89 protein-coding genes, 1 tRNA gene and 1 other RNA gene are annotated in these 91,684 nt (G+C 60.7%); 64 read left to right on the forward strand and 27 right to left on the reverse strand.

What is annotated here, in order from left to right:
* Window positions 1–603: hypothetical protein (locus KBX13_RS08230; RefSeq protein ID WP_256021663.1), on the forward strand; the 603-nt coding region annotated here is incomplete at its 5' end.
* 949 nt (window positions 604–1,552) lie between these two features.
* Here the strand turns inward: KBX13_RS08230 and KBX13_RS11545 are convergent.
* Window positions 1,553–1,627, reverse strand: a complete 75-nt coding sequence (locus tag KBX13_RS11545; protein ID WP_100227335.1) for a 50S ribosomal protein bL37 — start codon at window positions 1,625–1,627, stop codon at window positions 1,553–1,555.
* Between the two features lie 131 nt (window positions 1,628–1,758).
* Window positions 1,759–2,022: a WhiB family transcriptional regulator gene (locus KBX13_RS08235; RefSeq protein ID WP_070362936.1), complete on the reverse strand. Its 264-nt coding sequence runs from the start codon at window positions 2,020–2,022 to the stop codon at window positions 1,759–1,761.
* Between the two features lie 464 nt (window positions 2,023–2,486).
* Here KBX13_RS08235 and KBX13_RS08240 point away from each other — a divergent pair, with 464 nt between their 5' ends.
* Window positions 2,487–2,942 (forward strand): hypothetical protein, encoded by a 456-nt coding sequence (locus KBX13_RS08240; protein WP_256021665.1) that lies wholly within the window; start codon window positions 2,487–2,489, stop codon window positions 2,940–2,942.
* Window positions 2,943–2,998: 56 nt separating this feature from the next.
* On the opposite strand, the gene KBX13_RS08245 is transcribed toward KBX13_RS08240, so the two are convergent.
* Together KBX13_RS08245 and KBX13_RS08250 are read right to left on the reverse strand one after the other, a co-directional pair.
* A complete protein-coding gene (locus KBX13_RS08245; RefSeq protein ID WP_256021666.1) occupies window positions 2,999–4,210 on the reverse strand; it encodes a hypothetical protein in 1,212 nt (403 codons plus the stop codon).
* Window positions 4,207–5,532: a DEAD/DEAH box helicase gene (locus tag KBX13_RS08250; protein ID WP_070362934.1), complete on the reverse strand. Its 1,326-nt coding sequence runs from the start codon at window positions 5,530–5,532 to the stop codon at window positions 4,207–4,209. The genes KBX13_RS08245 and KBX13_RS08250 overlap by 4 nt, the downstream gene beginning before the upstream one ends.
* 58 nt (window positions 5,533–5,590) lie before the next feature.
* On the opposite strand from KBX13_RS08250, the gene KBX13_RS08255 reads away from it, so the two are divergent.
* The 8 genes from KBX13_RS08255 to KBX13_RS08290 are packed head-to-tail and all read left to right on the forward strand — an operon-like array spanning window position 5,591 to window position 17,913.
* Entirely contained in the window at window positions 5,591–5,845 is a 255-nt protein-coding gene (locus tag KBX13_RS08255; RefSeq protein WP_240492734.1) for a DUF3107 domain-containing protein, read from the forward strand.
* Window positions 5,846–5,865: 20 nt separating this feature from the next.
* Entirely contained in the window at window positions 5,866–6,816 is a 951-nt protein-coding gene (locus tag KBX13_RS08260; protein ID WP_256021669.1) for a DUF3152 domain-containing protein, read from the forward strand.
* A gap of 54 nt (window positions 6,817–6,870) precedes the next feature.
* Complete coding sequence (locus KBX13_RS08265; protein ID WP_256021672.1) at window positions 6,871–7,614, forward strand: hypothetical protein; 744 nt, start codon at window positions 6,871–6,873, stop codon at window positions 7,612–7,614.
* Window positions 7,615–7,632: 18 nt separating this feature from the next.
* Entirely contained in the window at window positions 7,633–10,695 is a 3,063-nt protein-coding gene (locus tag KBX13_RS08270; RefSeq protein WP_256021673.1) for an ATP-dependent DNA helicase, read from the forward strand.
* Window positions 10,688–13,987, forward strand: a complete 3,300-nt coding sequence (locus KBX13_RS08275) for an ATP-dependent helicase (protein WP_256021675.1) — start codon at window positions 10,688–10,690, stop codon at window positions 13,985–13,987. Before KBX13_RS08270 ends, KBX13_RS08275 begins: the two co-directional genes overlap by 8 nt.
* 10 nt (window positions 13,988–13,997) lie before the next feature.
* Window positions 13,998–15,095: a TrkA family potassium uptake protein gene (locus KBX13_RS08280; protein WP_176754828.1), complete on the forward strand. Its 1,098-nt coding sequence runs from the start codon at window positions 13,998–14,000 to the stop codon at window positions 15,093–15,095.
* A 7-nt stretch (window positions 15,096–15,102) separates the two neighbouring features.
* Window positions 15,103–15,864 carry an NAD(+) diphosphatase gene (locus KBX13_RS08285; RefSeq protein ID WP_256021677.1) on the forward strand — a complete coding sequence of 254 codons (762 nt, stop codon included), beginning with the start codon at window positions 15,103–15,105 and terminating at the stop codon, window positions 15,862–15,864.
* A complete protein-coding gene (locus KBX13_RS08290) occupies window positions 15,865–17,913 on the forward strand; it encodes an ATP-dependent DNA helicase UvrD2 (RefSeq protein ID WP_256021678.1) in 2,049 nt (682 codons plus the stop codon).
* A 14-nt stretch (window positions 17,914–17,927) separates the two neighbouring features.
* Here the strand turns inward: KBX13_RS08290 and KBX13_RS08295 are convergent, their stop codons facing one another.
* Window positions 17,928–18,767 carry a hypothetical protein gene (locus KBX13_RS08295; RefSeq protein ID WP_256021680.1) on the reverse strand — a complete coding sequence of 280 codons (840 nt, stop codon included), beginning with the start codon at window positions 18,765–18,767 and terminating at the stop codon, window positions 17,928–17,930.
* Between the two features lie 55 nt (window positions 18,768–18,822).
* On the opposite strand from KBX13_RS08295, the gene KBX13_RS08300 reads away from it, so the two are divergent.
* Window positions 18,823–19,332 carry a M48 family metallopeptidase gene (locus KBX13_RS08300; RefSeq protein ID WP_256001005.1) on the forward strand — a complete coding sequence of 170 codons (510 nt, stop codon included), beginning with the start codon at window positions 18,823–18,825 and terminating at the stop codon, window positions 19,330–19,332.
* Here the strand turns inward: KBX13_RS08300 and KBX13_RS08305 are convergent.
* Complete coding sequence (locus KBX13_RS08305; RefSeq protein ID WP_256021682.1) at window positions 19,329–20,690, reverse strand: zinc-dependent metalloprotease; 1,362 nt, start codon at window positions 20,688–20,690, stop codon at window positions 19,329–19,331. The two genes, KBX13_RS08300 and KBX13_RS08305, sit on opposite strands and share 4 nt — an antisense overlap.
* 93 nt (window positions 20,691–20,783) lie before the next feature.
* Here KBX13_RS08305 and KBX13_RS08310 point away from each other — a divergent pair, with 93 nt between their 5' ends.
* The gene (locus tag KBX13_RS08310) at window positions 20,784–21,872 is read left to right on the forward strand and encodes a PDZ domain-containing protein (RefSeq protein ID WP_256021746.1); all 1,089 of its coding nucleotides are present in this window, start codon (window positions 20,784–20,786) and stop codon (window positions 21,870–21,872) included.
* On the opposite strand, the gene KBX13_RS08315 is transcribed toward KBX13_RS08310, so the two are convergent.
* Together KBX13_RS08315 and KBX13_RS08320 are read right to left on the reverse strand one after the other, a co-directional pair.
* On the reverse strand, window positions 21,869–22,537 hold the full coding sequence (locus KBX13_RS08315) for a hypothetical protein (RefSeq protein WP_256008566.1): 669 nt from the start codon (window positions 22,535–22,537) through the stop codon (window positions 21,869–21,871). The two genes, KBX13_RS08310 and KBX13_RS08315, sit on opposite strands and share 4 nt — an antisense overlap.
* Before the next feature lie 19 nt (window positions 22,538–22,556).
* The gene (locus tag KBX13_RS08320) at window positions 22,557–23,054 is read right to left on the reverse strand and encodes a PPA1309 family protein (RefSeq protein WP_256001015.1); all 498 of its coding nucleotides are present in this window, start codon (window positions 23,052–23,054) and stop codon (window positions 22,557–22,559) included.
* 175 nt (window positions 23,055–23,229) lie between these two features.
* On the opposite strand from KBX13_RS08320, the gene KBX13_RS08325 reads away from it, so the two are divergent.
* From KBX13_RS08325 to KBX13_RS08410, 16 genes are all read left to right on the forward strand, one after another.
* Complete coding sequence (locus KBX13_RS08325; RefSeq protein ID WP_370687328.1) at window positions 23,230–26,124, forward strand: UPF0182 family protein; 2,895 nt, start codon at window positions 23,230–23,232, stop codon at window positions 26,122–26,124.
* 134 nt (window positions 26,125–26,258) lie between these two features.
* Window positions 26,259–26,332, forward strand: a tRNA-Met gene (locus KBX13_RS08330).
* A 252-nt stretch (window positions 26,333–26,584) separates the two neighbouring features.
* Window positions 26,585–26,704, forward strand: a complete 120-nt coding sequence (locus KBX13_RS08335) for a helix-turn-helix domain-containing protein (protein ID WP_083583987.1) — start codon at window positions 26,585–26,587, stop codon at window positions 26,702–26,704.
* Between the two features lie 170 nt (window positions 26,705–26,874).
* Window positions 26,875–27,897 carry a DUF4192 domain-containing protein gene (locus KBX13_RS08340; RefSeq protein ID WP_256021686.1) on the forward strand — a complete coding sequence of 341 codons (1,023 nt, stop codon included), beginning with the start codon at window positions 26,875–26,877 and terminating at the stop codon, window positions 27,895–27,897.
* A 165-nt stretch (window positions 27,898–28,062) separates the two neighbouring features.
* A complete protein-coding gene (locus KBX13_RS08345; protein ID WP_165482993.1) occupies window positions 28,063–28,206 on the forward strand; it encodes a hypothetical protein in 144 nt (47 codons plus the stop codon).
* Window positions 28,207–28,291: 85 nt separating this feature from the next.
* A complete protein-coding gene (locus KBX13_RS08350; protein ID WP_256021687.1) occupies window positions 28,292–28,711 on the forward strand; it encodes a single-stranded DNA-binding protein in 420 nt (139 codons plus the stop codon).
* A 369-nt stretch (window positions 28,712–29,080) separates the two neighbouring features.
* On the forward strand, window positions 29,081–29,761 hold the full coding sequence (locus KBX13_RS11475; RefSeq protein ID WP_022862719.1) for a metal-dependent transcriptional regulator: 681 nt from the start codon (window positions 29,081–29,083) through the stop codon (window positions 29,759–29,761).
* 116 nt (window positions 29,762–29,877) lie between these two features.
* On the forward strand, window positions 29,878–30,327 hold the full coding sequence (nrdI, locus tag KBX13_RS08370) for a class Ib ribonucleoside-diphosphate reductase assembly flavoprotein NrdI (RefSeq protein WP_052093126.1): 450 nt from the start codon (window positions 29,878–29,880) through the stop codon (window positions 30,325–30,327).
* Window positions 30,328–30,394: 67 nt separating this feature from the next.
* On the forward strand, window positions 30,395–32,590 hold the full coding sequence (gene nrdE, locus KBX13_RS08375; RefSeq protein ID WP_052205721.1) for a class 1b ribonucleoside-diphosphate reductase subunit alpha: 2,196 nt from the start codon (window positions 30,395–30,397) through the stop codon (window positions 32,588–32,590).
* Window positions 32,591–32,641: 51 nt separating this feature from the next.
* On the forward strand, window positions 32,642–33,667 hold the full coding sequence (gene nrdF / locus KBX13_RS08380; RefSeq protein ID WP_034666259.1) for a class 1b ribonucleoside-diphosphate reductase subunit beta: 1,026 nt from the start codon (window positions 32,642–32,644) through the stop codon (window positions 33,665–33,667).
* A complete protein-coding gene (locus KBX13_RS08385) occupies window positions 33,648–33,920 on the forward strand; it encodes a hypothetical protein (protein WP_256021689.1) in 273 nt (90 codons plus the stop codon). Before nrdF ends, KBX13_RS08385 begins: the two co-directional genes overlap by 20 nt.
* 40 nt (window positions 33,921–33,960) lie before the next feature.
* Window positions 33,961–34,542, forward strand: coding sequence for an NADPH-dependent FMN reductase (locus KBX13_RS08390; protein WP_022862715.1), 582 nt, complete (start codon window positions 33,961–33,963; stop codon window positions 34,540–34,542).
* Between the two features lie 331 nt (window positions 34,543–34,873).
* Complete coding sequence (gene istA, locus KBX13_RS08395; protein ID WP_256021690.1) at window positions 34,874–36,517, forward strand: IS21 family transposase; 1,644 nt, start codon at window positions 34,874–34,876, stop codon at window positions 36,515–36,517.
* The gene (locus tag KBX13_RS08400) at window positions 36,514–36,873 is read left to right on the forward strand and encodes an ATP-binding protein (protein ID WP_256021691.1); all 360 of its coding nucleotides are present in this window, start codon (window positions 36,514–36,516) and stop codon (window positions 36,871–36,873) included. The genes istA and KBX13_RS08400 overlap by 4 nt, the downstream gene beginning before the upstream one ends.
* Window positions 36,851–37,282, forward strand: coding sequence for an ATP-binding protein (locus KBX13_RS08405; protein ID WP_256021693.1), 432 nt, complete (start codon window positions 36,851–36,853; stop codon window positions 37,280–37,282). Before KBX13_RS08400 ends, KBX13_RS08405 begins: the two co-directional genes overlap by 23 nt.
* A gap of 326 nt (window positions 37,283–37,608) precedes the next feature.
* Window positions 37,609–38,088: a hypothetical protein gene (locus KBX13_RS08410; RefSeq protein WP_256021694.1), complete on the forward strand. Its 480-nt coding sequence runs from the start codon at window positions 37,609–37,611 to the stop codon at window positions 38,086–38,088.
* A gap of 159 nt (window positions 38,089–38,247) precedes the next feature.
* On the opposite strand, the gene KBX13_RS08415 is transcribed toward KBX13_RS08410, so the two are convergent.
* Complete coding sequence (locus KBX13_RS08415) at window positions 38,248–38,991, reverse strand: hypothetical protein (protein ID WP_256021696.1); 744 nt, start codon at window positions 38,989–38,991, stop codon at window positions 38,248–38,250.
* Window positions 38,992–39,286: 295 nt separating this feature from the next.
* Here KBX13_RS08415 and KBX13_RS08420 point away from each other — a divergent pair, with 295 nt between their 5' ends.
* Complete coding sequence (locus KBX13_RS08420; protein WP_256021698.1) at window positions 39,287–41,878, forward strand: excinuclease ABC subunit UvrA; 2,592 nt, start codon at window positions 39,287–39,289, stop codon at window positions 41,876–41,878.
* Window positions 41,879–41,952: 74 nt separating this feature from the next.
* Here the strand turns inward: KBX13_RS08420 and KBX13_RS08425 are convergent, their stop codons facing one another.
* Both KBX13_RS08425 and KBX13_RS08430 read right to left on the reverse strand, forming a co-directional pair.
* Window positions 41,953–42,222 carry a type II toxin-antitoxin system RelE/ParE family toxin gene (locus KBX13_RS08425; RefSeq protein ID WP_256021699.1) on the reverse strand — a complete coding sequence of 90 codons (270 nt, stop codon included), beginning with the start codon at window positions 42,220–42,222 and terminating at the stop codon, window positions 41,953–41,955.
* 9 nt (window positions 42,223–42,231) lie between these two features.
* Window positions 42,232–42,486 (reverse strand): type II toxin-antitoxin system prevent-host-death family antitoxin, encoded by a 255-nt coding sequence (locus tag KBX13_RS08430; RefSeq protein ID WP_256021700.1) that lies wholly within the window; start codon window positions 42,484–42,486, stop codon window positions 42,232–42,234.
* Window positions 42,487–43,015: 529 nt separating this feature from the next.
* Here KBX13_RS08430 and KBX13_RS08435 point away from each other — a divergent pair.
* The 5 genes from KBX13_RS08435 (at window position 43,016) to KBX13_RS08455 (ending at window position 49,200) form a co-directional block, all read left to right on the forward strand.
* On the forward strand, window positions 43,016–43,468 hold the full coding sequence (locus tag KBX13_RS08435) for a hypothetical protein (RefSeq protein ID WP_070476919.1): 453 nt from the start codon (window positions 43,016–43,018) through the stop codon (window positions 43,466–43,468).
* A gap of 41 nt (window positions 43,469–43,509) precedes the next feature.
* Window positions 43,510–44,007: a hypothetical protein gene (locus KBX13_RS08440; RefSeq protein WP_070476921.1), complete on the forward strand. Its 498-nt coding sequence runs from the start codon at window positions 43,510–43,512 to the stop codon at window positions 44,005–44,007.
* A 280-nt stretch (window positions 44,008–44,287) separates the two neighbouring features.
* Window positions 44,288–45,817: an LGFP repeat-containing protein gene (locus KBX13_RS08445; protein ID WP_256021701.1), complete on the forward strand. Its 1,530-nt coding sequence runs from the start codon at window positions 44,288–44,290 to the stop codon at window positions 45,815–45,817.
* A gap of 187 nt (window positions 45,818–46,004) precedes the next feature.
* Complete coding sequence (locus KBX13_RS08450; RefSeq protein WP_168161596.1) at window positions 46,005–46,169, forward strand: hypothetical protein; 165 nt, start codon at window positions 46,005–46,007, stop codon at window positions 46,167–46,169.
* Between the two features lie 187 nt (window positions 46,170–46,356).
* Window positions 46,357–49,200, forward strand: a complete 2,844-nt coding sequence (locus KBX13_RS08455) for a DNA methyltransferase (RefSeq protein WP_256021702.1) — start codon at window positions 46,357–46,359, stop codon at window positions 49,198–49,200.
* Between the two features lie 867 nt (window positions 49,201–50,067).
* Here the strand turns inward: KBX13_RS08455 and KBX13_RS08460 are convergent.
* Window positions 50,068–50,811 (reverse strand): hypothetical protein, encoded by a 744-nt coding sequence (locus KBX13_RS08460; RefSeq protein WP_256021703.1) that lies wholly within the window; start codon window positions 50,809–50,811, stop codon window positions 50,068–50,070.
* A gap of 314 nt (window positions 50,812–51,125) precedes the next feature.
* Here KBX13_RS08460 and KBX13_RS08465 point away from each other — a divergent pair, with 314 nt between their 5' ends.
* The 9 genes from KBX13_RS08465 (at window position 51,126) to KBX13_RS08505 (ending at window position 60,596) form a co-directional block, all read left to right on the forward strand.
* Window positions 51,126–51,416 carry a hypothetical protein gene (locus KBX13_RS08465; RefSeq protein ID WP_256021705.1) on the forward strand — a complete coding sequence of 97 codons (291 nt, stop codon included), beginning with the start codon at window positions 51,126–51,128 and terminating at the stop codon, window positions 51,414–51,416.
* A 164-nt stretch (window positions 51,417–51,580) separates the two neighbouring features.
* Window positions 51,581–52,927, forward strand: coding sequence for an NADP-specific glutamate dehydrogenase (gene gdhA / locus KBX13_RS08470; RefSeq protein ID WP_256021706.1), 1,347 nt, complete (start codon window positions 51,581–51,583; stop codon window positions 52,925–52,927).
* A gap of 153 nt (window positions 52,928–53,080) precedes the next feature.
* On the forward strand, window positions 53,081–54,136 hold the full coding sequence (gene argC / locus KBX13_RS08475) for an N-acetyl-gamma-glutamyl-phosphate reductase (protein ID WP_256021707.1): 1,056 nt from the start codon (window positions 53,081–53,083) through the stop codon (window positions 54,134–54,136).
* Window positions 54,137–54,196: 60 nt separating this feature from the next.
* A complete protein-coding gene (gene argJ, locus KBX13_RS08480) occupies window positions 54,197–55,357 on the forward strand; it encodes a bifunctional glutamate N-acetyltransferase/amino-acid acetyltransferase ArgJ (RefSeq protein ID WP_256021708.1) in 1,161 nt (386 codons plus the stop codon).
* 9 nt (window positions 55,358–55,366) lie between these two features.
* The gene (gene argB / locus KBX13_RS08485; RefSeq protein ID WP_252931470.1) at window positions 55,367–56,302 is read left to right on the forward strand and encodes an acetylglutamate kinase; all 936 of its coding nucleotides are present in this window, start codon (window positions 55,367–55,369) and stop codon (window positions 56,300–56,302) included.
* Window positions 56,299–57,483: an acetylornithine transaminase gene (locus tag KBX13_RS08490; protein ID WP_256021709.1), complete on the forward strand. Its 1,185-nt coding sequence runs from the start codon at window positions 56,299–56,301 to the stop codon at window positions 57,481–57,483. Before argB ends, KBX13_RS08490 begins: the two co-directional genes overlap by 4 nt.
* 156 nt (window positions 57,484–57,639) lie before the next feature.
* Complete coding sequence (locus KBX13_RS08495; protein WP_070975977.1) at window positions 57,640–58,815, forward strand: ABC transporter substrate-binding protein; 1,176 nt, start codon at window positions 57,640–57,642, stop codon at window positions 58,813–58,815.
* Window positions 58,808–59,809: an iron ABC transporter permease gene (locus tag KBX13_RS08500; RefSeq protein ID WP_256021710.1), complete on the forward strand. Its 1,002-nt coding sequence runs from the start codon at window positions 58,808–58,810 to the stop codon at window positions 59,807–59,809. Before KBX13_RS08495 ends, KBX13_RS08500 begins: the two co-directional genes overlap by 8 nt.
* Before the next feature lie 4 nt (window positions 59,810–59,813).
* Window positions 59,814–60,596: an ABC transporter ATP-binding protein gene (locus KBX13_RS08505; protein WP_256021711.1), complete on the forward strand. Its 783-nt coding sequence runs from the start codon at window positions 59,814–59,816 to the stop codon at window positions 60,594–60,596.
* A 5-nt stretch (window positions 60,597–60,601) separates the two neighbouring features.
* Here the strand turns inward: KBX13_RS08505 and KBX13_RS08510 are convergent, their stop codons facing one another.
* From KBX13_RS08510 to KBX13_RS08520, 3 genes are read right to left on the reverse strand one after another with little or no spacing between them, the layout of a single operon-like run.
* Window positions 60,602–61,081: a response regulator gene (locus KBX13_RS08510; RefSeq protein WP_070362900.1), complete on the reverse strand. Its 480-nt coding sequence runs from the start codon at window positions 61,079–61,081 to the stop codon at window positions 60,602–60,604.
* Window positions 61,056–62,966 carry a sensor histidine kinase gene (locus KBX13_RS08515; RefSeq protein ID WP_256021713.1) on the reverse strand — a complete coding sequence of 637 codons (1,911 nt, stop codon included), beginning with the start codon at window positions 62,964–62,966 and terminating at the stop codon, window positions 61,056–61,058. Before KBX13_RS08515 ends, KBX13_RS08510 begins: the two co-directional genes overlap by 26 nt.
* Window positions 62,967–64,418: a DASS family sodium-coupled anion symporter gene (locus KBX13_RS08520; protein ID WP_256008552.1), complete on the reverse strand. Its 1,452-nt coding sequence runs from the start codon at window positions 64,416–64,418 to the stop codon at window positions 62,967–62,969.
* A 54-nt stretch (window positions 64,419–64,472) separates the two neighbouring features.
* On the opposite strand from KBX13_RS08520, the gene KBX13_RS08525 reads away from it, so the two are divergent.
* On the forward strand, window positions 64,473–64,838 hold the full coding sequence (locus tag KBX13_RS08525) for a hypothetical protein (protein ID WP_256006274.1): 366 nt from the start codon (window positions 64,473–64,475) through the stop codon (window positions 64,836–64,838).
* Here KBX13_RS08525 and KBX13_RS08530 read toward each other — a convergent pair.
* The gene (locus tag KBX13_RS08530) at window positions 64,835–65,764 is read right to left on the reverse strand and encodes a cation diffusion facilitator family transporter (RefSeq protein ID WP_256021714.1); all 930 of its coding nucleotides are present in this window, start codon (window positions 65,762–65,764) and stop codon (window positions 64,835–64,837) included. The genes KBX13_RS08525 and KBX13_RS08530 overlap by 4 nt on opposite strands.
* A 442-nt stretch (window positions 65,765–66,206) precedes the next feature.
* Between KBX13_RS08530 and KBX13_RS08535 the strand changes: the two genes are divergently transcribed.
* From KBX13_RS08535 to KBX13_RS08570, 8 genes are all read left to right on the forward strand, one after another.
* Window positions 66,207–67,382 carry a DMT family transporter gene (locus KBX13_RS08535; RefSeq protein ID WP_070477000.1) on the forward strand — a complete coding sequence of 392 codons (1,176 nt, stop codon included), beginning with the start codon at window positions 66,207–66,209 and terminating at the stop codon, window positions 67,380–67,382.
* A gap of 133 nt (window positions 67,383–67,515) precedes the next feature.
* Window positions 67,516–67,818 (forward strand): urease subunit gamma, encoded by a 303-nt coding sequence (locus tag KBX13_RS08540; RefSeq protein ID WP_070362895.1) that lies wholly within the window; start codon window positions 67,516–67,518, stop codon window positions 67,816–67,818.
* 13 nt (window positions 67,819–67,831) lie between these two features.
* A complete protein-coding gene (locus KBX13_RS08545) occupies window positions 67,832–68,140 on the forward strand; it encodes an urease subunit beta (RefSeq protein WP_252931478.1) in 309 nt (102 codons plus the stop codon).
* A 33-nt stretch (window positions 68,141–68,173) separates the two neighbouring features.
* Complete coding sequence (gene ureC / locus KBX13_RS08550) at window positions 68,174–69,886, forward strand: urease subunit alpha (protein WP_256000973.1); 1,713 nt, start codon at window positions 68,174–68,176, stop codon at window positions 69,884–69,886.
* A gap of 99 nt (window positions 69,887–69,985) precedes the next feature.
* A complete protein-coding gene (locus KBX13_RS08555; RefSeq protein ID WP_070362892.1) occupies window positions 69,986–70,459 on the forward strand; it encodes an urease accessory protein UreE in 474 nt (157 codons plus the stop codon).
* A complete protein-coding gene (locus tag KBX13_RS08560; RefSeq protein WP_256000972.1) occupies window positions 70,440–71,156 on the forward strand; it encodes an urease accessory protein UreF in 717 nt (238 codons plus the stop codon). Before KBX13_RS08555 ends, KBX13_RS08560 begins: the two co-directional genes overlap by 20 nt.
* Before the next feature lie 22 nt (window positions 71,157–71,178).
* Complete coding sequence (ureG, locus tag KBX13_RS08565) at window positions 71,179–71,799, forward strand: urease accessory protein UreG (protein ID WP_070362890.1); 621 nt, start codon at window positions 71,179–71,181, stop codon at window positions 71,797–71,799.
* A 4-nt stretch (window positions 71,800–71,803) separates the two neighbouring features.
* The gene (locus tag KBX13_RS08570; RefSeq protein ID WP_256021716.1) at window positions 71,804–72,682 is read left to right on the forward strand and encodes an urease accessory protein UreD; all 879 of its coding nucleotides are present in this window, start codon (window positions 71,804–71,806) and stop codon (window positions 72,680–72,682) included.
* Here the strand turns inward: KBX13_RS08570 and KBX13_RS08575 are convergent, their stop codons facing one another.
* The 7 genes from KBX13_RS08575 to KBX13_RS08605 all read right to left on the reverse strand — a co-directional run bounded on the left by KBX13_RS08575 (window position 72,683) and on the right by KBX13_RS08605 (window position 78,750).
* A complete protein-coding gene (locus KBX13_RS08575) occupies window positions 72,683–73,012 on the reverse strand; it encodes a helix-turn-helix transcriptional regulator (RefSeq protein WP_070362888.1) in 330 nt (109 codons plus the stop codon).
* A 31-nt stretch (window positions 73,013–73,043) separates the two neighbouring features.
* Window positions 73,044–73,814, reverse strand: coding sequence for an ABC transporter ATP-binding protein (locus KBX13_RS08580; protein WP_256021717.1), 771 nt, complete (start codon window positions 73,812–73,814; stop codon window positions 73,044–73,046).
* Window positions 73,814–74,797: an iron ABC transporter permease gene (locus tag KBX13_RS08585; protein ID WP_256021719.1), complete on the reverse strand. Its 984-nt coding sequence runs from the start codon at window positions 74,795–74,797 to the stop codon at window positions 73,814–73,816. Before KBX13_RS08585 ends, KBX13_RS08580 begins: the two co-directional genes overlap by 1 nt.
* Before the next feature lie 2 nt (window positions 74,798–74,799).
* Window positions 74,800–75,801 (reverse strand): ABC transporter substrate-binding protein, encoded by a 1,002-nt coding sequence (locus tag KBX13_RS08590; RefSeq protein ID WP_256021720.1) that lies wholly within the window; start codon window positions 75,799–75,801, stop codon window positions 74,800–74,802.
* A 75-nt stretch (window positions 75,802–75,876) separates the two neighbouring features.
* Window positions 75,877–76,323 carry a GNAT family N-acetyltransferase gene (locus KBX13_RS08595; protein WP_256021722.1) on the reverse strand — a complete coding sequence of 149 codons (447 nt, stop codon included), beginning with the start codon at window positions 76,321–76,323 and terminating at the stop codon, window positions 75,877–75,879.
* Window positions 76,320–77,525, reverse strand: coding sequence for a DUF418 domain-containing protein (locus KBX13_RS08600; RefSeq protein WP_256021723.1), 1,206 nt, complete (start codon window positions 77,523–77,525; stop codon window positions 76,320–76,322). Before KBX13_RS08600 ends, KBX13_RS08595 begins: the two co-directional genes overlap by 4 nt.
* Window positions 77,526–77,547: 22 nt before the next feature.
* Window positions 77,548–78,750, reverse strand: a complete 1,203-nt coding sequence (locus KBX13_RS08605; RefSeq protein ID WP_256021724.1) for an amidohydrolase — start codon at window positions 78,748–78,750, stop codon at window positions 77,548–77,550.
* A 122-nt stretch (window positions 78,751–78,872) separates the two neighbouring features.
* On the opposite strand from KBX13_RS08605, the gene KBX13_RS08610 reads away from it, so the two are divergent.
* Window positions 78,873–79,730, forward strand: coding sequence for a S1 family peptidase (locus tag KBX13_RS08610; protein WP_256021726.1), 858 nt, complete (start codon window positions 78,873–78,875; stop codon window positions 79,728–79,730).
* Window positions 79,731–79,752: 22 nt separating this feature from the next.
* Here KBX13_RS08610 and hisN read toward each other — a convergent pair whose 3' ends face one another.
* Window positions 79,753–80,541 carry a histidinol-phosphatase gene (hisN, locus tag KBX13_RS08615; protein WP_256021728.1) on the reverse strand — a complete coding sequence of 263 codons (789 nt, stop codon included), beginning with the start codon at window positions 80,539–80,541 and terminating at the stop codon, window positions 79,753–79,755.
* Entirely contained in the window at window positions 80,525–81,337 is an 813-nt protein-coding gene (locus tag KBX13_RS08620) for an inositol monophosphatase family protein (RefSeq protein ID WP_256021729.1), read from the reverse strand. The genes hisN and KBX13_RS08620 overlap by 17 nt, the downstream gene beginning before the upstream one ends.
* A gap of 57 nt (window positions 81,338–81,394) precedes the next feature.
* On the opposite strand from KBX13_RS08620, the gene prfB reads away from it, so the two are divergent.
* From prfB to KBX13_RS08655, 7 genes are all read left to right on the forward strand, one after another.
* Entirely contained in the window at window positions 81,395–82,498 is a 1,104-nt protein-coding gene (gene prfB, locus KBX13_RS08625; RefSeq protein ID WP_256021731.1) for a peptide chain release factor 2, read from the forward strand.
* A gap of 25 nt (window positions 82,499–82,523) precedes the next feature.
* Window positions 82,524–83,216 (forward strand): cell division ATP-binding protein FtsE, encoded by a 693-nt coding sequence (ftsE, locus tag KBX13_RS08630; protein ID WP_256021733.1) that lies wholly within the window; start codon window positions 82,524–82,526, stop codon window positions 83,214–83,216.
* Window positions 83,217–83,218: 2 nt separating this feature from the next.
* A complete protein-coding gene (gene ftsX, locus KBX13_RS08635) occupies window positions 83,219–84,121 on the forward strand; it encodes a permease-like cell division protein FtsX (RefSeq protein ID WP_256021734.1) in 903 nt (300 codons plus the stop codon).
* 15 nt (window positions 84,122–84,136) lie between these two features.
* Entirely contained in the window at window positions 84,137–84,631 is a 495-nt protein-coding gene (gene smpB, locus KBX13_RS08640) for an SsrA-binding protein SmpB (RefSeq protein ID WP_070362877.1), read from the forward strand.
* Window positions 84,632–84,643: 12 nt separating this feature from the next.
* Complete coding sequence (locus tag KBX13_RS08645; protein ID WP_256021737.1) at window positions 84,644–85,288, forward strand: SDR family oxidoreductase; 645 nt, start codon at window positions 84,644–84,646, stop codon at window positions 85,286–85,288.
* A gap of 67 nt (window positions 85,289–85,355) precedes the next feature.
* Window positions 85,356–85,747: a transfer-messenger RNA gene (gene ssrA, locus KBX13_RS08650) on the forward strand.
* Between the two features lie 520 nt (window positions 85,748–86,267).
* Window positions 86,268–86,954 (forward strand): NAD(P)-binding oxidoreductase, encoded by a 687-nt coding sequence (locus KBX13_RS08655; protein WP_256021738.1) that lies wholly within the window; start codon window positions 86,268–86,270, stop codon window positions 86,952–86,954.
* Between the two features lie 289 nt (window positions 86,955–87,243).
* Here the strand turns inward: KBX13_RS08655 and KBX13_RS08660 are convergent, their stop codons facing one another.
* A complete protein-coding gene (locus KBX13_RS08660; RefSeq protein WP_256021740.1) occupies window positions 87,244–87,390 on the reverse strand; it encodes a hypothetical protein in 147 nt (48 codons plus the stop codon).
* On the reverse strand, window positions 87,387–87,530 hold the full coding sequence (locus tag KBX13_RS08665; protein WP_256021741.1) for a hypothetical protein: 144 nt from the start codon (window positions 87,528–87,530) through the stop codon (window positions 87,387–87,389). The genes KBX13_RS08660 and KBX13_RS08665 overlap by 4 nt, the downstream gene beginning before the upstream one ends.
* Window positions 87,531–87,794: 264 nt before the next feature.
* Here KBX13_RS08665 and KBX13_RS08670 point away from each other — a divergent pair, with 264 nt between their 5' ends.
* From KBX13_RS08670 to KBX13_RS08685, 4 genes are read left to right on the forward strand one after another with little or no spacing between them, the layout of a single operon-like run.
* Window positions 87,795–88,817: a siderophore ABC transporter substrate-binding protein gene (locus KBX13_RS08670; RefSeq protein ID WP_070362874.1), complete on the forward strand. Its 1,023-nt coding sequence runs from the start codon at window positions 87,795–87,797 to the stop codon at window positions 88,815–88,817.
* Complete coding sequence (locus KBX13_RS08675) at window positions 88,817–89,791, forward strand: ABC transporter permease (protein ID WP_070476993.1); 975 nt, start codon at window positions 88,817–88,819, stop codon at window positions 89,789–89,791. The genes KBX13_RS08670 and KBX13_RS08675 overlap by 1 nt, the downstream gene beginning before the upstream one ends.
* On the forward strand, window positions 89,784–90,806 hold the full coding sequence (locus tag KBX13_RS08680; RefSeq protein WP_256021743.1) for an iron chelate uptake ABC transporter family permease subunit: 1,023 nt from the start codon (window positions 89,784–89,786) through the stop codon (window positions 90,804–90,806). The genes KBX13_RS08675 and KBX13_RS08680 overlap by 8 nt, the downstream gene beginning before the upstream one ends.
* Entirely contained in the window at window positions 90,803–91,558 is a 756-nt protein-coding gene (locus KBX13_RS08685) for an ABC transporter ATP-binding protein (RefSeq protein WP_256021745.1), read from the forward strand. The genes KBX13_RS08680 and KBX13_RS08685 overlap by 4 nt, the downstream gene beginning before the upstream one ends.
* The last annotated feature ends 126 nt before the right edge of the window (window positions 91,559–91,684 follow it).

Raw genomic sequence — 91,684 nt, forward strand, 5'->3', positions numbered from 1 at the left:
GCCGAAGAAGCCCAGGGTTCTGTCAAGGTTGCTGTTGCAGGTGACCCTGAGCTTCACCGTGGGGAGAATACGGTGAGTGTGAAGGTTCAAAATCCTGGGTTGGATGCAGCCCGGATGCGTGTTGAGGTTGTCTACCCGTCTGGGAAGGCTGAGCAGACTGTGACGGTTGCAGGCCAAGGCGAGGCAACGGTTGCGCTGCCAATCAGTGTTGGTGTGGTTAAGACGTCGTCGTTGCCGTTGGATGTGCGTGTGGTCAATGAGGATGGCTCCCAAGCCTTTGCTGGCCGGTTTGATGTTGCCGCGGTCATGGATGCGGATGTTGATGGTGATGCGATGGCTGGTGCGCCTCGTAAACCGCAGCAGAATACGCAGACTGCCCCGACGACGGCGAAGGCTGGTAAGCATGAGTCTTCGCAGCAGTTGACGACGGCGCAGCGTCCAGCGGCGAGTGTGCAGGATGATCGTCAGGATGCGGCAAGCAAGGATCGTATCCAGGCGGAGGGTGAGACGAATATCGCGGCGATTGTTGCTCCGATTGTGGTGCTGCTGCTGTTAATTGGTGGTGGTGTTGCCGCGGCGATGTCTGGTGGTCTGCACTTCTAGCCGGATGTGATGTGGGGCCTGTGGTGCCGGGAGTGCTCCTGGTGGCATGGGCCCCGTTTTTCTATTGTGTGTCGGGCTGGGGTGTGGGATTGTTCCCCGGCAGCACGAACTATTTTCGAGTGGCATGAGGGGGTGCACCAGAATCCGGGTTTTGCCGCCCGTCGTGACGAGAACTTGCTGGTCGCGTCTGCATGCGATGGTAATGTGGTGCCCAGCCAACACACAGGAGAAAGTGCGCTTTGAAGAAAGACGGTTCAACGGCCAGGAGACCTATTGGAGTGGATGGCCCAGAGGGAGGATCAGTGGCCTGGTGGAGGCACGCCTCCCACAAAACGCGTGTTACGGCGCTATCGACCGTAGCGATCGTGGGGGTCGCAACCTTCTTTCTCTTCAGATGGCTGATGCAGGATCAAACCATTTCAGTATCGGTAGTAGCAACTATCATTGCGATCCTCACCGCGCTGAACCTGCTTCAGGTTTGGGAACGATCGACAGTTTAGAAAAGGGACTTGGGGCGCAGCTAACGCGCGAGTAGAGAGCTACGGTGCTGTCTCATCGCGGTGAAGTGATGGTGAGGGTGCGGTGCGCACTGGGTGTTGGGATTGTTCCCCGATGCTCATCATCAGGTTCAGCGGGGAAGGATCTTCGTGGACATGCATCCCGACCTGGGGGAAACGAATTCGTTGGTCGACGGGAGCGGGCCGGAAGGCTGAAATGGTTCCCGGGCGTGAGAACTATTTTCGAGTGGTATCAGCAGGTGGCGCACCAAAATCCGGGTTTTGCTGCCCGTCGCGACGAGAACTTGCTGGTCGTGTCTGCATGCGGTGGGAATGTGGTGCCCAGCCAACGCACAGGCAACCAAAACATCCCGCAGCGCCAGCTCAGCGCACGAAAAAACTCCCCACCGACTTGGACTCATGGTCCTTGCCGATGGGGAGTGTTCGCGTTCTTATGCGTTTGGACGCTTACCGCGGTTCGCGCTCTTCTTGCGACGGTCCTTACGCTTACGGCCACGCTTGCTCATGGTGCCTCCTTTAAAATGCGATGAATTAGGTGCAAACCTAGTTACGAAGTATTCAGTTTATCGTTGTTGCCGCAGTGCGGTGAAATCCCCCGAGGAAATTCTGCGAGAGGCACCGGCAATAGCCGTAGAGCTTAGGCCGACAGGCGTGCGCGGTTGCGTGCGCGGGCCTTGTTGCGGCGCTTCAGTGCGCGACGCTCTTCCTCAGAAAGGCCGCCCCAGACGCCGGCGTCCTGGCCGGTCTCCAGTGCCCACTTCATGCAGTGGGAAGTGACTGGGCAGCGGTTGCAAACAAGCTTGGCTTCGGCGATCTGAGCGAGTGCAGGGCCGGAGTTGCCGACAGGGAAGAAGAGTTCTGGGTCTTCGTCGCGGCAAACGGCTTCGTGGCGCCAATCCATAATAAGTACTCCTTCAAGATCAAAAATGTTTCGTGACTATGTATTTTTTGCGCACCACATTCACAACCCTTTTGGGGCGTGTTGCAAACTAAGTTTGATTCCATTGCCCGGGCGAGTGCTCCGCATCGTGCGGGACTCCACTTCCAGACCTGGCGTTAACCCTGTGGTGACTTAGGGTTAAGGGCTGTGACACCAGCCCGTAATTTTTGCTACTCGAAAATTATGGCATGTATTTCGCCGTTCCGCTAGGGTTCTGGCCAAAAATGTGACTGGAATCATAAGAATTGTATTCATGGTTACCGCTCATAACGCACGGCAAAAACATGGAACCAATGAACTGTACGCTCTTGAGCTGCATATATAAGAAAAGAATTAGCTGACATATGTGTTCGCTAAGGTCAAATCGGCAATGTCTGCACCGCAATTGGTGTCGGAATCTGGCCCTGATCATTAGACTCCGTTGTGTGAACAGCAAAGAAAACTCATTGGACCACACTGGCGTTCCGGGCATGCTGCGGTTCGGGGCGGTCGTCGTGTTGCTGCAGTGCTTGGCGATGCTCGGCTACATCATCATGCTGATCTACGCCCAGATTGAAGGCATTAGCGATAGCAGCATTGAATCGAGCACCGAAGCAAGCCACTACGTGGCGTTGGGCACGGCGGTGTTCCTTGCCATCGTCTTCGGTTTTGTTGCGTTTGTGGCTATCTCGACGCTGCGGGGGCGGCCAAGAGGCTCGGGCGCGATCGTGCTCATCGAGGCGATCCTGCTCGGTGTGGCGTTTTATATGTTTCTCGGGGGCGCGCACCTACTCAGTGCGGCGACGGCGCTTTCGGCGGTGCTCGTGTTGATTACGGTGTTCCACCCGGCGTCAGCGGCCTACCAAGAGGCGATGTACGAACTGAAAAAGGCCCGCCGCTAGCGAAGCTAACAAAGCTACCAGGCGACGGGCGCGGGGGAGCGGGGTGCTGCGCGGCGTTAGGAGAGGTTCGTGTTGAGAACGACGATCTCCTCGCCGCGCTTTTCTACGATCGTGGTGCCGGCGGAGTCGATGTAAACGGGGCCGGTGTATCCGCCACGATCGACGGGGATGATCTTCTCCACCTTGTTGTCGTCCCAGTTGGCGACGGCGATGCCGGTGTCGGAGGCGTAGAGCAGGCGCTCGCCGGCGGGGAAGCCGGTGCCAAGCGCGCCCTGGAACACGCCGGTAACGCTCAGGCGGGAGGGTTCCATGAGCAGCAGGGTGTCGCCTTCGTGGTACGTCATGTGGTGGGGCAGGTCGGCGACGGGGAGGACGTCGACAATTTGGTCGATCTTCTGCGGGCCGTCCAGTGGCGGGATTTCGGAGGCGGCGAGGTCGTTGCCGTCCTTGTCGTAGGTGCGGACTTTGTGGCTGTCCGGGTCGTAGATCGCGGCCGCGTCCTGGGACACCGCGACGAGGTAGGCGTTCTCGGAGATGTCGACGCTTTCGTACATCTCGGGCTCACGGGAGTCCTCGGGAGTGGTGTTCTGGAACTTGAGCTTGGGGCCGTCGTCGCAGTACTCCGTGGTCGCCATAATGTCGGTGCGGGTCAGCGCGGAGTTGATGGTGCAGGATTCGGGCTGCATGTCCGGCTCCTGCGGGGCCTCGTTGTAGCCGTACTCGACGGTCTTGACCATGTCGGAGCGCCACAGCTCGACGCGGTGGGAGCTGACGTAGCCGACGCGGTCGTTCGACTGCACTCGCGTAATTACCTCGGGTGCGATGGCGGAGCGTGTGCCCGCGTACTCGCCGGTGAGCGCGTTAATCGTGACGACGTCCCCACAGCCAGCATTGTCGCGGTATGCGGCGACGACCTTGTCCCACGCATGGCCGAGCAGGCATAGCTCGTTCGGGCGTTTGTAGGTCCAGGCGGTGTCGCCGGCCGGCGTGGTTGCGGTGATGGTGCCGTCGTTGTAGGTGATGATCATGCCTGCAGCGATCACGGGTTGGACGCCGGGGGAGGTGTCCGGAAGGCGGAAGGCTTCCTCGACCTTCGAGGGGACGACGGCGAGGCGTCCCGCGTTCTCATATTCCTCCGCCGCCGGCTCCAGGTGAGAGCTGCGGATCGGTGCGGTGAAAAACGCGATGGCAAGGAGGATGATCGCGATCGCGGTGATGACTGCGGTCGCGATCAAGTCGTTGCGGGTGCGACGTAGGGGCTGACTCAACGCCGTTTCCTTCCTGAGCGGTTCGTTCCACGTCTCGTGGAGGGTGTTCTCTCGCCCGAGCGTTGCGGGCGTGCTCCGAGCACTTTACGCGGTTTGCCCACCGTGGATAAAGCCGAGTCCGGAATGTCCAGGGCCTCGAAGAGCTCTTCGGAGGTGGAAAACCACGTTGGGGGCTGGGGCTTGTCGAGGGAAAGCTCCTCGTTGATCGCTTCCCATTTCGCTGTTTCGTCGAGGTCGGCCATGGTCACGGCGGTGCCGGAGTGGCCTGCGCGCCCGGTGCGGCCGATGCGGTGGACGTAGGTCATTGGGTCGTCGGGGACTTGGTAGTTGATCACGTGGGTGACGTCGTCGACGTCGATGCCGCGTGCTGCAACATCGGTGGCGACAAGGATTTCGACGTCCCCTTCGCGGAAGGCGTTCAGGGAGGCCTCGCGCGCACCCTGCCCAAGGTCGCCGTGGACGGCACCGACGGAGAAGCCACGCTGGCCGAGGTCGTCTGCGACGCGCGCGGCGGAGCGCTTCGTGCGGGTGAAGATGATGGTTTTGCCGCGGCCGTTGGCCTGCAGGACGCGCGCGAGCACCTCGGGTTTGTCCATGTGGTGGGCGTAGAACACGACCTGTTTGGTGCTTTCGTGGGTGGAGGCGGCTTCCTCGCCTTGCTCGGCGCGGATGTGGATCGGCGTGTTCATCTTGGAGCGCGCCAGCTGCAGGATCTGGCCGGGCATGGTCGCGGAGAACAACATCGTTTGCAGCTGGTCAGGTAGAGCGGACCACAGCGTTTCGATGTCGGGCAAAAAGCCCATGTCGAGCATCTCGTCGGCTTCGTCGAGGACGAGGATCGCCACGTGGCCGAGCTGCAGCTCGCCCTGGTGGTAGAGGTCGATGAGGCGGCCGGGCGTACCCACGACGACGTCGACGCCCTTGTGCAGCGCGTCGATCTGCTCCTGGTAGGGCCGCCCGCCGTAGATGGTGGCGACGCGCACCGGGGTGTACTTCGCTGCCCGCTCCAGGTCGTCGCCGACCTGCACGGCGAGCTCGCGGGTGGGGACGACCACGAGGGCGCGGGGTGTGCCGTCGAGTTCGGCGATGGTGGCGTCGTCAAATACTCGGTCGAGCAACGGGATGCCGAAGCCGTAGGTTTTGCCCATTCCCGTGCGGGCTTGGCCGATGATGTCGCGGCCGTCGAGCGCGAGGGGGATCGCAAGTTCCTGGATGGAAAATGTGCGATGGATATCGAGCTCCTCGAGGGCATCGATGAGTTCGGCGGCGACCCCTAGCTCATGAAAATCGGGTGACTGTTCTCTAGCAGCTGATTTGGACACGCCCTCATCTTAGCTGTAGGCCGTTACAATGGATTGACATCCGTGAAGATGAACAAAGATGAACAACGATAAGGACGGAAACGAACATATGGATATCAAGATCGGTCTTGCAGACACCGCACGTGAGCTCTCCATCGCGATTGCTGAGGGGCATGAGAATGTGCTCAATACGGTGAAGCAGGCGATTGAGGACCAAACTCCGACGGTGACGCTGGAGGATGACAAGGGTAAGAAGTACTTGGTGCGCACCGAGAAGATTGCGTACGTTGAGCTTGGCTCTGCGCAGGCTCGTTCCGTTGGGTTCATGCGTTAAAACCCGCTACATTTACGACCATGAAGAACAATCACGACACCGACGTTTTCGAGGATTGGGACTTTGAGGACGACGGTGAGTTCACCGCGGTAGACCCGGAAGCGGAGGGTCGGCTTGTGCGCTTCGCCCGCGAGTACGGGTGGCGCGCCTACGCGATTCCGGTGTTGGCTGTGCTGACGGTGTTCGTGATTGTGAACATGCTGCAAAACCCCGACGGGGAGGTGTTTGCGGGAAGCGCTGGTGAGAGCGCGATCGAGCAGCCTGACGGTGACGAGGCCTCGCGCACGGTGAGTGTGCTGCCGGAAGGCCAGCAGGACGTACTGCAGTTGCCGCCGGGTGGCCCGTTTACGGAGACTGGCGAGGGCACCTTTTACGAGGTTGGCCACCCTGGGATGCAGGCTGGCAAGGGGGATGAGCTCACGGTTCGCTTTGTTGTCGAGGTGGAGCATGGGCTCGATACGGCACTGTACGGGGGCAATGAGGCCGTCGCCGCGCTTGTCGACGCCACCTTGAGCGACCCCCGTGGCTGGACCAACGACCCGCGCTTCCGGTTTGAACACGTCACGGCGGCCGATGAGCCATCGCTGAAGATTCGGCTCGCGTCCGCGGCGACAACACGAGAGCTGTGCGGCGTGCACCTTGAAATGGAGACCAGCTGCCGCACCCGCGTGACCGGCGAGGACACGGTCATTTTGAACGAGGCCCGCTGGGTCCGGGGCGCTGCGCCGTATGAGGGGGATCTGGGTCGCTACCGCCAGTACCTGATCAATCACGAGGTTGGCCATGCGCTCGGCTTCGCGCACCACGAGCCGTGCCCGGAAAATGGCGTGCTGGCGCCGGTGATGATGCAGCAGACGCTGAGCTTGAACAATGCGCAGCTGTACTCCTTTGATAAGGAAGAGGTGTACCCGGATAACCAGGACACCTGCAGGTCGAACCCGTGGCCGTACCCGCGCCCGGCAGTGTTGTAAGTGCTGTAGTTGTTGTAGTTATAAACAGGCGACGAGAGGAAGGCGAGCTGCGCTGTGACTATTCCCGAGCATGTGTTGTCGGCGTTTCAGGTTGATGGGGAGGCGGCGTCGACACCTGATGCTGCCTGGGGTGAGGCGAAGAAATTTGGGCGCATTGTGATTTCGCAAGCTGCGCCGACGGCGGCGTGGTCGGGCAAGGTGCGTGAGCGCATCGCTGACCACCTTGAGGGGGTGCACGTTGCGCGTCCGGTGCGTGCGACGGACGGGCGCTTCGTAGTGGCTGGCTTCGTGGCCAACGAGTTCTCGCCCGGTGCGCCGGCGGCCCGCGTGGATGAGGCCGTGGCGGCGGCGCTTGCGCTGGAGCGCGCGCTGCAGCAGGCCGAGGTGGCGCAGGAGCTGCCCGAGCGCGATAGCTCTGACGTGATCGCAGAGGCGGATCGCAGCGCGTGGAAGGGCCACGAGGATGCCAGTGCTGAGGGGCTGTGCGTGGCGCACGTGGACGTGCTCTCCCACACGCTGTTTTCGGGCTACGCCGCGCCCGTGCTGACGGATCTTGTACCTTCGGCGCGGCTTCGCCCGAGGGGGTACTCGGCTGCCGTCGTAATTGTCGACGCCCTGCTCGCCGGGGCTGTCGATCCGCGAATCGTCGAGCGCTGGTCCCACATTCCGGACCTTGTGTTCCTGGCGGGGCGCGCGTTGGATTTCCGGATGCGGATGGCGCAGCACGACGGAACGTTCCAGAATGCGAACGCGCGTTCGAAATTTTCGGAGGTTTCCGAGCTCCTTATGTCCCGCTAACATGCCACAATGGTGGGCATGAATGACCAGCAGTCCACCACACCCCGCGCGTTTTTAGTCCCGCGCGAACACCAAGCGCACGATAGAACGTGGTCGCAGCCACTTCCCACCGAGGGGTTATGGAAGGTAACCGGCCAGGCGGGTTCGGGGGTGACCAGCTTTCTCATCGATACGTTTGTGGCGTCGGCGAAGCGGCAGTCGGACGCGGAGGGCGTCTTGTTCTTGACGGATTCGAAGGAGTCCGCCGCGCGGATCAGGGCGGAGATTTCGGAGCGGCTCGCTGATACTGACTTTGTTGCCGACGGCCCGATGGTGCGCTCTGTGCACTCCCTGGCGTTTGCCGTGCTGCGGGAGCAGCAGGAACAGCTGCGCCTGATTTCTGGCGCGGAGCAGGATGCGGTCATCCGTCAATTGCTGCAGGGACATGTTGAGGATGGCCGGGGGAGCTGGCCCGCGGAGCTGCGCCCGGCATTGCCGATGGTGGGCTTTGCGCGCCAGCTGCGTGACTTTTTGCTGCGCGCGATTGAGCGCGGGCTGGACGCTGAGCAGCTCAAGGTGCTCGGAGCCCGCTACGGGCAGGGGATTTGGAGCGCGGCCGGCGACTTTTTGGAGGAATACCAGCAGGTCATGGCGCTGACCGGGACGGTGCGTTACTCGGCATCCGAGCTGATTGCCAGGGCGCTCGACGTGCCGTTGGGACGGACGTGGCACACCGTGATTGTGGACGACGCCCAGCATCTCTCGCCCGCGGCGGCAAAGTTCGTGCAGCGCCTGCTGCAGGGGGCCACACTCGGGGTTGTGGGTGGTGACTTGGATCAGTCCGTCTACCAGTTCCGCGGGGCAAGCCCGGAGTTCTTTGCCACGCTGGGGGGCCTTGAGCACACGGTGATTGACTTAGGGCAGACCAAGCGCGAACCTGAGGTCTCGGTGGCGCTAGCGCAGACGCCGACGGCGCAGCTCGCGGCGGTGGCGGACGCACTTCGTCGCGCGCACCTCGAGGAGGAGGTCGCGTTTCGGGATATGGCGGTCATTGTGCGTTCGTCAGGGATGATTGAGCCATTCCGCCGCGCGCTGTTGCACGCGGGCGTGCCGGTAGCCCTGAATCCGACGGATGTGGTGCTCAGCGAGCAACGCATTGTTGCCTCGCTGCTGCTTGGGTTGCAGTCGCTGTACACACCGCTGACGGTTGAGCAGTGGCGCGACCTGCTGCTTGGGCCCATCGGTGGTACGGACCCGGTGACGCTGCGCCGCCTGTTGCGCGGCCTGCGGCGTTGGAAGCCGGACTCGCGCGCGGAGGAAACGCTGCGTGACCTTGTTGTTTCCAAGGCAGAGCTGCCGGATTTCGGCGAGGTACTCACTGACCGTGAGCTGCAGATGCTGCACCGCATCCGCCAGGTGTTGGATGCCGCCAGGGAGGTCTACGACGCTGACGGCAGCGTCGAGGAGGTGTTGTGGGCGCTGTGGAACGCCACGGGTTTGGCAGATCACCTCACTGCGGTTGCGCTTCGGGGCGGCACGACGGGCTCGCAGGCTGACCGTGACCTGGATGCGGTCATGGCGTTATTCGACGCCGCCGGTGACTTCACCGAGCGTAAAACCCAGGGTGGGCTCGAGCTGTTCGTGAACAGCATGTTGGAGCAGGAACTGCCTACCGGTGTGCGCGATCGCCGAGCGGCCACGCCGGATGCAGTGGCGCTGTTGACCGCCCATGGTGCGGTGGGCAGGCAGTTTAGCCGTGTCGTCGTTGCCGGTGTGCAGGACCTCGAGTGGCCGAGCCTGGGCGAGACCGGCTCGATTTTCGGCCAGCAGGATCTGGTGGACCTGGTTGACCACGACGTGGATCCCGCCACCCCGGTGTCGCATTTGCGCGAGCGCCTCGAGGAGGAGCGTCGCCTGTTCCACGTGGCGTTGACCCGCGCGACGGAGCGCGTCCTGGTCACGGCCGTCGACCAGACTGACGGCGAGGAGGTCATCGAGCCGTCCCGGTTCATTGAGGAGCTCTGCGAGGAAACCGGCATATCCCCGCAGCTGGTGACGCTGTCCGCGGAGGACGCCGTGGCTGGGGATGACGGTGCGGAGGCTACGGTTGTGCGCGTACTGTCCCGCGATGATTTCCTGGGGGAGTTACGCCGCACACTCGCGGACGAGGAACACAGTACGGAGGCAGACCGGCGCCAGGCCGCGCGCCAGATTGCGCGGCTGGTGGAGGCCGGGGTGCCGCTGGCGGACCCGGAGCAGTGGTGGACCACCACGGAGCCTTCGACGGATGAGCCCGTTGAAGGGCAACGTTCGCTGTCGCCGTCGAGGATTGAGGCGCTGTTGAAGTGCCCGATGAGCTCGGTGCTCGAGCGCACTCTCGGTTTTGATAGCTCGATGCCGATGGTGATCGGATCGATCGTGCACGCCTACTTCGAGGCCCTCGGCCGAGGCGTGCCGGAGGAACAGGCGCGGATGCACACGCTGGCCACGTACCGCGCGATTGTTGACGCCCCCGCGTGGCAGGCCGAGGCCCAAGTCCGCGACTTCGAGGCGATGCTGGAGCGAACCAACAAGTGGTGGGAAAACCGCGCGAAGAAGTTCGAGGTTGTGGGCATGGAGGTGCCGATCTCCGTCCAGGTCGCAGAAGACGTCCATATCCGCGGGCGAGCCGACCGGCTGGATAAGGAAGAAAGCGGCAGCGTGCACATCGTTGACCTGAAGACTGGCTCGACGATGCTCTCCGTAGATAGCGCGAAGGAGTGCGAGCAGCTCATGGCGTACCAGCTTGCGCTGAGCCATGGGCAGCTCATCGGTGAGGGCGACGATCTTCGCGTTGTGACGTCCACCGATGGGCAAGAAGGCCTGGACGTTGGTGGGGCGGCGCTCGTGTACTCGAAGCACGGAACGAACGCCGCAACCACGCGCGAGCAACCGCGCAAAGAAGAGGAAGAACTCGAGTACTTCACCGAACTCATTGCACCGCTGCCCGGCAAGACAACAGGGCCGCAACTCGAAGCGCAGGCGGGCAAGCACTGCGATTACTGCGCTGTGCGCGCGCTGTGCCCGGTCCAGATCGAAGGGACGATGATTTACAATGGCTGATTTCACACCCCAGGAACTCTTCCAGGCGCTCGGGGACGCATTTCCCCCTAGTAGCCAGCAGGCCGACGTAATTGGTGCCGAGCCGGGACCGATGCTGGTCGTGGCCGGTGCTGGTGCGGGCAAGACGAAGACGATGGCGGACCGCGTGGTGTGGCTCGTCGCCAACGGGTATGTGCGGCCGGAGGAAGTCCTCGGCTTGACGTTTACCCGCAAGGCGGCCCGCGAGCTGGGGCAGCGGATCCGGAACCGGCTGCAGGCGTTGGCTCGTCACCGGGAGCTCGTACGGGAGCTTGATCCTTCGGGCGCGCTGGCGGAAAGCTTGGAGGTTATCGCGCCGACTGTTGCTACGTATGACTCGTACGCGGGCGAGCTCGTTCGCGACTATGGGCTGCTCGTCCCGGTGGAGCCGGATGCGCGCCTGATTACGCAGGCTGAGCTGCACGCGATCGCCGTCGAAGTCGTGAGCAATTACAACAAACCACTCATCGCGGAAGGTGCCCCTGCCCCCGCGATGAGCACGGTGGTGGAGGACCTACTGAAGCTCACCACGGCGATGGGCAACGCACTGGCAGACCCAAACGATATTTACGAGGCCGCGGAGATCTTCCTGAAAGAGACGGAATCGCTACCGAAGTCGCCGCGGAGTAAAACCGAGTTCTGCAAGACCATGACGGGGTGGCGCAACAAGCAGCGCCAGCGCCAGTTGATGTTGCCGCTGGTTGAGGAGCTTAACGCGGCGCTGCGTGAGCGTGGTGTGGTCACGTTCAACGAGCAAATGAACATTGCGGCCACGCTCGCGGAGCAGCACGCGTCCGTCGGTGCTGCGCAGCGGCAGAAGTACCGCGTGGTCATGCTCGACGAGTACCAGGACACCTCGCATTCGCAGCGAGTGTTGCTGCGCAGCCTGTTCGGCGAGGGCCAGGACCCCACGTTGACGGTGACTGCGGTGGGCGACCCGATGCAGGCAATCTACGGCTGGCGCGGGGCGACGTCGGAAAACCTCGCGGCATTCGTGGAGGATTTCCCTGCCGCGGGCGGTGTACCGGCGCAGAAGAAGCAGCTCACCATCTCCTGGCGTAACCCGAGCAAGGTGCTTGAGATGGCGAACCAGGTCTCCACCGCGATCCTTGGCAGCGGGGAAGATCGTGCCGTCGCGCCCCTGGAACCGCGCAAGGACGCTGCGGCAGGCGACGTGGAGATGCAGTTCTTCCAGCGGGAGGAGGAAGAAATTGAGTTCGTTGCCGACGCGCTGCAGCAGCAGTTTGAGCAGGGCGGTAAGCTCTCGGCCGCGGTGCTGACCAGGAAGAACAGGCATGCGCAGCCGATCGCCCAGGCGCTTGAGGCCCGTGGTGTGCCGTATGAGATCGTGGGGCTCGGCGGCTTGCTGGATACCCCGGAGGTGCAGGACACGTTGGCTGTGGCCACGATGTTGGTCCGCCCTGAGGATTCTGAGGCGGCACTGCGTGTGCTGGGTGGGCCGTCGGTCGGGCTCGGGCTAGCGGATATGGAGGCGCTCGCCGCACGTGCCAAGAACCTGCAAGCCCGCGCGGACGGCCCGGCCGCGGAGGAGGAAGCAGCCAGGCCGGTGCCCGCGGACCCAGAGGAGCGCCTCATCGAGGAGCTGACGCAGCTTGCACTCGAGGCGGAGGCGCTGAAGATGCAGTCGGCGAAGCCCGCGGGCCTGGCGGACGCGGTGGCGGACCTGGGCGAGCCAGAGCGCTACAGCGAGGAAGGCTACAAGCGCCTGCAGCTGCTGGCGTCGCGGCTGCGACAGCTGCGGCGCAATTCGCTGGGCAAGCGGCTCAGTGACTTGTTCGCGGACATCATCGAGGTCTTCGGTATTCGCGTTGAGGTGCTGGCGCGGCGCTCGTCGGCAGGCACGGTGCACTTGGACCAGCTGCTGCACTACGTCGAGGAGTACCCGGGCACGAGCGTGGAAGCGCTGCTGGACTACTTCGAGTTGGCGAAGCAGCAGGAGGACGGGCTTGCGCCGGGTAACGTCACCGTGCGCGGGGACCGCGTGCAGATCCTGACGGTGCACAAGGCGAAGGGCCTGGAGTGGGATACCGTCGCTGTGTTGCACGCGGATAAGGACACCTACAGCTCAAAGATTGAGACCTTCCTTGCCCAGATCCCGTTCCTGCAGCCTGAGACGTTCGGTGACCCGGACATCTACGAGGAGTTCGCAGAGGTAGAGCACCGCACGCAGTTTAAGAACGCTGCCAATGCGTGGCGCAAGCACATCGGCGAGGGCCTCGCTGAGGAGCAGGCGCGTCTGTTCTACGTGGCTATCACACGTACGGAAAACAGGCTGTTGCTTACCGGGTCGAACATCTCTCTGGGCGGCAAAAAGAATACGAACGGGCCGTACGAGCACTTCGCGGCGTTCGAGGGCCTCGAGCTGCCGGAGCAGGTCGAGGACGAGGATGCGGAGAAAACGGTACAGCAGCCGGAGGTGGCCGTCGGCACGTGGCCTGTGCAGTCCTACGAAGCCGCGCACGCCGCCAGTAGTCAGGCCACTCGCCCGAGTGAGCTGGTCAGGGACGCGCTCGAGACCGAAATCGCGCCCGCGGCCGGCGAGCTCTACGAGCTGTGGGAGCGCGACGCCACCGCGCTCATTGAGGAACACAAGGCGGCGCAGTCGCCGGACGTGCCCGTCATGCTGCCTGGTGAGCTGACCGCCTCAGACGTGGTGGCCATGCAGGCGGACGTGGAACAGTTCGCGCGCCGGGCACGTCGCCCGGTGCCGTTCAAGCCGAACCAGTACGCGAAGCGCGGCACCGCATTCCACGAGTGGATCGAGGATTTCTACGGTGCGCACCCGCTGCTCACTGAGGACGAGCTGCCGGGCATGGGCGAGTTTGAGGTGGATCCGTCGACGCTGCAGAAGCTGAAAGCCAACTTCGAGAACAGCCACTGGGCGTCGAAGACGCCGACGCACGTGGAGTGCCCGTTTGAGCTGGCGCTCGGCAAGGCGGTGGTGCGTGGCCGCATGGACGCGGTCTTTGCGGACGGCGACGGCTGGGTCGTGGTGGACTGGAAGACCGGCAACCGCCCGGTGGGTGCGGCGATGGAGGCAGCGAAGCTGCAGCTTGCCGTGTACACGGAGGCGTGGAAGCGAATCGCCAACGATGGCCGCCCAGTGAAGGCCGTGTTCTTCTATGTCCGCGACGGAAAGGACTTCACCGCGACGGAGCTTCCGGATGCGCAGCAGCTGACGAAGTTGTTGGAAGATGCAGCAAACGGCGCAACTTCCGGTACAGTTTCACGCCGTAGTAGCGAGGAAGGATAGCGGAGTGAAACTGCCGTTTGCGTTGTCATGGAGTGACCGGTTCCGTGCGGATGCGGATCCGTCGGAAATACCGGTGCACACCCTGCTGGATGTCGTTCGGATTCCGTCGGCGGAACGCACCACTCCATGGGCGTTGATGGCAAGGCGCTTCGGCTACGCGGCCATGTTGGTGTTGGCCGTGGCGACGGTGGTCTACTTCGACAAAGAGGGGTACACCGAGCCACTGACCTTTATCGACGCCCTGTACTATTCGGCGGTTTCGCTCTCAACGACCGGCTACGGCGATATCACGCCGGTGACGCAAAGCGCGCGCCTGATGAATATCTTGGTCATCACGCCGTGCCGTGTGGCATTCCTGATGCTCTTGGTCGGTACGACGTTGTCGGTGTTGACGGAGGATTCCCGCAAGACGCTACAGATTCAGCAATGGAGGAGAACAGTGCGTAATCACACCATCGTTATCGGCTACGGCACGAAGGGCAGGTCCGCGGTGGATGCGCTGCTCGCGGGCGGTACCGCGCCGGGCAACATCGTTGTTGTTGATGATGACGCCGTGGTGCTGTCGAACGCCGAGAAGCGCGGCCTTGTCACCGTCCACGGCAACGGCACTCGCTCGAGCGTACTGAAGGTCGCGGGTGTGGCGCGTGCGCGCTCAGTTGTGGTGGCGCCGTCCTCGGACGATACCGCGGTGTTGGTCACGCTGTCTGTTCGTGAGTTGGCGCCGAGCGCCATGATCGTTGCCAGCGTCCGTGAGAGTGAGAATCAGCACTTGCTGATGCAGTCGGGCGCGGACTCGGTGGTGGTCTCCTCTGAAACGGCGGGCCGCCTGCTGGGCATTGCGACGGTCACGCCACCTGTGGTGGAGATGATGGAGGACCTGCTCAGCCCGGACGAGGGCTTCGCGGTTGCGGAGCGTCCGATCGCGGACGACGAGGTCGGAGCGAACCCGCGTCACCTCGCCGACATTGTGCTGGGTGTGGTGCGCTCCGGCGAGCTCTACCGCATCGACGCCCCGGAGGCCGAGACGGTTGAGCCCGGCGACCGCCTGCTGTTCGTGCAGATGACGCAGCCGACCCCGCTGACTGAGCGCACGCGCCCGACGGAGTAGGCGGCCTATGAAGCGGTTCATTGCCTTCGATGCCGCCGGCAGGTTTGTGCTTGGAGCTGATGACACGCCCACGCTTTTCGACGCCCACTCCGCCCAACCCCACGCCGAGAACACGGTGCACGTCGGCGACGATGTGTGGGCGGTGCTGGTGAGCGAGGCGCAGCTTGAGGCATTGGGCGAGCGCTTCGGCACCTGCCGCAGTCACGCAAGCGACTACCGTGTTGCACGCGGGTTCGGACTGCTACGCAACCAGCGCCAGCTGCGTTTTGACCCTCGCGACGGCAGCGAAGTCACCTGGGGCGAGGCGGGCATCGTTGCGCGTGGTGCGAGCGGGAAACCGCTGTTTCCTCGCATTGACCCGTCGGTGATCGGGGTGGTGCAGTCGACGGATGGGGAGCGGATTTTGCTGGGGGAGAATGCGCGCCGCCCGGGCTACTTCACGCTGATTGCGGGATACATCGATGTCGGCGAGACCATCGAGGACGCCTTCGCGCGTGAGGTGTGGGAGGAAACAGGACGTCGTGTCGGGGGCGTGCGCTATGTTGGGTCGCAGCCGTGGGCGCTGTCGGGTGCGCTGATGTTGGGGATGGTGGCGTCGACAAGTGATGTTGATGCTGTGGGCCCCTTGGATGGGGAGCTGACGCAGCTGCGCTGGCTGCGCCGCGACGAGCTGGGCACTGTCACGCTGGCGGTGCCGGGGACGATTGCGCGGCGGATGATTGACCAATGGGCTCGAGGAGAGTTCAACGAGAACGGGAGTGGAGCGTAAGTGGCTGTTGACCTGAGTTTGTTGGATGAGGATCAGCGGATCGCGGCGACCGCTCCGCGTGGCCCGGTGTGCATCCTGGCCGGTGCCGGGACGGGTAAGACGCGCACGATTACGTACCGTATCGCGCACATGATTGACCAGGGCACGGTCAGCCCGAACCGGGTACTGGCGGTGACGTTTACGCAGCGCGCGGCGGGAGAGATGCGCGATCGCCTGCGCACGATGGGCATTGGGGGCGTGCAGGCGCGTACGTTCCACTCGGCGGCGATGCGGCAGCTGCGCTATTTCTGGCCGCAGATTGCGGGGGATCTGCCGTGGCGGCTGCTGGACAACAAGTTCCCGCTGGTGGGGCGGGCGGCTCGCGCAGCCGGGTTGGAGTCGGACAAGGAGATGGTCCGCGACCTGCTGGGGGAGATCGAGTGGGCGAAGGCGAGCGTGATCGGCGCGGAGGACTACGTGGACCGCATCGCGGATACGAACCGCACCCCGCCAACGGACCCGAAGAAGGTCGCGGAGGTCTACCGGCTCTACGAGGAAGCGAAGACGAGCCCGCAGGGCATGCTTATCGATTTCGACGACCTCCTCCTGCACGTTGCGGGTGCCTTGGAGAACGCGCCGGCGGTGGCGGAGGAGTTCCGCTCCCAGTATCAGTCCTTCGTGGTTGACGAGTACCAGGACGTGACCCCGCTGCAGCAGCGCGTGCTGGAGGGCTGGCTTGGGCAGCGCGATGACCTGACGGTGGTGGGGGACGCGAACCAGACGATTTACTCCTTTACCGGCGCGACCCCGGACTACCTGCTGAACTTCTCGCGAACCTACGAGCACGGCACGGTGGTGAAGTTGCAGCGCGACTACCGCTCGACGCCCGAAATCACCGAGTTGGCCAACGCGGTCATCTCGCGCGCGACGGGCAGGGCCGCTGGCACCAGGCTTGAGCTGATCGGTATGCGGGAGTCCGGACCGCAGCCGACGTTCCACGCCTACGACGACGAGCCGACGGAGGCCCGCGAGGTCGCCGCGGCGGTACAGCGCCTGATTGATTCCGGGGTACCTGCCAAGGAGATCGCGGTGCTGTACCGGATTAATGCGCAGTCGGCGGCGTTTGAAGCCGCGCTCGCGGACGCGGGTATCGTCTACCAGGTGCGCGGTGGGGAGGGCTTCTTCCAGCGCGGCGAGATCCGCGAGGCGCTGCAGGCGCTCGTCGCGGCAACCAGGCGCCACGACTTGCCGGATGACCCGGTGGTGGTGGCGAAGGCGGCGTTCGCGCCGCTCGGGTTGACGCCGACGGAGCCGGAAGGCGCTCAGGCCCGGGAGCGCTGGCAGGGGCTGCGCGCACTTGTGGACCTCATCGAGGAGATCGTGCATACCAAGGAGGCCTCGAGCCTGGAGGACGTGCTGCGGTCCCTGCGTCAGCGCGCGGAGGCGAAGCAGCCGCCGGCGATTGACGGGGTCACGCTCGCCAGCTTGCACGCGGCGAAGGGCCTGGAGTGGGACGCCGTCTTCCTCGTTGGCCTGGTGGAAAATACGCTGCCGATCTCGCACGCGATCAGGGCGGGCGACGAGAACATCGAGGAGGAGCGCAGGCTCTTCTACGTCGGCGTGACGCGCGCCCGGGAGCACCTGCAGCTGTCGTGGGCGCTGGCCAGGCAGGAGGGCGGCAGGAAGTCGCGGTCGCGCTCGCGTTTCCTGGACGGGCTGGTGCCCGAGCTTGAGGCGGAGGAAACCCCGCAGCGGCTGAAGCAGACCCGCCGGTGCCGGGTGTGCGGCAACGTGCTCTTCGCCCCGGCAGATAAGGCGTTGGGCCGGCACCAGGATTGCGACGCCGACATCGACGAGGACGTCTACCAGGCGCTCAAGCGCTGGCGGCTGAAGACGTCGCGCGCGGCGAAGCAGCCCGCCTACATGGTGTTTTCCGACGCCACCCTGCTCGCCATCGCGGAGACTATGCCGGAGGACGAGCAGGGCCTGCTCGCCGTGTCGGGGGTGGGTCCGGTGAAGGTGGAGCGCTACGGCGCCGAGGTTCTGGAAACGTTGGCGGAGTTCCGCTAGCCGCGACAAACCACCTAGAAGCACAGCGGGCAGTCGGGGTGTGGCTGCAGGTGAAGCGTCTTGAGTGGGGTGCGGTTGAAGGGGTCCACAAGCAGGGTGTCGCCGGTGCGGGGGTCCGGGGCGGATACGCCCGGCGGGTCCGGCAGCTGGCAGATCCGCCTGGTCATGGTTGCTGCGGCGGCCACGCCTGCCTGGATTACGACCGGGTCCGGGTTGCGCACGCCGGCGGGTGCCGCGGCGGCGATCGCTGCCCACTGTGGGTCGCGCTCAAGCAGGTAGTGCTCGCGGCAGATCAGGCATGGGCCTTCCACACCGACGGCGTAGGGGCCGACGAGGACGCGGGTGTCGATCTGCAGCACCGGAATCACGGGGCCGGTGCGGTGCCTGGTGTACGCGGCAAGCGCTCGGGTGCGGTGTGCCTGGTCGACGATGATGAGTGGGAGGGGCGAGGGGGCGTCGAAAAGAAAGCGGGACAGTGGCTGGGTGGGCTCGGGGGAGCGCACGTGGATGCCGCTGGCACGCAGTGTTTCTACCAGCGTGTTCGCAAGCGTTGAGGTGCCGATCAGCAGTACCTCCGGGCGGGAGACTTCGACGAGGACGCGGTAGGCAATGAGGTCCTGGATGAGGCTGCGCGCGGCATCCGCGTCCATGGAAACCGCAAGCCGCCGAACCACCTCGGGGAGTGCCTGCGGGGCCGAAAGCGAGTCGAGCACCGCGGCGACCGCACGGGCGTCGCCGACTTCGATGATGCCGCTGCGTGTGGCGTCGAGCCCGAATTGCAGCGCGTGCGGGCCCCTACTGAGTACCTGTACCCCCATGGCCAGCGCAATGACAGTATCCGACTGGTTACACATGCTTCCCCCTCATGCCCCTTAAGCTGTGTCGGTTGTACAGCATACAATCTTCGGCATGCAAGAGTCGGAGTTTGAGTATCGGGTGATTCGCTCGCCGCGGCGCACGCGCACAGTGCAGGCCCGGCTTATCGACGGCGTCGTGGAAGTACGCATCCCAGCCCGGTTCAGCGAGCGCGAGGAGCGCGAGGCGGTGGCCGAGATGCTGCGAAAGATCCGGAAGAAGACTCGCCACCAGCACGTCAGCGACGCCGACCTTCAGGCGCGCGCGGAGGTGCTCAACGAGCAGGTGCTTGAGGGGCGGGCGAAGGTGGGCTCGATACGGTGGGTGTCGAACCAGACGAAGCGGTGGGGAAGCTGCACCCCGTCAACGGGCACGATTCGGATCAGTGACAGGCTGCAGCACGTGCCGGGCTACGTGCTCGACGCGGTGATCGTGCACGAGCTGACGCACACCTTCATTCCGGGGCACGGCCCGAAGTTCTGGGAGTGGGCAGACAAAGCGCCCCTCGCGGAACGCGCGAAGGGCTACCTTGAGGCCTACCAGCGGTTCGGCGGGGAAGGCTAGTCCTCGTCGTTCTTGCGCAGCTCCTCTTCCAGGCGCGCGAGCTCTTCGTCGAAGTTGTCGTCGGAGGAATCGTCCAGCAGGGTGTCGATGAACGCCGCCGGGTTGGACAGGTGCTCAGGGGCCGGCAGGAAGTCCGGGTGGTCCCAGATCTGGTCGCGGCGGGCCTGGCCCACGGCGGTTTCGACGCGGCGCCACAGCTCGGCGGCCTCGCGGACCTTCGGGGCGCCCAGCTCGATGCCGACGACGTTCGCGAACGCGCGCTCGGCGGAGCCACCCGTTGCGCGGCGACGGTTCCACGCCTCGGCGAGCTGCGGCGTCGACGGGATACGGTCTGCCAGGGAAGCGTCGGTGACAACGTCGACCCAGCCCTCGACGAGCGCGAGCAGCGTCTCCAGGCGGGCAGTGGCGGATGCGTTGCGGGAGGTCACGCGCGGGGAGAGGTCCGCGCCCTCCAACTGCTGCAGCGCCTCCTGGATGGCCTGCGGGTCGCCGCTTTCCAGGTTCAGCCCGCGGGCCATCTCCTCCAGCTGGGAGGTATCGATCTCCAGGCCTGCCGCGTATTCCTCAACGGAGGAGACGAGGCGCTCGACGAGCCACGGCACGTGCTTGAACAGGCGCTGGCGCGCTGCCTCGCGGGCCACGATGTAGACCAGGACCTCCTGGCCGGGGATCTCGAGGCCCTTGGCGGCGGCGGTGACGTTCTTCGGCAAGATGGCCGTGACCCCTGCTGGGGCGACGGGCAGGCCGAAGTCGGAGCCGGTCAGGGCTTGCTCGGCAAGATCGCCGAGGGCGTGGCCGAGCTTGACGCCGAAGTTCATGGCGTTCATCTGCTCCATCATGCCGACCATCGGGCCCATCATCTCGCGGGCCTCGGCAGGCATGGTGTCGCGCTGGGCACGGTTCATCTGCTCCGCAACGGGGTTGACCAGGCGCTTCCACATCGGCATGGTCTCAACCAGCCAGTCGTCTGCGTTCCACGTGCGCGGCTGGGCGTTCGCGGAAGGAAGCGTAGTGGCGTCGTCAAGCCAAAGGTCGGCGAGGCGTACTGACTCCTCAACCGCGGTGCGATCCCCCGCGGAGACCGCAGCCTTGTCGCCGACGTGCTGGCGTGCCATACGCAGTGCCATTTCGAAGTTCACGGACTCGCCCTCTGTGCGGGCGTTCATCGTCGAGCCCATGCCGGACAGCATCTGCCCAAACTGGTTCAAAATTTCGCCCAAGCCACCTTGGCCACCGCCAACGTTGCCCCCGAACCCGAACGCGGCGAACGGGTTGTTCTGCTGGTTGCGACGCTCGTCGTCACCGTTGTCACCGTCGTTGTCGTTGTTGGGGAAGGTAAATCCGAATCCATTGCTCATAGGCACCACCCTACAGTCGTGTGCGCAGGTTGTGTTGGGTGCAAGCGGGAAAATCGCAACGCTGTGGGCGAACATCTAAGATTTGTGGGCGTGATGAACGCCGAGCAAGAACAAGCACAGGCACAGCCGCGCAGCCGCCGCCTCGCCACGATTGTGTGGGGCGCCATCCCCCTTGCGGTGCTGGCCGCGGCGCTGAGCCTCGACCATATTCCTGGCACCGATATCTCCCTGGCCGTGCCGTACGCGGCGCAGGGGCCGGGGCCGACGTTTAACACGCTCGGCGATGTTGAGGGCGTGCCCGTTGTTGAGATCGAGGGCGCGGACTCCGACAAAACGGAGGGCAACCTCAACATGACCACGGTGTCTGTGCGCACCAATATGACGCTGGTGCAGGCGCTGACCCGCTGGATCACCACGGATGACACGATTGTGCCGCTGGAGCAGATCATGCCTCCGAATACGAACCGGGAGGAGATGAAGCAGCGCAACCAGGAGGCATTCGTTGCTTCGGAGTCGGCGGCGACGATCGCCGCGATGAACTACCTTGGCCGGCCGACGACAGTGGTGGTTCACGAGGTGATGGAGGGCAGCGCCGCGAACGGTGCGCTGCAGGCGGCAGACATCATCACGAAGGTCGGGGGGAAGGACGTCTCGCAGCCGCGTCAGGTGCAGCAGATCGTGCGCGAGCACGCCTCCGGCGACCGGCTCAGCGTCGACGTGCTGCGTGACGGCGCGCCGCACACGGAGGAGATCACCCTCGGCGCGAATCCGGAGGATAAGAAGGTGCCCATGTTGGGGATCTTGATGACGTCCGCTCCGGCCGACGGCGTGCAGGTGACCTACAACCTCAACGATGTGGGCGGGCCGAGTGCCGGGATGATGTTCTCGCTGGCGGTGATCGATAAGTTGTCGCCGGGTCTGCTCAACGGCGGGAAGTTCGTGGCCGGAACCGGCACGATTGATGAGTCAGGGGAGGTCGGCCCGATCGGTGGCATCTCCCACAAGATCGCCGGTGCCCGCGACGCAGGCGCCGAGCTTTTCCTCGCGCCCGAGGGCAACTGCGCGGAAGTCATGCGCACGGACAGCGGGGAGATGCAGGTCGCGGCAGTCAAAACGCTTGATGACGCCGTGAAGGCCATGGACGCGTTCGCCCACGGCCAGCCGGTGCGCAGCTGCAGCTAGGACTCAGACTCGGTGGAGGTGGTTGCCTCCGCAGGGGTGGTGGCGCCCTCCGGGCGCTTCGCCAGCCCGAGCTTGTAGATGTGTTCGCGCGGGCCTTCGCGGTCCATGGTGAGCAGCTGCTTCATAATCTGGCCCTTGTCATTATCAATGACGGTCACCACGGCGGAGGACCCAACCGTGGACCAGCCGACCACGAAACGGCCGGTGTCCTCCACGACCTCGCTCGAGCGCAGCTCGGTGAGCACCTGCGTACTCGTGGTGGCGACGGACTCGGACTCCATGAACTGGAACTGGCCCATCTCGGAGCTGCTGCAATCGAACGCGTCCGGGAGGCCGGTCGGGGTGCAGCTGTCTAGCTTTTCGAAGAACTCGGGCGGAGCGAGCGTCGAGAACTGCTTGGCGACCTCAGCAACGCCGTTATCGTCCTTCTTTGTGGTGCTCGTGGTGCTTGTCGACGTCCCCTCCGTCGTAGCCTTCGCGGACTCAGACTCAGACTCCGACGGCGACTCCGTGGTTTCAACGGTGGAGGAGGCTGGTGCCTCCGTCGTGGTCGGTTCCTCCGATGGCTCGTCCTTGCCACCGCACGCGGTGGCTACCACCAGCGCCATCGCCAGCACCGCTGGCGTACCGACGCGCCGACGCCAAACGTTCGAAAATGTAGCCACGTTGTGCTCCTTTAACCTCTTAGGACAGCTCATCAGGGTCTTGTTCCAAACCGTAGCGTAACGCAGCAATAACATTCGGCGCCACGTTAGGCCCACCGCGAAGCTCAATATCATCCTGGGCGAACAGGCCGCGCTCCTCCAGCTCCTCCTCGGTTAGGCGCATCTGCAGCAGCGTCTGCTCGATGCCCTCCTCGCGCAACACACCGGAGAAGAGGCGCGCCGGGCGCGGCGAGGGGTCGTCGCTGCTGGTGTCCCGGAACATGATCTCCTGTGCCAGCACGGCTCCCTCCACCGCGTGTGGCCAGGCGATACGTGCCACGTACTCCGCCAGCTCCTCGGAGCCGGGGCGGATGTTGTCCGGCAGGTTGTCCTGCACGACGAGGGTCAGGGGCGAAGAGGCGTCGTCAACCTCGAGTTGCTCGAGCTCGTCCACAAGCAGGGAGGAGGGCACGAGTGCGAAGAGCGTTGGCCCTTGGTCCCAGCCTTCCGCGTGCACGAACTCGACGGCTTCGGACATGGCCTTATTTAATGCTTGTTGGTTGAGCACGGGAACCCTTCTGTCAGTTCAGGCGTTACACTTTTTAAGGTAGAACCTTAATACGCGTACTAAGACTATTTCGAAGGAGCAGGATTTGGCCACCCGCCTCAGCCAACCACAGCCCCACGCGAAGAAACAGAACTCCGGACTTGCCATCACCATTGGTGTCCTCGGTGTATTGCTGTTTTGCATCCCGATCCTGATCGGTCTCTACACCGATTTTCTTTGGTTCGGGGAGCTTGATTTCCGTGGGGTCTTCAACCGCGTCATCGTGGCGCGAGTGGTGTTGTTTGTTATTTTTGCCGCCGTTGGCGCGCTGATCACCTACCTCGCCGCGTGGCTTGCGTGGCGCGGCCGCACAAAAGAAGCCTTGAGCTTTGAAGCCGTTGTCGGCGACACGCGGACCCAGGTCAACTTGCAGCAGGGCGTTCGCACGCTCTTGGTGTGGGTTCCGGTGGTGATCGCGGTCTTCTCCGGCCTGGCAGGGCAGCGCCTGTGGCGCACGTTCATGCTGTGGTTCAACGGGGAATCCTTCGGCGTGAATGATCCGCAGTTTGGCAAGGACCTCGGGTTCTACGCCTTCGCACTGCCGGGTATCACCGCGATTATCGATGGCCTCTCGCTCCTGCTGCTCGTCGCCTTCATCGTCGGCGCGGTGGGCCACTACCTGCTGGGCGGTATCCGCATCGGCAATAAGGTTAGCGGGGTGCCGGGCCACATTTCGACGTCCGCTCGCGTGCAGCTCGCCGTGACCGCCGGCCTGTGGATGGTGCTCAAGGCAGTCAGCTACTGGCTGGAGCGCTACACCCTCTTGTACTCCCAGAACGACATCTTCACCGGTGCGTCCTACACCACGGTCAACGCCTCGCTGCCAGCCAAGGTGATTCTGACGGTCATCGCGGTGCTCGTCGCAGCGGCGTTCTTCGCGTCCGTTGTATATAAGGACTTCCGCGTTCCAGTGCTGGCTGCAGTGCTGATGCTCGTGTCCTCGCTCGTGGTCGGCGGTGTGTGGCCGGCGCTGCTGGAGCAGTTCTCGGTCAAGCCGAACCGCCAGTCGAAGGAAGCCGAGTACATCGCCCGCAACATTGAGGCCACCCGCTACGCGTTCGGCTTGACCGACGAGCAGGTGAAGTACCAGGACAACTGGGGCGCGGAAAAGGTCTCCAACGATAAGGTTGCGGACGACGCCGCCACGATCAGCAACATTCGCCTGCTGGACCCGGAGATCATTTCCCCGACGTTTACCCAGAACCAGCAGCTGCGTAACTTCTACGGCTTCCCTGATCAGCTGGCGATGGACCGCTACGAGGTTGACGGCAAGATGCGCGACTTTGTCGTCGCGGCCCGCGAGATGGACCCGAACGCGCTGCGCGAAAACCAGCGTGACTGGATCAACCGCCACACCGTGTACACCCACGGCAACGGCTTCATTGCAGCGCAGGCGAACCGCGTTGACGAGGCCGCGCAGGACGCAGGCTCCACCCGTGGTGGCCTGCCAATCTTTACTGTCTCGGACTTGCAGTCCAACGCGATCGCTGCTGAGAAGGACCAGGCGGACGAGCTGGGGATCCAGGTCGACGAGCCCCGCGTCTACTACGGCCCGGTGATCGCCTCTGCGAACGACGGGCTGGACTACGCCATCGTCGGCGATAACGGCCAGGGCCCCGTCGAGTACGACACGGACAGCTCCACCTACACCTACAAGGGCGAAGGTGGCGTCAACATCGGCAATTGGGTCAACCGCATCGCGTACTCTGCGAAGTACCAGGAGCTGAAGTTCCTGCTGTCTGACCGCGTTGGCTCCGAGTCCAAGATTCTCTACGACCGCGACCCACGCGAGCGCGTTGAGAAAGTTGCGCCGTGGCTGACCACGGATTCCAAGACGTACCCAGCCGTGATCGACGGCAAGATCAAGTGGATCGTGGACGGCTACACCACGCTGTCCCAACTGCCGTACGCAACGCGCGAATCCCTGACCGATACGACGCAGGACGCGCTGAACCCGGACGGGACCACGCAGCGCCTGCTGAACAACAACGTCGGCTACATCCGCAACTCCGTCAAGGCGACCGTTGACGCCTACGACGGCACTGTGGACCTCTACGCGTTCGACGAGAACGACCCGGTGCTCAAGGCATGGATGGGCGCGTTCCCAGGCACCGTGCGCCCGGCAAGCGACATCTCCGATTCGCTGCGCGACCACCTGCGCTACCCAGAGGACCTGTTCAAGGTTCAGCGCGAACTGCTGGCCCGCTACCACGTGAACGACCCAGGCGTGTTCTTCAACAACGACGCCTTCTGGTCCGTGCCGAACGACCCGACCGCGCCGGAAGGCCGCAAGGAGCTCAACCAGCCTCCGTACTACGTGGTCGCCGGCGACCCGGAGACCAACCAGCCTTCCTTCCAGCTGATTACGCCGTTCCGTGGCCTGAACCGTGAGTTCCTGTCCGCGCACATGTCCGTGTCCTCCGACCCGGAGAACTACGGCCAGATCACCGTTCGCGTGCTGCCAACCAACACGCAGACCCAGGGCCCGAAGCAGGCGCAGGACGCCCTGATGTCCTCTGATCAGGTGGCGCGCGACCGCACCCTGTGGAAGGGCACCAACGACCTGAAGAACGGTAACCTGCTCACCCTGCCTGTTGGTGGGGGAGAGATCCTCTACGTGGAGCCGATTTACTCGCAGCGCAAGGACCAGGCATCCGCCTTCCCGAAGCTGCTGCGCGTGCTCGTGTTCTACCGCGGCCAGGTTGGCTACGCGCCGACGATCTCCCAGGCACTGAAGCAGGTTGGCATTCACTCTGAGGCCGCCCAGGACATCGACATCGTCGACGACAAGGGCAACACGAAGCCAGCAGAGCAAGCACCAGCCGATGGTGAGAAGGCGGAGACCCCAGCACCAGCAGCTGCCGGTAACAAGGACGAGGCTCTGAGCAACATCAACGACGCGCTGCGCAATCTGGAAGGCGCCCGTGACGGCTCCTTCGAGGAGTACGGCAAGGCGCTCGACGCGCTCGACCGTGCGGTGAAGGAATACCAGAGCATGTAACCCTTCTCGTATAACCACTTGAATCCCCTGCGAACCCGTGAGGAGCGCAGGGGATTTGGTGTTTGAAAGAGGTATGCGTATAGTTATCACTCGTTGCCCGTTAAGGCAGCAGGTGAAAATCAAATATCACCCGACGCGGGGTGGAGCAGCTCGGTAGCTCGCTGGGCTCATAACCCAGAGGTCGTAGGTTCGAATCCTGCCCCCGCTACTAAGATAAGGCCCCTACCAGTGCAAATGCTGGTAGGGGCCTTCTTCATTTTGTGAGCGGATCACCTTTTGGTGCACTAGCTGGTGTACTAGGGTCAAAATCCTGCACCAAACGGAGCTGCGACGCTCCAACGAAGCGGCGCAGGTTTTCGGGGCATTGCTTAGTGATTGCGAGGTCGGCGGCAACGAAGGAACGCCACGGGAGCCGGCAGTTCGGGGGGTCTGCCTATCTCGGGGGTGAGACTGCTCAACCGTGGCGTTCGGGAGAAAGCTTATTGAGGGCGGCAAGTCCGTCAGCGCAGTAGCCAGGACACTCAACGTCTCGCGGCCGACGATCTATCGCGCTCTCAAGCGCATCGAAGCCGACGCTTAGGCACAGGCTGCGTCGCTAGCGCTCGCACCCGGCGAGAAGGCATCAGGCTGCGCTAGCGACGCTCGGCACACATGAGTGCTGCACTGCTGGGATACGCCTGCGATCGGCAGAGCCGGGCCGAATACGGGATTGACCACATACACCCCGTATTCGTGCAAAGGAGCACTGCCATGTCCACCCATTCTCACACGCTTGCATCCCACGGCGAGATTCTCGCGAACCTCCCCGGCATCCTCGGGTTTTACCCGAACAACTCGCTGATCCTCGCGTTCTTCGTCGACGACGAGGGCGTCGACACCGTCCGCCTCGGCCCGGTCGCGCGGTTCGACCTGGACGAAGCTGTTGCAAAGCTCACCGAGAGCCGCGAGCGGTTCGCAGCGTGGGTCCACCACCTCGAACTCGACGCTGTTATCGCGTACATGATCAGCGATGACATTGCGCAGCCGGTCTTCGAGGAGACGGCAACGTATCTCACCAGCGGGGCAGTGCACCTACCGCCGCTGCTCGGGGTGGTGCAGGTGCCTGAGATCGTCACCGGGGCTGCGTGGTGGTCCGTGTATCAGCATCCGCTCATCGACGAGCCGCGCCACGGCGTTGTCGGCGACGTCGCCGCATCGGCGGCGCTGCGGCAGATGCTAGAGCACACCGGCGAGCTGCCGGAGCCGAGCAAAGACGACATCGAGGCACGTTTGAACAGCACCGATCACGGCATCGACGCTACCGAGCACGCCGACATCATCGAAGACGCGCTGGCGTATATCCCGCCCATGTTCTCCGACGTGCTGCAGCGTGAGTACGAGCAGGCAGCGGCGGGGATGACGCAGCCGAGTGCGCGTGCTATCCGATCTGCGCTGAAGTGCTTCACGACACCGCGCTTGCGTGATCCATTGCTTGCTGCGCTGCTTGAGGAGCCACAAGCAGGTCTCAAGTTCGCTGAGCAGGTGATGCGCGCTGTACCGGCTCACTGGCCTGGGATGAGGGCACAGCTTACGGCCACTGTCGCCGTGCTGGCCCAGGCAAACGGCCAGACGGGTCTGGCTGGCGTTGCCGCACACAGGGCCACCGAGATCAGCAGCAAAGAGACGTTCCCGTCGCTGGTGGCGAAGTTAATCGACATTGGCGAGGGCAGTCGTCTCGCAGAAGTGGTTCACGAGGGCGGTGCTCAGGCTCGCGTGCAGTTGTTCGAAAACTAGTACTTCACACCCCGTTGCAGCAGTTGCTGTAGCGGGGTTTTTCTTTTCTACCCACGCCGTGACCAGGGAAGAAGGAAATCTCCACCGAGCAGGGGAGAGGTCTCTAGACAGCAGAGCTGTCTCAAAGAACGGATTGAGAATCAATCCACGACACGGAGGCACGCCATGTACCACTACACCCACGAAGACCTAGAGCTGCTCTACCTCATGTCTGACGGCATGGATGGCGAAGACGCCGATCCGGGTGCCGCACAAGAGCTACGCGACCTGGAAGCAGCAGGGGCACATCTGCCCTGGGCAGTGCTGTAACAGCACTTACAGCAGCAGCAAAGCCGCTGCTCAAACACACAATTGAAAGACAATCACACACTCACTCATATAAGGAGAAATCACAATGTCCAACCCGTTTAACAATGGCACCATCGTTGGCAACGCAGCACGCGAGCCGAAGATCTTTGAGCACGCAAACGGCGGTGCGACGGTGAAGCTCAACGTCTACGCACGTAATACGTTCAAGAACAAGACCACCGGCAAGGTCGAGTCCGAGATTGTCGAACTCACTGGCTACGTGGCTGACGCCAAGAACCTCGGCGTCTTCGGATGCATCGGCGCTGGTGATCGCGTTGCAGTGAGCTACTCGCTGAAGACTGACAACTACACCGATAAGGACGGCAACAAGAACTATCCGCTGGTAGCGCGCATCGACACTGTGCAGCTGATCGACTCCAAGAAGGAGTCTGAGGCACGAGCAGCACGCCGCGAGAACAGCGCAGATAACGCTGCTGCTAATGACTCTGAAGAAGTGCCGTTCTAGTTGCAACAACACCCCGCAGGGAAACCTGCGGGGTTATTTTTTCAGCACAGACCACGCATAACGCCGTCGCCGTCCAGTACGGGAGCGCTGATACTCCTGCTCCAGACGCTCTGTCTCTACACAGTGCATTACATGAGCCATTACATGCGCTGTTTTACTGCACTGTGTACTAGCCATTCCATTACGCACTACGCTGGCGCACTTCAAGTTCATTGAAGCCTTCTCAGACATTAGTGGTTCTCCTTCAAGTGAAGAATGCTTTAACTGGCCCCACCTTACCGGCATTCCTCTCAAACTTGGCCTCTGTTCGCTATGAGCGTTGGGGCACAGCGCCTAAGGCGCATACGGAAGCTGGGTTAACATTTACTCATGTCTGTTTCTGAGCTGTCCACCAGTACCCAGAACTATTTGAAAGCTATCTGGGGGCTAAAGGAATGGTCATCCGAGCCCGTTACCGCCACACTTATAGCGAAACAGCTGGGACTCAAGCTCTCCTCGGTCTCCGATGCAGTGCGCAAAATGTCGAAGCAAGGGCTCGTGTCACACACGCCCTATGGCTCTGTGGAGTTAACCGAACTTGGCAGGCAGTACGCATTGGTCATGGTGCGCCGCCACCGATTGCTTGAGTCTTTTTTGGTTCAAGCATTGGATTATACGTGGGACGAGGTCCATGATGAAGCCGAAAATCTTGAACACGCGGTGTCTGACATGCTCATAGAGCGCGTGGATAAGTTCCTCAATTACCCCACTAGGGATCCACACGGCGACCCTATCCCTACGGTTGATGGACAGGTCACTATCCCCAGTGCGCACCGTCTCACCGACAGCGGCGCACAACCGCAGGTGACCGTGGAACGCATTTCTGATTCCGACCCACAACTGCTGGCCTTCCTCAAAGAGCAAGGCATCGTCATTGGGGCTGTTCTTACCACGCGCGAAGGAACGCCCTTTTCAGAATCGCTCGAAGTACAGGTAGCCGACAGTACTCAGTGGGTAGTACTTGGGCGCCCAGCTACGGACGCAGTGTTTGTAGCACACCACAGCCTGTAGTCTTTCCCTTTCTCATTAATCCTGTCCCTACCTGCCCTTTTAAAAACTACGGTGCGGCGTAGTTTGCAACTACGGTAGTACGTAGTTAATCTTTTCGATCATCACCTATCCCACTTATGGCTAAGGCCAGGATGAGCAGGATTGTCATGTCAGACTCACCAGATTTGGTGTACTTTTCTAGCGTTTCTGAAAACACAAAAAGATTCGTCGAACGCTTAGATAGACCCGCAGTGCGCATTCCACTGCGGCCCAAGAAAACCGGAATGATCCAGGTTTCACACCCGTACGTACTCATCGTTCCAACCTACGGCGGTGGCTCGCTCAAACGCGCAGTCCCCAAACAGGTCATCGACTTCCTCAATGACCCAATCAACCGTTCCTTTATCCGGGGCGTGATTACCTCAGGCAATACCAACTTCGGAAGCGCTTACTGCGTCGCCGGCCGCATCATTTCCGCTAAGTGCCACGTTCCAGAGCTGTATCACTTCGAGCTACTCGGCACGCAGAAGGACGTTGCCGCTGTAAAGCAGGGCCTTCACAAGTTTTGGGAGCAGCAAAGCAACTAACAATTACACCCCATTGATTTCCCACAAAATGAAGACCACATCCGCAACACACAGATTGGAAACCACAATGCCGCCACTTAAGGCCACCCCCACACAGCCCATTGGCCCTACGCCCCGCACCGCTTCAGCAGACGATGCCGGCGGTGTCGGTAAGCGCAAGAGCTACCATGCACTCAACGCGCAGCTGAACCTATTCGACGATTCGGGAAGAATCCAGTTCGACAAGGACATTGAGGCAACACAAGACTTTTTAGCGCACCATGTCACTCCCCGCATGCATCAGTTTGAATCCACCAAGCAGCGCTTGGAGTGGTTGGTTGATAACGAATACTACGAGCGGGAATTCCTTGAGCTTTATGATGACGATTTTCTGTGCACTATGTACGACAGAGCCCACCGAGCCAAGCATCAGTTCCGCACTTTCCTCGGCGCATTTAAGTTCTTTACTTCATACGCACTGAAAACCTTTGATGGCTCGCGATTTCTGGAAGGCTACGAAGAACGCGTCGCCACCACAGCTTTGTACCTTGCACAGGGCGATGAAGAGCTTGCGGAGAAGCTGGTGGATGACATCATGACCGGACGCTTCCAGCCCGCCACCCCTACTTTTCTCAACGCAGGAAAAGCCCAGCGTGGCGAAATGGTCTCCTGCTTCCTCCTTCGCATCGAAGACAATTTGGAAAGCATTGGCCGCAGCGTGAACTCTGCACTGCAGCTTTCAAAACGCGGCGGTGGTGTGGCCTTGTTACTGAGCAATCTGCGCGAATCCGGAGCCCCAATCAAAAAGATTGAGAACCAAGCTTCCGGCGTAGTCCCAGTCATGAAAATTCTGGAAGATAGCTTCAGCTATGCCAACCAATTGGGCGCTCGACAGGGCGCTGGAGCCGTCTACCTACATGCGCACCATCCAGATATTCTTCGTTTCCTGGATACCAAGCGGGAAAATGCCGATGAGAAAGTCCGCATTAAGACTCTTTCGCTGGGAGTTGTTATTCCAGATATAACCTTCCAGCTGGCCAAAGAGAACAAGGATATGCATCTTTTTAGCCCGTATGACATCGCTCGCGAGTACGGCGTAGCCATGTCTGACATGTCTATCACCGAGTATTACGACGAGCTGGTTTCCAATCCGCGAATTTCTCATACGACTATCAAGGCCCGCGAGTTTTTCACCACGCTGGCTGAGCTTCAGTTTGAATCTGGATACCCCTACATACTCTTTGAGGATACGGTCAACCGCGCTAATCCCCTCAAAGGACATATCAATATGTCCAATCTGTGTAGTGAGATCCTCCAGGTCAACACGCCATCCACCTACGGCGCCTCAGGTAACTACACCACCGTTGGCCAGGACATTTCCTGCAATCTAGGGTCGCTCAACATCGCTAAAGCTTTTGAATCACCGGACTTTGGGGAAACTGTTGAAACCGCGGTGCGCGCTCTCACGAAGGTCTCAGACCTAACAAATATCGAAGCTGTTCCTTCCATCGCTCACGGTAATGCATCCATGCATGCCATCGGGTTGGGCCAAATGAATCTCCACGGTTTCCTGGCTTCCAAGCGTATTCCTTATGGCTGCGCCGAAGCACTGGACTTTACAAATATCTATTTCCTGACCGTGACCTATCATGCGCTCCGTGCATCCCATGCGCTAGCGGTTGAGAAAGGTCAACGATTCACTGGCTTTGAAGAATCCACCTATGCCACTGGCGTCTACTTCGACAAGTACATCGACCAAGACTGGGCGCCGGCCACTGACCACGTAAAACAGCTATTCCATGAGGCTGGCGTGCAGATTCCTCAACGCGAGGATTGGCTACGGCTCAAGAACCAAGTGATGCAAGACGGCATCTACAACGCCTACTTGCAGGCAGTTCCACCCACTGGATCAATTTCCTACATCAATGACTCCACCGCGTCCATACACCCGATTGCCTCCAAGATTGAAATACGCAAGGAAGGCCGCTTGGGGCGCGTGTACTACCCCGCACCGGAAATGACCAACGACAACTTGGAGTATTTCGATGACTCCTACACCGTGGGGTACAAAAAAATCATCGACACCTACGCTATGGCCACCCAACACGTGGACCAAGGGCTTTCCCTGACTTTGTTCTTCACCGCTGACACCACTACGCGGGACATCAACAAGGCACAAATCTATGCCTGGAAAGCCGGAATCAAGACCTTGTACTACATCCGTTTACGCCAACCTGCACTCCAGGGAACCGAGGTCGAAGGCTGCGTTTCCTGTGCTCTGTAGGAACACGGTCCTTCCTTCATTCACAACCATCCATCAAGAAAGAAAGAAGCTATGTCTTCAACATCAAACACTGCTGAGCTAACCAGCATCTCAGTTACGCCGCCAAGTTACCGGCATGACCCTTCAGCCCGCATCCGCGCCATCAATTGGAATCGGGTGAGCGATGAGAAGGATCTTGAAGTGTGGAACCGCCTCACCGCCAACTTTTGGTTGCCAGAAAAGGTTCCACTTTCAAACGATCTCCCGGCGTGGCAGAGGATGACACCGGAGGAACGCAACCTCACCATGCGGGTGTTCACGGGACTCACCACCCTGGACACCGTCCAGGCCACTGTGGGCGAAATCTGTCAGATCCAAGATGCCCGCACCGAGCACGAGGAGGCCGTGTATACCAACATCGCCTTCATGCAATCAGTCCATGCCCGTTCTTACTCTTCAGTGTTTTCTACTTTGAGCAGTACGAAAGAAATTGATGAGGCATACCGCTGGGCGGTGAATAATGACCTTCTCCAGGCACGCGCCAAAAAAGTGCTCACTCATTATTTTGGACCCGATCCACTCAAGCGCAAAGTGTCATCGACGCTGCTTTCCTCGCTGCTTCTCTACGCGGGTTTCTATCTTCCCCTGCATTTTTCCGTCCACGCCACCCTGACAAATACGGCAGACATGATTCGCCTCATTCTGCGTGACAAGGCAGTGCACGGTTACTACTCAGGCTACAAGTACCAGCGCGGACTGGAAACGTCTGCTCCACAACGGCAACAGGAGATGCATGATTTCACTATTTCCTTGCTCGAAGAGCTTTATGCCCTAGAGCTGGATTATTCCGGCGAGCTATATGAGCCGTTGGGGCTCATGGATGATGTAGCTGTATTCGTTCGCTATAACGCCAATAAGGCGCTCATGAATTTGGGCTACCCGGACTACTTCCCACCTGAAGAAACGGAAGTGAACCCGGAAATCCTCGCTGCCCTAGCACCTGGAGCAGATGAAAACCATGACTTCTTCTCCGGCTCCGGTTCCTCCTATGTCATTGGCACCGCTGAAGAAACGAGTGATGATGACTGGGATTTCTAAACCGTTTCCACGACCAGACCAAGGAAGCTGGCTTGAGACCATCGCGCTGTTTGAAGCCATCCGCGAAGGAAACCAACCAGCAGCCATGCGGCTTTTGGATACGTCCGCCGCACGGGAGGCCGTCCTCGGGGGACGGTTAGGACTCATCGAACTGTACTTCCGCCATGAAGAAGACAAAGTGGATAACTTTCTTACTGCCGCCCACGCCGCCGGGCCACCGCCTGCCTTTGGCTGCAAGCCTTTTCTCCCTTGATCGCACGTACCTACGCCCAACTAAGAAGAAAGGACTTCCTATGACCACCCCACGCATTAGTGTTATCGTCGGCAGCCTGCGCCGCGGCTCATTTGCGCGCAAGATTGCACACGAAGTGCTCACAATGATCCCTGAAAACTACCAGGCAGACATCGTTGAAATCCGTGACTTGCCGCTCTATGACTTCGACTACGATGACCCCTCGGTCACGGACAAGCCCATTCCAGCTGAGTACACCACTTTCCGCGACACCATCAAGAACTCGAGCGGCGTCCTCTTTGTTACCCCGGAAAATAACCGTACTATCCCTGCCTGTCTCAAGAATGCAGTGGACATCGGTTCCAAGCCCAACTCGGATGTGGCTTGGAAGAACCTTCCCGCAGGTATCATCAGTCACTCTGTAGGCCGCATGGGCGGCTACAGTTCACAGAAGAACCTCCGGCTCGCCCTGTCCTACTTCGATATGCCGCTTCCTGGTCAGCCCGAGGTATTCCTTGGCCAATCCCCCACCCTCTTCGAAGACTCCGGCCATCTCAATGAAGGCACCGCAGGCTTTGTCAAAGACTACGTTATACGCTTCCTGCAGTTGGTCGACATGACATTAACAGCCAAGCACAGCTAGCGACGGCGACTAACCCTAGCCACCGCCCTCTACGAAGTACTTGAAGGCTTCTAAAGGGCCTTCTCAAAGACACAAACCCCGGATTCACACTCATCCTTGAGTTACCTGAATCTGAACCCAGGACGCTTCAAAAAACACCGCTCTAATTCTTCGATTTTCGCTGAATTAGAGCGGTTTTAGCGCTGTCTGTTGCGACCGGCTATTTGGTAGCAGTGTCGTGACTATCCGGTAGCACGACAGTGAGTATCTGGTAGCGCTGCACATCTCCTCACGTTCATACTTCCGGTAGCCACACCACACGGGTGTGGCATCAACCGGAAGGAGTCCGCTCATGACGGATTACCGCGCGATAATGACGTTGCTGATCAAACAGCGTTCTTATCGCCAAATAGAACAACAACTCGGGTGCTCGCACCGTGCAATCGCACGCGCGAACCACACACTGCGAACCTGTGGGTTTAGCACCGTTGAACAAGTCGCAGCGCTGACAGACAACGAGCTAGACGAGTTGTTCGTTGACAAACGAAGTACCGGACAAGGTGAATTCGTCCCGATTGACTTCGAAAAAGTCGTCAAAGCCCGCACAGGACGTACAAAGCAGACCCTGCAAGTCTTATGGGCACGCTACACCACCACCCCAGCCGGGCCGGGGCAGCGTCACTACAGCTACGACAGGTTCCGCCAACTTGTCGCAGCACATGTCGACGCGACCGGGCTTTCAGCACGCATCACACACGCACCAGGACACACCATGCAAGTCGACTGGGCAGGCACCAAGATGCGACTGTTTGACCCAACCGGGAAACCGGGTGCAAAAGTCAGTATCTTTGTCGCCTCTCTTCCATATTCAGGGATGCTGTTTGCCTGTGCGTGTGCTGACCAACGCCAACAGGCCTGGCTTGATGCTCACCGGTGTGCATTCGAATACTTCGGTGGTGTCTGCCAAGTCGTCGTGCCTGATAACGCGTCGACTGCGTCGAACGCAATCAGTACGTCAGATAGAAACCGGAAGGTCAACGACACCTACGAACAGTTCTTGGAGCACTACAACACTGCAGCTCTTCCTGCCCGCCCGCGTCGACCGAAAGATAAAGCGAATGTGGAAGCCGCAGTCAAAATCGTCACACACAAGATCATCCATGCACTCGATGGTCACCAGTGTGTTGATCTTGACGAGCTCAATGACAAGATTGTCAGCCTTGTCGATGCAATGAACGATGCCACGCCGTTTCGGAGTCAGCAATCAAGCCGCCGGGACCTGTTTGAAACCTATGAGCAGCATCTTCTTGCCGATCTACCGCAAACACCATGGCAGCACACCGAATGGAAACGCGCGAAAGTCGCACCAGATTTCCACATCATTGTTGCCACGGTGCGCTACTCGGTACCGCATCAACTCGTTGGACGCACCGTCGATGTGCGTATCACCGGCCAGGTACTGACAGTCTTTGATGCAGGTCAAACCGTTGCAACCCACCGGGTTTCACATACACGCGGGGCCTATGTCACTGACTGTGACCACATTCCCTCAGGTATGGATACCACACGCGGGTTGTGGACGAGTGAGTACTTCTACCGTGAAGCCAGCAAAGTTGGGCCGGCAACACGCAAAGTCATCGAAGAGCTCATCGCGGCAAAAGCAATCCCGGCCCAGGCTTATCAGTCGTGTCGCAACGTGTTGTCGATGGGCAAACACGCCAACAAACCCATTTTGGAAGAGGCCTGCCTGCGCCTGACAGCCAATGATGGCAGCCGACGTGCCGTGTCCTATACCGCAGTGAAAAACATGATGGCCGCGGTACGCAAAGAGCACACCACCCGACCCCGCGGGTTCGACCAAGCACAACGCACTACTACACCAATCTTGCCTGATTCGGCTGTGATTGAACATCGCGATACCACTGGGGCACTACTTGGCGGCGCAGACCAGTTCAGCATGGACAACCTTATGAAGAAAGGAACCCGAAACTCATGACAAACTCAACCCCGCCAATGGATCGATTTCTTGATGAATCTGTCCTTGCTGACTTCACAGCGTTGCGTATGACCGCGTTCGGTAAAACCGTGATCGACATTGCTAATGACCCAGCATTCGACACGTGGACGTTTTCACAAAAGGTGCTCTACGCACTAGATAAGGAAGTCGCGGCCAGGCGTGAACGACGCATCAACAAACTTTTGAAAGCATCCCGATCGCCAAACCTTGATGCTTGTCTTGAAAACGTGGTGTGCACACCTGCCCGCAACATCAACCCGGAGCAAATCAGCCGACTCGCTCATGGTCAATGGTGCCATTTGGGACAAAACATTGTCATCCTGGGCAAATCCTGAAGTCGGCAAGACCTACCTGGCCCAAGCATTGATCAACGCGGCATGCCGCAACGATTACTCCGCGAGTTTCTACCGCACGGACATGCTTGCAGCACAACTTGCAGTCTTGCAGCCCGATGACCCCACCCGGTTGAAGTTCATTGAGCAACTCCACAACGTGGACGTACTTGTCCTGGATGACTTTTTAACCACGCCGATTGATGCTGCCACGGCGCATCAGATATTTAATATCCTCGCCGCGCGCGAACATACCGGCTCGACGATTGTGACCTCCCAGTTCACCCCGAAAGACTGGTATGCGTCGATTCCTGACGCGGTCATTGCAGAGTCGATTCTCAACCGGCTTGTCGTTGGTGCTGAGATCATCACGCTGGAAGGACCGAATATGCGCTTAGAAGCCAACGAGTAACCCTCCAACGTCTCCGTGGCCCCTGGGCGATCCCCGCGCTACCGGGTACTCACTCAGGTGCTACCGGATACTCACCACGCCGCTACCATTTCAATCTTCTAAACACACCAGACGTCATTCGGTGTTGATTTCTCAAAACGGACAAATGGAACTGTTTTGAAAACCATATCTGGTTGTTGGCCGAGGCCATCCCGGGAAACCAGATAGACATCTACATACAAAATGTCCCTTACGCCCACATTCGATCTTCGAGCAATAGCGTTGGGAACCGAGACGCGGTCTCCAGCGTCTAAATATAGACAAGCATTCGCAGATGGAGTATTGCCATGATGAAAACAACCACGATTAATGAACACATTGTGTCAATGAGCAGGGCTTTTAACGGTGTGTCGCCACGGGCATGGAGCCTGATTAAGCACCGAACCAAAGAATTGCTCGTATCACATATCGCCGAGTGCGCGGCAACATGGGGAGGAGATGACAGCAAGGCGGATGCAAGCGGGTGGCAGGTCTTTGGCATTGACCAAGCAGTGCGGCTTTTGGGGCCGGAAACCCTTGGAGCGCAGTTTCAGCGATTGAACGCGTTGACAGAAGACCTTTCTAGGTACTTGTTGGCCAAGTATTACCAGGTTCCTGCGGGTGTCGACGACGAAGTGACGGATGAACAGATTGATGCTGTCAACGCTCTCCTGGGCACGGGCGATGTTAGGAGCGTTGTAGGCGAAGTCGTTGAGGAGGCGGTTCGTCGTATCCATCTTATTGAGGCAAAACACGCGTTTGAGCAGTTTGAAGCAGCGCAGTCATGAGCGCACACGATATTGAGCACACCGTGAATCCCGTGATGCGCTAGACGTATCGCCTCAATGTTGGCTTGGATGCGCGCGGCGAGGACGCAACCCGTTCCAAGCTTGACCGGTCAAACTGAACCGGTGTGCCAGAACGAGTTGCGGTATCGATAACCCCGCTTAACTGTCCCAGTCCACCGCCCAGGGATCCTCTTCTTCTTGCTGCTCCATCAGTGCGTTGATCGGCTCCGTCAGGTGCTGGCCGATCACCGTCCACGCTGCTTCGTTCTGATCCTGCAGGAAGATTCGTTTCATCTCCTCGCTGCTGTCCGGAAGGCTCTGGATGTCCTCCGCCCATCCCGCTAAGCGTTGTGCTCTCCGAGTCCACGACAACAGATCGACCTGTTGGTTCAGCTGCCGCCAAAGTTCCTCGACTGCCTGTGGACTGTGGTCCTTGCCCAACGTTTTCAGTGCTTCCTCCACGGTAGTCTTCATCACTGCGTCGTTCAGCTCTGCTGGTGTGATCGCTGGATTGTGGTAGCGAATCATTCCTACCAGCTTCGTTGCGTCCCCTCCCGTCGCTTCCAAGGCTTTGATCACGAGCTGTCCTACTTGGTACTGCAGAAACTGAAACATTATTCGGTACAGGGATTGATCCTTGTCCTGTTGAATGCCCGGTGTCGAGCGAAGTACGTCGATCGCTTTGCGCTCCAATTCTGTGTGCTCCTGGTTGAGTTGAGACACGATCTTGTACGCGGTCGGCTCGTTCGCGTTCTCCGGATCGGTTATCTTCAGATACTCCACGAGCAGAAAGATCGAGTCGCTGTCGCGATCGACCATCGGAAGATCCCAATCCGACCCTCCCAGGATGTCCGGCACTGGTCGCTTCGGGTAACCGTGAAATCGAATCTGTGGTGTGGTCATCGTTGCTCCCTTCTACTTTCGGCAATGCTATGCAGGCATGCCGACATGACGGCATGGAGTCATGCTGGCGGGACGGCATGCTGGCATTCTGAGTTTGAGTCAGCGCTGGTCAGAGGGGTGTCCCGGCGTATTTTCTCTCGCAAAGATTTGCGGTTTTTCTTTATATCGTCAGCGGCTGCTTCGGGGGAGGTTTTCCGAAGAGGCTGTTATACCTGGAAGATCGTCCCGGACCGCGTCCAAAGCGATCAGCTACCTCGCCAGATAGGGGAGCAGCCCACACGGTAGGGTGGCCACCATGAATCACGCCACGTCCGAGTCCCCGGCTGCGCACTCGACAGAGCGCGCGGGTCACGATCCCATGATCCAGGTGCGTGATGCGCACCTGCATAACCTGAAGCACATCGACGTTGATCTGCCTCGGGATACCCTCGTGGCGGTCACCGGTGTGTCGGGCTCGGGAAAGTCCAGCCTGGCGTTCGGCACCATCCATGGGGAAGCGCAGCGTCGCTACCTGGAATCTGTTTCGCCGTTTGCGCGTCGTCTGATCGGTGGCGCGGTCAACCCGCGGGTTGGGTCGGTCGCGGGTCTGCCGCCGACGGTGGCGTTGCAGCAGTCCACCACCCTGGGTGGGGCACGATCTTCTGTGGGAACGATCTCGAATATGTCGAATAGTATCCGGCTGCTCTTTTCCCGCTCTGGCAGCTACCCGGACGGTATGCGTGAGCGGCTGGAATACGGCAGGCTCGATTCCGACGCTTTCTCGCCCAACACCACCGCTGGTATGTGCCCCGAGTGCCAGGGGACCGGTACTGTGCACCGGCCGACGGAAGCGTCGATGGTGCCGGATCCCAGCCTGTCCATCTGGGACGGCGCGATCGCAGCGTGGCCGGGGGCGTGGTTAGGGAAGAACTTCCGGGACATCCTGGGCACCCTCGGCTACCCGCTCGACGTCCCGTGGCGGGATATTCCGCAGGAGGACCGCGACTGGATCCTGTTTACGGACGAGCAGCCGGTGGTCACCGTCCACCCGGTGCGGGACGAAAATGCGGTGCATCGGTCGTATAAGGGGAAGTGGCGCTCGGTTGCCTCGTACCTCACCGACACGTTGGCGGAGACGGAGTCGGACAAGAACCGTCGTCGGGTGCTTTCCTTCATGCATTCATCGACGTGCCCGACGTGCCAGAGCCGCGGTTTCCAGCCGGATACCTTGCAGGTCACCTACGCCGGCTACGCCATCGATGAGTTCAACGCGTTGGCATTGAAGGACGTGCTGGCTGTGCTGGAGGCGCGCCTGGAGCGCCTGGAGGGCATCGCGAAGCAGGACTGGAACGAGCACGACGAGGCCGAAGAGCTGCTGTTGGATCAGGTGCTGCCCACGGTGCGCGCGGCGATCGAGCTGGGGCTGGGGCACTTAAGCCTCTCCCGCCCGGCACGGAGTTTGTCTGCCGGCGAGCACCAGCGCCTGCGGCTGGCGTCCCAGTTGAACTCGAGCCTATTCGGCACGACATATGTGCTGGATGAGCCCTCGGCGGGCTTGCACGTCGTGGAGCGCAAGGCTGTCTCCGAGTTGCTCCAGCGGTTCATCGACGCTGGTAATTCGGTGCTTCTCGTGGAGCACGACATGTCCCTAGTAGCGGGATGCGATTGGATTGTGGACATCGGCCCCCGCGCAGGGGAGCGTGGCGGGGAGCTGGTGTTCTCCGGCCCGACTAGCCAGTTCCGCGCCAACGCCAAGCAGCTGGGCTCGCCCACGGCGATCGCCCTGAATGCGGACTTCCCCGAGTTGACGGACACCCCGGCCGACACCGGTGCATCCATCAGCCTGCGCGGTGTGCATGCCCGCGCCTTCGACGGCGCCGACGTGGACTTCCCACTGGGAGCACTTACCGCAGTCACGGGCGTATCCGGTTCCGGCAAGTCCACCCTGGTCATTGGGGTGCTGGCGGACGTGGTGTCTCGCTCGGCCAAGCAGGTGGTTGGCGCCGAGGAGGCATCGGATGGGGATGCGGATGGTGAGCTCACGGCGGGTTCAGATCCCTCTGAGGATTTCAGGGTGGACAACGTAGAGGGCGTCGATAAGATTCGCAGGTTGGTGCACATCACCCAGAAGCCGATTGGGCGCACAGTGCGTTCCACCGTGGCCACCTACACGGGGCTGTTCGATCACGTCCGCAAGCTCTTCGCCGCGACCCCCGAGGCCAAGCAGCGAGGTATGTCGGTGTCGGACTTTTCCTATAACACGACGAAGGGCCGCTGCCCGGAGTGCGACGGTGCCGGCAGTATCGAGGTCGAGCTGGTGTTCCTGCCCGGCACGTACACGACCTGCCCGGCCTGCCACGGCAAGCGCTACAAGCCGGAGATCCTTGAGGTGCAGTGGAACGGGCGCAGCATCGCCGACATTTTGGCGCTCACCGTGGACGAGGCGCTGGAGGTATTCGCTGAGGAGCCGAAGATTCTGCGCTCTGTCGAATTCCTGCACGCACTCGGCTTGGGCTACCTGCGGCTGGGGCAGGGGTCCCCGGAACTTTCGGGCGGGGAGGCGCAGCGCATCAAGCTGGCCTCCGAGATGCAGCGCGGCTCCAGCCGCAAGCACAGCCTGTACCTCCTTGACGAGCCGACGACAGGGCTCCACCCTGCGGATGTTGATCTGTTGCTCGCCCAGCTGCGTCGCCTTGTCGACGACGGCGCCACGGTGGTCGTCGTCGAGCACGACCTGCGGGTGGTCGCGCAGGCCGACCACATTATCGACGTCGGCCCAGGCGCCGGCGACGAGGGTGGCCAGATCCTGGCCACCGGGACGCCGACGGCAGTCGCCCAGCAGGGGACGGGTCCGGATTCGCGTTCGGTGACGGCCCAGGTGTTGGCCGAACGGGCTGGGTTGCGCTGAGGCTGAGCATTGAGTGTCATGTAGGACGCACGCTTGAGTGGTTCCGGAGGCTTCGACGCCTATCAGCGTGGGCGCTAGTTTCGGTAGACATGCCTGCGATGCGCGATGCGCAGCACAAGAATATGGAGCTCGCCGTCCGCAATCTCATATACAACGCGGTAATGCCCGACGCGGATGCGGTACTGGTCAAACTCAGCGCGTAGTTTCTTCACCCCGCTAGGTCGGGGATCGAGTGCTAAGGCATCGATTGCGGTAAGGATGCGCCTCTGGGTCTGCTTGTCGAGTTTGCGTAGTTCCTTCGCAGCAGAAGATTTGAAGGTGATGCGATAAGTGGCGTTTGACATAACCGAGCTTTACGCGAAGCCGAGTTCCTTTTTGAGGTCCTCAAACGAGATTTCCTCGCTCTCTTGCCGAGCAATTTCGGCGGCGCGGATGTCTTCCAGGTCCTCGAGAGCTTCGACAGCGCGGGCAAAGAATGTAGGAGAGACGACAACTGCGCGAGCACGGCTGCCCCGGCTGGTGATAACGACAGGTGTGCGCTGCGCTTCCTCTAATAGCTGGCTCTGCGAATTGCGGAACTCGCTGGATGCCACTGATTTTGTTTCCATACCGTAAATGTACATCTTGTACATATCGGTTGGCAACGGTATTTCACTGGTCGTTCCGATTCGGGCTTGTGGTCAAAAGGCGCTGTAGCGCGATTGATCTGCAAGGTTTTGCTCGTGTCGAGGTGTTAAAGGAGTGCGATGCAGGTCGCACATTTTCGTCCAGCCCGGCTGATTTTCGACGACCAGCGTCGCACTCCTTAAGCACCTCGACCGGAATGGGCTGCAGCTGTTTGTTCGAGCTTCCCAGTCGCCAAGTCGAACGAGGAGACACGCAAAAAGATATTGCCAGCCGCGCGTGGACCGCACCCAGCGCATTCGTTGGGCTTGAGGGACATGTGGTGTGTAAAAGCCGCTGCCGAACCACCCATTTCTCACGCTTAAGCTGGGGCTCCACTGACTGTCGATGCCGGTATCAATTCTCTCGGCCACTGTGCTGGGCGCATGCTGGGTGACGCGTAGTCGGTAAGGCACGTGTTAGCATCTGGTGACGGACGGGTGTAAACCCTACAGAAGTTCCCACTTTGGATTTATGGAAATGGCAAAAGCTCCAGAGCATCAATTCGATTTAAAGGCCGCTGCAAACTATTTGGCCGAAATTCTCAATAAGGATGCTTTGAGTGAAAGCGATTCTCGGGTTGAAGGTGCCGTATCCTCGCCGAAGTTTCATGGGGCTGCCGCTTGGATTGATACATTTTTATATCTCGTTTTGGAAGTGGAAACGTCGACTGGGACCACCTTCGTGGGGTTTGAAACTCTCTTTCAACCCGAGGGAACGTTTCATGAAAATTCGGTTGAGTATGAGAATGTCCATGATTTGTGGGCGTACGAAATTGCTGGTGATTTGTTTCTTCAAACACTCAGTTTTGAGGATCCGGATCGTATCACGTGGATGAGAGTTGATACGAAACATTTCGTTCCTGCTACGTGGAGCGATTTGCTGGATTTTGCGTATGGGTCGAATCGAATATGGGTGCGTGATTAAAGTGGTACCAACACCGGCATGAAACCTACAGGAGCAGCCTCATGAACGCCGACGTACACTCCAGTTATTTCCTTGCTGATTCCTACGGGTCGCGCCTGGAGAAGATTGACGAAGAGTCGCGCGCCCTGCTTGCCGAATACCAGACTTTGCAGCCTCCTCTCGTCTCGCCGGATATGGATGTCACGAATCTCCGTGGGACCGCTTTCCCGCGGAGCTCAGTGGAGCGGATCCGCGATTCGAGCCTCAGCGAAGAGGAGCGTCAGAAAGCAGTGACCTACCTGCTGGGTTGTTGGTATATCGACCAGGTTGATGGTGTTTGGGATTTCGTTCCCATGCTTGTGGATAGGCCAGCGCTCTACCTTTCGTTTGGCCTCGGGGTCCGGACGGAGAACGGCTCGATGCTCATTATCGCCGAGTCTGCTCGAGAGCTTGTGGAAGGCGGGGACCTGGCTTTTAGTGAGGCCTTCTATGCGTCCAACGTGAAAGTCGAACGGCGACTTGCGGAAGAGAGGTCGCGCTCGGAGGAGGCTCGGGCCTAGATTCTCGCACCAAACGTCCATGCCATCAAACGTGCATGAAGGTTCGCTTGGGCAAGGACTGACTTGAGTTGAGGACTGTAAGGCGCAGAGTTGAGGTGTTGAAGCACGTAATGATTCCGCCATCTGCAGTGCTTTTACTGGGGTAGCGCAGGAGCACAGCTGCATGTGCGAAAGCGAGTTTACCCCTCCCAATATCGAAGCCACGAAAGTCCTGCGCAGGATTGTCGAATCAGCTACTCTAACGAGAAAGTTGATTTCCCCTCCCTAAGTAGGTTGCAAAATGAAATTGATTAACCGCATTCTCCCTCCCGTCACTGCGTTTCTTGCCGCGTGCAGTTTAGGCGTGGCCACAGCTAGCGCCGATGTCTTTCATGGGCATTGGATCGGCGGCCGAATTGAAGAAACGTATCAACGCCTCGGCGGATGGCCCACATTTGGGGATGCTTTGACTCCCGAAAGCGTGTCGGCGTGGAATGGTCGTTTTCAAGTCTTTGCCCGCGATTCCTCCATTTACTGGCACCCCAACATCGATGGTGGAACCGCCCACCAAGTTGGAGGGGCAATCAGGGACAAATGGGCGGAATTGGGGTGGGAACGGGAGCATCTGGGTTATCCCGTCACAGATGAACTTCCCACTCGGAAGCCAGGAGGGCGATTCAACCATTTTCAAGGAGGCTCGGTCTATTGGAGCCCGTCCACCGGCGCGCATAATGTTCAAGGCGAGATTAAAAAGCGATGGGGTTTGAGCGACTGGGAAATGGGCCCACTTGGCTTTCCTACGACCGACGAGATCGACACTCCTGGCGGAGAAGGAAAGTTCAATCACTTTCAAAGAGGCTCGGTCTATTGGAGCCCGTCCACCGGCGCGCATAAAGTGCTAGGCGAAATTAGAAACTACTGGGGTAAACACGGGTGGGAGAAGAGTAGGTTCGGTTTTCCTGTATCCGAGGAACGGCATTTGAATGACGGCGCAGTTCAACAAGAATTTCAAGGCCATGCCCTTCAATGGGTTCCTTTTAGGCCCGCATCCCTACCAACCTACGACTCTGCATATGGTAGCTACAACCAGATTTACGATATTTTCAATATCAGTGAGCAATGGACCCCGCAGGCCCTCAATAGAGAGTTGACCACTCGGTTTAATCAATATTTCACTTTCACGGGCTGTCCTGACATCCTCCACGTAGGAGATACTTGCGACCTTGACACAGCATTACCTGTGGTTGCCCCAGTACGAGTAGAGGCCATTTCTCCAGACGGTTTCACCCTTAAATCCCTGGAGGGGCACCCCGAGGGTGCCGGCAGGTTGATTAACTTCAGATTCGTTCCGACTACCGTCACAGGGGTTACGACTATCAGATTGCAAGTACAAGCATGGGGGCCAGTTTCAAGTGCATCGCTCGCCGGGCCTTTGAACTCCGAAACCATCGCTCGGTATTCATGGTCCCGCCTGGCACACAATCTAAGGAAGCGAACTTCGACTGCATCTGCTACATACATCACCGCAGATAAGAACACAACCTCTGTTAGGACGTTGAATGTTCCCAATTCGGACTCAGCTTTTGCCCTTTCAGGTGCTGAGGTGGTTGACACGAAAGACTACCAGTTGAGCGAAGGTATGGACCGCGTTCCGCTCTTCCCAGCAGGAACATCCTCGGAGGAAATCGAAGCGGCACTGCAAGGTGGTAGCATGCCCACTTCATTTCCAACAATCCTTGAAAATGAGACCGACACCTCAAGCGACACCACGACCGATAGTCAGCCAGAGCCCGTTCAGATAACACAGGGAGCAGAAGATAGAACACAATAGAAGTCGTCTCGTCACCCCCAAAAAGAAGAATTAGGAGAGAAACATGGTCTTTGCGGTTCTCAGTTTCGGTGCAGCAATCGCGCTATTCGTGTCCTTTTGCATCTTGGTAATTGGGTTCGTAGTCCACTTACTCCTAGTCCACTTCTCAGTGAAGCGAAAGGTGCTTTCTGCATACCGTTTCTTAGTGGTGATGGTTTTATTAGCACCTGTTTTTCTGATGTACGACGGGTTCGGCGGTGGGAGGCGTGACGGCTTCTTTAGCGTAGTGGTCACCGGGTATTTAATTACCGCAGTCATCATCAGTTTCCTTGGGCGCATCATTGAGTACTACAACAGCGAAGAGCGGGAGTAGTTAAGCAAAACGTGCGGTCATCATCGTTGCGCGGGGCACCTGAAACCACTGGCGTTGAAGATGGTTGGGTGAACTCGCTGCGGCAGCAGGCGTCGGCTCCCCAAAGAAGAAGTTCTCTTGGGTTGAGGCCCTCAGCTTATCGACGATCGCCCGCTCGCATGTCGGACGCCTCCGTTAAGCTACCTGTATGAGTTCTGTGACAACTGCTCCGCGCCTTGATCGCGCCACCATGCGCCGCAACCTTGACGGCTTCAAACACCGTTGGAACGAACGCCTCGACGGGTGGCGCTCACTCGACGAAGGCGCACTAGAACGCAAGTACGCTCAGTCGTATTGGGCGGAACTCCTCGCATGCTTCGGCATAACCGCCTCACGCATGGACTTGTTTGAGCAGGACGCCAAACGCGCCTCGAGCGGCCAACGCGGCTACATCGACCTCTTCTGGCCAGGCGTGGTTATCGGTGAAGCCAAAAAACCAGGCGTTGACCTACAAGTCGCGATCGATCAAGCCCGCGACTACCTGCTTGGCGGTACTGTCAACGACGCCGAACAACCCCGCTACATCATCGCCACCGACTTCTACCGCATCCGACTCATGCGCTTGGGCGATCCTGAAACTCGGTTCAACATCGAGTTCCCGCTCGAAGAAATCACGGATCACGTCGACGAACTTAAGTTCCTCGCGGGCTATGAGGACAAGCTCACGCATGTTGAGCAGACCCAGGCTTCGATCGCAGCATCAAAGATCATGGCGAACCTGTTTACCGCCATGGTCGGCGACGACGTCGACGAAGAAGTTGGCGACGCAGCCCCCACCTACATGCAAGACGAAGAACTCGCGGTACAAGAAACCTCCATGTTCCTCACGCGCCTGTTGTTCCTGCTGTTCGGCGATGATGCCGGGCTGTGGGAGCAGGACCTGTTTTATCGTTTCATTCTTGAGCACACCAACAGTGAGAACCTCGGCACGCAGCTTGCCGGTCTGTTCGAGGTCCTCAACACTCCGGAGGAGCGTCGCCGACGCGTCCCCGACTCCATGGCCGCGTTCCCGTACGTGAACGGCGCGCTGTTTGAAACCATGATGCCGACGCAGTTCTTCACCCCGGAGATGCGCGACGCGATCCTGGTTGCCTGCCGGTTCCAGTGGACCAACATCTCCCCGGCAATCTTCGGCTCGCTGTTCCAGCTCGTGAAGTCGAAAGAGGCACGTCGCGACGACGGTGAGCACTACACCTCCGAGAAAAACATCTTGAAAACCCTCGGCCCACTGTTTCTCGACGAGCTCCGCGAAGAAGCCGATCGCCTCATCAACTCCAAGTCGACCAGTGTGAGGAAGCTCCAGGAGTTCCGCGACAGCCTGGCGACACACGTGTTTATGGACCCAGCCTGTGGCTCCGGAAACTTCCTTATCGTCGCCTATCGTGAGCTGCGCAAGATTGAGACCGACGTGATCGTTGCGATCCGCGAACGCGAAGGCAACACTGCCATGTCGCTGGATATCACGTGGGAGCAGAAGCTTTCCATCGGCCAGTTCTACGGCATCGAGCTGAACTGGTGGCCAGCGCGCATCGCCGAGACCGCAATGTTCTTGGTCGACCACCAGGCCAACCGTGAACTCGCCGACCGCGTAGGACTTGCACCGGAGCGCCTACCGATCAGCATTACCGCGCACATCACGCACGGTAACGCGCTCGCGGTGGACTGGCGCAACGTCCTACCAGAAACCACCGGGCAAACCTACGTGTTCGGCAATCCACCATTCATCGGGCAGTACACGAAGACCAAAGAACAAACTGCCGACATGAAACACGTGTGGGGCAAAGACTACGACGGCTACCTGGACTACGTCACCGGCTGGCACGCCCAAGCCAAAACACTACTCGCCGAACGTCAAGGTGAGTTCGCATACGTCACTACCAACTCGATCACCCAAGGCCAACCAGTCCCAGCACTATTCGGACCGTTGATTCGGGAAGGGTGGCGGATCAAGTTCGCACACCGCACATTCGCATGGGACTCCGAAGCTCCAGGTAAGGCGGCTGTGCACTGTGTCATTGTTGGATTCACTCGCGATCGCGGAGCGAAACAGCGGTTGTGGGACTATCCGGACACGCAAGGCGAAGGCGTAGAGCAACGAATTGACCGGGGAATCAACGCCTATCTGATCGATGGGCCAAACGTGCTCGTCTCTAAGCGAAGCAAACCCCTTTCTACAGAGATAGTGCCTGCGGTGTTTGGATCAAAACCTGTAGATAGCGGCAATCTCATCGTCGAAGTAAATGAGCTAGAAACTATCGAAGCGGACGCTATCGCGAAGAAATACTTGCGTCCTTTTAAAGGGTCACGCGAATTGGTCCGCGGAATCGACCGTTGGTGTCTCTGGATGGCAGACGACGACTTTAACCCGTCTGACGTAACGCGTTCGAAGCAGTTACGCGCTCGAGTAGAAGCAGTTAAGGCATTTCGCCAGAAGAGTAAGAAAGCGGCTACACGCCAGCTTGCCGCGGTTCCATATAGGTTCGCGGAAGTCCGTAAACCTACCGGTGAATACCTTTGCGTACCGTCAGTTGTGAGTGAAACGCGCCCTTTCTTTACAGCGCAGCAAGTCTCGGGCGACGTTGTTGCGAGCAACCTTGCGTTCATGGTTGATGATCCCACCGGTTTCGCGTTTGCGCTCATTTCGTCGTCGATGTTCATTACGTGGCAACGCACCGTCGGCGGGCGCTTAGAGTCTCGCCTGCGGTTTGCAAACACGCTGACCTGGAACACGTTCCCCGTCCCCGAGCTAGACGAGAAAACTCGCCAGCGGATCATCGACGCGGGCAAGAAAGTGCTGGCCGCCCGTGAGTTGCACCCGGAGCGTTCGCTGGCGGAACACTACAACCCGCTCGCGATGGACCCGGCGCTGCTCAAGGCGCACGACGCGTTGGATAAGGAAGTCGACAAGGCGTTTAGGGCACCTCGCAAACTGGCGAACGATCGTCAACGCCAGGAGCTGCTCTTCGCTAACTACGCGAAGATGACCAAATAAGCGACAGGATGAGGACGGAGCAATTGAAAAATGCGAACCGTCCAACTGGCCTTGTTCGAGCGGTAGTCTATTTCCTTTGTCGAACATGGTCGTGCCAAGCAAACGACTACGGTCGGTGCGCTCCTGGAATGGAGAATCGCGAATGCTGCAACGTTAAGTAATGCTCGGGCCAGGCCGGTTTTGCCGACGGATGATTTCGTATCAGGGCACTTCAGACAGCTCACTCTGACCTCGTCCCGAGAATTGCTAGGGCAGAAAATTGCTCTAAAGCTTTGGAGATGTATATACTCCGAGCCAAGAGATACCCTCTCCAAGCCTATGCGTTGCAAGCTCAAATGCGAGAGGGGCTTTTGCATAACAAATCAAATGGGGGCGCGACTTGATTTTGAATCGCAAAGAATTGGCTTAAGGGACATTTTGTGTGTGACTAACCGCGTTCAGCCGCCCTTTTCTCACGCTTAAACTGGACTTCGAAGCGGACACCCCGACAGCAGTAGCTTTCCATTTGGTGGGGGAGGCCCTGTAGAGTGGGCACCGATAGATCCCTGGTTTAGCCTCTTTCCCATGAGGGAAATGCACAAATGACCGGGGCCTTTCATTATCTGTGGCGGCATGCTTCGATGCCGAAGGATTGGCTGGGCCACGAGCAGCGGATCGGACTGATTGGCCAGCGGTCATGCACATCGATGACAGCGCAGCTGCAGGTGTTTAGAATTCTGAAATGGTAGCGGCGTGGTGAGTATCCGGTAGCGGATCACCCAGGCGCCAAGTGGCCGTTATTCGCAAAGTTGCGAACGAGCGTCAGCGCCAGGAGCTACTCTTCGCTAGCTATGCGAAGATGACCAGTGAACGTGCAGGGCACAAGGCCTAGCTGTCCCAGTCCACCGCCCAGGGGTCTTCCTCTTCTTGTTGCTCCATGAGTGCGTTGATTGGCTCCGTGAGGTGCTGGTCAATCACGGTCCAGGCGGCTTCGCGCTGGTCCTGTTGGAAGATCTGTTTCATCGCCTCGCCGCTGCGTGGGATGTCGGCGACGTCCTTCGCCCACCCGGCCAGGCGTAGCACCCGCTTCGTTTTCGCGATCAGGTCCGCCTCCTCGTTGAGCTCCAACCAGAGTTCCTCGACGGCCTGCGGGCTGTGGTCTCTCCCGAGCGTCTTTAGTGCTTCTTCCACGGTGGTTTTCATGACGGCGTCGACAACCCAGGCGCATTCTATAGATGGGTGGTGGTAGCGCATCATCCCGACCACCTTGTACGGGTTCCCGTCGGTGACCTCCAGGGCATTGGCCACGAGCTGCCCGGCTTGGTACTGGCGGAACTGGAACATCACCCGGTAAAACGCCTGGTCCTTCTCCTCCTGGATGCCTGGTGTCTCGCGCAAGAAGTTGAACACGTTCTTTTCCATTGCGCGGTGTTCGTCGCTGAGCTCGCGAAGTAATTTGTAGGCCGTCGGCTCGTTCGCGTTCTCGGGGTCGGTGATTTTCAGGTATTCCACGATGAAGAAGATCGAGTCGCTATCGCGGTCGGTCATGGGCACGTCCCAGTCGGAGCCGCCGAAAATATCAGGGACGGGGCGTTGTGGGTAGCCGTGGAATCGCACTGTGGGCGTTGTCATGATTGGACTCCTTCGGTGTTGCTGGTGTTGCTGCAATGTACCGAAGAGGTCCGACATTCCGGTGGGCAAGATCGCTCGCAGTCGCAGATATGTTCGGGTTCAGAATCGCCCCCGGATCTCACAGAGAGTGCATATCCTGGCACCTACTGAAATCATTGGCCCGAAACATAGGAGGTACGTCCGTGCTCGTAGACGTGCTCACGTGGGCAACCGTGATAGCGATACCGGGGCCGGACATCGTGGCTATCGGCACGCAAACCTCGCGTTTCGGGTAGCGGGCAGGGTTCTGGACGGCGCTCGGGGCGATGCTCGGTGTGGCCACGCGGTCGGTACTCGCGCTGCTCGGGATTGAAGCGCTCCTGCACGTCGTGCCGGCGCTGTCGGTGGTGCTGCCGCTGGCGGGGTCGGTGGCGCTGATGCTGCTCGGCGCGTTTGGTCTGTGGGGGAGCGTGAGGCGGGCGAAGGGGGCGTCGAAAAGTAATGAAAGGCAAGAGGTAGCGAGCGTGGCCGCGCGCACGGTGGGTGCCTCGGGCGGCTGGGGTACGTCACCAACATCTCGAACCCGAAAGCGCTGGTATTCTTCACCTCCTTCTTCACACCGATGATGAGCCACTACGATGGGCTGGCGAAATAGCGCAGAAAATGTGACCTATGTCGCAAAAATTTGGTGGATTTTTCCCTGCGACGCTTTTGCAATGAGGGAAAACTAACAGGGGTCCAGTCAATGAAGTGCTCGCCACGGAAGGGGCGCCACGAAGAAAGGATTCACATGTCTATCGATCAACAGATCTCTGACTATTACGGCAAATTGCAGAAGAGGAACGCGGGGGAACCAGAGTTCCACCAGGCACTCGCGGAAGTGCTTGACTCCCTCAAGATCGTCCTCAACAAGGATCCTCACTACGCTGACTACGGACTCATCGAGCGCCTCTGCGAGCCAGAGCGCCAACTTGTGTTCCGCGTCCCATGGGTCGATGACAACGGGCAAATCCAGGTCAACCGCGGCTTCCGCGTACAGTTCAACTCCGCGCTCGGCCCATACAAGGGCGGGCTGCGATTCCACCCGAGCGTGAACCTGGGCATTATCAAGTTCCTGGGCTTCGAGCAGATCTTCAAGAACTCCCTGACCGGCCTGCCAATTGGCGGCGCGAAGGGCGGCTCCGACTTTGACCCGAAGGGCAAGTCCGACGCCGAGATCATGCGCTTCTGCCAGTCCTTCATGACGGAGCTGCACACCCACATCGGCGAATACCGCGACGTGCCAGCCGGTGACATCGGCGTTGGCGCCCGCGAGATCGGCTACCTCTTTGGCCAGTACCGCCGCTTGGAAAACAGCCACGAGTCCGGCGTGATCACCGGCAAGGGGCTGAAGTGGGGCGGCTCGCTCGTGCGTACCGAGGCAACCGGCTACGGTCTGGTCTACCTCGCCTCCGAGATGATGCAGACGCACGGCGAGTCCTTCGAAGGCTCCAAGGTTATCGTGTCCGGCTCTGGCAACGTGGCTATCTACGCTGCTGAGAAGGTGCAGCAGCTCGGTGGCGTGGTGGTTGCCATGTCGGACTCCTCCGGCTACGTCACCACCCCGAACGGTGTGGACATCGAACTGCTCAAGGACGTCAAGGAAGTGCGCCGTGGGCGTATCTCCACCTACGCGGCTGAGGCCGGGGAGGGCGTCGAGTACCACCGGGACGGCAACGTGTGGGAAGTCCAGGCGGATGTTGCCCTGCCGTGCGCCACCCAGAACGAGCTCAACGGTGACGACGCCAAACTCCTCGTCGACAACGGTGTCCGCTACGTCGCTGAGGGCGCCAACATGCCGTGCACCCCGGCGGCTGTCCACTACTTCCAGCAGAAGGGGATCGCGTTCGCGCCGGGCAAGGCCGCCAACGCAGGTGGCGTGGCCACCTCCGCGCTGGAGATGCAGCAGAACGCCTCGCGCGACTCCTGGTCTTTCGAATACACCGACCAGCGCCTGCACGAGATTATGTCGAACATCTTCAAGACGGTCGATTCGACCGCCAAGGAGTACGACATGGAAGGCGACTACGTGGCCGGCGCGAATATCGCGGGCTTCAAGAAGGTCGCTGACGCGATGCTGGCGCAGGGCGTCATCTAACCTGCATGATTATGCCCTAATGGCATAAAATACGCGTTCACTGCCCACTGCCGATTCCGTTTCGGTAGTGGGCAGGCGTGTTTTTGGGGGTGGGGAGAAAGAAATTTTCCTGAATAACATACACCTGGCCGCATAGCTGTTAGACTCCCGTGTATGTCAGAGCAAAAAGTGTTGAAAGTAGCAGTCGCGGGCGCTACCGGGTACGCCGGCGGCGAGATCCTCCGCCTGCTGCTCGGCCACCCGGCATACCTCGCGGGCGAGCTCGAGATCGGTGCGCTCACCGGGGCATCCAACGCGGGCGCCTCGGTAGGGGAGCTCATGCCGCACCTGCCCGAGCTCGCCGACCGCATCATTGAACCCACCACCGTAGAGGTACTCGCTGGCCACGATGTCGTCTTCCTCGGCTTGCCGCACGGGCACTCCGCGAAGATCGGCGCGGCGCTGCCACCGGAGGTCACGGTCATCGACTGCGCCGCGGACTTCCGGCTGCGCAGCGCCGATGCCTGGCAGCACTACTACGGTTCCGAGCACGCCGGGTCCTGGCCGTACGGCCTGCCGGAGCTGCCCGGCCACCGCGAGCAGATCGCGGCAGCCACGCGGATCGCGGTGCCCGGCTGCTTCCCGACGGGCGCTACGCTCGCGGCGTGGCCCGCGGTGGCATCCGGCCTGGTCGAGCCGGACCTGACCATCGTCTCCGTCACCGGCGTTTCCGGCGCAGGCAAGAAGGCGAGCGTTGCCATGTTGGGCGCGGAAACGATGGGCTCGCTGAAGGCCTACAGCGCTGGCGGCACCCACCGGCACACCCCGGAGATCCAGCAGAACCTGCAGGAAGTAGCGCAGTCTCCGGTCGGTATCAGCTTCACGCCGGTGCTCGCGCCGCTGCCGCGCGGCATCCTCACCACCGTGGTCGCACCCCTTGCCCAGGGCGTGGACGCTGCCGCTGTCCGCGCGGCCTACGAATCCGCCTACGCGGGCGAAGCCTTCGTCACTCTGCTCCCGGCAGGGCAGCAGCCGCAGACGCAGCACGTGGTCGGCTCAAACATGTGCCACGTGCAGGTAGAAGTCGACGAATCGGCCAAGAAGCTCGTGGTCACCAGCGCCATCGACAACCTCACCAAAGGCACCGGCGGCGGTGCCGTGCAGTGCATGAACCTTGCGCTCGGGCTCGAAGAGACCGCGGGGCTCTCGCGAGCCGGGGTGGCCCCGTAACCGCCAGCCTCACTCCATCTCTACTTCTTCTCATAACGGACTGTAAAGGACATTTTCATCATGAGCACTACTGGTGTTACCGCCCCCAAGGGATTCAGCGCCGCAGCAACCTGGGCCGGCATCAAGGCATCCGGCAAGCCGGATATGGCCGTCGTGGTCAACGAAGGGCCAAAGAACGCGGCTGCAGCCGTGTTTACCCGCAACAAGGTCTTCGCGGCTCCGGTCAAGGTCAGCCGCGAAGTAATCAGGGGCGGCGCTATTTCCGCCGTCGTGTTTAACTCCGGCAACGCCAACGCCTGCACCGGCGCGCAGGGCGTCGAGGACGCCAAGGCGATGCAGCAGCTGACCGCCGAGGGTATCGGGGTGGACGCCTCGCAGATCGCGGTGTGCTCCACCGGCATCATTGGTGACCTGCTGCCGATGGACAAGATAGAGCACGGCATCGGGGTCGTTGTGAAACAGCTCGGCGACCATGGAGCGGACGCCGCTGTCGCCATCAAAACCACGGATACTGTGGCGAAAGAGGTCGTCGTCAAGGGTGACGGTTGGGCGCTCGGCGGGATGGGCAAGGGTGCGGGCATGATGGCGCCGTCGCTTGCCACGATGCTCGTGTGCATCACCACGGACGCAGACGTCGAGAGCCAAGCGCTGCAGACCGCGCTCGAGCGCGCCGTCGCCACCACCTTCAACACCCTGGATATCGACGGTTCCACCTCCACCAACGACACCGTCATCGCCATGGCCAGCGGCGCAAGCGGCGTCACCCCGACGCAAGAGGAACTCGACGCCGCGATGCAGGACGCCTGCTCGCAGCTCGCCGCCATGATGCAGTCCGACGCCGAAGGCGTGACCAAGCGCGTGGCCATCACCGTCGAAGGCGCAGCCGACGACGCCCAGGCGCTCAACGCAGCACGGGCCATCGGGCGCGACAACCTGGTCAAGACCGCAATGTTCGGCTCCGACCCGAACTGGGGCCGCGTGCTCGCCGCCGTCGGCATGGCAGACGCCGAGATGGACGCCGAGAACATCTCCGTCACCTTCAACGGGCAGACCGTATGCGAGCAGTCGGCGGGCGCGCCGGGCGCGCGCGACGTGGACTTGAGCGGTGCGGACATCGAGGTCGTCGTCAACCTCGGCACCGGCGGGCAGGGCAGTGCCACCGTGCGCACCACCGACCTGTCGCACTCCTACGTCGAAATCAACTCCGCATACAGCAGCTAGGAGGCATCCGTGTTACCGAATCTCAGCAGCGAGCAGCGGGCAACCGTCCTGGCAGAGGCACTGCCATGGCTGCAGCACTACCGCGACAAAATTGTGGTGGTCAAGTACGGCGGCAACGCCATGATCGATGAAGACCTCAAGGCCGCGTTCGCCGCCGACATGGTCTTCCTACGCACCGTCGGCGCGAAGCCCGTCGTCGTGCACGGCGGTGGCCCGCAGATCAGCGCGATGCTCTCCCGCCTCGGCCTCGACGGTGGCGAGTTCGTCGGCGGGTTCCGCGTCACCACCCCGGAGATCCTGGACGTGGTGCGCATGGTGCTCTTCGGCCAGGTCGGGCGTGACCTGCTGGGCAAGATCAACTCCCACGGGCCGTACGCAGTGGGCACCTCCGGCGAGGACGCCGGGCTGTTCACCGCGAAGCGCCGCACCGTCGACGTCGACGGCGAAACCCGCGACATCGGGCTCGTCGGCACGATCACCGACGTGAACCCCGCCGCCGTCATGGACATCATCGAGGCCGGGCGCATCCCGGTGGTCTCCGGCATCGCGCCGGGCGAGAACGGCGAGGTGTACAACATCAACGCCGACGAGGCCGCCGGGGCGCTTGCCGCGGCGATCGGCGCGGAGCGCCTCGTGGTGCTCACCAACGTGGAGGGCCTCTATACAGACTGGCCGAATAGGGACTCGCTGCTGTCTAAGATCGAGGCCGGGGACCTCGAGCAGATGCTGCCAGCGCTGGACTCGGGCATGATCCCCAAGATGGAGGCGTGCCTGACCGCGGTGCGGGGTGGGGTGAAAGCCGCCCACGTCATCGACGGGCGCGTCGCACACTCCGTCCTGCTTGAGCTGCTCACGATGGGCGGTGTGGGCACCATGGTTCTGCCAGATGATTACGACCGTTCCCAGTACCCGGACGGCACCATTTTTAGAAAGGATGACGCATGAAGGACTTCACGCAGCGTTGGGCGGGCGCGCTTTTAGATAACTACCCGGTTCCGCCAATCGAGCTCGTCGAAGGTTCCGGCTCCACCGTGACCGACGCGGATGGCAAGCAGTACATCGACATGCTGGCCGGCATCGCGGTCAACGCGCTCGGCCATGCGCATCCGGCAGTGGTCGAGGCGGTCACCAACCAGCTATCGACGCTCGGCCACGTTTCGAACATGTTCGGCTCCGCACCCGTGGTCAAGGTCGCCGAGGCACTCCGCGAGCACGTCGGTGATGACACCGCCCGCGTCTACTTCGGCAACTCCGGCGCCGAGGCCAACGAGGCCGCGTTCAAGCTCGCGCGGCTCACTGGACGCCGCCGTATTCTTGCAGCGCAGCACGGGTTCCACGGCCGCACCATGGGTGCGCTCGCCATGACCGGCCAGCCCGACAAGCAAAAGCCGTTCGAGCCCCTGCCCGCCGGCGTGGAGTTCTACCCCTACGGCGACATCGACGCGCTCACCGCACTCGTGGAACAGAACCCTTCGGATACCGCGGCCATCATCCTGGAGCCCATCCAGGGCGAGACCGGCGTCATCCCCGCTCCGGAAGGCTTCCTCACCCAAGTGCGCGAGCTGTGCAACAAGTACGGCATCCTCTTCATCGCCGACGAGGTGCAGACTGGCGTCGGCCGCACCGGCGACTTCTTCGCCTTCCAACACGAGGGCGTGCTCCCGGACGTGATCACGATGGCCAAGGGGCTTGGCGGCGGCCTGCCCATCGGCGCCACGATCGCGCGCGGCGAGGCCGCGAAGCTGTTCACCCCGGGCAGCCACGGCACCACGTTCGGCGGCAACCCCGTCTCCTGCGCGGCGGCCACAGCAGTACTGGCCACCATCGACGACGCCTTCCTCGCGGAGGTGCGCCGCAAAGGCCAGGTGCTTTACGACGCCACCTCGGCCATCCCAGGCGTCAAAGAGGTCCGCGGGCGTGGGCTCATGCTTGGCCTGGTGCTGGAGCAGCCGGTGGCGAAGCGCGTCGTCGCGCTCGGCCTTGAGCACGGGGTGATCCTTAACGCGCCGGCGGATAACGTGATCCGCCTGACGCCGCCACTGGTGATCAGCGACGACGAGATCGCACAGGCGGTTGAGCGTCTCGCGGCCGCGATTGCGGAGGCTTCAGAAGAGGTCTCACAATAAATTGACAGGCTTGACGTATCGCTTTCACATGTGCTATAATTTTATTGTTCAATTCATTAATTGAACAATTGTTAGTTGGGCGGAGCTACCCGCCCTTGCGCCTTCATATTCCTTGCTCGGAATCGGTGCAACCACCCCAAAGTGAAAGTCGATGACATGGCCTTCTCCGCCAAGAAATCTCTCCCAGCTGTAGTGCTCTGCGCCGCGATGATGTGGACAGTCACTGGATGCAGCACCTCTACGAACAACGAGTCCACTCCGGAAGCGAGCCAGACCGTTGCAGATGCCTCGCATGCAGTGACCATCACGGACATCACCGGGAACACGATTCAACTGGAGAAGCCACTCGAGCACGCAGCCATCCAGCTTTCTGGTTCAGGCGGGCCGCTTTTGACGATGGCGGCCCTCGACCGGGACAACTACACGTCCAAGATCGCTGCGATGGACAAGGGCCTTGAGTCCAACCGACAGGACCTGTGGGACCTTTTGCTTAAGGCGAACCCGGAGCTTGCTGATATCCCGAAGATTGGTGATGCGACGAAGGATCAGATCTCCGCCGAACAACTTTTGACGATGGGTGTCGACGGAGTCATTGCTCCGGTTCGCCAAAAAGCAAAGATGGATGTCATCGCTGAACAGACTGGCATCCCGGTAATCTACATCGATTACCACAGCCAAAAGCTGGAAAACCATATTCAGTCCACCAAGATCATCGCTGAAGCCACCGGGCTGACGAAGAACGTCGACGAGATCACGAAGTTCTACGAAGACGTCGTCGGCGACATTGAGGAGCGCGCTTCGAAGCTGGACCGCACCACGTCCGTCTACTTTGAGACGACCTCGAACGGCCCAACCGAATTCGGCAACACCTACGGCGCCGGCATCATGTGGGGCGCCATCCTGGACGCCGTTGGCGCGGACAACATCGCGACGCACTTTATGGCTGCGGACGACGCCGAGGCGCTCTCCGCCGAACAGGTCTTGGTCAGCAACCCGGACAAAATCGTGCTCTCAGGATCCCTGTGGGCGAACCAGCCGGACTCGGTCAAGATGGGCTTCTCCGTCTCCAATGAGGAGGCGCTGGCCTCGATGGAGCCGTTCCGCCAGCGCGAGGGCTGGGACAAGCTCAAGGCAATCCAGAACAACGAGCTGTACGCGATTGGTCACCCTATGACCCGCGAAATGCTGGACTTCTACTCCTACGCGCAGCTTGCCAAGCTCTTCCACCCGGAGGAGTTCGCGGACCTGGATCCGGAAGCGCTGATCAAGGAGTACTTCGATAAGTACATGCCGATCCCATACGAGGGAACCTGGTTCATCAAGTATGAGTAAGGCACCAACAAAAAGCCTCCCGAAAGGACTACTGGTCGCATTTGCCATTTTGGCGGTCGTAGTCCTTTTCGTGGTGGATCTTTGCGTCGGCCCCGCCAACATCAAGCTCTCGAACTTCTCCGCCGTGCTAGATCCTGATTCGGTTGAGCACATTGCGTTTTTCCGCATGCGCATGCCGGCTGCCCTCATGGCAGTTGGGGTGGGGATGAGTCTGGGGTTGGCGGGTGCCGTGATGCAGACGATCCTGAATAACCCGCTTGCCAGCCCGTTCACGCTTGGCGTGTCCTCGGCGGCAAGCCTTGGTGCTGCCATCGTGTTCGTGATGGCGCTGCCGATGGTCTTCGTTACCGGCGGTGCGCTGGTGCTCGCACTGCTCTCTGTGCTGGTGATCTTCGCGGTGGGCAAATATATCGAGATGAGTAACTCCTCACTGGTGCTCGCGGGTATCGCGCTGAATTTTCTTTTCGATGCCTTCCTGTCTCTGATCCAGTACCGCGCATCCGAGGAGAGCCTGTCGTACATCGTCTTCTGGACGATGGGCGGGCTGACCCGCGCCTCCTACCCGCAAGCGTGGATTCTGCTCTCCACGTTCGTCGTAGTCTTCGCGGTGCTGCTGCGCAACGCGTGGAACCTGACCGCGCTGAAGTTCGGCGAAGCCCGAGCCGAAGCGCTCGGCGTCAAAGTCGGGCGTGTGAAGATCCTCTCCCTCGTCTTGGCCTCGATCCTGACTGCGCTGGCGGTGAGTTTCTGCGGCAAGATCGGCTTCATCGGCCTGGCCGCGCCGCACCTGGCGCGCCGACTGGTCTCCGAGGACCAACGGTTCTACCTGACCAGCTCCGCCATTCTTGGTGCGATGATCCTGCTGGTGTCCTCGATCCTCTCGAAGCTGATCGTCCCGGGCGTTGTGGTCCCAATCGGCATCATCAGCTCGATTATCGGTATCCCGTTCTTGGTCTATGCGCTGACAAGCCAGCGCCGTCAAAGGGCGGTGTAGCGGCATGATTCGCGTCAAGAACTTCTCGTTCGACTACGGCGAGCGCCAGATCATCAAGGACATCAGCTTCCAAGCCAAGCCCGGCGAGGTCACCGTGTTGATGGGACGCAACGGCGCGGGCAAGACCACGCTGATGACGTCGATTGTCCGCTCACACAACCAGGGGCGCGGCAAGAAGATCTCCGGCGACATCGAAACCACTGGCACCATTTCCTACCTGAACCAGCACACGGAGGGTGACCTGCCGTTCACGGTCTTCGAAACGGTGATGATCGGCAAAGTATCCAAGCTGGGCATCCGCACCACGCAGGAAGACATCGACGACGTCAACGAAGTGCTGGACATGCTGGAGCTGCAGCCTCTCCGCGACGTCGCGATCCGCAACCTCTCCGGCGGGCAGCGCCAGAAAGTGTTCATCGGGCAGGCGATGGTGAAGCGCCCCGAGATTCTCCTTTTCGACGAGCCCACCTCCGCCCTCGACATCGAAAACCAGTACCGCATCCTGCACCAGATCAAGGACCTCACCGTCCAGCGCAACATCACGACGGTGGTGACCCTGCACCAGATCGACCTGATTGAGCGCTTCGCCGACCACATCATCGTGCTGCACGAGGGCCAGATCTACGCCGAAGGCTCACCCGCCGAAGTGTTTACGAAGCAGACGTTCCGCGACGTCTACTCCGTCGAAGCGATCCTGGCCGGGGTCAAGGACCGGATCCTGTTCGGGTTCGACCTCCTCGACCACCCGAAGATTCCGCCTGAGCACACCCCGACTTCGATCCACTAGGCCCGCTAGTCCCGGTGGCGGGTAAGTGTCAGCGCCCGCTGCTGGTCAAGCACATCGAAGTAGGGCAGCGGGTCTATGTCGAGCGCCTCCACGTAGTCCGTGAGCATATTGCGCACCACCTGGTGGAGCTCCTCGACGTCCCACGGCTTGGCGATGTAGTAGTCCAGGTTCGCCTCGTTCACCGCGTGCACGGTGTCCTTGAGCTGCGCCTGCCCGGTGACCAGCACCTTCCGGGTCGCCGCGGTGCGTGGGTCCTGCATCATCTGTACTAGGAACTCCACGCCGGTGGTCCCGGGCATGCGGTGATCACACAGCGCGAGCGCGAGGAGGTCGCCGTCGTCGCTGAGCTCGTCGATAACCTCCCATGCCTCGTCGGCGCTGGAGGCAACCTCCAGGCGGACGGTGTCCGCGAACGAGAGGAGGTCGCGCTCAAGGGCGGCGCGCACTTCGGCTTCATCTTCAAGAATCAGAATGGTGAGGTTCATGGTGTCTCCTTGGTCCGTTGATACGTAGGCGCACGCTGGCTTGGGTGCCTCGTGGCGAGGACTCCAGCGTGATGGTTCCGTGGTGCTTATTGATGATGCTTCGGCACACACTCAGGCCGATGCCCATCCCGAAGCGCACCTGGCCGTTCTTCGTGGTGAAACGCGGTTCGAAGAGTCGCTCGAGGCGCTCGCCGGGGATGCCGGGGCCGTCATCAATAATGTCGACTTCGATCCAGCCCGGCTCAGGCGCGCTCGTGCGGATCGTGACTGCGCTGCCAACGCCCGTGTCCTGCATCGCCTCGGCGGCGTTGGTCAGCAGGTTCGTCCACACCTGCGCAAGCTGGCCCGGCATGCACGTGATGTTGGGCAGCTCCGCGTAATCGCGAATGACCTCGACGTGGTCGAGCCGGTGCGAGATGAGGCGCAGCGTGTCGTCGATACCTTCGTGGACATTGACATCGGTGACGGGGTCGCCGTCAGGGCGCGCGTACGAGCGCAGCGAGGCCACGAGTTCCGTGATGCGGCTCGCCGCGGTGGAGAGGTTGCGCACCCCAGTGCCGATCGCCGCAGCGCGCTCGATGGTCTCGAAGTCGAGCCTGCGGGAGCGGGCCACCTGCTTGGCAAAGGCGGCGTCGTGCAGCCCGGCGAGCGCCCAGCGCTGCGCGAGCGCGCGGTCGCCGATGACCTCCGTGAGCTCACGCCGCAACCTGCGCGCCTCCTTCGTACTCACCGAGGGTGCTAGTTTCGCCTGGTCAAACGCCTTCAGGACGCCCTCGCGCCACTTCCGGTTCGGGCTTGAAGCCAGTAGCGTATCGACGTCCTCTCCGAGATGCGCCGCCGTGCGCTCAATCGCGGCCATCGGGTTGTTCAGCTCATGGGCAACTCCCGCCGCCAGCTCGCCGAGCGAGGCGAACCGGGCCTGGCTCATCAGCTCGCGGCGGGCCTCCTCCAGGTTGTGCAGGGCGGTGCTCAGCCGCGCCCGCTCCTGCTCGAGCTCCACGGTCATCTCGTGCTGGTGCACCTGGCTGTTCTCAGAGCGGCGCAGGCGCCGGTCGTAGGAACGCACCAGCAACACGGCGAGCATACGGTCCAGGCCGGGGGCGATGTCGAGCAGGTAGTTGAGCTGGTCCATCGGCAGCTGCACCGCGGTGACCTCCGTCGTGGTGCGGGCGGTAAAGAACCCGATGCGCGTGCCCGCCAGCGCCAACAGGCCGATGACCAGGCCCGTCGAGCCGCGGTGCATCGTGATGTCGCCTGCGTCCGTGTTGCGCTGCAGCACCACCTCGCCCGAGATAGTCAAGATGACCTCCTCGACCTCCTTGCCCTCCGTGGTCAGGTTCACCCCGGGAGGAAACACCAGGCGTGGCTGGCGCCCAAGGTGGCGGTCGGCTGCATCAATAATGCGCCCGACAATCTCCTCGTTTGTCAGTTCCACATCCAGGGCCGGCGCGGCCGGCTGGTCGTACTTCGACGCCAGCTCGGGGTTGTCGTGGTAGCGCGACGCCCAATAGCGGGTGAGCTGCTGCTGCAGGTTCCGTGCCAGGGCCTCGTCGTGGATCTCCGGCGTGTACACCAGCATGTCCAGCCTGCCCAGCTCGCTGAGCCGGTCCAGGCCCGACACCGTCGGTGCCGTGGTCAGGACGATGATGCGGGTGTGTTCGTAGTGGGCGTCGTCAAGAAATTTGACCAGCGGGTGATCGGCGGTGAGCCCGTGCTCGTGCACCGTGACGGTGACGAGCGCGAGGTCGTCCGTGCGAGGCAAGTCCGTCAGCGACGGGTAGGTGAGCACCGTATGCGTGCCGCCGAACGCGTCGCGCACGATGCTCTGGACGGTGCGCGACGCCTCCGACGCACCGATGACTGCGATTGTTGAGTGGGGAATCATCTACAGCAACCCCAACAGCGTCCATACTGACGGCATCACGAAGATCAGCAGCAGCGTTGCCATCGTGCCCACCACCAGGCCGACCTGCGCCATCTGCGGGATGGTGATCTCCTTCGTGGCGTACGCAATCGCGTTCGGCGGGGTGGAGATCGGCAGCGCCATACCCAGCGAGCAGGCGATCGCCACAATCACCGCGATGAGCATCGGGCTCGGCTCGGACAGCGTGATCGCCAGCGAGACCGCCAGTGGCACCAGCAGGTTCGCCGCCGCCGAGTGGGAAATGACGTTCGCCATGGCAAACCCGATCAGGCCCAGTAGCGCCAGGATCATCATCGGGCCGAGCACCTTCCAGTTCACGGAGCCGACCAACCAGTCATCGAGCCCCGTCGCACCCACGCCCGTGCCCAGCGCAATACCGCCGGAGACCAGCCACAACACAGGCCAGTCCAACGCCTGGACGTCCTTGCCCTTCATCACTTTCAGGCTCAGCAGCGCGACGACGGGGAAGAAACCGACAATATTCGAGGAGATCCCGTGAAGTGGCTCGCTCATCCACAGCGCAATCGTCAGCCCCGCCACCGCGTAAAACAGCTTCGCGTTCGACGACGTATCCCAGGACGCATCCATTGCAATCGAGATCCGCGTCTCCGAGGGGATGAACGCAATGCACAGGAACAGCCACGCAAACACCAGCACAACCAGCATGAACGGGACGGCAAGCAGCATCCACTGCGCGAAGGACACCTTGATGCCGTACTCCGCCAGCGCACCAATCGCGATCGCGTTCGGCGGCGTGCCCACCGGCGTACCGATGCCGCCCACATTCGCCGCCAGCGGAATCGACAGCGCCACACCCGCGCGCACCTTACCCGGCGGCAGCGTGCGCAGAATCGGGATGACCACCGCGAACATCGTGGCCGTCGTCGCCGTATTCGACATAAACATGCTCAGCAGTGCAGTAATCAGCATGAGCCCCAGCACCGTCAGCCGCGCCTTATCCGGGAAGGGCCGCAGCATAATCGCCGCCAGGTTCTTGTCCAGCCCGAACTTCTCCGCGCCATGCGCAATCATGAACCCGCCTAAGAAAAGGATGATCACCGGGTTCGCCAGCGCCGCAAAGTAGTCGGACGCCGGCAGCACCGTCTCCTTCAGCGCCTCGACGCCGCCCGTCGGGTCAACGATGGCGCCCTTCGAAAGCAGGATGACCTCGAGGAAGATCACCAGCACCGCGGTCGCGGTCAGCGGGATCGGCTCGAGGATCCAGAAGACAATCGCTAACAGGAAAATAGAAAGCATCCGCTGGCCGGGAGCCTCGAGGCCAGGGATGTTGAAAAAGAAGGGGAGCGCGAAGAGCACGGCGCCAAGAATGAGGCCCGCCCACTGCTTTTTCGAAAGGGAGGGGGCGCGCTGCTGGAGCGCCGGTGGTGGAATCGTTCCATGCTGTACAGCCATACCTCTGTATCTTAATCGTATGACCAGCGAATTTCGGTGGTTAGAATAAGCAGAATGAAACACTCAAAGCTTTTCGTCGCAGCACTCGCCGCCGCCTGCGTATCGACGGCCACTTCGTGCACCACCCAGCCCCTCCCATTCGAGCAAACACCCGCCGCACCGGCTTCGCAGGAAGCAGAGACCGCGCCCGATGCCGATCCAGGCGTGATGGACGAGCCCGCCTTCGAAGACGCCATCATTGCCATCTGGTCAAAGACAGACGAGATGCGGGGCATCGGCGTGCCCGAGTCCGAGATCGAAGATTTACAGGCCCGCACCGACAAGCGCGACGAGTCGATGGGGAAGCGCGCAATGTTTTACGTCACCGAGGCGGACAAGCTCAGCGAGCAGTACGCGTCCGTAACCGAAGACGGGTCTTAAGCCCAGAATGGGCCGGTGCGCGTGTGGTACCCCGCGGGCTCCACGTGCACGATGGTTTCCGACTCGCCGATAGCTTCGGTGATGCCGTCCTCGATGGCGTCGGCGTGTTCGTGGGAGTACGCCACTGTCCAGCCGCCGGGCACCTGCACCACGAGGCTGATGAGTCGATCGCGGCCAAACGCAGCCGTGCGCACCGACGTGAACTCGACGCCGTGCTCGGCGGCGTAGCTATTAAGGAAGCCGTGCAGCTTCTCCAGCTCATCTTGCGGCAGCGCTTCCGAGAGCAGCCCAAGAATGGCGCCTTTGAGCAGGCGGTAGCCGGTGAACAGGACGTTGAAGCCGACGCACAGCGCGATGATCGGGTCGAGCAGCTGCCAGTCCGTAATCCAGACCGCCGCGATGCCGACGATCACTCCGACCGTGGTCCACACGTCAGTGAGGAGGTGGTGGCCGTCGGCGTCCAGTGTTGAGGAGCGGTACTTCTTCCCAGCTTTCACCAGCGCGACGCCCACCGCGAGGTTTAGTACCGTGGCGGCAACAGAAAACGCCAGGCCGATACCGATCTGCTCAACGGGCTGCGGGTGAATAATGCGCTGCACGGACGTATAGATAATGGCCACGGACGCCACCAGAATCAGCGAACCCTCCACCTGCGCGGAGAAGTACTCGGCCTTCGCGTGGCCAAAGTTGTGGTTTTCGTCTGCGGGCTTAGCGGAAAGCTTCAGTGCCCACAGGCCGACGAGGGCAGCAACCAGATTGATCACGGACTCGATGGCGTCTGAGAGGAAACCGACTGATCCCGTAATGCCGGCCGCTGCCATCTTCAAAGCAATGGTGATGACGGACGCTGTGATGGAGAGCCACATAAACCGTTCGAGGAGCCGCTGCTCTCGTTTACGTTCAGCATTGATTTCGGACAAAGGCATGTCTGCTTTCCGCCTCCCTATATCTGACCTGCAATATGTTAACAGTGCGGTCGGGGAGGGGTATGGGACCAGGCGAACCGGGAAAGGTTGAAAGTTGGACCTTAAAAAGCTCCCAGGAAACTTTTGAATGTTGATTTATAAAATAATGAAAAAACAACAGTATGTAATTCAATCGAACCATCGAATCTCGGATATTCAATAAAGGGGTAGAGGGTTTCTATTTTTGGCCCAATTTTCGGGACATTTTTGGGAAATCTGCAGCTGACAGTACATTTGTACTGTTTAAACACACCCCAATACGGGGGTAGTCGAAATGTATAAAAATATGAATGGGCTTTTATGAAGTCGCTCGGAGGGGGATTATATATGCAATAGTTTGAAAGTTATGCAAATAGTGCCTTGGGGAATTCTGAAATGTGTTTCGGAATGTATTGTGTTTGGCATGTCAAATACTTCTAGCGCCACTACGGCAGCGGACATCAAGGGTCCGCCAATCAAACCAGTGAGCCACGGCAAGGCGGTTTTGTTCCTTGCGCTTGGTACAGCATTCCTTGCCGGCACCCCGCTGTGGGTAAAGGCGACAAACATGGATCCAGCGACGCAGGCCTTCCTGCGCGTCGTGATCGGTTGCCTCGTGTTGATCCCGTTCGGTGTTATGGAAATCCGCAAGAAGGCGTCGCTGAGCAAGAAGGGCATCATGCTCTCCATTGCCTCCGGCCTCTTCCTGGGCGTGGACTTTACCTGCTGGAACTACTCCATTTTCTACGTAGGCGCCGGCATTGCCGCAATTCTGCTGAACCTGCAGGTCATCATCGTGCCGATGCTTACGGCAGTCTTTGATAAGTACAAGATTCCGCCGGTCTTCCTGATCCTTGTCCCGATCATGGCCGTCGGTGTGATGCTGACCGGTGGCGTCTTCGAGGCCTCTGAGGCATCTGGTGGACCGGAGTCCATCTACGGCATTAAGACTGCAACCCTGGGTACCATCTTCGGCCTGACCTCGGGCGTGTGCTACTCGTTCTACCTGTACCTCTCCCGTAAGGCTGGTACCTCCGCACGTAAGGACCTGTACGTCCAACCGATGATGTACACGATGATGGCGCAGGCAGTCCCGCCAACAATCGTGGCATTCTTCATCTCCCCGCGTAAGGGATTCGACTTCGTGAACGGTGTTCTGATCGACGGCCAGCTCCCGCTGGTTGATCCTGAGCACACCGTCGGTGACGCGCTGACCACTTGGAACTGGTTCAACCTGATCTGCTTGGCTATCCTCGGCCAGGCGCTGGCATGGACCTTCGTCCAGTACGGCACGGTTTGGCTCGACCCGACCCTGTCCGCAGGTATCCTGCTGCTCTCGCCGGTGACCTCCGTCATCATTGCGGCTCCGCTGTTCGGCGAGATCCCATCGGTACTCCAGATCATCGGTATCTTCCTGATTCTGGGTACAGTGGCATACCAGAACGGACTGTTCTCAATGTTTACAAAATCGAAGATGAAAACCGACCATGAGAATCCGGACCACTCACTCGATGAACAACTCATCAGAGAGGGATTAGCGCCCGGACACTCACCGGAAGAAGCCTCGGATAACCCGAAGAAGCATCACCATCACCACTAATTCGGAGTAGGTTCGGGGCGAACCGAAAAAATTTCACACAATGAGTGAAAACTGAACCCCGTCTGTTCCAGAAGGCACAGACGGGGCGTCGGCAAATAATCGAATATCAATCGTCAACGAGCAAGGAGAAGAAATGAAGCTGACCCAACGCGAACAGGAAAAGCTGCTCATCGTGGTTGCTGCTGATGTGGCACGTCGCCGCAAGGAACGCGGCGTGAAGCTGAACTACCCAGAGTCGGTAGCCCTCATCACGGATTACCTCATGGAAGGCGCCCGCGATGGCAAGACGGTAGCGCAGCTGATGTCCGAGGGCATCCAGGTGCTTACCCGTGACGATGTCATGGAAGGCGTTCCAGAGATGATCTCTGACGTTCAGGTTGAGGCAACCTTCCCTGACGGCACCAAGCTTGTCACTGTCCACAACCCAATCCGATAAAAGGAGACTATCCATGATTCCAGGCGAGTACTTCATCACTGAAGGCAAGGTCATCCTGAACGAAGGCAGCGAGCCAATCACGCTTGAGGTGAAGAACACCGGCGACCGCCCGATCCAGGTCGGTTCCCACTTCCACTTCGCAGAGGCAAACAGCGCCCTCGAGTTCGACCGTGAAGCTGCGATGGGCAAGCGCCTCGACATCCCGTCGGGCACCGCAGCCCGTCTCGAGCCAGGCGATTCCCGCACCGTTGAGCTGATCGACTTCGGCGGCAAGCGCGAAGTTCACGGCTTCAACGGCAAGGTCAACGGCCCAGTCAAGTAAACGGATTACGAAACCTTTAAGGAAGGGAACAAAATGGCATTTGAGATGGATAGGCGTCAGTACGCCGAGCTTTACGGCCCACACACTGGTGACGGCGTCCGCCTCGCGGACACCTCGCTGATCGCACGCGTCGAGAAGAACCTGCTGAAGCCAGGCGAAGAAGTCAACTTCGGTGGCGGCAAGGTTATCCGTGACGGCATGGGTCAGAACTCCCGTGTTACCGGTGAAGAACTGATTCCGGACCTCGTTATTACCGGCCCGATCATTATCGACTACACCGGTATCTACGTTGCTGACATCGGCATCAAGGACGGCAAGATCCTCAAGATCGGCCGTGCAGGTAACCCAGATATCCAGGACGGCATCGACATCGTTGTCGGCGTCGCAACCGAGGTCATCGGTGGCGAGGGCAAGATCGTCACCGCTGGTGCAGTGGATACCCACATTCACTTCATTTCCCCAGACCAGGTCCTGGCTGCGCTGGACAACGGCACCACCACGCTCATCGGTGGCGGCGTCGGCCCGGTTGATTCCACCAACGCAACCACCGTCTCCGCTGGTGCGACCAACATCAAGCACATGATCGAGGCTTCGGTTGACTTCCCGGTCAACGTTGGATTCCTGGGCAAGGGCCACGCGTCCGCGCTCAACCCGCTGCGTGAGCAGATCAAGGCCGGCGCTATCGGCCTGAAGATTCACGAGGACTGGGGCGCGACCGCGAACACCATCGACAACGCGCTTAAGGTCGCGGACGAGATGGACGTCCAGATCGCGATCCACACCGACACCCTCAACGAGGGTGGCTTCGTGGACAACACCATCAAGGCAATCGACGGCCGCGTCATCCACACCTTCCACACCGAGGGTGCTGGCGGCGGTCACGCGCCGGACATCATTGAGCTGGCTGGCCACTCCAACGTGCTGCCAGCGTCGACCAACCCGACGCTGCCGTACACCCACAACACGCTGGAAGAGCACCTTGACATGATCATGGTCTGCCACCACCTGAACCCGGACCTTCCGGAGGACGTGGCATTCGCAGACTCCCGTATCCGCAAGGAGACCATCGCGGCGGAGGACGTCCTGCACGACATGGGCATCCTCTCCATCACCTCCTCCGACTCCCAGGCAATGGGCCGCGTCGGCGAGGTCGTGCTGCGCACCTGGCAGGTCGCTGACCGTATGAAGCAGCAGCGTGGTCCGCTCGAGGGTGACTCCGAGGGCAACGACAACGAGCGCATCAAGCGTTACGTGTCCAAGTACACCATCAACCCAGCGATCGCTCACGGTATCGCGCACGCAGTCGGTTCCGTTGAAGAGGGCAAGCTTGCTGACCTGGTGGTCTGGGAGCCGGCACACTTCGGCGTCAAGCCGCTGCTCGTGCTCAAGTCCGGCTACGTTGCACGCGCAGAGATGGGTGACTCCAACGCATCCATTCCGACGCCACAGCCACGTACGATGCGTTACTCCTACGCGGCATACGGCGATGCAGTTCGTCGCACCAGCGTCACCTTCCTGCCGACGGCCGCATTCGAGGCCGGCGTGCCGGATCAGCTGAACACGAACCGCAGGTTTGTTGAGGCGAAGGGCATCCGCAACCTCTCCAAGGCAGACATGAAGTACAACTCCGAGACGCCTGACATCAAGGTCGATCCGGAGACCTACGTGCTGACCGTCAACGGTGAGGAAATCCACTCCGAGCCAGCTGAAGAACTGGCTATGGCACAGCGCTACTTCCTGTTCTAAGGTGGACGTGTAGCAGAAGCGAGCGGGGGCAGCAGACGCTGCCTACGCTCGCTTTTTCTCTTTCTGCGACAAAAACTATTGAAAGGTACTTATCGCAACATGATCGTTACTGAGATTCTCGGCAACGTGAATACAACCGAGGGTATTGATGCGTCGAACTGCGACTACGTCGTGTTCGACAACGAATCCCGCGTCAAGCGCATTCAGCGCCTGACCACCGAGCAAGGCACCGAGCTCGGCATCCGTCTCGACAACGACTTCCGCGAGTTCGTCGACGGTGACATTCTTGCCCGCGAGGGGGACAAGCTGATCGTCGCGAAAATCGCGGCTTCCGATGTCCTGGTGATCGAACCTGCAACGATCCGCGAGGCGCTCGAGGTTGCGCACGCGCTCGGTAACCGCCACCTCCAGGCACAGTTCTTCGCCGCAGGCGAGAATGCATTCGACAAGGACGTTATGGTTGTGCGGTACGACCACACCGTCGAGCACCATATCCAGCACACCGGTGTGTCCTACCACCGTGGTGAATACGTGATGCCAAAGGCGTTCCGTCATGCAGAGCACACCCACTAATCGCAGCCAGCTCGTCGTCTGGCACCTCACCGACTCCGCCCTGCCGACTGGTGGCTTCGCGCACTCCGCGGGCATGGAAACGTACCTGCAGCGTGACGTCATCCGCGACGCCGACACGTTCGCGACGTGGCTGCGCGGCTACCTGTACCAGGCCACGTTTAATGACGCCCTGGCGGCCAGGTTCGCCATCGAGCTGCAGCAGTCCGGCTTGTCGGAGGCGGAGCGCGTCGAAAAGCTCGCTGAGCTCGATGCTCTGGTGCATGCGACGCAGACGCCGAAGGAGCTGCGCGCCGCGATGCAGTCGATGGGTCGGCGCATGTCGAAGGTTGCCAAGATTGTCGACGCCAACGATGCGCTCGTCACCGAGTACGACCGCGGGCTTGCGGCCCGTGAGTACAAGGGCAACCCAGGCATTGCGTTTGGGCTGGTGCTCGGCGCGGCTGGCGTGGAGGAGTACACCGCTGTTGAGGCGTACCTCATGCAGCTTGCGACTTCGATGGTGCAGAACGCGATCCGCGCGATCCCGCTCGGCCAGGACGCGGGCCAGCGTCTGCTGGTTGGCGTGTATGACTGGGTGTCGCGCTACGCCGCGGTGACCATGGACCACACGATCCACGACTTGGGTGTGGCGGCGCCGGATATGGAAATTGCGCAGATGGAACACGAGTTCCTGCACTCGCGAATGTTTATGTCTTAAAACTTGGAAGGAAGATAGAAGTATGTCAGTAATCAAGATTGGCGTCGGTGGCCCTGTCGGCTCCGGCAAGACGCAGCTCATTGAGCGTATTACGCGCGCCCTGGAGGGAGAGATCTCCATGGCCGCGATTACCAACGACATTTACACCACCGAGGATGCCCGCATCCTGGCTCGCGACGGCGTGCTACCAGAGGACCGCATCATTGGTGTTGAGACCGGTGGCTGCCCGCACACCGCTATCCGCGAAGACACCTCGATGAACGAGGCCGCCTACGAGGAGCTGCTGAACCGCCACCCGGACCTGGAGCTGGTGTTCATGGAGTCCGGCGGCGACAACCTGTCCGCGACGTTCTCCCCGGAGCTCGTTGACTTCTCGATTTACATCATCGACGTTGCGCAGGGCGAGAAGATTCCGCGCAAGGCAGGCCAGGGCATGATCAAGTCCGACCTGTTCGTGATTAACAAGACGGACCTCGCTCCGTACGTTGGCGCGGACCTGCAGGTCATGGCCGACGACTCGAAGAAGTTCCGCGGTGACAAGCCGTTCGTGCTGACCAACCTCAAGACCGACGAGGGCCTTGACCAGGTCATCGAGTGGATTCGTCGAGATGTGCTTATGCAAGATCTCGACACCAAGGCGTAGCTTGATGTGGGGCGAGTCAAGCGCGGTCTTCACCCACGAACCGCCGTATGAGGAAACTGGTGTACTGGAGCTTGGTATCGGCATTGGCGGTACCAAGTCCGTAGCGAAACGGCAGTACCACGAGGGTGCGTTCAAGATCATCCGCCCGCACTACCTGGATGATTCCGGGCAGGTCTACTACACCATCGCGAACCCCGGTGGGGGATACGTCGGTGGGGACGTGTACCGGATGGAAGTCGAAGTAGAGCCGGACGCGTCCGTGCTCTTGACTGACCAGTCCGCGGCGAAGGTGTACCGCACCCCGGACGACTACGTTGTGCAGAACGTGGAGTTCACTCTGCACGGCAACGCCGTGATGGAGTACATCCCGGATCAGCTGATTCTGTACCGGGAGGCGGACTTCCGCCAGCAAATCACTGTCAACATGGACGCGGAATCGCGGTTGTTCATGTCGGACATCGTCACGCCGGGCTGGTCCCCGGACGGCGGCCAGTTCCTGTACGAGCAGGCGCACCTGCGTAACGTCGTTCGTGTCGACGGCACACTCGCCGTCGTGGACAACGTGCGCATCGAGCCGACGAAGGAACTCTTCAACGACGTGAAGGAGTCCTTCCTGGGGCAGCACACGCACTTCGCAACGGCGATCTGCATCGACCCGAACATGACGCCGGAGCTGCTGGAGAAGGTCCGGGATGCAGTGCGCAACTCCCTGGAGGGCAAGGGCACTGCGAGCGCTTCGGTCACAGAGACCGAAGTTCCTGGCTTTGTGCTTCGCGGTGTTGCTGACTGGACGGAGGACCTGATGCGCATCATCAAGGCTGCGGCGAACGTCGTTCGCGCCGAGACGCGCGGTCAGGGGCCGATCGACCTGCGTCAGTACTAGTTACTTGCTATCGGCCGAATCCGGGCCATGTCCATGTTCGTGGGCATGGCCCGCACCTATCCAGTGCAACAGCTCGTGGATGTCATTGTCCGCGATGGCGTAGTAAATGCTGCGGCCGTCGCGCTTCGAGGACACCGTGCCGTTGTTCTCCATCGCGCGCAGCGCGGCGGACGCGGTTGCGATACGAAGCTCGGTGACCTCCGCGAGCTCGGTCACGGTCAGCTTGTGCTGGCCGGCGTGGTGAATCGCAGCAAGCAGCGTCAACCGGGTCTGGTCCCCAAGGATCTTGAAAATCCCGGTCCAATGGGGGAAATCTACTGACTGGGCCACTACTGAAACCTTTCTGGAATCCTAAAATTCACTACACCGGATGGGAAATATGCAGCACCGGGATGTCCTGGCTATCTCGGTCTAGGTTACCGCTCACACCGAAAACATTCTCAAGGACCGCCGGAGTAAGCACATCGTCTGGCGCGCCGTTGCCCTTGAGCTGCTTATCGTGCAGCAGCAGGAGGCGATCGCAGTAGCGCGCGGCGAGCGCCAGGTCATGAATCGCCAGCACAATCACCGTGTTGTGTTCACGGGACAGGTGGCGAAGCATGTTCATCAGCTTGTACTGGTGATGCAGGTCGAGGTGGTTTGTCGGCTCGTCCAGCAGCATCACCTTTGAACGCTGCGCCATCGCGCGCGCAACCATGGCGCGTTGGATCTGGCCGCCGGAAAGCTCCGACATCTTCTGGTCCACGATGCCCTCGAGGTCCGCGTGACGCAGGGCGTGAAGGATAATCTCCTCGTCCTCCGGCTGGGCTTGCGCGAACGGTCCACGGCCGGCGCTGCGGCCCAGCTGGATCACCTCGCGCACGGTCAGTGGAATCTTGTCGCCAGAGTGCTGCGCAACGTAGGACAGTACGTGGACGCGCTCGGTGCGAGGGTAGTCGCGGAGCGGTTTGCCGTCGAAGAGCACATCGCCAGTGAATGGGTGCACCCCGGCGATGGATTTGAGCAACGTCGATTTGCCGCAGCCGTTCGGGCCCACGAGCCCAATGACCGACGGGGCGTCGAGCTCAAACGAGATGCCGCCCAGGATAGTCGTGCCTGGGAAGCCCGTTTCGAGGTTCTTGACTTCTAACATCAGTGCTTCCTCCGCAGGATCAAGAAGAATGCCGGGACACCGATGAGCGCGGTGATCACGCCGACAGGCAGTTCCTGCGGGGCGAACAGCGCGCGGGCGATGGCGTCGGCAACTACGAGGGTGATCGCGCCGACCACCGCGGAAATCGGGATCAAGCTGGCGTGCCGCGGCCCGGAAATCATGCGCACGGCGTGCGGAACAATCAAGCCCACAAACCCGATCGCGCCGACGGACGCGACCGTAGCCGCCGTCATCAGCGACACCGCGACCAACACCGCGTAGCGCAGCGCCACAACCGGGATACCCATCGTGGACGCGGTCGCATCACCGAGGGAGAGCGCATCCAAGTAGCGCGACATCATCCACAGTGCCACCGTGCCGATGGTGCCGACGATGAACACCGCAATCACGGTGTACCAGCGCGCGGCGCTAAGCACGCCAAGCAGCCAGAACATGATGCCGCGGGTCGACTCAGCGTTACCGGACGCGGTGACAATCAGCGAGGTCAGCGACTGGAACAGGAACCCGATCAGTACACCGGTCAGCACCACACGTGCGGCGTCGGCCGCACTGTTGCGCAGCAGTAGCATCAACATGCCAAAGGACACGAGCGCACCCACCGCAGCACCAGCGATGATGCCGTACTGCCAAGTGGAGAACAGGATTGCCACGACAGCGCCCGTCGACGCGCCCGAGGAAATACCCAGCAGGTACGGCTCGGCGAGGTCGTTGTGGGTGATGGCCTGCATCGCCACACCGCACACCGCGAGGATCGCCCCGACCATCGCAGCCATCAGGATGCGAGGGATGCGAAGCTCGGTCAGGATGGACATGCGCAGCGGGGAAGGGGTGGGCAACGCCGGATCGAAAATGCCACGCAGTTCAGCAAAGCTCAGAGAGCTTGAGCCAATCGGAATAGAACAAACCATCGCGAGTACCAGCAGTACTAACGCGATGGCTGAAACAGTGACGGTCTTCTTCACAGTTACTTGGCTGCTCCGTCGAAGAGGCCGTCGTCAATTGCCTTCGAGATGTTCTGCACTACCTCGTAGGAACGAGCGGAAGCCGAGATGGCGACGCCAGGAACCACAATGTACATGTTGTTCTTGACTGCCTTCATCTCCTTGGTGCCCGGGGTGGACTCGAGGTCTGCGACCTTCTCCTCCCACTTATCGCCCGGCTCGCCGCGGCCAGGCAGGTCCGCGAGGATGATCACGTCCGGATCGGCCTCGGCGACGGCCTCCCACGACACCTGCGGCCACTCCTCATCCAGGTTGGCGAAGACGTTCTTCATGCCGGTGCGCTCTCCCATGTTGGTGACGATCGACGGGCCGCCAGCGACGTACGGGGAACCGCCAACAGACGAGTAGAGCAGCATGAACGTGGTGCCCTCAGGCGCCTGCTTTGCGTTCTCCAGCTCGGAGGTCTGCTTCTCAATGAGCTTCTTCGCCTCCTCTTCGCGGCCGAAGAGCTTGCCCAGGTCCTCGAGGTCCTTCGCGATCAGCTGGAAGGAGTCCTTGCCCTTGTTGTCGCCGTAGGACGGGCACTCGCTGTTCGGGTTGAAGGTGGCGACGCCCAGCTTTGCCCACTCCTCGCGGGTACCTGCGGCGTCGGCGCGCCAGTTCTCGTCGAACGGGGAGAAGATGAAGTCCGTGTCCGCGTCACGCAGCTGCTCCGAGTTCGGCACCGACGGGCTGACTTCCTTCAGTCCGTCGAGGGAGAAGCCAGCTGGTGGCAGGTCCTTCTGGTGGCCGTAGCCTGCAATCTGATCCTTGGCGCCGAGCAACAGCAGGGTGTCCGTTGCACCCTGCTCGAGCGTGGTCGCACGCTGGACCGGTCCCTGAACGGTGACCTCGGTGCCACAGTTATCGATGGTGATGGCGGAGTCGGACTGTGCCTGTGGGGTTTGCTCATCCGTGGAGCTGCAGCCGGTCAGAGCCAGCCCTGCGACGAGAACAGAACCAAGAGCTGCAGAGATTGCGCGCATGGAGCTTCCTTTCAAATAATCAATGATCTGACAGAATGAGACTAGCGCGAAACCTTAGGAAAAGCTAGAAAAAAATTATGAGCGACGAAGACGCATCACACGATGCGGAACTCCAGTGTCAAGGAACTCCTCGCCCTCGGCGACAAGGCCGAACTGCTCGTAGTAGGGGACCAGGCCAGACTGTGCCTCGACGATCAGGTCGCCCGGCCAGCGCTCGGTGAGCTGGATGCCCGTTCGCGCGATCTGCGCGCCCAGGCCTGTGCCGCGAGCGGCCGGGGCGACGACGAAACGGCCAAACTGGGAACCCGTTGCGGTGGGAAAGACGCGGGCGCAGCCCTCCAACACCGCACCGTTCCACGCGAGCAGGTGCAGCGTGTCCGGGTGCGCGTCCTGCTCGTCGAGCTCACGGTAAGGGCAGCGCTGCTCGGCGACGAAGACGTCGACGCGGAGCTTGAATAGTTCGAACGCCTCGAGCGAGGTGAGCTCCGAAAGCGGTGCTACTTGGATTCGGTGTGCGCTCATTGCGGGAGGGCCTTTCCGGTCGCAGGGCCTGAGTATGGTTCGATGCGGCGCGTCGGGCCGTACGAAAGGCGGCGGTGCAGCGACTCGAACGGGCCCTGCTTGCCCATGCGCTCAAGCAGGGCCGCGAGCGCCACCGACAACAGCCACACCGCGGTCCCGAGCAATATCGGGCGGAGCTCCCCGAGGCCCGGCAGCCACGAGTAGCCGATCAGTACCGCGGTCGGAAGCAACACGAACGTCTGCAGAAGGTAGCCGGACATGGAGCGCTTGCCCAGGGCGATCATCGGCAACGTCCAGCGCGGTGGCTGCTGGTTCCAGTGCTGCGTTGCCAGCGCGAACGCAGCCAAGATGCCTGGTCCGGTGAGCATCCCGAAGCTCTGGTTCAAAATTGACCAAAATGCCGCTGTCGACGCAGGCAGGATACCCAGCTGTGCAAGCCCAAGTGGGATGCCGATCGCAACAACGACAGCGACGGCCACCGCTACCCAAATCCACAGCGTCCGCGCGTGTTCCTTCACGTCAGTGAGCACGCCGTCACGCGCCCACGCAAAACCAATCAGGGAAAGCGCGCCCAGCTGGATCACAACGAGGGGCTGCGAGAAAAACATGTAGATCGCGAACTCTTGGTTCCCGGCAAAGTACGTGGCAAAGGAGCTAGCATCCGGTGCCGGCGTTGCAAGGTCCAGGGGTGTTCCATAGAAAAACACCGCAACCAGCGAGTACACAATGCACGACAGTCCCAGAATGATGCCAGCAATGACGTAGAGCGCCCCCGAGCGCACGCGCAGGAACAGCGCCATCAGCACACCTATAAGCCCGTAGGTCAACATGATGTCGCCGCTAAACAGCAGCCACATGTGTGCCAGGCCAAAGAGCGCGAGCATCCCGTAGCGCTTCGCCAGCACGCGCCGGGCAGCACCTGCCGGATACCCTTTGCGAGCCAAACTCGCCGCGACCAGACCGAAGCCGAAGCCGAGGAGCGTTGAGAACATCGGCAGGCCACGGACGTGCACGAACATCGCCGCGAAGACCGTCGCGGCTTGGTCAGCCACCGTGCCTGGGTGCTCGCCTGTCACGGTAGTACTTAAAGGAGTGAGCCAGTACGAAATCGCGTTGGCTACGGCGATGCCGAGCAGCGCCAAACCCCGCGCGATATCCGGGACGACGAGCCGTGTACGTTGCTGTTGCTCTACGGTACGCATGCAACGAAAGCGTACGGCAGGCCTACCCTCGCATCAACCACGGAGACGTAGAGACCAAGATGGCCTGGATACTGCGGTCAAGCACCGGCTGCAGGTCAGGGGCGAAGTACGGCGAGTGGTTCGAAGGGGCGCCGTCGATATCTTTGACACTGCCCAAGAACCAGTAGAAGTACGGGGCGCCGAACGCGTTGCCAATCGTGGGGAAGTCCTCGGAGCCGGAAAGCCTGCCGAAGTCGCCCACCTCGTCGAAGTTCTTCCGGAACGCGGTCATGACAGTGTCGGCCGTCGCCTCGTCGTTGTGGAACTCCGGTGCACCACCGATGCGCTCGAGCGCGGGCGGTTTTGGCGTGCCAGCGGCCTCGCACTCTGCACGAACGATCCGTTTGATCGAGGCGTTGAGTTTCTCCGAAAGATCGGAAGTAAACGCGCGGGTGGAGACGGAAATCTCCGCGGTGGCGGCAATCGTGTTCGCGGAGTTGCCCGCGTGGACCGCGCCAACCGTGACTACGGCCATGTCCTGCGGGTTGACCTCGCGCGCAACGATCGTCTGCAACCGGGTGATGATGCTCGCTGCGATCACCACCGGGTCGATGCCGTTGTGCGGTTGCGAGCCGTGAGCCCCCTGCCCGTGAATGGTGATCTTCGTTTGTTCAGCAGCCGCAAACACTGGCCCTGGTAGTGCGCCGAGGCCGTAGTTCGGCAGCATCGGTCCCACGTGTTGGCCAAGTACTACCTCGGGGGTAGGGACCTTCGTGGCTAGCCCCGCGTCGGCCATGTCCTGGGCGCCAGCGCCGGTCTCCTCGCCAGGCTGGAAGATGGCAAGGAAGGTGCCGCTCCACGCGTCGGTATTTTCCTGCAGCAGGCGAACCGCACCCAACAGTGCGGTCGTGTGAATGTCGTGGCCGCAGGCGTGCATGATGCCCAGCTCCGGCGAAGCCGAGTACTCAAGCCCCGTTTCTTCCTTGATTGGGAGGGCGTCAAAGTCGGCGCGGAAACCGACAGTTGGGCCGTCGCCGTTTCGCACGACGCCCACGAGCCCCGTTTTGCCGACGGGCACCACCTCGACGCCGAGCGCCTCCAGCTCCTCCTGAATGCGAGCGGAGGTAGCAAACTCCTGCATGGATAGTTCGGGGTTCCGGTGGAACCACTTGTACAAATTCTCTAGCTCACCGCGGTGAGCTTCCAGGCTTTGTAGGAACGGCGTGAACTTTTCTTCTAGGCACATGGCTTGAGCATAGTTCCGCACCCACACCTTATGTGCTGGTTGCCGTGCCGATGGGGCAAATTAGGACAAAAGGTGGCATTGTGTACTCAAGAAACGTCTGTGGTTGGAGTGGAAGGGTGCCTATGTTGCTTCGCCGAGTGTGTGCGCTCGTTGCTGGGGTTGGAATCGCGGTCGCAGGGGTGGGGTTCGCGCCACCGGCAATAGCGCAGGTGCGCTCGGAGTACGAGGGCAACGTCGACCCAAACTATGTCTGGCGTAGCGACGCCGCTTCGAAGCTACTCGCCGGAAAACCTTGGACCGACTACGTGCTGCACCGCGTGCCCGGTTCCTTCCACGACGCCCCGCGGATTCCGGAGGCCTCGAACCAAGCGCTCACTCGGGGAAATTCCCTCTACGGGCCCAGCACCCCGATTTACGTGAAGCGCACCAATGGCACCGAATCAATGTGCACCGTCGCCGTGGCGGGCTACGACGATAAAGGGCACAAATACGCGCTGACCGCCGGGCACTGCGGCGAAGTTGGCGACGCCGTCACCTCCGCCGACTCCTGGCAAGTCGGGCCTTCCGGCACCATCGTGGAGGTCAACCGGGACCTCGACTACGCACTGATCGAGCTGGGCTCGAACGCGGAGGTCACACGCTCCTACAACGGCGTCCACATCAACCACCTCGGCAGCAAGCCGATCAAGCCCGGCAACGTGGTGTGCAAGCAGGGCGTGGCCTCCGGCAGGACGTGCGGCGTGACGCTGCACGACTGGGAGTCCATGAACATCTCCCACACCTGCGCCATGCAGGGTGATTCGGGCGCACCCGTAGTGGTGGGCGACCGCCTCGTCGGCATCCTGAACGGCGGGGTGCTCCCATCGCCGTTCGATGTCTCGTGCCACAGCCCGCTGCAGGGCGTGATTCACGCGCCGACGGGCGCGGTCCGGATGGACGCGGTGCTGTCCACGCTGGACAACGGCTTCCGCCTGCCCTAAGGCTTCAAGCGCTTGAAGTTTCTTAGACGCCGATTACCTTCCGGGCGGCGTCGTGCAGCAGCCCGTTCGTGGCGATCGCGTCGCCGCCGTGCGGTCCAGGCTCACCGCTGAGTGAGCTAAACGTGCCACCGGCCTCCGTGACCAGGACAGACAGGGCTGCAAGGTCCCACACAGATACCTCCGGTTCCGCTGCGATGTCGACGGCGCCCTCGGCCACCAGGCAGTAGCCGAAGAAGTCCCCGTAGCCGCGCAGGCGCCAGGTGCGCTCAGTGAGTGCGATGAAGTTTTCCTGCAGGCCGCGGGCCTTCCAGCCCTCAAGCGAAGACATCGCCAGGGAGGCGTCCGCAAGCTCGCCCACATGGGAGACCTCGAGGCGCTTCAGGCTGCCCTTGTTAAACGTCCGCCACGCGCCCGAGCCTTGGGCCGCGTACCAGCGGCGCGCAAGCGCTGGGGCAGAGACGACGCCTAGGACTGGTTGGCCGTCGACAAGCAGTGAAATCAACGTCGCCCACACGGGTACACCGCGAACGAAGTTCTTCGTGCCGTCGATCGGGTCGATGACCCACTGGCGGCCCTCGAAGACGGTCTCACCGCCGAACTCTTCGCCAACGATCGAGTCGCCTGGACGCGCCTCGGCGAGGCGCTCACGCAACACCTCCTCGACAGCAACATCGGCGTCGGAAACCGGAGTCATATCCGGCTTTGATTTCACCTTCAGGTCGGACGCTTCGAAGCGGTCGAGCGTGATCGCGTCGGCAGCATCCGCAAGCTCTAGTGCAAGTGCGAGGTCATCGTCATAAAGATTCGTCATGCTCAGTAAGCCTAGCTTCAATGTCCGACACAATTTGTGGATTTCCAGCAACACACCAGGTCACCCCGCCCGCAGGCACCTTCTTTGCCACGCCCCCAACGGCCTCAATGAGCGCCTTGCCCGGCAGCCAATCCCAGTCGGCGACGGAGTGCTGCAGCCAGCCGCCCAGCTGGCCACTGGCGATATTTGAAAGGTCGACGGAGCCCGCGCCCCACATACGGATCGTCGCCGCATCGCGCACCGCGCGCAGCCACGCGTTCCGGATGGCGTCATCCCGCATGAACGTCGGGTGCAAGTACGTCACTAGTCCCTGCGAGGGCAGCGACGCCGACGCGAGGTCGGGCAGTGGCTCGCCGTTGCGCGTCGCAACGCCGTCGTGGGCAAGCCACGTCGTCTGCATCGCCGGGCGGTGCACCGCGCCAATCAGGATGCGAGCCGGGTCCGAGGGGGCGCCCTCTACCAGCGCGAGCGCCGAGCAGAAGTAGTCGGAGCCCTGCGTGAAGTTAAAGGTGCCATCAACCGGGTCAATCACCCACGTCCGTGAGGAATCGCCATGTTTGGAAGCACCCTCTTCGCCGAGGACGCCGTCGTGTGGGCGCAGCTCGGCGAGCGTTTCCGCGACGAAGCGTTCGGCGGCACGGTCCGCCTCCGTCACCACATCGGAAATTGAGGTCTTGTAATCCGTCGAAACGCCTTCCTCCCGCATTCGCAGCGCAAGCGAGCCAGCATGCTCAACTAGCGCGGCGGCCAGTGTTGCGTCATCAGAGTCGCGATGTTGCTCAATGAAAGAAGTCATGTACCCATTATGGGGCTGTGCGCGCGATTTGTGGAGCGTCGTCTAGACTTCGACGGTATGCAACCGGAGACGCTCGCTCGAATCAAACGTATTGACGCCACGTTGACCACCATCGAAAAAGTCATGGACCTCGACGAAATGGCCCTGCGCATCAAAGAACTCGAGCAGCAAGCCGGCGACCCGAGCCTCTGGGACGACCCCGCCCACGCGCAGCAGGTCACCTCGGAGCTCTCCAGCGTCCAGGCATGCCTGAAGAAAGTCACGAGCTTGCGCTCGCGTATCGACGACCTCCCCGTCATGTACGAACTCGCCGAAGAGGAAGGCGATCCTTCGCTCGCCGACGATGAGCTCGACGCCGTCGAAGCGGACGTCGATTCGCTAGAAGTGCAGACGATGTTGTCCGGCGAGTACGACGAGCGCGAAGCCGTGGTCAATATCCGTTCCGGCGCCGGTGGTGTTGATGCTGCCGACTGGGCTGAGATGCTCATGCGTATGTACATCCGCTGGGCGGAAAAGCACGGTCACAAGGTGGACGTGTACGACATTTCTTATGCGGAAGAGGCCGGGATTAAGTCGGCGACCTTCGTGGTGCACGGGGAATATATGTACGGCCAGCTCTCCGTCGAGCAGGGCGCGCACCGGCTGGTGCGTATTTCGCCGTTCGACAACCAGGCGCGGCGCCAGACCTCGTTCGCTGAGGTGGAGGTGTTGCCGGTGGTCGAGCACACCGACCACATCGACATCCCGGATTCCGATATCCGTGTGGACGTTTACCGCTCTTCGGGCCCCGGCGGGCAGTCGGTGAATACCACGGACTCGGCGGTGCGCATCACGCACATCCCGACCGGCATCGTGGTGACCTGCCAGAACGAGAAATCTCAGATCCAGAACAAGGCATCCGCGCTCAACGTGCTGCAGTCCAAGCTCCTGGATAAGAAACGCATGGAAGAAAAGGCTGAGATGGACGCCCTGGGTGCCGGTGGCAACGCTAGCTGGGGCAACCAGATGCGGTCCTATGTGCTGCACCCGTACCAGATGGTGAAGGACCTGCGCACGAACTACGAGGTGGGGGACCCGCAGAAGGTGCTCGACGGCGACATCGACGGTTTCTTGGAGGCCGGTATCCGCTGGCGCATGGAGCAACTCCAGTCACAGGAGTAACAGAAGAAGTAGTAGTGTGTAGCGGGTGATCACTTTTTCCAACGTGACGAAGGTCTACCCGACGTCCACACGCCCAGCACTCGACGATGTCTCATTCGAAATTGCCGACGGCGACTTCGTCTTCCTCATCGGCCCGTCCGGGTCCGGCAAGTCGACGTTGCTTCAGCTGATGATCCGTGAGGAAAACCTGACCTCGGGGGATATCTACTTCGACGACTTCCACGTCAACGCATTAAAGGGCAGCAACGTAAACCTGCTGCGTCAGTCCATCGGCTACGTTTTCCAGGACTTCAGGCTGCTTCCCAAGCTGAGTGTCTACGACAATGTGGCGTTCGCGCTCGAGGTGATTGGTAAGAAGAAGCAGCGCATCGCAAAACTCGTGCCGGAAGCCCTTGAGTTGGTCGGCCTGGATGCGAAGGCGAACCGTATGCCACACGAACTGTCAGGCGGTGAGCAGCAGCGCGTCGCAATTGCGCGAGCGTTCGTCGATAAGCCCCCACTCGTCCTTGCCGACGAGCCCACGGGCAACCTCGACCCGGGAACCTCCGACGAGATCATGGCGCTGCTCGCGCGCATCAACCGCCTTGGCACCACCGTTGTGATATCCACCCACAACGCGCGCGCCGTCAACGAGATGCGCCAGCGCGTCATGGAACTGCACCTGGGCAAACTTGTTCGCGACGACGCCAACGGCGTCTACGGAACCGTGAGGGGATAAGCATGAACTGGAACTTCATTTTCCGCGAAGGCCTCCGCGGCCTCGGGCGCAACTTCACCATGACCATCGCGCTCATCATCACCACCGCGCTCTCGCTCGTGCTCGTCGGCGCCGGCATCCTTATCTCGCAGGCGACGAGCGCGACGAAGGACCTCTACCTCGACCGCGTCGAAGTCATGGTGGAGCTCGACGAGACCATCTCCGCTGAGGACAGCGACTGCTCCTCCGAGGCCTGCCGCGAGGTCCGCGACACCCTGCAAGCCGATGACCGCGTCGAACAGGTGACCTTCCGCTCCCGCGAGCAGTCCTACGAACGCTTCGTGGAGCTCTTCCAGGAGTCCGAGCCGGACCTCGTGCGCGAAACCTCCCCGGACGCGCTGCCCGCCGCGCTGCACGTGCGCCTCAAGGACCCGTCCGACATCGCACCTATCGACGCCATCCGTGACATGCCGCAGGTTGCCATGGTCAGCGACCAGGCCGACACCGTACGCGAGGCCGCCGGCACTATGGACACCTTCCGCAACGTGACCTTCGTCGTCGCCGCCGCGCAGGCGCTGGCCTCGCTGTTCCTGATTGTGAACATGGTCCAGCTCGCCGCGTACAACCGCCGCGAGCAGATCGCCATTATGCGCATGGTGGGTGCATCCCGCTGGTTCACCCAGGCCCCATTCGTGCTGGAAGCGGTGCTCTCCGTGCTGATCGGTGCGGTACTTGCCACCGTGTTGGCGTGGGTAGGGAAGCGCTCACTCGTCGACCCGATCCTCGGTGACCTCTACGCCTCCCAACTCGTCGCCCGCGTTCCGGACTCCGCCGTCATGACAGTGATGCCGCTTGTCGGACTCGGGGCCGTCGTCATCGGCGCCCTCGCAGCTCAGGTGGCACTGCGCAGCTACGTGCGGAAGTAGTAGGGTGGAACGCCTATGGGCAAGAAGAAGAAACAGAAGCTGAGCAACACTGGGGTCCTCGCGACTAACCGGAAAGCGCGCCACGACTACAACATCCTGGACACCTGGGAGACCGGCATCGTGCTCGTCGGCACCGAGATCAAGTCGCTGCGCGAAGGCAAGGTGTCCTTAGTCGAGGCGTTCGCCACCATCGACAACGGCGAGGTCTGGCTGCGCAACATGCACATCCCGGAGTACTCGAAGGGGCACTGGACGAACCACCCTCCACGCCGGACCCGCAAGCTGCTCATGCACCGCCGCGAAATCGACTCCCTGCAGGGCAAGCTTCGCGACGGCAACCGCACCCTCATCCCGCTCTCGCTCTACCTCAAGGACGGCCGCGCGAAAGTGGAGCTCGGCCTGGGGCAAGGTAGGCAGGACTACGACAAGCGCCAAGCCATCAAACGCCGCACTGAGGACCGCGAAATCGCCCGCGACCTCGGCCGGAAGTTCAAAGGCATCAAAGCCTAAGGAGGATTCACGATGAAGCACGCACTCGTCACCGGGGCATCCCGCGGGATCGGCCGCGCGATCGCCGAGGAACTCGGCCGCGACCACCACATCTACGTCGGCGCCTCCCGCGACGCCTCCGAGGTTGTCAGCGCACTGCCCAGCGCGGAGCCCTTCGAGGTTGACCTGACGGACAGCGCCGCTGTGGCGGAGGCTGCGTCGAACATTGAAGAGCTCGACGTGCTCGTGCTCGCCGCAGGCGTCATGACGCCCGCCCGCCTCACCGACCTTTCCGAAGCCGACCTGCGCCGCACCATGGAAGTCAACGTGATCGCACCAATGCTGCTGACGAAAGCGCTCTTGCCCGCGCTGCGACGCAGTAACGGCCTCATTCTGACCATCAATTCCGGCGCCGGCTTCTTTGGTATCGACGGCAACTCCGCCTACTGTGCCTCCAAATTCGGCCTGCGCGGCTTCACCGATTCCCTCCGCTTGGAGGAAGCCGGAGCCGTGCGCGTGACCTCCCTGCACCCGGGGTGCACCGACACCGACATGCTCCACGGCGACACCAACGGGCCGAAGATGACGCCACAATCCGTGGCGAAGGCCGCACGCCTCGCCGTCGACGCCGGCCCGGATGCCGTCGTCGAATTCCTGCGCATCACCCCAACCCCGTAAATAGAGGCCCTTGCGCGGGAGCGTATTCGTCGGCTAGGGTGGTGCTTCTACGGTTCCCGTAGTACGAGGGGTCGATTCTGGTTTCGACTTCATCGACTAAGCCAGGGGAAGCGTGCCGGTGCAGGCTAGAGACCACCGTAAGCGTCGTAGCAACCAATAAACGCAGAGAAGAACTCTCAGCGTGACTACGCCCTCGCTGCCTAATTAGAAAGGTTCAGCGACCTGCGTGTCCGTCAGGCCGGGGATGCCCCCGACCCGGTACCTGGCGTCGACTTAGGGGGCTTGCCTTCCGGCCCTGTCAGTGGGGCCTCGGAAGGGACATTTTTCACTGACTGGGCCCGTCATCCGGACATGTTTGCCTGATCCGGAGGGCCGAGCAGAGGCAGTGCGCGAACTGCGCACGGAGAAGCCCTGGCGCGGTGGTGAAGGACCCGGGTTCAATTCCCGGCGGCTCCACTGACCCTCTACTTGTTTAAGCAGGTAGAGGGTCATTTTCTTCATATCTTGCCGAGGCTATTCCATCGGCTTCAGGTTGCATACCTGGTGCTCGGTAGACCGAGCTTGTTACGCTTCAGTGTGACTGTCCCTAAGGAATGGATCGGGTTCTAGTGTGAGTCTTCCAAAGGTCCTGTGGATTTGTGTTGGTATTGCGACGGTGATCTTGGCCACCAGAAGCGGGATCCCGTGGGAGCTGACTGTTGTCCTCTGCTTCGTTACCGCCGTAGTGACGGTAAGGCTCGTTGCTTCAGGTTCTGAACCGTCATTCGCACGGGTGGCCATCGGCGCACTTACGATGTGCGCGGTTGCTGGCATTTTCTTACCGCTGGTTCTTCCGCTCGCATATGTCGGATACGTTGCATGGACTTGGTTTTCGATTGTGGGCGATTGTGAAGGAGAGTAACTACAAGTTGAGGGTCTGGGTATGACCCAAATTTCGGCCAACCGTTAGAGAAAGCAGATGACGCGTACAGTGGCGCCCATGACTGAAACGACGACTGCACGCAAGAACGTTCTGTACATCGGTGGCCATGGCAAGGTGGGGCTGTTGGCAGCGCCAAAGCTCGTCGCCGCTGGCCATACTGTCCATTCCCTCATACGCAACCCCGACCAGGCTGCCGATATTGAAGCACTCGGTGCTACTCCTGTCCTGCGGGACCTGACCGAGATCTCCGTTGAGGACTGGGCTGAGCTCCTTGCCCAGTATGACGTTGTGGTGTGGGGTGCCGGTAACGGTGGACGCGCTGGTGCGGAGGTGACGTGGGCAGTCGACCGCGACGCCGCCCTCGCTTCCATTGCTGGGCTAGAGAAACTGGCTGCGGAGGGGAAGCGAGCACCGGCTTACGTGATGATCTCCTACGTCGGTGCCACGGAGAACACGACTGACCCGTCGGATGAGTCGTGGTATGCGTATGTCGAGTCGAAGAAGGCCGTCGATAAGAAGCTGAATTCGACGGACCTCAACTACCTGATCCTCGGCCCAGCGGCGCTCACCGAAGAGCCTGCTGGGGGCATTACTGTGCTGGACAATGATGCAGAGCGTGCCAGCAGCATGACGACATCCCGCGAGCTTGTTGCGGACGTCGTTACCGAGGTTGTCAGTCGTGCACATTTCCCAGCGTCGCCGCTGGAGTTCATTGACGGCGAAGGCAGCGTCAAAGACATCTAGAGGCCAGAGCCCCAAGTGAAAGGTAAAGCGTGATGAGCGAGCCAGTTGAACACGGGTGAAGATTTGCTCGAATACGTGGTGAGTATTGGCCCTAGAATATGAAGCTGGTTTCGGAAGATGAAGCGGATATTGAACTTGCCGATATGGTTGGTGCTCCGTGGGACTCGTTCACCGAAGGGTAAAGCACATAGCTAGTTGTAGCCGTCACTGTGAGTGGCGGCTTTTGGCTTGGAGGGGATCTCACGTTTATTGACGATCGGTAGAATCTCTTCCGTTCCCCTCAGTGACGTTACGCCTTGTCTGCGTACAGGTGGCGGGAGAATGCTGAAAGAGCTGCGGCAGCGCCTATGGCAATCGTCCAGGCCCAGCCGGTCGCCAGATATGCAAGGGCAGTACCGAGGATGTAGATGGCTGAGTTGTTGAGTGGTGACTTCATCGGGAAGCATCCTTTCGCACGAGCGCGACTGTGTCCCAGGTGAGGGCGACGAACGCGACCGCGAGCAAGATCCATACGATGGGACTGCTAGGGGCAACGATGTAGGCGAGAAAGAATGCGAAGACTGCGATTGTGGACATTTGGAGTCCTCCTATTGTACTGACGCGGTGAGATCCAGTGCTCCGAGTATTCTGTCACAGCTAAGGTGTGCTTGCACCAGATGGGGCTGCGGCCAATGGCTGATTCGATGCGATCTAAGCTGCGTAGATGCATGACACGGGGGTAAGGGGAGGGGGATGTCGATAATCACTTTCTTCTCTAAGCCTTGCCTAACTCTCATGAGTAGCTTAGGGTGAGTGAGGTAACCCTACCCTTGGATATGAGTAGCAAGGATACTTTTCAACATGATTCGTTTTTCACGTAAGACCATCGTGGCTGTTGCAGCCGCCGCAGCGATGACGCTGACCGCCTGCTCTGAAGCAGAGTCGAACAACGCGTCCACTTCGGAGACCCAGGCTAGCGCCTCCGCTACGACGACTGCCGCGGAAAACGGCACCGTGACCGTGACCGACAACTATGGCGAAAAGACTGTGCCGACTCCGCCGAAGCGCGTCGTTGCGCTCGACAACCGCACCTTCGAGCTCCTGGACTCCTGGGGTGTGAAGCCGGTTGCGGCGCCAAAGAAGTTGGTTTCGAAAGATGTTCCGGGCCTGCGAGACAATGACGATATTGCGGACATCGGCAATCACAAGGAGCCGAATCTGGAGATCATCGTTGCAGCTGACCCGGACGTAATCATCTCGGGCCAGCGTTTTGAAAAGTACGACGACGAGATTCAGAAACTTGTTCCAAACGCAGTACTCGTCGACTTCGAACCACGTGACGATGAACCCTTCGACCGTGAGTTGATCCGTCAGACCCTCGAGCTCGGCGAAATCTTCGGTAAGCAGGCCGAAGCGGAGAAAACCGTCGAAGACTTCACCAAGGCAGTACAGCGTGCTCGCGACGCATACGACCCAGCGCAGACCGTGATGGCTGTCAACGTTTCTGGTGGGGAAATCGGATATGTTGCGCCGGGCATCGGCCGCACCTTTGGCCCCCTCTTTGACCTCATCGGTTTCACTCCGGCGCTGAAGGTAGAAAACGCCTCGAGCGACCACAAGGGTGACGATATTTCTGTTGAGGCTATCGCCGACTCCAACCCAGATTGGATCTTCGCCCTTGACCGCGACGCGGCCATTAAGAAGGAAGGGGAGTCCCCGGCTGCTCTGAGCGTGCTGAGCGACTCTGCCGCACTGCAGAATGTCACCGCAGTCAAGGAGAACCACATCTATGTGGCTCCGCAGGACACCTACATCAACGAGTCCATCCTGACCTACACCGAAATCCTGAACGGCATTGCTGACCAGCTGGAGGCCGCCAAGTAATGGCGCAACCGGGTACGCGCACCCACCCCAAACTTCTTAACTGGAAGCTTGGGGTGGGTCTCGTCATTGTGATCGTGCTGCTGGCCCTGTCCTTATTGGTTGGCCAGTACGACGTTTTTCGATCAAGCGACGGCTGGGACATGTTCAAAACCACCCGCGTTCCGCGCACTATCGCGCTGGTGCTTGCTGGCGCCGCGATGGCGATGAGCGGTCTGATCATGCAGATGCTCACGCAGAACCGCTTCGTCGAGCCCACCACGACGGGTACCACCGAGTGGGCTGGCCTGGGCTTGCTGGCGTCGTACGTATTTTTGCCCGACGGCACGATCCTGCAGCGCATGATCATTTCCGTCACCTTCGCATTCATCGGGACGATGGTCTTCTTTGCGTTCCTTCGGAGGGTGACGCTGCGCTCGAGCCTGATCGTCCCGATCGTCGGCATCATGCTCGGCGCCGTTGTCAGCGCATTCTCCACGTTTTGGGCGCTTCAAACTGACCTGCTTCAGTCGCTCGGGATTTGGTTCGCTGGCTCGTTTACCTCAGTGATTTCCGGGCAGTACGAGGTACTCTGGATCGTCGTCGCGGTCGTGATTGCCGTGTTCTTCTACGCCGACCGCCTTACAGCCGCCGGCCTGGGGGAGGACGTCGCCACGAACATTGGCCTTAACTACGGCCGCATCATCTTGGTCGGAACGAGCCTCGTTGCGGTCGCAGCGGGCGTCGTGACGGTGGTCGTCGGCAATCTTCCTTTTCTTGGGCTCATTGTTCCCAACATTGTTTCCATGATGCGTGGCGACGACCTCCGCTCCAACCTTCCGTGGGTCTGCCTCCTTGGCGTCGGCATCGTCACCGTGTGCGACTTGCTGGCCCGCACGATCATCGCCCCGTTCGAGATCCCGGTGTCCGTCATCTTGGGCATCATCGGTGCGGTGGTTTTCGTCTTCTTGATCGTGAGGCAGAGTCGCCGTGCCTAAACAGCTTATCGACGCCCGCTTCGTCGGAGCCTTCCAATCCACCAAGAGCAAAACCCGCTACTGGATAATTCTTGCGTGCCTTATCATCGCCGCCGTAGGGTTTACTGCCGGTCTGTTGGCGTACGGCAACCCCATGGACTTCGGCACCACCGGATACTGGCTGATTGCGAAGCGCCGTTTGAACTCGGTTATCGCGATGGCGATTGTGGCGCTGTGCCAGGCGGTGGCGACCGTTTCGTTCCAAACGGTGACGAACAACCGCATCATTACGCCGTCCATCATGGGTTTTGAAGCCCTCTACGTGTCGATACACACCTCAACCGTGTTCTTCCTTGGCGCCGCGGGTCTGAATAATGGATATACGCTCCAGATGTTCGTGCTGCAGTTGGTGCTCATGGTTGGCCTGAGCCTTGTGCTGTACGCGTGGCTGTTGTCTGGAAAGCACGCAAATATGCACGCGATGCTGCTGGTTGGCATCGTGATCGGTGGCGGACTCGGCAGTGTGTCGACATTCATGCAGCGCCTCCTGACACCCAGCGAGTTCGACGTCCTCACGGCGCGGCTGTTCGGCTCAGTCAACAACGCGGATCCTGAGTACTATCCGGTCGCTATTCCGCTCGCGGTCGCCGCTACCGCATTGCTGGTCTTCAACTCACGCCGCCTCAACGTCCTCGCACTCGGCAGAGATGTCACCGTGAACCTCGGAGTTAGCCACCGATTCCACTCGATCTTCACATTGGTGCTGGTTTCCGTCTTGATGGCGGTCTCGACCGCGCTCGTCGGGCCGATGACGTTCCTGGGGTTCCTCGTAGCGACGCTCGCGTACCAATTCTGCGATACCTACGACCACCGTTACATCTTCCCAATGGCAGTACTGCTGGGATTCTGCGTACTCAGTGGCGCCTACTTCATCATGAACCACGTGTTTTATGCGCAGGGCGTCGTGTCAATCATCATTGAGCTCGTCGGTGGCATCACCTTTTTGGCAGTCATCTTGAAGAAGGGACGCTTATGATCACGCTGAAAGAAGTCCGCAAAGACTACGGCGACGACGTCAAAATCGGACCCGTCAACATCGAGATTCCCGCAGGCGGCATCACCGCGCTCGTTGGACCGAACGGTGCGGGCAAGTCGACGCTCCTCACGATGATTGGGCGTCTCTTAGCTATCGACTCCGGCACCGTCGAAATCGGCCGTATGGACGTCACCAGCGCTAAATCAAAAGATCTCGCAAAGATCATCTCGATCTTGCGTCAGGAGAACCACTTTGTGACGCGCCTGACGGTGCGCCAGCTCGTCGGCTTCGGGCGCTTCCCGTACAGCCATGGACGTCTCACTCCCGAGGACGAGCAGATCATCTCGAAGTACATCGACTTCCTTGGTCTCCACGAACTCGAAAACCGTTACCTGGATCAGCTCTCAGGAGGGCAGCGTCAGCGCGCTTACGTTGCGATGGTGCTCTGCCAGGAAACTGACTATGTTCTTCTCGACGAACCACTAAACAATCTCGACATTGCACACTCGGTGGAAATGATGAAGCACCTGTACTCCGCCGCGAGGGACTTCGGGCGGACCATCATCATCGTGCTGCACGACATCAACTTCGCAGCGAAGTACGCCGACTACATCTGCGCCACCAAGGATGGTCAGATCGCCGCGTTTGGGACTCCGCGCGAAATCATGAACGAAGAGTTGCTCACGCAAATCTTCAACACGCCCGTGCATGTAATTGAGGGCCCGGATGGGCCACTCGCTACATATCACTAAAATGCTCGTTACGCAGGCGATTTGTGTTGTTTGTTGGTTCGTGGTTAAGTTATCCCTCGTTGCCGACGAGCGGCCTGGCCGCTTGGAGGGAATGATCAAAGTGAATAAAGTTGCTGCTTGTGGGCG

Source organism: Corynebacterium sp. CCUG 51687 (assembly GCF_024453995.1).
Taxonomy (GTDB): domain Bacteria; phylum Actinomycetota; class Actinomycetes; order Mycobacteriales; family Mycobacteriaceae; genus Corynebacterium; species Corynebacterium pseudogenitalium.

Excerpts from the sequence above, each read along its gene's own strand:
- KBX13_RS08610 (WP_256021726.1), top strand. The coding sequence starts at position 78,873 with ATGTTGCTTCGCCGAGTGTGTGCGCTCGTTGCTGGGGTTGGAATCGCG.
- KBX13_RS08260 (WP_256021669.1), top strand. The coding sequence starts at position 5,866 with ATGAAGAACAATCACGACACCGACGTTTTCGAGGATTGGGACTTTGAG.
- KBX13_RS08645 (WP_256021737.1), top strand. The coding sequence starts at position 84,644 with ATGAAGCACGCACTCGTCACCGGGGCATCCCGCGGGATCGGCCGCGCG.
- hisN (WP_256021728.1), bottom strand. The coding sequence starts at position 80,541 with ATGACGAATCTTTATGACGATGACCTCGCACTTGCACTAGAGCTTGCG.
- KBX13_RS08255 (WP_240492734.1), top strand. The coding sequence starts at position 5,591 with ATGAACAACGATAAGGACGGAAACGAACATATGGATATCAAGATCGGT.
- KBX13_RS08620 (WP_256021729.1), bottom strand. The coding sequence starts at position 81,337 with ATGACTTCTTTCATTGAGCAACATCGCGACTCTGATGACGCAACACTG.
- KBX13_RS08345 (WP_165482993.1), top strand. The coding sequence starts at position 28,063 with ATGTACCACTACACCCACGAAGACCTAGAGCTGCTCTACCTCATGTCT.
- KBX13_RS08275 (WP_256021675.1), top strand. The coding sequence starts at position 10,688 with ATGGCTGATTTCACACCCCAGGAACTCTTCCAGGCGCTCGGGGACGCA.
- KBX13_RS08295 (WP_256021680.1), bottom strand. The coding sequence starts at position 18,767 with ATGTGTAACCAGTCGGATACTGTCATTGCGCTGGCCATGGGGGTACAG.
- KBX13_RS08535 (WP_070477000.1), top strand. The coding sequence starts at position 66,207 with ATGTCAAATACTTCTAGCGCCACTACGGCAGCGGACATCAAGGGTCCG.
- KBX13_RS08675 (WP_070476993.1), top strand. The coding sequence starts at position 88,817 with ATGGCGCAACCGGGTACGCGCACCCACCCCAAACTTCTTAACTGGAAG.
- nrdE (WP_052205721.1), top strand. The coding sequence starts at position 30,395 with ATGCCGCCACTTAAGGCCACCCCCACACAGCCCATTGGCCCTACGCCC.
- nrdI (WP_052093126.1), top strand. The coding sequence starts at position 29,878 with ATGGCTAAGGCCAGGATGAGCAGGATTGTCATGTCAGACTCACCAGAT.
- KBX13_RS08660 (WP_256021740.1), bottom strand. The coding sequence starts at position 87,390 with ATGAAGTCACCACTCAACAACTCAGCCATCTACATCCTCGGTACTGCC.
- KBX13_RS08525 (WP_256006274.1), top strand. The coding sequence starts at position 64,473 with ATGAAACACTCAAAGCTTTTCGTCGCAGCACTCGCCGCCGCCTGCGTA.
- KBX13_RS08415 (WP_256021696.1), bottom strand. The coding sequence starts at position 38,991 with ATGACCACACCACAGATTCGATTTCACGGTTACCCGAAGCGACCAGTG.
- KBX13_RS08445 (WP_256021701.1), top strand. The coding sequence starts at position 44,288 with ATGAAATTGATTAACCGCATTCTCCCTCCCGTCACTGCGTTTCTTGCC.
- KBX13_RS08435 (WP_070476919.1), top strand. The coding sequence starts at position 43,016 with ATGGAAATGGCAAAAGCTCCAGAGCATCAATTCGATTTAAAGGCCGCT.
- KBX13_RS08385 (WP_256021689.1), top strand. The coding sequence starts at position 33,648 with ATGATGACTGGGATTTCTAAACCGTTTCCACGACCAGACCAAGGAAGC.
- KBX13_RS08340 (WP_256021686.1), top strand. The coding sequence starts at position 26,875 with ATGTCCACCCATTCTCACACGCTTGCATCCCACGGCGAGATTCTCGCG.
- KBX13_RS08560 (WP_256000972.1), top strand. The coding sequence starts at position 70,440 with ATGCAGAGCACACCCACTAATCGCAGCCAGCTCGTCGTCTGGCACCTC.
- KBX13_RS11475 (WP_022862719.1), top strand. The coding sequence starts at position 29,081 with ATGTCTGTTTCTGAGCTGTCCACCAGTACCCAGAACTATTTGAAAGCT.
- KBX13_RS08570 (WP_256021716.1), top strand. The coding sequence starts at position 71,804 with ATGTGGGGCGAGTCAAGCGCGGTCTTCACCCACGAACCGCCGTATGAG.
- KBX13_RS08600 (WP_256021723.1), bottom strand. The coding sequence starts at position 77,525 with ATGCGTACCGTAGAGCAACAGCAACGTACACGGCTCGTCGTCCCGGAT.
- KBX13_RS08490 (WP_256021709.1), top strand. The coding sequence starts at position 56,299 with ATGAAGGACTTCACGCAGCGTTGGGCGGGCGCGCTTTTAGATAACTAC.
- KBX13_RS08270 (WP_256021673.1), top strand. The coding sequence starts at position 7,633 with ATGAATGACCAGCAGTCCACCACACCCCGCGCGTTTTTAGTCCCGCGC.
- istA (WP_256021690.1), top strand. The coding sequence starts at position 34,874 with ATGACGGATTACCGCGCGATAATGACGTTGCTGATCAAACAGCGTTCT.
- KBX13_RS08410 (WP_256021694.1), top strand. The coding sequence starts at position 37,609 with ATGATGAAAACAACCACGATTAATGAACACATTGTGTCAATGAGCAGG.
- KBX13_RS08320 (WP_256001015.1), bottom strand. The coding sequence starts at position 23,054 with ATGTCCGAAGCCGTCGAGTTCGTGCACGCGGAAGGCTGGGACCAAGGG.
- argJ (WP_256021708.1), top strand. The coding sequence starts at position 54,197 with ATGAGCACTACTGGTGTTACCGCCCCCAAGGGATTCAGCGCCGCAGCA.
- KBX13_RS08555 (WP_070362892.1), top strand. The coding sequence starts at position 69,986 with ATGATCGTTACTGAGATTCTCGGCAACGTGAATACAACCGAGGGTATT.
- KBX13_RS08595 (WP_256021722.1), bottom strand. The coding sequence starts at position 76,323 with ATGAGCGCACACCGAATCCAAGTAGCACCGCTTTCGGAGCTCACCTCG.
- KBX13_RS08580 (WP_256021717.1), bottom strand. The coding sequence starts at position 73,814 with ATGTTAGAAGTCAAGAACCTCGAAACGGGCTTCCCAGGCACGACTATC.
- KBX13_RS08235 (WP_070362936.1), bottom strand. The coding sequence starts at position 2,022 with ATGGATTGGCGCCACGAAGCCGTTTGCCGCGACGAAGACCCAGAACTC.
- KBX13_RS08530 (WP_256021714.1), bottom strand. The coding sequence starts at position 65,764 with ATGCCTTTGTCCGAAATCAATGCTGAACGTAAACGAGAGCAGCGGCTC.
- KBX13_RS08460 (WP_256021703.1), bottom strand. The coding sequence starts at position 50,811 with ATGACAACGCCCACAGTGCGATTCCACGGCTACCCACAACGCCCCGTC.
- KBX13_RS08300 (WP_256001005.1), top strand. The coding sequence starts at position 18,823 with ATGCAAGAGTCGGAGTTTGAGTATCGGGTGATTCGCTCGCCGCGGCGC.
- KBX13_RS08495 (WP_070975977.1), top strand. The coding sequence starts at position 57,640 with ATGGCCTTCTCCGCCAAGAAATCTCTCCCAGCTGTAGTGCTCTGCGCC.
- KBX13_RS08425 (WP_256021699.1), bottom strand. The coding sequence starts at position 42,222 with ATGTCAAACGCCACTTATCGCATCACCTTCAAATCTTCTGCTGCGAAG.
- ureG (WP_070362890.1), top strand. The coding sequence starts at position 71,179 with ATGTCAGTAATCAAGATTGGCGTCGGTGGCCCTGTCGGCTCCGGCAAG.
- KBX13_RS08665 (WP_256021741.1), bottom strand. The coding sequence starts at position 87,530 with ATGTCCACAATCGCAGTCTTCGCATTCTTTCTCGCCTACATCGTTGCC.
- KBX13_RS08310 (WP_256021746.1), top strand. The coding sequence starts at position 20,784 with ATGAACGCCGAGCAAGAACAAGCACAGGCACAGCCGCGCAGCCGCCGC.
- KBX13_RS08515 (WP_256021713.1), bottom strand. The coding sequence starts at position 62,966 with ATGATTCCCCACTCAACAATCGCAGTCATCGGTGCGTCGGAGGCGTCG.
- KBX13_RS08520 (WP_256008552.1), bottom strand. The coding sequence starts at position 64,418 with ATGGCTGTACAGCATGGAACGATTCCACCACCGGCGCTCCAGCAGCGC.
- smpB (WP_070362877.1), top strand. The coding sequence starts at position 84,137 with ATGGGCAAGAAGAAGAAACAGAAGCTGAGCAACACTGGGGTCCTCGCG.
- KBX13_RS08505 (WP_256021711.1), top strand. The coding sequence starts at position 59,814 with ATGATTCGCGTCAAGAACTTCTCGTTCGACTACGGCGAGCGCCAGATC.
- nrdF (WP_034666259.1), top strand. The coding sequence starts at position 32,642 with ATGTCTTCAACATCAAACACTGCTGAGCTAACCAGCATCTCAGTTACG.
- KBX13_RS08390 (WP_022862715.1), top strand. The coding sequence starts at position 33,961 with ATGACCACCCCACGCATTAGTGTTATCGTCGGCAGCCTGCGCCGCGGC.
- KBX13_RS08500 (WP_256021710.1), top strand. The coding sequence starts at position 58,808 with ATGAGTAAGGCACCAACAAAAAGCCTCCCGAAAGGACTACTGGTCGCA.
- KBX13_RS08510 (WP_070362900.1), bottom strand. The coding sequence starts at position 61,081 with ATGAACCTCACCATTCTGATTCTTGAAGATGAAGCCGAAGTGCGCGCC.
- KBX13_RS08455 (WP_256021702.1), top strand. The coding sequence starts at position 46,357 with ATGAGTTCTGTGACAACTGCTCCGCGCCTTGATCGCGCCACCATGCGC.
- prfB (WP_256021731.1), top strand. The coding sequence starts at position 81,395 with ATGCAACCGGAGACGCTCGCTCGAATCAAACGTATTGACGCCACGTTG.
- ureC (WP_256000973.1), top strand. The coding sequence starts at position 68,174 with ATGGCATTTGAGATGGATAGGCGTCAGTACGCCGAGCTTTACGGCCCA.
- KBX13_RS08540 (WP_070362895.1), top strand. The coding sequence starts at position 67,516 with ATGAAGCTGACCCAACGCGAACAGGAAAAGCTGCTCATCGTGGTTGCT.
- KBX13_RS08285 (WP_256021677.1), top strand. The coding sequence starts at position 15,103 with ATGAAGCGGTTCATTGCCTTCGATGCCGCCGGCAGGTTTGTGCTTGGA.
- KBX13_RS08305 (WP_256021682.1), bottom strand. The coding sequence starts at position 20,690 with ATGAGCAATGGATTCGGATTTACCTTCCCCAACAACGACAACGACGGT.
- KBX13_RS08685 (WP_256021745.1), top strand. The coding sequence starts at position 90,803 with ATGATCACGCTGAAAGAAGTCCGCAAAGACTACGGCGACGACGTCAAA.
- KBX13_RS08400 (WP_256021691.1), top strand. The coding sequence starts at position 36,514 with ATGACAAACTCAACCCCGCCAATGGATCGATTTCTTGATGAATCTGTC.
- gdhA (WP_256021706.1), top strand. The coding sequence starts at position 51,581 with ATGTCTATCGATCAACAGATCTCTGACTATTACGGCAAATTGCAGAAG.
- argC (WP_256021707.1), top strand. The coding sequence starts at position 53,081 with ATGTCAGAGCAAAAAGTGTTGAAAGTAGCAGTCGCGGGCGCTACCGGG.
- KBX13_RS08605 (WP_256021724.1), bottom strand. The coding sequence starts at position 78,750 with ATGTGCCTAGAAGAAAAGTTCACGCCGTTCCTACAAAGCCTGGAAGCT.
- KBX13_RS08430 (WP_256021700.1), bottom strand. The coding sequence starts at position 42,486 with ATGGAAACAAAATCAGTGGCATCCAGCGAGTTCCGCAATTCGCAGAGC.
- KBX13_RS08440 (WP_070476921.1), top strand. The coding sequence starts at position 43,510 with ATGAACGCCGACGTACACTCCAGTTATTTCCTTGCTGATTCCTACGGG.
- KBX13_RS08655 (WP_256021738.1), top strand. The coding sequence starts at position 86,268 with ATGACTGAAACGACGACTGCACGCAAGAACGTTCTGTACATCGGTGGC.
- KBX13_RS08545 (WP_252931478.1), top strand. The coding sequence starts at position 67,832 with ATGATTCCAGGCGAGTACTTCATCACTGAAGGCAAGGTCATCCTGAAC.
- KBX13_RS08350 (WP_256021687.1), top strand. The coding sequence starts at position 28,292 with ATGTCCAACCCGTTTAACAATGGCACCATCGTTGGCAACGCAGCACGC.
- KBX13_RS08420 (WP_256021698.1), top strand. The coding sequence starts at position 39,287 with ATGAATCACGCCACGTCCGAGTCCCCGGCTGCGCACTCGACAGAGCGC.
- KBX13_RS08590 (WP_256021720.1), bottom strand. The coding sequence starts at position 75,801 with ATGCGCGCAATCTCTGCAGCTCTTGGTTCTGTTCTCGTCGCAGGGCTG.
- ftsX (WP_256021734.1), top strand. The coding sequence starts at position 83,219 with ATGAACTGGAACTTCATTTTCCGCGAAGGCCTCCGCGGCCTCGGGCGC.
- KBX13_RS08670 (WP_070362874.1), top strand. The coding sequence starts at position 87,795 with ATGATTCGTTTTTCACGTAAGACCATCGTGGCTGTTGCAGCCGCCGCA.